Origin of the sequence: Aequorivita marina, assembly GCF_031631895.2 — a bacterium.
Taxonomy (GTDB): domain Bacteria; phylum Bacteroidota; class Bacteroidia; order Flavobacteriales; family Flavobacteriaceae; genus Aequorivita; species Aequorivita marina.
On record NZ_JAVMBW020000001.1, the window covers coordinates 287,846 to 403,188 of the forward strand.

General features: G+C 36.8%; 108 protein-coding genes, 2 tRNA genes and 1 pseudogene (2 of these 111 running past the window's edge). 71 read left to right on the forward strand and 40 right to left on the reverse strand.

The features are described 5' to 3' along the window. The 31 genes from QPK98_RS01300 to QPK98_RS01450 all read left to right on the forward strand — a co-directional run. On the forward strand, window positions 1-523 hold the 3' portion of the coding sequence (locus QPK98_RS01300; protein ID WP_310991213.1) for a helix-turn-helix domain-containing protein. The gene continues 59 nt to the left of window position 1, outside the view; only the last 523 of its 582 coding nucleotides appear in the window; its start codon lies beyond the left edge, outside the window; its stop codon occupies window positions 521-523. 110 nt (window positions 524-633) lie between these two features. Then, on the forward strand, window positions 634-837 hold the full coding sequence (locus QPK98_RS01305; protein ID WP_310991214.1) for a membrane or secreted protein: 204 nt from the start codon (window positions 634-636) through the stop codon (window positions 835-837). A 198-nt stretch (window positions 838-1,035) separates the two neighbouring features. Then, window positions 1,036-1,305 (forward strand): hypothetical protein, encoded by a 270-nt coding sequence (locus QPK98_RS01310; protein WP_310991215.1) that lies wholly within the window; start codon window positions 1,036-1,038, stop codon window positions 1,303-1,305. Window positions 1,306-1,316: 11 nt separating this feature from the next. After that, the gene (locus QPK98_RS01315; protein ID WP_310991216.1) at window positions 1,317-1,541 is read left to right on the forward strand and encodes a heavy-metal-associated domain-containing protein; all 225 of its coding nucleotides are present in this window, start codon (window positions 1,317-1,319) and stop codon (window positions 1,539-1,541) included. Window positions 1,542-1,545: 4 nt separating this feature from the next. Further along, complete coding sequence (locus QPK98_RS01320; RefSeq protein WP_310991217.1) at window positions 1,546-1,764, forward strand: SHOCT domain-containing protein; 219 nt, start codon at window positions 1,546-1,548, stop codon at window positions 1,762-1,764. Window positions 1,765-1,781: 17 nt separating this feature from the next. Next, window positions 1,782-2,057 carry a DUF5676 family membrane protein gene (locus QPK98_RS01325; protein WP_310991218.1) on the forward strand — a complete coding sequence of 92 codons (276 nt, stop codon included), beginning with the start codon at window positions 1,782-1,784 and terminating at the stop codon, window positions 2,055-2,057. A 111-nt stretch (window positions 2,058-2,168) separates the two neighbouring features. Then, window positions 2,169-2,969: an AlbA family DNA-binding domain-containing protein gene (locus QPK98_RS01330; RefSeq protein ID WP_310991219.1), complete on the forward strand. Its 801-nt coding sequence runs from the start codon at window positions 2,169-2,171 to the stop codon at window positions 2,967-2,969. Between the two features lie 4 nt (window positions 2,970-2,973). Further along, complete coding sequence (locus tag QPK98_RS01335; protein ID WP_310991220.1) at window positions 2,974-3,681, forward strand: lycopene cyclase domain-containing protein; 708 nt, start codon at window positions 2,974-2,976, stop codon at window positions 3,679-3,681. 16 nt (window positions 3,682-3,697) lie between these two features. Beyond that, window positions 3,698-4,213: a hypothetical protein gene (locus QPK98_RS01340; protein WP_310991221.1), complete on the forward strand. Its 516-nt coding sequence runs from the start codon at window positions 3,698-3,700 to the stop codon at window positions 4,211-4,213. Window positions 4,214-4,242: 29 nt separating this feature from the next. Beyond that, window positions 4,243-4,704, forward strand: coding sequence for a universal stress protein (locus QPK98_RS01345; RefSeq protein WP_310991222.1), 462 nt, complete (start codon window positions 4,243-4,245; stop codon window positions 4,702-4,704). Next, window positions 4,701-6,044 carry an NAD(P)/FAD-dependent oxidoreductase gene (locus QPK98_RS01350; protein ID WP_129759415.1) on the forward strand — a complete coding sequence of 448 codons (1,344 nt, stop codon included), beginning with the start codon at window positions 4,701-4,703 and terminating at the stop codon, window positions 6,042-6,044. The genes QPK98_RS01345 and QPK98_RS01350 overlap by 4 nt, the downstream gene beginning before the upstream one ends. Window positions 6,045-6,087: 43 nt before the next feature. After that, window positions 6,088-7,413: a Na+/H+ antiporter NhaA gene (gene nhaA, locus QPK98_RS01355; RefSeq protein WP_310991223.1), complete on the forward strand. Its 1,326-nt coding sequence runs from the start codon at window positions 6,088-6,090 to the stop codon at window positions 7,411-7,413. Window positions 7,414-7,424: 11 nt separating this feature from the next. Further along, a complete protein-coding gene (locus QPK98_RS01360) occupies window positions 7,425-8,771 on the forward strand; it encodes an APC family permease (protein WP_310991224.1) in 1,347 nt (448 codons plus the stop codon). Between the two features lie 19 nt (window positions 8,772-8,790). Then, window positions 8,791-9,804, forward strand: coding sequence for a type II glyceraldehyde-3-phosphate dehydrogenase (locus QPK98_RS01365; protein ID WP_310991225.1), 1,014 nt, complete (start codon window positions 8,791-8,793; stop codon window positions 9,802-9,804). 11 nt (window positions 9,805-9,815) lie between these two features. After that, window positions 9,816-10,877 carry a class I fructose-bisphosphate aldolase gene (locus QPK98_RS01370; RefSeq protein ID WP_310991226.1) on the forward strand — a complete coding sequence of 354 codons (1,062 nt, stop codon included), beginning with the start codon at window positions 9,816-9,818 and terminating at the stop codon, window positions 10,875-10,877. Window positions 10,878-10,908: 31 nt separating this feature from the next. Continuing rightward, window positions 10,909-11,739 carry a universal stress protein gene (locus QPK98_RS01375; protein WP_310991227.1) on the forward strand — a complete coding sequence of 277 codons (831 nt, stop codon included), beginning with the start codon at window positions 10,909-10,911 and terminating at the stop codon, window positions 11,737-11,739. Window positions 11,740-11,741: 2 nt separating this feature from the next. After that, a complete protein-coding gene (locus QPK98_RS01380; RefSeq protein WP_008616403.1) occupies window positions 11,742-12,584 on the forward strand; it encodes a restriction endonuclease in 843 nt (280 codons plus the stop codon). Between the two features lie 36 nt (window positions 12,585-12,620). Then, window positions 12,621-12,875, forward strand: coding sequence for a hypothetical protein (locus QPK98_RS01385; protein WP_008616402.1), 255 nt, complete (start codon window positions 12,621-12,623; stop codon window positions 12,873-12,875). Between the two features lie 15 nt (window positions 12,876-12,890). Beyond that, window positions 12,891-14,267 (forward strand): MBL fold metallo-hydrolase RNA specificity domain-containing protein, encoded by a 1,377-nt coding sequence (locus tag QPK98_RS01390; protein ID WP_310991228.1) that lies wholly within the window; start codon window positions 12,891-12,893, stop codon window positions 14,265-14,267. 28 nt (window positions 14,268-14,295) lie between these two features. Next, on the forward strand, window positions 14,296-15,798 hold the full coding sequence (locus QPK98_RS01395) for a thymidine phosphorylase family protein (protein WP_008616398.1): 1,503 nt from the start codon (window positions 14,296-14,298) through the stop codon (window positions 15,796-15,798). Between the two features lie 10 nt (window positions 15,799-15,808). Then, a complete protein-coding gene (locus tag QPK98_RS01400) occupies window positions 15,809-16,702 on the forward strand; it encodes a ribose-phosphate pyrophosphokinase (protein WP_008616396.1) in 894 nt (297 codons plus the stop codon). Next, entirely contained in the window at window positions 16,699-17,343 is a 645-nt protein-coding gene (locus QPK98_RS01405; RefSeq protein WP_008616394.1) for a hypothetical protein, read from the forward strand. Before QPK98_RS01400 ends, QPK98_RS01405 begins: the two co-directional genes overlap by 4 nt. Before the next feature lie 6 nt (window positions 17,344-17,349). Then, on the forward strand, window positions 17,350-17,643 hold the full coding sequence (locus QPK98_RS01410) for a hypothetical protein (protein WP_008616393.1): 294 nt from the start codon (window positions 17,350-17,352) through the stop codon (window positions 17,641-17,643). Window positions 17,644-17,661: 18 nt separating this feature from the next. Next, the gene (locus QPK98_RS01415) at window positions 17,662-19,764 is read left to right on the forward strand and encodes a copper-translocating P-type ATPase (RefSeq protein ID WP_008991330.1); all 2,103 of its coding nucleotides are present in this window, start codon (window positions 17,662-17,664) and stop codon (window positions 19,762-19,764) included. Beyond that, window positions 19,765-20,979 (forward strand): MFS transporter, encoded by a 1,215-nt coding sequence (locus QPK98_RS01420; protein WP_008991329.1) that lies wholly within the window; start codon window positions 19,765-19,767, stop codon window positions 20,977-20,979. A gap of 60 nt (window positions 20,980-21,039) precedes the next feature. Further along, on the forward strand, window positions 21,040-21,891 hold the full coding sequence (locus QPK98_RS01425) for an RteC domain-containing protein (RefSeq protein ID WP_310991229.1): 852 nt from the start codon (window positions 21,040-21,042) through the stop codon (window positions 21,889-21,891). A 348-nt stretch (window positions 21,892-22,239) separates the two neighbouring features. Continuing rightward, window positions 22,240-22,524, forward strand: a complete 285-nt coding sequence (locus QPK98_RS01430; protein ID WP_121666321.1) for a helix-turn-helix domain-containing protein — start codon at window positions 22,240-22,242, stop codon at window positions 22,522-22,524. Window positions 22,525-22,527: 3 nt separating this feature from the next. Beyond that, window positions 22,528-23,295, forward strand: a complete 768-nt coding sequence (locus tag QPK98_RS01435; RefSeq protein ID WP_310991728.1) for a hypothetical protein — start codon at window positions 22,528-22,530, stop codon at window positions 23,293-23,295. Beyond that, on the forward strand, window positions 23,279-23,941 hold the full coding sequence (locus tag QPK98_RS01440; RefSeq protein ID WP_310991230.1) for a P-loop NTPase family protein: 663 nt from the start codon (window positions 23,279-23,281) through the stop codon (window positions 23,939-23,941). The genes QPK98_RS01435 and QPK98_RS01440 overlap by 17 nt, the downstream gene beginning before the upstream one ends. A 39-nt stretch (window positions 23,942-23,980) precedes the next feature. After that, window positions 23,981-24,739, forward strand: a complete 759-nt coding sequence (locus QPK98_RS01445; RefSeq protein ID WP_255505956.1) for a DUF6577 family protein — start codon at window positions 23,981-23,983, stop codon at window positions 24,737-24,739. 24 nt (window positions 24,740-24,763) lie between these two features. Next, on the forward strand, window positions 24,764-25,813 hold the full coding sequence (locus QPK98_RS01450; RefSeq protein WP_310991231.1) for a nucleotidyl transferase AbiEii/AbiGii toxin family protein: 1,050 nt from the start codon (window positions 24,764-24,766) through the stop codon (window positions 25,811-25,813). Window positions 25,814-25,856: 43 nt separating this feature from the next. On the opposite strand, the gene QPK98_RS01455 is transcribed toward QPK98_RS01450, so the two are convergent. From QPK98_RS01455 to QPK98_RS01465, 3 genes are read right to left on the reverse strand one after another with little or no spacing between them, the layout of a single operon-like run. After that, entirely contained in the window at window positions 25,857-26,645 is a 789-nt protein-coding gene (locus tag QPK98_RS01455; protein WP_310991232.1) for an ImmA/IrrE family metallo-endopeptidase, read from the reverse strand. Beyond that, on the reverse strand, window positions 26,632-26,976 hold the full coding sequence (locus QPK98_RS01460; protein WP_147865220.1) for a hypothetical protein: 345 nt from the start codon (window positions 26,974-26,976) through the stop codon (window positions 26,632-26,634). The genes QPK98_RS01455 and QPK98_RS01460 overlap by 14 nt, the downstream gene beginning before the upstream one ends. Beyond that, entirely contained in the window at window positions 26,963-27,652 is a 690-nt protein-coding gene (locus tag QPK98_RS01465) for an RNA polymerase sigma factor (protein WP_147865221.1), read from the reverse strand. The genes QPK98_RS01460 and QPK98_RS01465 overlap by 14 nt, the downstream gene beginning before the upstream one ends. Before the next feature lie 146 nt (window positions 27,653-27,798). Here QPK98_RS01465 and QPK98_RS01470 point away from each other — a divergent pair, with 146 nt between their 5' ends. The 4 genes from QPK98_RS01470 to QPK98_RS01485 all read left to right on the forward strand — a co-directional run bounded on the left by QPK98_RS01470 (window position 27,799) and on the right by QPK98_RS01485 (window position 32,270). After that, a complete protein-coding gene (locus QPK98_RS01470) occupies window positions 27,799-27,924 on the forward strand; it encodes a hypothetical protein (protein ID WP_255505958.1) in 126 nt (41 codons plus the stop codon). Between the two features lie 343 nt (window positions 27,925-28,267). Continuing rightward, complete coding sequence (mblB, locus tag QPK98_RS01475) at window positions 28,268-29,401, forward strand: anti-phage 6A-MBL system MBL-fold protein (RefSeq protein ID WP_310991233.1); 1,134 nt, start codon at window positions 28,268-28,270, stop codon at window positions 29,399-29,401. A gap of 2 nt (window positions 29,402-29,403) precedes the next feature. Further along, window positions 29,404-31,581 (forward strand): anti-phage 6A-MBL system cap2_3 protein, encoded by a 2,178-nt coding sequence (gene cap2-3 / locus QPK98_RS01480; RefSeq protein WP_310991234.1) that lies wholly within the window; start codon window positions 29,404-29,406, stop codon window positions 31,579-31,581. Beyond that, entirely contained in the window at window positions 31,578-32,270 is a 693-nt protein-coding gene (locus QPK98_RS01485; RefSeq protein WP_310991235.1) for a hypothetical protein, read from the forward strand. The genes cap2-3 and QPK98_RS01485 overlap by 4 nt, the downstream gene beginning before the upstream one ends. Window positions 32,271-32,394: 124 nt before the next feature. Here the strand turns inward: QPK98_RS01485 and QPK98_RS01490 are convergent, their stop codons facing one another. After that, on the reverse strand, window positions 32,395-33,027 hold the full coding sequence (locus QPK98_RS01490; protein WP_310991236.1) for an N-acetylmuramoyl-L-alanine amidase family protein: 633 nt from the start codon (window positions 33,025-33,027) through the stop codon (window positions 32,395-32,397). A gap of 189 nt (window positions 33,028-33,216) precedes the next feature. Between QPK98_RS01490 and QPK98_RS01495 the strand changes: the two genes are divergently transcribed. The 17 genes from QPK98_RS01495 (at window position 33,217) to QPK98_RS01575 (ending at window position 53,948) form a co-directional block, all read left to right on the forward strand. Next, window positions 33,217-33,504: a hypothetical protein gene (locus tag QPK98_RS01495; protein WP_310991237.1), complete on the forward strand. Its 288-nt coding sequence runs from the start codon at window positions 33,217-33,219 to the stop codon at window positions 33,502-33,504. A gap of 31 nt (window positions 33,505-33,535) precedes the next feature. Next, a complete protein-coding gene (locus QPK98_RS01500; protein ID WP_310991238.1) occupies window positions 33,536-33,820 on the forward strand; it encodes a hypothetical protein in 285 nt (94 codons plus the stop codon). Beyond that, window positions 33,807-36,209, forward strand: a complete 2,403-nt coding sequence (locus QPK98_RS01505; protein WP_310991239.1) for a TraG family conjugative transposon ATPase — start codon at window positions 33,807-33,809, stop codon at window positions 36,207-36,209. The genes QPK98_RS01500 and QPK98_RS01505 overlap by 14 nt, the downstream gene beginning before the upstream one ends. A 4-nt stretch (window positions 36,210-36,213) precedes the next feature. Then, window positions 36,214-36,783, forward strand: coding sequence for a conjugal transfer protein (locus tag QPK98_RS01510; RefSeq protein ID WP_310991240.1), 570 nt, complete (start codon window positions 36,214-36,216; stop codon window positions 36,781-36,783). 6 nt (window positions 36,784-36,789) lie between these two features. Then, window positions 36,790-37,614, forward strand: a complete 825-nt coding sequence (locus tag QPK98_RS01515) for a hypothetical protein (protein ID WP_310991241.1) — start codon at window positions 36,790-36,792, stop codon at window positions 37,612-37,614. A gap of 11 nt (window positions 37,615-37,625) precedes the next feature. Further along, window positions 37,626-38,249, forward strand: a complete 624-nt coding sequence (locus QPK98_RS01520; RefSeq protein WP_310991242.1) for a conjugal transfer protein TraK — start codon at window positions 37,626-37,628, stop codon at window positions 38,247-38,249. After that, a complete protein-coding gene (gene traM, locus QPK98_RS01525) occupies window positions 38,230-39,159 on the forward strand; it encodes a conjugative transposon protein TraM (protein ID WP_310991243.1) in 930 nt (309 codons plus the stop codon). The genes QPK98_RS01520 and traM overlap by 20 nt, the downstream gene beginning before the upstream one ends. Next, on the forward strand, window positions 39,156-40,010 hold the full coding sequence (locus tag QPK98_RS01530) for a DUF4138 domain-containing protein (protein ID WP_310991244.1): 855 nt from the start codon (window positions 39,156-39,158) through the stop codon (window positions 40,008-40,010). Before traM ends, QPK98_RS01530 begins: the two co-directional genes overlap by 4 nt. A gap of 606 nt (window positions 40,011-40,616) precedes the next feature. Further along, on the forward strand, window positions 40,617-41,618 hold the full coding sequence (locus QPK98_RS01535; RefSeq protein WP_310991245.1) for a type IV toxin-antitoxin system AbiEi family antitoxin: 1,002 nt from the start codon (window positions 40,617-40,619) through the stop codon (window positions 41,616-41,618). Then, entirely contained in the window at window positions 41,599-42,450 is an 852-nt protein-coding gene (locus QPK98_RS01540; protein WP_310991246.1) for a nucleotidyl transferase AbiEii/AbiGii toxin family protein, read from the forward strand. The genes QPK98_RS01535 and QPK98_RS01540 overlap by 20 nt, the downstream gene beginning before the upstream one ends. After that, complete coding sequence (locus QPK98_RS01545) at window positions 42,451-44,805, forward strand: type I restriction-modification system subunit M (protein ID WP_310991247.1); 2,355 nt, start codon at window positions 42,451-42,453, stop codon at window positions 44,803-44,805. After that, window positions 44,802-46,052, forward strand: a complete 1,251-nt coding sequence (locus QPK98_RS01550; protein ID WP_310991248.1) for a restriction endonuclease subunit S — start codon at window positions 44,802-44,804, stop codon at window positions 46,050-46,052. Before QPK98_RS01545 ends, QPK98_RS01550 begins: the two co-directional genes overlap by 4 nt. A 3-nt stretch (window positions 46,053-46,055) precedes the next feature. Then, the gene (locus QPK98_RS01555; RefSeq protein ID WP_310991249.1) at window positions 46,056-47,357 is read left to right on the forward strand and encodes an ABC-three component system protein; all 1,302 of its coding nucleotides are present in this window, start codon (window positions 46,056-46,058) and stop codon (window positions 47,355-47,357) included. Continuing rightward, window positions 47,354-48,034 carry an ABC-three component system middle component 1 gene (locus tag QPK98_RS01560; protein WP_310991250.1) on the forward strand — a complete coding sequence of 227 codons (681 nt, stop codon included), beginning with the start codon at window positions 47,354-47,356 and terminating at the stop codon, window positions 48,032-48,034. Before QPK98_RS01555 ends, QPK98_RS01560 begins: the two co-directional genes overlap by 4 nt. Then, entirely contained in the window at window positions 48,031-50,355 is a 2,325-nt protein-coding gene (locus tag QPK98_RS01565; RefSeq protein ID WP_310991251.1) for an AAA family ATPase, read from the forward strand. Before QPK98_RS01560 ends, QPK98_RS01565 begins: the two co-directional genes overlap by 4 nt. 9 nt (window positions 50,356-50,364) lie before the next feature. Further along, window positions 50,365-53,460, forward strand: coding sequence for a type I restriction endonuclease subunit R (locus QPK98_RS01570; RefSeq protein ID WP_310991252.1), 3,096 nt, complete (start codon window positions 50,365-50,367; stop codon window positions 53,458-53,460). Next, on the forward strand, window positions 53,457-53,948 hold the full coding sequence (locus QPK98_RS01575; RefSeq protein WP_310991253.1) for a PP2C family protein-serine/threonine phosphatase: 492 nt from the start codon (window positions 53,457-53,459) through the stop codon (window positions 53,946-53,948). The genes QPK98_RS01570 and QPK98_RS01575 overlap by 4 nt, the downstream gene beginning before the upstream one ends. A 335-nt stretch (window positions 53,949-54,283) precedes the next feature. Here the strand turns inward: QPK98_RS01575 and QPK98_RS01580 are convergent, their stop codons facing one another. From QPK98_RS01580 to QPK98_RS01640, 13 genes are all read right to left on the reverse strand, one after another. Then, window positions 54,284-55,864 (reverse strand): type IV secretory system conjugative DNA transfer family protein, encoded by a 1,581-nt coding sequence (locus tag QPK98_RS01580; RefSeq protein WP_310991254.1) that lies wholly within the window; start codon window positions 55,862-55,864, stop codon window positions 54,284-54,286. A gap of 5 nt (window positions 55,865-55,869) precedes the next feature. Next, the gene (mobB, locus tag QPK98_RS01585) at window positions 55,870-56,901 is read right to left on the reverse strand and encodes a MobB family relaxase (protein ID WP_310991255.1); all 1,032 of its coding nucleotides are present in this window, start codon (window positions 56,899-56,901) and stop codon (window positions 55,870-55,872) included. 11 nt (window positions 56,902-56,912) lie between these two features. Next, the gene (locus QPK98_RS01590; protein ID WP_092205823.1) at window positions 56,913-57,293 is read right to left on the reverse strand and encodes a BfmA/BtgA family mobilization protein; all 381 of its coding nucleotides are present in this window, start codon (window positions 57,291-57,293) and stop codon (window positions 56,913-56,915) included. A 432-nt stretch (window positions 57,294-57,725) separates the two neighbouring features. Then, window positions 57,726-57,923, reverse strand: a complete 198-nt coding sequence (locus QPK98_RS01595; protein WP_129759453.1) for a hypothetical protein — start codon at window positions 57,921-57,923, stop codon at window positions 57,726-57,728. A 12-nt stretch (window positions 57,924-57,935) separates the two neighbouring features. Next, window positions 57,936-58,316, reverse strand: coding sequence for a DUF6876 family protein (locus QPK98_RS01600; protein WP_310991256.1), 381 nt, complete (start codon window positions 58,314-58,316; stop codon window positions 57,936-57,938). A 78-nt stretch (window positions 58,317-58,394) separates the two neighbouring features. Further along, complete coding sequence (locus tag QPK98_RS01605) at window positions 58,395-58,739, reverse strand: single-stranded DNA-binding protein (protein ID WP_310991257.1); 345 nt, start codon at window positions 58,737-58,739, stop codon at window positions 58,395-58,397. 691 nt (window positions 58,740-59,430) lie between these two features. Beyond that, window positions 59,431-60,189: a hypothetical protein gene (locus tag QPK98_RS01610; RefSeq protein WP_310991258.1), complete on the reverse strand. Its 759-nt coding sequence runs from the start codon at window positions 60,187-60,189 to the stop codon at window positions 59,431-59,433. A gap of 2 nt (window positions 60,190-60,191) precedes the next feature. Next, on the reverse strand, window positions 60,192-60,605 hold the full coding sequence (locus QPK98_RS01615) for a hypothetical protein (RefSeq protein ID WP_310991259.1): 414 nt from the start codon (window positions 60,603-60,605) through the stop codon (window positions 60,192-60,194). Between the two features lie 319 nt (window positions 60,606-60,924). Then, entirely contained in the window at window positions 60,925-61,476 is a 552-nt protein-coding gene (locus tag QPK98_RS01620) for a hypothetical protein (protein WP_310991260.1), read from the reverse strand. 11 nt (window positions 61,477-61,487) lie between these two features. Beyond that, window positions 61,488-61,655, reverse strand: coding sequence for a hypothetical protein (locus QPK98_RS01625; RefSeq protein WP_310991261.1), 168 nt, complete (start codon window positions 61,653-61,655; stop codon window positions 61,488-61,490). Window positions 61,656-62,099: 444 nt separating this feature from the next. After that, window positions 62,100-62,936 (reverse strand): DUF932 domain-containing protein, encoded by an 837-nt coding sequence (locus tag QPK98_RS01630; RefSeq protein ID WP_310991262.1) that lies wholly within the window; start codon window positions 62,934-62,936, stop codon window positions 62,100-62,102. A gap of 265 nt (window positions 62,937-63,201) precedes the next feature. Beyond that, the gene (locus QPK98_RS01635; protein WP_310991263.1) at window positions 63,202-64,989 is read right to left on the reverse strand and encodes a ParB/RepB/Spo0J family partition protein; all 1,788 of its coding nucleotides are present in this window, start codon (window positions 64,987-64,989) and stop codon (window positions 63,202-63,204) included. A 501-nt stretch (window positions 64,990-65,490) separates the two neighbouring features. Beyond that, a tRNA-Leu gene (locus QPK98_RS01640) sits at window positions 65,491-65,572 on the reverse strand. A 465-nt stretch (window positions 65,573-66,037) separates the two neighbouring features. Here QPK98_RS01640 and QPK98_RS01645 point away from each other — a divergent pair. The 3 genes and pseudogenes from QPK98_RS01645 to QPK98_RS01655 form a co-directional block, all read left to right on the forward strand. Then, window positions 66,038-67,426, forward strand: a complete 1,389-nt coding sequence (locus QPK98_RS01645; RefSeq protein WP_310991264.1) for a dipeptidase — start codon at window positions 66,038-66,040, stop codon at window positions 67,424-67,426. A gap of 559 nt (window positions 67,427-67,985) precedes the next feature. Continuing rightward, entirely contained in the window at window positions 67,986-68,177 is a 192-nt protein-coding gene (locus QPK98_RS01650; protein ID WP_310991265.1) for a RelB antitoxin-like protein, read from the forward strand. Window positions 68,178-68,305: 128 nt separating this feature from the next. Next, window positions 68,306-68,440: pseudogene (locus QPK98_RS01655) on the forward strand (type II toxin-antitoxin system RelE family toxin); the annotation flags it as partial. A gap of 1 nt (window position 68,441) precedes the next feature. Here QPK98_RS01655 and QPK98_RS01660 read toward each other — a convergent pair. Then, window positions 68,442-69,023 (reverse strand): PhnA domain-containing protein, encoded by a 582-nt coding sequence (locus QPK98_RS01660; protein WP_310991266.1) that lies wholly within the window; start codon window positions 69,021-69,023, stop codon window positions 68,442-68,444. 373 nt (window positions 69,024-69,396) lie between these two features. Between QPK98_RS01660 and QPK98_RS01665 the strand changes: the two genes are divergently transcribed. From QPK98_RS01665 to QPK98_RS01675, 3 genes are all read left to right on the forward strand, one after another. Next, window positions 69,397-71,838: a hypothetical protein gene (locus tag QPK98_RS01665; protein ID WP_310991267.1), complete on the forward strand. Its 2,442-nt coding sequence runs from the start codon at window positions 69,397-69,399 to the stop codon at window positions 71,836-71,838. Window positions 71,839-72,328: 490 nt separating this feature from the next. Further along, complete coding sequence (locus tag QPK98_RS01670) at window positions 72,329-72,694, forward strand: BlaI/MecI/CopY family transcriptional regulator (RefSeq protein WP_310991268.1); 366 nt, start codon at window positions 72,329-72,331, stop codon at window positions 72,692-72,694. A 2-nt stretch (window positions 72,695-72,696) separates the two neighbouring features. Further along, window positions 72,697-74,757 carry a M56 family metallopeptidase gene (locus tag QPK98_RS01675; RefSeq protein WP_310991269.1) on the forward strand — a complete coding sequence of 687 codons (2,061 nt, stop codon included), beginning with the start codon at window positions 72,697-72,699 and terminating at the stop codon, window positions 74,755-74,757. A gap of 72 nt (window positions 74,758-74,829) precedes the next feature. Here QPK98_RS01675 and QPK98_RS01680 read toward each other — a convergent pair whose 3' ends face one another. From QPK98_RS01680 to QPK98_RS01750, 15 genes are all read right to left on the reverse strand, one after another. Further along, the gene (locus QPK98_RS01680; RefSeq protein WP_310991270.1) at window positions 74,830-77,529 is read right to left on the reverse strand and encodes a carboxypeptidase-like regulatory domain-containing protein; all 2,700 of its coding nucleotides are present in this window, start codon (window positions 77,527-77,529) and stop codon (window positions 74,830-74,832) included. A 70-nt stretch (window positions 77,530-77,599) separates the two neighbouring features. Next, window positions 77,600-78,346, reverse strand: a complete 747-nt coding sequence (locus tag QPK98_RS01685; RefSeq protein WP_310991271.1) for a GLPGLI family protein — start codon at window positions 78,344-78,346, stop codon at window positions 77,600-77,602. 118 nt (window positions 78,347-78,464) lie between these two features. Then, on the reverse strand, window positions 78,465-78,671 hold the full coding sequence (locus tag QPK98_RS01690; RefSeq protein ID WP_310991272.1) for a hypothetical protein: 207 nt from the start codon (window positions 78,669-78,671) through the stop codon (window positions 78,465-78,467). A 285-nt stretch (window positions 78,672-78,956) separates the two neighbouring features. Further along, the gene (locus QPK98_RS01695) at window positions 78,957-80,891 is read right to left on the reverse strand and encodes a M1 family metallopeptidase (protein WP_310991273.1); all 1,935 of its coding nucleotides are present in this window, start codon (window positions 80,889-80,891) and stop codon (window positions 78,957-78,959) included. 369 nt (window positions 80,892-81,260) lie between these two features. Continuing rightward, the gene (locus QPK98_RS01700) at window positions 81,261-82,127 is read right to left on the reverse strand and encodes a formate/nitrite transporter family protein (RefSeq protein ID WP_310991274.1); all 867 of its coding nucleotides are present in this window, start codon (window positions 82,125-82,127) and stop codon (window positions 81,261-81,263) included. A 56-nt stretch (window positions 82,128-82,183) separates the two neighbouring features. Then, entirely contained in the window at window positions 82,184-83,509 is a 1,326-nt protein-coding gene (gene nhaA, locus QPK98_RS01705; RefSeq protein ID WP_310991275.1) for a Na+/H+ antiporter NhaA, read from the reverse strand. A gap of 309 nt (window positions 83,510-83,818) precedes the next feature. Then, the gene (locus tag QPK98_RS01710; protein ID WP_310991276.1) at window positions 83,819-84,835 is read right to left on the reverse strand and encodes a DUF481 domain-containing protein; all 1,017 of its coding nucleotides are present in this window, start codon (window positions 84,833-84,835) and stop codon (window positions 83,819-83,821) included. Window positions 84,836-85,072: 237 nt separating this feature from the next. Then, a tRNA-Val gene (locus QPK98_RS01715) sits at window positions 85,073-85,147 on the reverse strand. 68 nt (window positions 85,148-85,215) lie between these two features. Continuing rightward, window positions 85,216-86,433 carry a bifunctional folylpolyglutamate synthase/dihydrofolate synthase gene (locus QPK98_RS01720; protein ID WP_310991730.1) on the reverse strand — a complete coding sequence of 406 codons (1,218 nt, stop codon included), beginning with the start codon at window positions 86,431-86,433 and terminating at the stop codon, window positions 85,216-85,218. Between the two features lie 576 nt (window positions 86,434-87,009). Then, window positions 87,010-87,831: an energy transducer TonB gene (locus QPK98_RS01725; protein WP_310991277.1), complete on the reverse strand. Its 822-nt coding sequence runs from the start codon at window positions 87,829-87,831 to the stop codon at window positions 87,010-87,012. Between the two features lie 58 nt (window positions 87,832-87,889). Then, window positions 87,890-88,282 carry an ExbD/TolR family protein gene (locus QPK98_RS01730; protein ID WP_310991278.1) on the reverse strand — a complete coding sequence of 131 codons (393 nt, stop codon included), beginning with the start codon at window positions 88,280-88,282 and terminating at the stop codon, window positions 87,890-87,892. Between the two features lie 23 nt (window positions 88,283-88,305). Further along, window positions 88,306-89,004 carry a MotA/TolQ/ExbB proton channel family protein gene (locus tag QPK98_RS01735; RefSeq protein ID WP_310991279.1) on the reverse strand — a complete coding sequence of 233 codons (699 nt, stop codon included), beginning with the start codon at window positions 89,002-89,004 and terminating at the stop codon, window positions 88,306-88,308. Between the two features lie 247 nt (window positions 89,005-89,251). Beyond that, a complete protein-coding gene (locus QPK98_RS01740) occupies window positions 89,252-90,478 on the reverse strand; it encodes a Glu/Leu/Phe/Val dehydrogenase dimerization domain-containing protein (RefSeq protein WP_310991280.1) in 1,227 nt (408 codons plus the stop codon). Window positions 90,479-90,654: 176 nt separating this feature from the next. Then, a complete protein-coding gene (locus tag QPK98_RS01745) occupies window positions 90,655-91,698 on the reverse strand; it encodes a redoxin domain-containing protein (RefSeq protein WP_310991281.1) in 1,044 nt (347 codons plus the stop codon). Window positions 91,699-91,709: 11 nt separating this feature from the next. Beyond that, entirely contained in the window at window positions 91,710-92,819 is a 1,110-nt protein-coding gene (locus tag QPK98_RS01750; protein ID WP_310991282.1) for an anhydro-N-acetylmuramic acid kinase, read from the reverse strand. 221 nt (window positions 92,820-93,040) lie between these two features. Here QPK98_RS01750 and QPK98_RS01755 point away from each other — a divergent pair, with 221 nt between their 5' ends. Next, window positions 93,041-94,183: an acyl-CoA dehydrogenase gene (locus QPK98_RS01755; RefSeq protein WP_310991283.1), complete on the forward strand. Its 1,143-nt coding sequence runs from the start codon at window positions 93,041-93,043 to the stop codon at window positions 94,181-94,183. A 211-nt stretch (window positions 94,184-94,394) separates the two neighbouring features. Here QPK98_RS01755 and QPK98_RS01760 read toward each other — a convergent pair whose 3' ends face one another. Further along, window positions 94,395-96,299, reverse strand: coding sequence for a putative porin (locus QPK98_RS01760; protein WP_310991284.1), 1,905 nt, complete (start codon window positions 96,297-96,299; stop codon window positions 94,395-94,397). Window positions 96,300-96,479: 180 nt separating this feature from the next. Here QPK98_RS01760 and QPK98_RS01765 point away from each other — a divergent pair, with 180 nt between their 5' ends. The 6 genes from QPK98_RS01765 (at window position 96,480) to hemL (ending at window position 103,162) form a co-directional block, all read left to right on the forward strand. Beyond that, the gene (locus QPK98_RS01765; RefSeq protein ID WP_310991285.1) at window positions 96,480-96,740 is read left to right on the forward strand and encodes a heavy-metal-associated domain-containing protein; all 261 of its coding nucleotides are present in this window, start codon (window positions 96,480-96,482) and stop codon (window positions 96,738-96,740) included. 105 nt (window positions 96,741-96,845) lie between these two features. Then, on the forward strand, window positions 96,846-97,445 hold the full coding sequence (gene rnhB, locus QPK98_RS01770; RefSeq protein WP_310991286.1) for a ribonuclease HII: 600 nt from the start codon (window positions 96,846-96,848) through the stop codon (window positions 97,443-97,445). A 165-nt stretch (window positions 97,446-97,610) separates the two neighbouring features. Continuing rightward, entirely contained in the window at window positions 97,611-100,031 is a 2,421-nt protein-coding gene (locus tag QPK98_RS01775) for a hypothetical protein (RefSeq protein WP_310991287.1), read from the forward strand. 16 nt (window positions 100,032-100,047) lie between these two features. Next, on the forward strand, window positions 100,048-100,968 hold the full coding sequence (locus tag QPK98_RS01780; protein ID WP_310991288.1) for a 1-aminocyclopropane-1-carboxylate deaminase/D-cysteine desulfhydrase: 921 nt from the start codon (window positions 100,048-100,050) through the stop codon (window positions 100,966-100,968). Between the two features lies 1 nt (window position 100,969). Next, entirely contained in the window at window positions 100,970-101,806 is an 837-nt protein-coding gene (locus tag QPK98_RS01785) for a glucosaminidase domain-containing protein (RefSeq protein WP_310991289.1), read from the forward strand. Between the two features lie 66 nt (window positions 101,807-101,872). Further along, window positions 101,873-103,162 (forward strand): glutamate-1-semialdehyde 2,1-aminomutase, encoded by a 1,290-nt coding sequence (gene hemL / locus QPK98_RS01790; RefSeq protein ID WP_310991290.1) that lies wholly within the window; start codon window positions 101,873-101,875, stop codon window positions 103,160-103,162. Window positions 103,163-103,377: 215 nt separating this feature from the next. On the opposite strand, the gene QPK98_RS01795 is transcribed toward hemL, so the two are convergent. Continuing rightward, window positions 103,378-103,722: a hypothetical protein gene (locus QPK98_RS01795; protein ID WP_310991291.1), complete on the reverse strand. Its 345-nt coding sequence runs from the start codon at window positions 103,720-103,722 to the stop codon at window positions 103,378-103,380. A 94-nt stretch (window positions 103,723-103,816) separates the two neighbouring features. Further along, the gene (locus QPK98_RS01800; RefSeq protein WP_310991292.1) at window positions 103,817-104,266 is read right to left on the reverse strand and encodes a hypothetical protein; all 450 of its coding nucleotides are present in this window, start codon (window positions 104,264-104,266) and stop codon (window positions 103,817-103,819) included. Between the two features lie 13 nt (window positions 104,267-104,279). Between QPK98_RS01800 and QPK98_RS01805 the strand changes: the two genes are divergently transcribed. The 3 genes from QPK98_RS01805 (at window position 104,280) to QPK98_RS01815 (ending at window position 106,044) form a co-directional block, all read left to right on the forward strand. Then, the gene (locus QPK98_RS01805) at window positions 104,280-104,420 is read left to right on the forward strand and encodes a hypothetical protein (RefSeq protein ID WP_310991293.1); all 141 of its coding nucleotides are present in this window, start codon (window positions 104,280-104,282) and stop codon (window positions 104,418-104,420) included. Between the two features lie 291 nt (window positions 104,421-104,711). Then, window positions 104,712-105,305 (forward strand): Riean_0653 family protein, encoded by a 594-nt coding sequence (locus QPK98_RS01810; RefSeq protein ID WP_494337528.1) that lies wholly within the window; start codon window positions 104,712-104,714, stop codon window positions 105,303-105,305. Window positions 105,306-105,387: 82 nt separating this feature from the next. Continuing rightward, window positions 105,388-106,044: a hypothetical protein gene (locus QPK98_RS01815; RefSeq protein WP_310991295.1), complete on the forward strand. Its 657-nt coding sequence runs from the start codon at window positions 105,388-105,390 to the stop codon at window positions 106,042-106,044. A gap of 43 nt (window positions 106,045-106,087) precedes the next feature. Here the strand turns inward: QPK98_RS01815 and QPK98_RS01820 are convergent, their stop codons facing one another. Continuing rightward, complete coding sequence (locus QPK98_RS01820) at window positions 106,088-106,633, reverse strand: Riean_0653 family protein (RefSeq protein ID WP_310991296.1); 546 nt, start codon at window positions 106,631-106,633, stop codon at window positions 106,088-106,090. A gap of 418 nt (window positions 106,634-107,051) precedes the next feature. Then, complete coding sequence (gene lysS / locus QPK98_RS01825; RefSeq protein WP_310991297.1) at window positions 107,052-108,743, reverse strand: lysine--tRNA ligase; 1,692 nt, start codon at window positions 108,741-108,743, stop codon at window positions 107,052-107,054. A gap of 786 nt (window positions 108,744-109,529) precedes the next feature. On the opposite strand from lysS, the gene QPK98_RS01830 reads away from it, so the two are divergent. From QPK98_RS01830 to QPK98_RS01840, 3 genes are all read left to right on the forward strand, one after another. Further along, window positions 109,530-109,691 carry a YqaE/Pmp3 family membrane protein gene (locus QPK98_RS01830; RefSeq protein WP_310991298.1) on the forward strand — a complete coding sequence of 54 codons (162 nt, stop codon included), beginning with the start codon at window positions 109,530-109,532 and terminating at the stop codon, window positions 109,689-109,691. 1 nt (window position 109,692) lies between these two features. After that, a complete protein-coding gene (locus QPK98_RS01835; protein ID WP_310991299.1) occupies window positions 109,693-110,433 on the forward strand; it encodes a hypothetical protein in 741 nt (246 codons plus the stop codon). A gap of 108 nt (window positions 110,434-110,541) precedes the next feature. Next, entirely contained in the window at window positions 110,542-111,075 is a 534-nt protein-coding gene (locus QPK98_RS01840) for a hypothetical protein (RefSeq protein WP_310991300.1), read from the forward strand. 733 nt (window positions 111,076-111,808) lie between these two features. Here QPK98_RS01840 and QPK98_RS01845 read toward each other — a convergent pair. Both QPK98_RS01845 and QPK98_RS01850 read right to left on the reverse strand, forming a co-directional pair. Continuing rightward, entirely contained in the window at window positions 111,809-114,055 is a 2,247-nt protein-coding gene (locus QPK98_RS01845; protein WP_310991301.1) for a zinc-dependent metalloprotease, read from the reverse strand. Between the two features lie 435 nt (window positions 114,056-114,490). After that, a protein-coding gene (locus tag QPK98_RS01850) for a DUF5686 and carboxypeptidase-like regulatory domain-containing protein (protein ID WP_310991302.1) crosses the window boundary here: on the reverse strand, window positions 114,491-115,343 show its 3' end. Its footprint extends 1,640 nt past the window's final position; 853 of the gene's 2,493 nt are visible here — the last part of the coding sequence; its start codon lies beyond the right edge, outside the window — the gene reads right to left on this strand; its stop codon occupies window positions 114,491-114,493.

A 115,343-nucleotide genomic window follows, 5' to 3' on the forward strand; every position in this document is an offset into this window, starting at 1 on the left:
AATTAAGCAAGAATTACAAGAACTTGAAGTGACAGTACTTTCCCTAGAATTGGGAAGGTTGCTGGTAGAAGCACCAAAAAAAGCGAACAATGAAATTATCGATGCCGTTACAAATGTACTTCACGCCAATGATTTTGAAATTGTTCAGAATGAAGAAGAAATGCTCACGGAAAGAATCAAGATTATTCTAATTGAACAATTGCAAGAACTACCGTTACACATTAAGGTAAAAACATCTGAACTATTGGCTTCAAGACTTCATAAAGATTACAAGACATTGAGCAGATTATTTTCAGCCAATCAACAGACAACCATTGAAAAGTACTTTATTAAATTGAAAATAGAGAAAGTCAAAGAGCTCATTCAGCTTAAACAACATTCCTTTTCAGATATAGGGTATTTATTGGACTACAGTAGTGTAAACCACCTATCTAGACAGTTTAAGGACGTGGTTGGTATGAGTATGACCGATTATAAAAATACTGAAAACTGGAAACGAAGTTTTTATGATGAAATTATATAGATAACAACGAAAGTTGTGCAGATAAATGCTTGTGCCAGTTGTTAATTTTACCGTATTCAATAAATAAGAAATTAAAATAAATGTTTAATTCAAATAAATAAACTTAAAAAATGAAACTCATAGTAATCACTCTTATCCTTGTGGGATTGGCATTTGCAGGAATAGCGATAAAACTTTGGGCAAAAAAAGACGGCAAGTTTGCCGGAACTTGCGCAAGCCAAAACCCTATGCTTAATAAAAATGGAGAGCAATGTGGATTTTGTGGCAAAACTCCTGAACAATTTAAAGACTGCGACGAACCTACACATTCTTAACAGACAATTTACGGGCATAAAAATGGCCGGTTTAGAATAGAAAAATACTTGGTCAAATTGTATAGAGGATGACCATATTTATAAATATGATAGACGAAAAAGAAATAAACACACACCAGTGAATGATTAAGGTTTAGGCTACGTGTTTACTTCTAAAGACAACTATTAATATATTAATAACTAAAAAAAACTAAAACAATGAAAAACAATCACTGGATATGGATGCTCATAGGCTGTGCGTTGCCATTATTGCTCATTTTTTTGGCACCTTCATTTGGTATAGGAGGTGGTTCATCACTTTTTATTTTCATCATTTTTATGTTTGCCTGTCATTTATTTATGCCCCACGGCTCACATAGGCACGGTGGGCATAACCATTCACAGCATAAACAAAATGATAAATCCAAAAATGGTAAAAACGCACCATCTGAAAAAGCTGAAGAGCAGCACAAAGGACACAAACATTAACAACAAAAGCAATGAAACAAAAATTTCAAATAAACGGAATCAGTTGCGGAGGCTGTGTAGCCAGGGTAATAGACACCCTTGAAGCACACCCCAACATAGAAAAAGCAGAGATTTTCCTAGCACCAAAAGGTGCAACGGTAATCACTATGGACAAAACCCTTACGGTAGCCGAATTGCAGAAACAACTCGATAAACTAAAAGGATATACAATAAATCAACAATCATCAAAAATTTAAAAATATGCACTACTACGATGGACATTTTGGAGGAATGCACCTTATATGGTGGATTATTTGGGTCATCTTAATTGCTTGGATATTCTTTATCCCAGCAGATATACCCTATCAAAAAACAAAAAAGGAGAGCCCACTGGATATTCTCAAAAAGCGTTACGCAAAAGGGGAAATAACCAAAGAAGAATTTGAAGAATCAAAAAAGATTATAAACTCGGACAACTAACTCAAAAACATAAAATTATGTATCGATTAAACGTAAAAAAACTCGGTTTTGCCTTCGGTCTTACAGGAACCATAATTTATTTGGGTTGTATGATAGTAATGGCCACAGCAGGACGTGAAGGTACAATCGTCTTTTTCAATAGCTTATTGCACGGTTTAGACACTTCCAATATCATCAGAATGGATATTCCGCTTTTAGAAGTGTTAATGGGAATAGTACAAACTTTTATTCTTTGGTGGCTAATAGGTGCCTGTATTGGAGGTTTTTATAATGCCCAAATTAAAAAGAGATGATTTGTCATTCCTGAATTAAGAATTTTATTCATTCTGGTTTAGTGTATGCTTCTATCAAGAATGTTTAAAAAGTATGTAGCAACAAACCGCTTGAATTAAGAAAATAACTATATGAAAAGTAGTAGCAGTTATAGAAATATTAAGACCATTTTGACTCATCTGTTAATTGGGGCAGGCATTTTTTATTTCCTGGTACACCCTTTTACAATGGTACTTTATTGGTTTGAATACAGTGATACAACCTTTTCATTCCCTTTGTTCCAAGAAATCTTAATTGAACGTTTTTTGGAATCTTTCACTTTCGATATGCAGGGAATGGGCGGCCTCTTAACTTTATTGGGAGGATTCTTGGGGATAGTTTCAGGTTTATTTTGGATAAACCTGAAAAAGAAAAATGAACTTATAGGCGTACAACAGCGATTACTTGTTCGTGATATTGAAGAATTAATCGAGTCTGGCGAAAATGAACGAGTAGAATTTAAGTCTTCCATACGTTATGACTATTACCGTAAATCTACCAATCGCGACCTAGAAGTTATCATAGCCAAAACCATCACAGGGTTTATGAACGCAAAAGGTGGAAAATTAATAATTGGTGTTGATGACGAAGGAAATGTTCTGGGATTGGAAAAAGATTATAAAACCCTAAAGCACAAAAACAGGGATGGGTATGAACGTGCGGTGTTCAGGATTATTTCTACACAATTGGGTCACGAGGCTTGTTTCAGCAACCATATTTCATTCTATGATATTAATGAAAAAGATGTGTGCGTAGTGGATATCGAACCTTCGGAAAAACCCATTTATGTCAACGATACCGAAAACACCACATTTTATGTGCGTACTGGCAATGCAACCTACCCATTGACGGTTAAGGAAGCTGTTAATTATTTAGAAAATAGAAAACAATAGGTCTATGCAATACGTCTGGTTTATATGGTCTCTCATTATCCTTGCACTTTGGGCAGTTATTTTCTTGTCCAAAAAAGGGAATAGAAAAGAAATGCTTAAAATGAGCCTTATTACAATGCCCTTTGGTTTAACAGAGCCATTATTTGTTCCAGAATATTGGATGCCACCTTCACTGTTTGATTTGGCGGAAAAAACAGGTTTTGATATTGAAAGTTTAATCTTCTCTTTCGCTATAGGTGGTATTGGTACGGTACTCTACAATCTTATTTTTAAAAGAGGACTTGCCCAAATACCACATAACGAACGAAGTCATAGCAGGCACCGATTGCATATTTTTTTACTTTTTACGCCAGCATACGTGTTCATCATTCTAGCGCTATTTACGTCGCTCAATCACATTTATTGCGGCATTATAGCTTTATTCATAGGTGGGTTAGCAACCCTTTATTGTCGTCCGGATTTAAAAGGAAAGATATGGGTTGGGGGAATTCTGTTTACGGTATTGTACTTCATTTATTTCGGAAGCATCCTTCCATTTTATCCGCAATATGTGGAGCTGTACTGGAATCTTGACAACCTAACCCATATTCTTGTTCTAGGAATTCCCTTTGAAGAATTATTGTTCGCCTTCACCTTTGGAATGTACTGGTCTGGATTGTACGAACACATCTATTGGCGAAAACTTATTTACTTAAATAAAGCACGTAATTAATTTAAAACTATATAAAATGAAACAGATCACTTTAAATAAAAAAAACAGTAAAGCACAAGTTATAGTCCGTAAAAACCCAGTGGAAAAGATTTATCGATTGTCCATAAGTCTTGTAATGCTTTTATTGCTTTCAATGCTGCTTCTATCTTGTGCCGACAAGAACAAAAAAGTTACTGAAAGTGCACTTCAGTCAAATACCAAAGTCTCTAAAAAGATAACAGAAGACATTTCAGCTGCCCAAAACTACGAAATTGTCCCCAACGAAAAAGTATGTATGGTAAACGACAGGTTTATGGGTGTAACACAAATACCTATTGAAGCCAACGGAACTATTTATTACGGTTGTTGTGAAAATTGTGTTGAAAAATTACAGAAAAACTTGGGTGATGTCCGTTTTGGCACCAACCCTCTTAATGATTCAAAAGTAGATAAAGCTTCGGCAATTATTGTTCAGGATAAAAACAGCGGAAGTGTTTTTTACTTCGCATCGAAAGAAGATGCCCAAACATTTATAAACAAAAATAAGGTATAGGACATCTCAATTAATAACACCTTCAAATTATGAAAATTGTATTGGCCATAGATGGTTCAGATTTTAGTGAAGTAGCCATTAACGAGCTTAAGAAAATGACTTTATCCTCAAATAGTGAAATTCATATTATAAATGTTTATGAACTTCCTAAAACAACCGGTCTGGGATTGCATACTATGGGCGGGAAGATAGGAAATTACATAGAAGAAATTAAAACTAACGCTCAAAAATCGGGAAACAAAATCGTTTCAGAAGCTTCCGATAAAATCAAGGCCGAAAACAAGGCACTTACCATAACCACAAGTGTTGTTAGCGGACTGCCCAAAAGTACTATTAATGAAAAAGCAGAAAATTGGGGTGCAGATTTAATTGTAGTAGGCTCTCAGGGTCACAGTGCTCTTTCTCGCTTAGTATTGGGCTCAGTATCCCAATATTTAACCACAAATGCCAAATGTTCAGTACTGATTGCAAGAGATAGAAATAAAAAATGAAAGAAAAGCAAACACATAGCATTACGTTGGAATCCACCTGTAAGATAACAGATGAGATATGTCTTCCCGATACTAAATTACCTCGTGTGGTTATCGTTGGTGGAGGATTTGCAGGTTTGGCATTGGTTGAGAAACTGAAACACAAAGAAGTTCAAGTGGTTTTACTCGATAAAAATAACTTCCATCAATTTCAACCTTTATTGTATCAAGTGGCAACGAGTGCCCTAGAGCCTGATAGTATTGTATTTCCATTCAGAAAACAAATCAATGGCTATAAAAATGTTTTCTTTCGTTTGGCTGAAGTTGAGGAAATTCAACCCGATTCAAATACTATATTTACCAATAAGGGAAGTGTTTCTTATGACTATTTAGTGTTGGCTACTGGCACGACCACCAATTTCTTTGGGATGGATTCTGTGGCCGAAAATAGTTTGGGGATGAAGGATATTCGCGATTCCCTCAACATCCGTCATATGATGTTGCAAAATTTGGAACAGGCAGCTATTACTTGTGATGATGAAGAACGCGACGCGTTGACAAATTTTGTAATAGTAGGTGGTGGTCCAGCAGGCGTAGAAATGGCAGGGGCTTTGGCAGAGTTTTGCAAATACATCCTTCCCAAAGATTACCCAGAGTACCCTTCTTCCATTATGAATATTTATTTAATAGAGGCCATTGATGAGTTGTTAAGCACGATGTCAGACAAGGCATCATCGAAAACCCTCAAATATTTAGAGGATTTAAATGTAAAGGTATTATTAAATGAAGCTGTAAGCAATTATGATGGAAAGGAAGTCACTACCAAAAGTGGTAAGACCATTTTGGCTAAAAATCTTATCTGGACGGCTGGCGTAAAAGGACAATTCCCAAAAGGTATTGATGAAAAACACGTAGTCAAGGGCAACCGTATAAAAACTGGCTCATTTCTAATGGTTGAAGGATACAAAAATATATTTGCCATTGGCGACATTGCAGCTGTAATTTCAAAAGAAACACCGAAAGGGCATCCACAAGTAGCCCAGACAGCTATTCAGCAAGGTAAATGGTTGGGTAATTCACTATTAAAAATCATTAACAACGAGTCCCCAAAACCTTTCGAATATAAAGACAAGGGTTCTTTGGCAACCGTAGGAAAACGTAAAGCAGTAGCCGACTTGGGAAAAATGAAGTTTGCCGGCTATTTCGCTTGGTTGCTGTGGTCAATTGTACATCTGATGTCCATAAGCGGATTTAGAAATAGATTGATGGTTGGTTTTAATTGGGCGGTAAGTTATTTCACTTATGAAAAGAGCAACCGCCTAATTATTAGAAACTTTAAACCAAAATCCAAAGATTCATAAACAATACTTAAAAAAAAGAAGAAGTAAATAACGTGAATTAATAATGTTAAAGAAGAAAACATATAATGGAATACAAAGTGTATTTAGTGTCACTTCAAAGGGACTAAACAATACTGGTATTTTGCTTCTCATCACTGTTGTCATAGCAATGGTATGGGCCAATTCACCTTGGCAAGAAATATACCGAAGTTTAATGAGAACGGATATTTCCTTTGCCGTGGGAAGCTTTAAAATCGCTGAACCCTTATTACTGTGGATCAATGATGGATTAATGGCTTTGTTCTTTCTACAAGTCGGTTTGGAGTTAAAGCGTGAAATATTGGGTGGGAAACTATCGACTCCTCAAAATGCCATACTTCCTATTGGTGCTGCCATAGGAGGTATGGTCGTTCCCGCCCTTATTTATTTTTTGCTCAATTCAACTGGAGAAGCTTCTCAAGGTTGGGGAGTTCCAATGGCTACGGACATTGCTTTTTCATTGGGTGTATTGGCACTTTTCGGAAAACGTCTGCCCATAGCTTTACGAGTTTTTTTAGTAACTCTTGCGGTTGTAGATGACTTGGGTGCAGTAATGGTAATTGCGCTGTTCTATACCTCTGGCATTTCTACTATGGATCTTTTTCACGGGTTGTTGTTTTTTGGAGTATTAATCATCGGAAATTATATAGGTATTAGAAAGACTTGGTTTTATGCATTAATAGGTATTGGAGGTGTATGGCTGGCTTTTTTCTTTTCGGGTGTCCATCCTACTATAGCAGGTATACTTACCGCTGTAGCAATACCGGGAAGAGTGAAAATTAATGAAGGAACATTTCTAAAACGCTTAAGAAACCTTCAGGCACGTTTTATAAAGATTAAACCCGTACAAGGAAGACTAATCTCTGATGAACAACTCGAAATTTTAGAAGATATAAAAACCACCAGTTCAGAAGCCGAAACCCCACTTCAGAAATTAGAAAAAACACTAAATCCTATTGTAAGCTTTGTGGTGTTACCGCTATTTGCATTGGCGAATGCGGGCATACACTTGCACGGTGAAGTAGGTCAAGTGCTACTTAGCCCAGTTAGTCTAGGGATTGGGGCAGGCTTGGTTTTCGGTAAATTTTTGGGCATTGTTTCCTTTACAAGATTATTCGTTGCATTAAAACTGGCAAAATTACCCGATGCCATTAATTGGAATCAAATTTACGGTGTTGCTTTTCTTGGAGGAATAGGGTTTACAATGTCGTTATTCATTAATGAATTGGCATTTAAAAGCGAAGAATTTATTTATACCGCAAAAGTAAGTATTCTTTTTTCTTCTCTCATAGCAGGAGTTATAGGGTCTATCATCTTAATAAATAATTTGAAAAAACCACAAAAGTTATAAATAGTAAAATAATGAAAAACACCACAGATAAAAATAATAAGCTTTCCTTAATCGGTTCCATATCTCTTGGTACTGGCGTAATGATTGGAGCTGGCATATTTGTCCTTATGGGGCAAATAGCTGAGTTAGTAGGCGATTTATTCCCAATAGCATTCATTGCGGGAGCTATTGTGGTGGGATTCAGTTCATATTCTTATGTCAAGTTTTCAAATGCTTTTCCGTCGTCTGGAGGTGTGGTTAAATTCCTTAACAAATCCTATGGGCCTGGAACAACTACTGGGTTTTATTCTTTGCTGATGTACGTATCAATGGTAGTTTCAGAAAGTTTGGTGGCAGGCACTTTTGGAGCATATACGCTTCGGTTGTTCCCTGAAAGTTTTGCTGGGTACGCATCCGTTCTTGGCATTCTACTTTTGGTAACCGCATATATCGTGAATATATTAGGAAACAGGGTAATTGGTGCAACAGCTACCTTTACAGCAGTCATCAAAGTTTTTGGTATTGCATTGCTCGCCATTGCTGGTTTAATTGCTTCTGGATTTGCAGACATTACAGGAAACTATATTCCTCAAAATACCGAAGCTTTACCGCAGGGCTTTGGCTTTGTGGCTGCATTGGCATTGGCAATCCTTGCCTATAAAGGATTTACAACAATCACGAACCAAGGGGCAGATATTAAAAACCCACATAAAAACCTTGGTAGGTCTATCGTGTTTTCCATACTTATTTGCACACTGATATATGTAGCCTTGGCATTAGCTGTTGCAGGAGGTTTAAGCATTCCTGAAATAATTGAAGCAAAGGATTATGCTTTGGCTGCCGCTGCACGTCCCGTTTTTGGGGAATGGGGTTCTTGGATTACCATTGCAATAGCGATTGTAGCAACCGTTTCAGGTGTTATAGCCAGTGTGTTTTCGGCATCACGTTTATTGGCAATGTTGAGCAATATGAAACAAGTCCCATCTTTAAAAAGAATGGGGAACTTTAAAAATCCTGCACTTATATTCACGGTTGCCCTGGCTATATTACTAACGGTTCTTTTCGATTTGACAAGGATAGCATCCATTGGAGCTATTTTTTATCTGATTATGGATATCGCTATCCATTGGGGACTGTTCCGTCACCTTAAAAACGAAGTGAATTTTCAGCCTATTATCCCATTAATAGCCATCGTATTGGACATTGCGGTATTAGCAGCCTTTCTTTATATAAAATATCTGAACGATCCATTGGTGCTTATCGTAGCAGCGATTGGGATTGTTCTAATACTTGTTGCAGAACGTCTTTTTATGATTTCACACACAGACGATGAAGGTAATATGCCAATGGGAATGGAAACTACAAACAATAAAACATAATTAATAAAAATCAAATTATATGAAAAATATAGCAGTTATAGGATACGGAGTCATTGGAAAAAGGGTGGCAGATGCCATCAACTTACAAAACGATATGAATCTTTCGGGAGTATGCGACATCATTAGCGATTGGCGTATTCAAAATGCGGTAAGAAAAAAATACGATATCTATGCGGCAACTCAAGAAGCCGAATACGAAATGAAATCCGAAAATATTTCGGTAAAAGGCGATATGCAGGAACTTTTAAATAAGTCTGACCTCGTTGTGGATTGTACCCCTAAAAAAATTGCATCAAAAAATGTAGCAGTCTATAAGAAGCAGAACATCAAATTTATTCTACACGGTGGCGAAAAACACGAAACAACAGGCCATTCCTTTAGTGCAGAAAATAATTATGAATCTGCTCTAAACATAAACGCTACAAGAGTTGTTTCCTGCAACACCACCTCTATCTTAAGAACATTGACCGCTTTAAAAAGAGCCGATTTATTGGATTATGCCCGAGGTACACTATTAAGAAGAGCTACAGACCCTTGGGAAAGTCATCTCGGTGGCATTATGAACACAATGGTTCCCGAAAAGGATATTCCGAGCCATCAAGGACCAGACGCCAAAAGTGTCGATCCAGATTTGGATGTTGTCACCGCAGCAGTAAAAGTTCCTCAAACCTTAAGCCATATGCACTACTGGAACGTAAAATTGAAAAAACAAGCTTCAAAAGAAGAAGTGCTAAATGCCTTTAAAACGTCCAGCCGTATTAAATTGATTCAATATGACCAAGGTTTGGTTTCCAACAATACCATAAAGGAAATGTTCTTGGATATGGGAAGACCTTGGGGCGATATGTACGAAGTAGCCCTATGGGAAGATATGCTGAAAGTAGAGGGCGACGAGCTTTTCTATGCTTATGTAGTCGATAATCAAGCTATTGTAATCCCGGAAACAATTGATGCTATTAGGGCATTAACTGGAATTGAAACAGATGGTACAAAATCCATAGCCAAAACAAATGAAAGTCTAAGAATCCATTAAATACTATCAAGATGAAAACAGACAAAAATATAGTAGAACTTTTAGGAGAAAAAGCAGACTTTTATTTAGAACACGTTTGTGAAAAAATAACAAAGGATGAATTGCAAGTGCCAAGCAAAAATAGTTTAGAAAAAGTATTTGGCAGTAGCAACAGAAATCCGCAGGTGCTTCGAAGTCTTTCACAATTGTACAACAACGGAAATCTGGGAGGTACAGGCTATTTAAGTATCCTTCCTGTTGACCAAGGTATTGAGCACAGTGCTGCTTTTTCATTCTATAAAAACCCAGATTATTTTGACCCAGAGAATATTATAAAATTGGCAATAGAAGCAGGATGTAATGGCGTGGCTTCCACCTTTGGGGTTTTAGGATTAAATGCACGAAAATATGCCCATAAAATTCCGTTCATTGTAAAGATTAACCACAATGAACTGCTTACCTATCCCAAGAAATATGACCAGACCTTATTTGGCAAGGTAAAAGATGCTTGGAATATGGGTGCAATTGCCATTGGTGCAACCATCTATTTTGGTTCAGCGGAAAGTAACAGACAACTCAAAGAAATAGCAGAGGCTTTTGAAGAAGCCCACAATCTGGGTATGGCTACCATTTTATGGTGCTATACACGAAATGAAGCTTTTAAAACCGAAAAAGAAGATTACCACGCGGCTGCCGATGTAACAGGACAGGCTAATCATTTGGGCGTAACTATTCAAGCGGATATCATTAAACAAAAATTACCGACAACCAATTTCGGATTTAAGGAAATCGGGTTTGGAAAATATGATGATGAAATGTACCAAACACTAACAACAGACCATCCAATTGACCTATGCAGGTTGCAAGTGGCCAATTGCTATATGGGCAAAATAGGATTGATTAATTCAGGCGGTGGTTCCAAAGGTGAATCAGATCTGACCGAAGCCATTACAACAGCAATAATTAATAAAAGAGCTGGTGGCTCTGGGTTAATAATGGGTCGGAAAGCATTTCAAAAGCCTTTTGGTACGGGCATTGAGTTGCTGCATTCCGTGCAACAGATATATCTGGAAAATAGTATAACGGTGGCTTAATTATATCAAAAACAATTTAAAACAAAAAATTATGAAAAACATACTCGTACCAACAGACTTTTCAAAAAATTGCAATAAAGCAGAAGAACTCGGAATTGAAATGGCAAAGCTTTACAATTCCGAAATCCATTTTTTCCATTTGATGAAAACCCCCGTAGAATGGGTAAAGTTGGATAAACAAAAAGAAAAACAGTACCCAGAAACAGTAAAGCAAATAGGCATCGCAAAAGCCTACCTGAGAGAACTGGAGAAAAAAGCAGAACGGCAAGGTCTTGAATGCAGGACTTTCCTTGAATTTGATGGTGGTCAGGCAAATATCCTTAAACATTCGGGTCATTTTCATCACGATTTTATAGTTACGGGAAGTAGTGGCACCCGAGGCGGTATACGTGAGTTAATGGGAAGCAACGTAGAAAAAATTGTTAGGAAAGCTGATGTACCAGTTGTTGTAGTCAAGGATGAAGAAGTATCCTTTCCTTTTAAGGATATCGTTTTTGTTTCAGATTTTCTTCAAGATGTAAGCGATGCATTTAAGGAGGTTATTTCGATTGCTGAAAAATGCGGCGCACATATCCATTTATTGAGGGTCAATACTCAGACCGATTTTAACAGTATAGAACAAGGGTTGGATCCCATCAAGGAGTTCCTGAAAAAATTCCCCGATTTGGATAACTTCTCAATGAATGTATATAACGAACCAGACGTAGAAACAGGGATAAACAATTTTTTACGATATAAAAATGCCGATTTAATCGCAATGTGTACTCACGGACGTACAGGCTTTTTAAGCTTATTCTCTAAAAGCATCGCAGAGGGTGTAACCAATCACTCCGAATTACCAGTAATGACTATTAAAATGTAACAATGAATAAATCAGTCTTAATAAAAAAATACTCTGGTGAGTACGAAGCCTTTGATGTAAACAAACTCATCAACTCCCTGCGGCGTTCACGGGCAGATGAGGATATTATTCAAGATATAGCCCGGAAAGTACAAGAGCAGATTGAAGAAGGAATGACAACCAAAAAAATCTATCAGTTGGCTTTCAAGATGCTAAAACGAAAATCTAGGGTAAGTGCCTCAAAGTACAAGCTCAAAAAAGCTTTAATGGAACTAGGTCCAACCGGTTTTCCATTTGAAAAATTAGTAGGCAAACTATTGGCACACGAAGGTTTTGATACAGAAGTTGATGTTATTGTCCAAGGTAATTGTGTTCAACACGAAATAGATGTGATAGCGCAAAAAGACAATAATCATTATATGATTGAATGCAAATACCATAGCGATCAAGGCCGAGTTTGCAACGTGAAGATTCCATTATACATCAATTCAAGATTTTTAGATGTAGAAAAAAATTGGGAACGCCAAAAAGGTCACGATACTAAACTTCACAAAGGAGGCGTCTATACAAATACACGATTTACAAGTGATGCGGTACAATATGGTAAATGCGTTGGGCTATTATTGACAAGTTGGGATTACCCAATGGATAACGGGTTAAAAGACAGAATAGATAAGTCGGGGCTACATCCATTAACAGCAATAACAACGCTTACTAAGGCCGAAAAAACGAAATTATTGGATAAAGGTCTTGTGCTCTGCAAAGAGCTTCACGAAAACCCAAAAGTTTTAGAACAAGTAGGAGTGCCAAAGTCAAGGCACAAAAAGATTCTCGAAGATTCAAGAGAACTATGTAGAATTCAATAAAGCACTACATACATTTTTAATTTAAAAATAGAACAAATGAAAACAGATGAACTGAAAGAAAAGGACAGTATAGATTTAGAGCCATTTTACCAAGCATTGGAAGATGACTCTAAACTACTTGAAGAAGCCCTTGAGATATTATTGGAAATGGTTCACTTTGAACCTAAATCAGTAAAGAAATTGGCTCTTTTTATTAAAGAGGATTCTCGTAATCTATATAAAGAAATAGTGGAATTGAGCAAATCAAAACAAGATAAAGGAAATACACCTTCTTGCTGTGGTGGACTCTAAATAAATACTATAAAGATGGATAACAATAAAATAAATATTCACTTTTTAGGTGCAGCAGGTACGGTAACCGGCTCAAAATATTTAGTGGACACAGGAGATAAAAAGATACTCATAGACTGCGGACTTTTTCAAGGGTTAAAAGAATTACGCCTTAAAAACTGGGAGTATCCACCCGTTAATGTTGCTGATATTGACGCTGTTTTGCTTACCCACGGCCATATGGACCATACAGGATATTTGCCGAGATTGGTAAAGCAAGGTTTCAAAGGGCCCATTTACGGCACCAATCCCACCTTGGACATCGCAAAAATCATATTGAATGATAGTGCCAAAATACAAGAACAGGAAGCCGAACGTGCCAATAAAGAGGGCTATTCCAAACACAGTCCCGCGGAACCACTTTACGATTTAAATGATGTAGAAAAAACCATTCCACATTTTAAAGACGTTCCACAAGCACAATGGATTCCGTTATTTGATGGTATCAAGGCACGATTTCAGTATAACGGACATATTCTTGGTGCTACATTCATCGAGCTGGATGTTGAAGGAAAGCGTTTTGTCTTTTCAGGAGATATTGGAAGAACCAGTGATTTATTGCTTTATCCACCCCTGAAACCAAAAAGAGCAGATGTGCTTTTTATAGAATCTACTTATGGAGGAAGGTTTCATCCAGATGAAATGGAAGCACTTCCACTGATTGAAAAATTGGTAAATGACACCATCAATAGAGGTGGCAGCCTGTTTATCCCAAGCTTTTCGGTAGAACGTGCCCAATTGATGATGCTTATTTTTTGGAGGTTACTCAAGGAGAACAAAATCCCCAAAGTACAAATGATTATGGATAGTCCAATGGGTGCCAACGTATTGGAACTGTTTCATAGAACTCGGGATTGGCACAGATTGGAAGACAACGAATGTGACGAAATGTGCTCACACTTTACAGTTGTTAGCAGTTATCGTGAAACAATGGAATTAAGAACAGATTACAAACCAAAAATCGTGATTGCAGGAAGCGGAATGCTCACAGGGGGAAGAATGCTAAACTATCTTGAAACACAGGCACAAAATCCAAATAACACCTTACTTTTTGTAGGATATCAAGCTGAAGGCACTCGTGGCAGAAAATTATTGGAAGGTGAAAAAGAACTAAAAGTATATGGAAAATGGGTGCCGTTTAAAATGCAAGTAGTAGAAATTGAAGGGCTTTCGGCACACGCAGACCACGCAGAACTTATGGACTGGATGGATAAGATAAAAAACAAACCCGAACGTATTTTCATTGTACACGGTGAAAAAGAGAGTGCAGAAGCATTGCAAAAAGGCATCAAGGAAACCTATGGGTGGGATGCAGAAATTCCGCAATTATACACCATCGAAGAAATAGAATAAATCGAAAAATCACAACAACCAATAAAATATGGACACACACTCAAACATATTAAAATATAAACATCTCGGAATCTATACCCAAAACGAAAATGTAGTGTATATGCGCGAAGATTGCCACGTCTGTATTTCAGAAGGGTTTGAGGCACTTACCCGAATAAGAATATCCAATGCAAATACATCAATCGTAGCAAGTCTTAATGTCCTGAATTCTGATATTCTGTTGCCTAATGAAATCGGACTATCAGATGCTGCTGCGAAAAAACTCAATGTTTCCCCAAACGATACATTATATGTTTCCCATTTAGAGCCTATTGAATCCTTAAGCCACGTCAGGGCAAAAATCTATAACAAAAAACTGGATTATAAGGCCTATAACAACATCATAACCGATATCGTGGAAGGCGATTATTCCAACATCCACCTTTCGGCATTTATTACTGCCTGTGCTGGCGACCGAATGGATATTGATGAAATATCCGACCTAACGAAAGCAATGATTGCTTCCGGAAAGCAACTGAACTGGAACAAGGATATCGTGGTCGACAAACATTGTATTGGCGGATTGCCTGGCAATAGGACAACACCATTGGTAGTTGCCATTGTTGCCGCGTATGGGCTTACTATGCCAAAAACATCCTCACGGGCAATCACTTCGCCAGCAGGCACAGCAGATACAATGGAAGTACTGACCAATGTTACGCTCTCTTCCGAGGAAATAAAGACCGTAGTAGAAAAAGAAGGCGGATGTTTTGTTTGGGGCGGTACAGCGCAGTTAAGTCCTGCCGATGATGTGCTCATTAAAATTGAAAAAGCCTTGGATATTGATAGCGAAGGTCAGCTCATCGCTTCAGTACTCTCTAAAAAGGCAGCAGCTGGTTCTACTCACGTGGTCATTGATATTCCCGTGGGAGAAACCGCCAAGGTTCGCAGTACCGAAATGGCAGAAAAACTAAAAAATCATATGGAAACCGTTGGAACTGCTGTTGGGTTGAATGTAAAAGTTGTAGTTACGGATGGCACGCAGCCTGTTGGAAGGGGTATCGGTCCAACTTTAGAAGCCATAGATATATTAAAAGTTTTGAAAAATGAGGAAGATGCACCTAAAGACTTAACAGAAAGAGCATTGCTTTTAGCTACTGAACTATTAGAACTTTCTGGAAAAGTAGAAAAAGGAAAGGGACAGGAAACCGCACATAAAATTCTCAAATCTGGAAAAGCATATGAAAAATTCGTAGCCATTTGTAAGGCGCAAGGTCAATTTTCAAAACCAGTTTTAGCACCTTATAAAATTGAAATTAAAGCTGAAAAGTCAGGCGTTTTGCAACGAATTGATAACCGTAAAATTGCAAAACTGGCCAAGCTTTCTGGAGCACCACAATCTAAATCGGCAGGGATTCTTCTAAATGTGCATTTGGGAGAACAAATCGAAGAGAACCAACTGCTTTATACCATATATGCTGAATCCAAAGGTGAACTTAATTATGCCTTGGAATATGAAAACAACCATAACGACATCATAACTATAAATTAAAGAACATACTATGAAAACAATATTATTCAGTCTTCCCGGAAATGAAGAACTCACAGAACTAATGGCTACAAAAATGGATGCTGAAGTGGGTCAAGCCACATTAAGGAAATTCCCTGACGGGGAATCATACACGCGCATATTGTCTGATGTTAAAGATAAATGTGTGGTACTGGTATGCACCTTGCACGAACCGGACGAAAAACTGTTGTCACTATATTTTTTAAGCCACACAGCCAAATCATTAGGAGCTATGTGTACCTGTTTGGTAGCACCCTATTTGGCGTATATGCGGCAGGACAAAGTATTTAATGAAGGAGAAGGAGTGACTTCCGGTTTCTTCGGAAAATTGATTTCTGGTTTCGCCGATAGCATTACCACAGTTGACCCTCACTTGCACAGAATTAGTTCGTTGGGAGAAGTGTATCAAATTCCAAATAAAGTGATTCACGCTGCCGACGCAATTTCAGAATGGATTAAAGAAAATATCGAAAACCCGGTACTTATCGGACCTGATTCTGAAAGTGAACAATGGGTGTCAGAAGTCGCCAAAAATGCAGGAGCACCATTTACGGTATTACAAAAGGTGCGTCACGGTGACCGTGATGTAGAAGTCTCTGTTCCCGATGTGGATATATATAAAGATGCTACACCCATTTTGGTAGATGATATTATTTCCACAGCCCGAACAATGATTGAAACCGTACAACATCTTAAAAAAGCAGGAATGAAACCACCTATTTGTGTAGGCATTCACGCCGTTTTTTCAGGAAACGCCTATCAAGATTTATTGGATTCCGGAGTAGAAAAAATAGTGACTTGTAATACCATCCCACACTCTTCAAATGGAATAGATTTAAGTGATATTATGGCAAAAGAGGTAAAAAAATTAATGCACCATATATGAGAAAACAAGGCTTTATAGTACTAATCACTTTATTCAGCATCACAATGACTGGACAAACTGAAATGCTCATTGGGCAGATTTCAGGCAGAGTTGTTATTCGGGAAAACTTTGATGAAAATGGTTCTTTTTTAAATAAACAAACTTTCAAAGCCAGTGAAACAATAAAGAAAAATGGATACTATGAAATTGAGGTAGTTACGGAATTGTTTGATAAAGACAAAAAATTGACCGATAAATACACCACAACCTATCGTTGCAAGCCTGATGAAGCAAGTGTAGTGGTAATGGCTTTCCCGTTTTCCAATCCAAAATCAAAGAAAACAGAAATCAACACCACTTCAAAGAAATTTAAAGAACTATACAATTTGGATAATCTGAAAAATATTGAATTGGAAATGAGTTTTGACTCGGGCTTGTTGAATTTTTTCGGTTCAAAAAGCATCATAAAAATTTACGATCGAAAATTAGAAGCTGGCAAAAACACTATTAAATCAAAAATAAATATTAAGGCCTATGCCTGGGGTATTCGCATCAAGCAATTCAATTATACTGTTATTGAAAAATTAAATGAAAAAGGATTATTGACTTTTCAGAAATTTTCAGAAGCAGATAACAGCTATTTTACAATAAACTATAAATAAAGACAGATGAAAAATTACGATACACTTTCTGAAGCCATAAACGATTTACAGGGAAATGGCTATACATATGATTTTAACCTAAAACCAGAATGTTTGGAGTGTGCCTCACTAAAAATTGAAATACACCCAGAAGATTTTAATGTTGACGAGATGCATCGTTTTGAGGGTATGAGCAGTACCGACGATAATAGTGTGCTTTATGCTATTTCATCAAAAAATGGGATTAAAGGACTTTTGGTAGATGCCTATGGCGTCTATGCCGAAAACATTTCGGAAGCTATGAGAAAAAAATTACGATAACACTTAAACAAGACAATAATGGAAAATCACGAACACCACAATCACGATGAAATGGACCATTCTAAAATGGACCATTCGAAGATGAAACACAAAAAAGAAGACCATTCTAAAATGAACCACAAAGGTGGGGACCATTCGGGTCACAATCCGGGTCACGGTCAAATGGGCCACGACCATCATAAAATGATGATTGCCGATTTCAGGAAACGGTTTTGGGTAACCTTAATCTTGACCATTCCCATCCTCATCATCTCCCCGATGATCCAAGGGTTTATTGGGTATGAGTTCCTGCTTCCCGGAAACCAATATATATTATTTGGCCTTTCTTCTGTAGTGTATTTCTATGGCGGCTGGCCATTTATTACCGGATTTTGGTCCGAAGTTAAAAAAGGTGCACCAGGGATGATGACCCTTATTTCTATGGCCATTACCGTGGCTTACGTTTATAGTTCGGCAACCGTGTTCGGCTTAGAAGGAGTTGATTTTTTCTGGGAACTGGCTACCCTTATCGCTATTATGTTGGTAGGACATTGGATAGAGATGAAAAGCGTCTTGGGAGCATCAAAGGCCTTACAGCTTTTGGTAAGTATGATGCCCGCAGAAGCCCATAGGGTAAAGGGTGATACCATAGAAGATATTCCGTTGGAAGATTTGTTAAAAGATGATGTCATATTAGTAAAACCAGGTGAAAAGGTGCCTGCTGATGGTATTATAACAGAAGGCACCAGCTACCTGAATGAATCTATGCTTACTGGGGAGTCCAAACCAGTTAAGAAAGAAATAGATGATAAGGTTATTGGAGGTTCGGTAAACGGTAATGGCAGCATAAAGGTAAAGGTTGAGCATACAGGAAAGGACAGTTATCTCAACAAGGTGATCACAATGGTTGAAGAAGCACAAAAGTCCAAATCAAAAATGCAAAACCTCTCGGATAGAGCTGCAAAATGGCTTACCTATATCGCATTAGGTATTGGATTTGGCACATTGGCGGTTTGGCTAATTTTAGGCTTCCCTTTTGTGTATGCTTTGGAGCGTATGGTAACGGTAATGATTATTGCGTGTCCGCACGCTTTAGGTCTTGCCATTCCATTAGTGGTCGCTATTTCTACTGCGGTTTCTGCACAGAATGGATTATTGATTAGAAATAGAACAGCTTTTGAAGAATCCCGAAAAATAACGGCATTATTATTCGACAAGACTGGAACATTGACCAAAGGTGATTTTGGTGTAACAAGGGTTGAGTCGGTCAATCAGAAATATCCACCTAAAGAAATTTTGAGGCTTTCAAGTGCATTGGAACAGAGTTCTGAACACCCTATTGCGGTTGGAATAATTAAAAAAGTAAAAGAAGATGAAGTTATTATTCCGAACCCTGAAAACTTTAACGCAATTACCGGTAAAGGAGTCGAGGCGAACGTAGAAGGGAAAGAAATAAAAGTTGTAAGTCCCGGATATTTAAGGGATGAAAAAATAACTATTCCAGAGGATGCCTATAGCGATGCCGCAGAAACTGTTGTTTTTGTCTTGATTGATGGAAAACTGGCAGGATACATAGCATTGGCGGACGAAATTAGACCGGAATCTGCCGATGCCATCAAAATTTTCAAAAAGAATAATATAAAAGTTTTAATGGCTACCGGTGATAATGAAAGAACTGCCAAAGCTGTTAGCGATAAACTCGGCTTGGATGGATACTACGCCGAAGTTTTGCCACATCAAAAAGTGGAAATAGTAAAAGAATTGGAAAGTAAGGGAGAGTTTGTGGCAATGACAGGAGACGGAGTGAACGATGCACCGGCTCTGGCTCAAGCCAATGTAGGTATTGCAGTAGGTTCTGGCACAGACGTAGCCGCTGAAACCGCGGATATTATTTTGGTAAACAGCAACCCACAAGATATTGCTAACTTGATTTTGTTCGGTAAGGCTACATACAATAAAATGATCCAGAACCTTGTTTGGGCAACGGGATACAACGTTATAGCCATTCCGTTAGCTGCTGGAGTGCTTTATTCTACCGGTTTTGTTTTGGGCCCAGCCGTTGGAGCTGTACTTATGAGTTTAAGTACGATTATAGTGGCTATCAATGCGCAATTATTAAAGCGAAAAATCGGTAAAAAATAAATGGACAAAAAAGAAAAACTCAACAGGATATTTTTAATCCTGTTGAGTTTATTTGTAGTGATGTTGGGCTATGGTATTTTATTGCCAACCCTTCCCTACTATACCGAAAGATTAGCTTTAGGAGATAACCTAGATACTGATTCGATTAACTTTCATATTGGTTTTTTGACCAGTATTTATCCGCTCTTCCAGCTTCTTTTCGTTGTACTCTGGGGCAGGCTATCCGATAAATACGGCCGTAAACCCATTATCATTGTTGGGCTAATCGGCTTTGTAATTATGCAATTACTTACCGGTCTTGCTACATCATTGACGATGCTATATGTTGCTCGCATCTTTGGTGGTATTTTCACGTCATCAGTTATTCCAGTTAGCAACGCATATTTGAGCGACATTACTTCTGAAAAACGAAGAACAAAAATAATGGGTTGGTCGGGTGTTGCCATTAGCTCTGGTGTTATTTTTGGCCCTGTCATTGGTGGCTTTCTGTCTCAAACTGACCTTCATTTAAAATATACGATAGGTCTGCTGCATTTAGACCGATTTTCAGTACCCTTTTTGTTTGCCGCTCTTCTAGGACTTATAGTCTTATTTGTAGTAGCAAAATGGTTAAAAAACACCACTCGCGTACATACGTTCACAACACAAAAAGCGAGCTTGCGATTCACATTTACCAAATATTTTGTCGTATTACTGGGTCTGTCGTTTGTCATCCAATTTGTAGTAACGCTGTTTGAAACTGTCTTTTCAATATATGGGAAAGATGAATTAGGATTTAACAGTAACCAAATAGGTATTGGTTTTATGCTATGTGGTTCAATAATGGCTGTTTTACAACCTTTGTTCGCTACTTACGGAGAGAAGTTTTTATCCACAAAGAAACAAATTGCATTAGGGTTGTTTATATCTGGATTATCCTTAATTGTCTTTCCCTTTTTTAAGAATGAATACTTGGTATATGTGTTAATCGTTGTTTTCGCTGCTGGAGGTGCTATGGTAACCCCAAATTTACTTTCTGCGGTCTCATTAATATCAAAGCAAAATACTGGCAGGAACATTTCTATTCAGAGCTCTACTAATAGCGTTGGTCAAATTCTAGGGCCTGTTTTAGGGACTTGGTTACTCGCAGGTGGTTTTTACTACCCTTTTATAATTGCTGGCAGCATTGTCTTGGCTGTTATTGGTTTTTTATTCTTTTTCAAAAATCCACCATAAGAAAATAAGCACATAACCATATTTATTGATAATTAACCCAAATCTAAAGCCCCAAATATTTTGCATAAGCTGATTCATAAAATTTTAGATAATTACAAAGAGGAAATAAAAGCAGTTGAGGAATCTAATCTTAACGATTTCAATAATGTTGAACAAGGTATTTCCATTTCAAGACAATACTTACAGCAATTGCGAGTTTGTGTAAGAGAAAATGAATTTCAAGACAAACAAAATGAAATCATATTCTTTAAAAAACATAAGCCTTATGTTTATAGCAGATTGAAATTTTATGCCAAACTCTACAATTTTTTAATAAACAGACCTGCTGGCACCATAAAATCTCAACAGGAATTTATCGATTCAGAAATAAATAAACTACAAGAAAGCAATCGGCGAAATATAGATTTTATAAAATATTACAGGGAAGATTCTGAACTTTTGGATGAATTCTATTTTTTACGAGGAAATGATAAAATCAGTCTGGTGTCAAACACATCTCATTTTTATACCGATGCAGAATTTTCCACAAGCCACGATAATGCAATTGCCAAAATTATGGCCTACGATTTATTAATCAGTCATTACGTAGAAGAGTTAAGTTATTTGAGGGATCTGTCAAACGGTGTACAGAATAAACTGAGTACTTTATCAAATGGCGAGCGACTTGGATGGACAGCCTCAAAAACAGACCTAATTGAATTGATTTATGCCTTACAGGCTTCAGGAGCGATAAAAAGTGGTACGGCTGGGATTAAAGAGATGGCTTCGGCTTGTGAAGACATCTTTGAACTCAAACTCGGAAATGTTTATAGAACTTTTCTCGAAATTAGAGAACGGAAAATTGACCAAACCAAGTTTATCGATAGACTGAAAGCAACACTTTTAAGGAGAATGGAGGAAACGGATGGATAAAATTCATTTCGCTTAAATGTTAAATTTCTTCCCAAGTTGGGTACTACTTGGGAAAAAATAAAATTAATTTTCGTTATTATCATTTGGCATATACTATTTTCAGGACAACCGCTAAACAAAACTAATTTAAACCATTGAAAATGAGTATATAAAAACACCCAACTTGGGTATGACTTGGGGTTAATATCCAATAAATCATCCCAAATTTGTAGAACGAAAGTCAAATCGACAGATTCACGAACACTTTTTTATTAAAATACTAAAGCTCGTGAGTTAAATCAGGTCAGGGGCTATCAAATTAGTTGAAAAGTGATAATGATAGCCCCTTTCTTTTAAAACCGTTCTATTATGCCAGCAAATATTATTACCACAGACGATCTTCGGGAATTTAAAATAGAATTGCTCGATGACATTAAAAACCTTCTTTCCAAACAAGCTACTGGAAAACTCAAAAAATATCTCAAATCTTCAGAAGTTATGGACTTGCTTCAAGTCAGTCCAGGAACATTACAGAATCTTCGAATCAATGGTACGCTACCATACACAAAAGTTGGAGGCATAATCTATTACGATGCCGAAGAAATTCAAGATGTAATGACCTCAAACCGTGTACAACACAAGACAAATTCTTAAATGATGAACTACATAAAGCTACTTAATGCGGCTTTTGAAAAGTTCTTTTTTGATGACCGCCTCAACCCAACACATATAAGTCTCTATATGGCACTGTTCCAAGAATGGAACAGTAGCCGATTTGCAGATGAATTTTATGTGAACCGTCGAGAATTAATGCGTGTAGCCAAGATTGGCTCAAAATCCACTTACCATAGATGTGTGACAAACCTTGATTCTTGGAACTATCTCACCTATTTCCCTTCCAATAACCCCTACAAAGGAAGCAAAATCAAGATGGCCATTATCGGTACAAGTGATGAACCGGATATGGGACGGTACGATCCCATATTAGAACAGCTTGCGGAACAGTACCATCCCATCCGTGAACCTGTTATGGGACAGCACCGTCCCAAAAATGAACAAGTAGTGGACTCAAACCGTCCCGTGAGTGGACAAGCATTGGTATCTACTATAAACAATACCAAACAAGTAAACAATATAAAACAACCAAAGGGCTGGCAGGCGGTTATTGATTTTTTTATTGAAAAAGGTTTTAATGCTGATGAAGGAAAAAAATTCTTCGAGCATTATGAAACTCGGAATTGGAAAACTAGCGATGGAAAAACAATCAGAGATTGGAAGGCTTTAGCTAAAAATTGGATGGATAGAACCGACTTATTTGCCAAAGAAAACAAATTAAACAAAAAACCACCGTCCCATTCCGATAGCTATCGGAACAAGGACAACTTGCGAACCGCTAAAAACAAAGATTATGGACAACCCCTCTAAAATAACAGAAGGCGGCGTCGAATATTCGTTAGGTAAATTTGATGGGAAAAGCGTACTGTACGATTTTCCGAAAATTCTAGTTTATCTGAACGCCAAAGGAAAATTACTCTTCGGGAATAAATTTAGGATTTACGAAGAGGATAAACCGATCATAAGAAAGCTCTGCGCCTATTTTATCAAGGATAAAGGCAATTGTAAAAAACATAAAATCGATATAGAGAAAGGAATTCTACTATCTGGACCCGTAGGTTGTGGTAAGACCAGTTTAATGAAATTACTAAAACACCTTGTTCCTTTGCAACGTCCCTACGAAATGATTCCCTGCCGGAATGTAACTTTTAGTTTTAACCATCTCGGCTTTAAAACCGTAGAAGATTATGGAAACACAAAATTCTACTGCTTTGACGATTTGGGCGTAGAACCTGCCGGCAGGTTCTACGGTAAGGATCTAAACGTGATGGGAGAAGTACTCTTGTCTCGGTATGAATTATATCAGCAAACCAAGAAAAAAATTAAAACACACGCTACTACCAATCTCAATGCCGAGGAACTGGAAGAACGTTATGGGAATCGCGTGCGAAGCCGGATGCGAGAACTTTTTAATTTGATTGCTTTTGATACCAAGGCTAGGGATAAACGGAAGTAATTACTATTTATTATTAAACTTTGGCAAAAAATGTGTATTTTGCCAAAGTTTAATTCAAATATCGTTGTTCTGGAACAAACTATTAAAGATAAAATACCAACATACTTTGTTGACCAGCAAGCTATTTCAAAAACCAGTCTGGTAGAGCTTATTCAGAAAGATTTTCCAAACTTAAAGGAAAGTTCTATCACTGTGTATTTGTCTAAACTTAAAAAAGAAGGTGTGTTAAAAAACCCATCCAGAGGTAAATACACTTTAAGTGGAAAAGATAGATTTATTCCAGTTATTGATACCAAATTAAAACGACTGTACAATAAAATAAAAAAAGATTATCCATTCATTGAATTCTGTGTGTGGAACACTTTATGGTTAAACCAATTTATGCGCCACCAACCCTTTAGATTTTACACCATAATTGAATTGGAAAAAGATGTGGTACAATCCGTTTTTTACAAGTTGAAAGACCAAGGCAAAACCGTTTTTACAGAACCAGATGCTGAAACTTTCGAGCTGTACGTTCATAATAGTGATAATGCAATAATTTTAAAGCAGTTGGTATCCGAAGCACCTTTAGTTCAATCCGAAAATATCATTATTCCATCCCTTGAAAAATTGTTGGTCGATATGCTAATAGACACTAATTTATTTGGTGCACAACAAAGTGAATTGGAATTTATTTACCGATCGGCATTCGAAAAGTTTGAGATAAGCAAAAGTAAAATGAAACGCTATGCCCACAGGCGTAATAGAGAGACGGAAGTTGAACAATTAAGCAATTTAACTTTGGCAAATAATTAATTTTATTGCCAAACATTAATTTTAATGATTAAAGAAACTACATATCAACCAGAGTGGATTTATGAAGTCAAAAAAAGACTAGGTAAAAAGTATGATCCAAAACTTATTGAAAAGGTTATCTATGCCTTACTGTTTTTGGAACAACTTGAAATCAACAAACTCGATTTTATTTTTAAAGGAGGAACTGCATTATTGTTGGCAACAGAAGAGCCTAAAAGGTTTTCAATCGACATCGATATTATTACCGAGCAAAGCCAAAGCGACATAGAAACTGTTCTTGAAGCTATAAGTAAAGAAACTGAAGCGTTTACACATTGGGAAGATGACAATGACAGAAAGCACACGCCTGATGCACCAGTTGGTCATTTCAAGATGTTCTACAAAAGCAATGTAGATAGTCGTGTTGAGCCAATTTTACTGGATATTCTCTACACACCAAACCCTTATCCCGAACTTACAGAAATTCCGATTGCTCACAACTGGCTTCAAACACAAGGGAAAATCACAACAGTAAAAATGCCAACGTTTGATGCCATTTTAGGCGATAAGCTAACTGCGTTTGCACCAAAAACCACAGGGATTTTATACAGCAAAGATAGACCAGTTGAAATTATCAAACAGTTATTCGACGTAGCGTTTTTAATGGATAATATTTCGGACTTAGCAACAGTCCGTAACAGCTTCACAAAAGTAGTTGCAGAGGAAATAGCGTTTAGAAAATTAGACATAACCTCAGAACAGGTTTTGGAAGACACCCAAAAAGCCTGTTTTATACTTTCCGTCCGTGACACAAATTCCGAGGAATTTAAACATCTGCAAACAGGAATAAGCAATTTTACCAATTTTACATTGGTAAGGTTCAATATTGAAGAAGCCATTACAGCTGCTTCAAAAGTTGCATACCTATCTGAACTGATTAAGGCTGGTATTGATAGCGAAATCGAAAGGTTTACAAATCCGCTTGAGGTTAAAGATTGGTTGATTGAGAACCCTCAATTCACTAAGCTAAATAAATTGAAAAAGAGCAATCCGGAAGCGTTTTTCTATTGGTTTAAGGCAATAACTTTAAGTTAAAATTTCACAATTTAATGAGGCTTTACTTGGAAAAAGAAAACTACTATTCTTCCCAAATAATACTAAGAGCTCTACCCTTAAAAGTAATGCAATGCTCAAAAAACTTTCTTTGATTATTGTCTTCCTTAACGTAGTTGAAAATATCAACTGCCCAAATCTCTTCTTTTTTGAACAGGTTATCAGTAATGTTCTTAAAGTATTCGCCCATTACTGTATTTGCCGCCACCTTGTTTTCATATAAAAGATATTTATAGGGAAAATGTTCGCTGCAATATTTCCAACGTATTTTTCCATTCTCGCCATAGACAATCATAATATCGTGATTTCCTATATCTGCAAACCTAAAAGCACAGGCAGTCCTGCTGACTTTATACTCGTCCTTCAAATAATCTACCAATTCAATACTAAAGGTTTTACGATAAAAATCTTTTTTGAATCTTTCCTCTGGCATCAGCAAACAGGATGCAAAAAAATCTGCTTCTCTTTCTATTTGGTTAAACTGCCTCTGATTAGTTCTTGACGGGTGTGGTTCCAACAGTCCTTTTTTCAATCCAATCCTATGGGAATCTATATAGTAGTGTCCCAGCTCGTGTGCCAACGTAAACCTTCCTCTTGCAGAATCTGGCCTATTACCCAAATCGGTATTTATGTGAATATAAAACTTTCCATTATCAAAGAAAGTCATTCCATCAAAGGTGTTCTTGCCGTAGCTGTCATAAAATACCGATAGGCCTTCATCATCTAATATTTTGTCAAGAGGCGTAATCTTTTCTTCATATTCCAATGCAATGCTTTCGGCTAATTCCTTTATGTTTGTTTTATTCCGAATCACTAGAATCTTGGTTATGTTTTTTCCGCATTTTATCTATAATGTGTTGAGGCAATTCTTTCTTTCCTTTTCTAGCGACCATTCTTAGGGTTTCAATTTCTTCAACAACATCTTCTTCAAACATTGTTATGACTTTTGGCTTTCTATAAAACGTATTATTGATTACGGCAATTGGGTTAATAGATTTATCATCCAACTTATAGTCATAATCTTCATATAATTTATTGAACCTATCTAGTTCAAGTTCATTACTAGGGAATAAAAACCCTGTTGAACCTAACCAACTGTCCAATTGAGCTGTTTCAATTAGTTCTATTTTCTTAGGCTTGGCCATTATTCATAATGTCTAAATAGTTAGTAACGTGTCTATCCGCATCGCCGTAATAGGTGTTCACGGATTTTTGGGTTAAAGAGAGTTTATCTCTAAGCAGTTTTGTAATTGTTCTTGGCACTTTTTTACCTTCCTTTCGATAAGCTCTATAAGTAAAATAAATGATTCGATGCTTTTCAGATAATCGGGTAAGAGCTCTTTCAATGGTTTTAAGTTTTGCCACAACCACCCTTTTTGCCTCAGCGTCGTCTGGTACGTCAAACTTTGCCAACAACTCATCTGCATTTGTAACCAGGCTTAAATCTTCTTCTTCAGTAGGCTCTGCACAAGTGTTCTTTTCGCCATATTTAATTATTTGGGTGTATAAAATTCGATACATCCAAATAAGTATGCCCTTATCCAAATCTCTCGCTTTGGACTTGTCTTTGTCAAAAGTTGGGTATTTCCAAACTCTGGCAAAAGTACAATGCGCTATTTCCAAAGCCACCACCTCGTTATATCCATACTTATTGCAGTAAATCTCGGACTTACGTTTCAAATCTTTCTCAAATCGATAACAGAATTGCACAAAAGCGGCTCCTGCCTCTTTTGGAAATTCATCTTTAAAAGAAATATAATCCAGCAGGTCAACGCTAGGTAGTTTTTCAAAATCTATGTCCTGATTAGTACTTGTATTCATCTATATACCAAAACGGATATATCTATAATGGTATATGAGTGGACAGCACCCATAAAACCTTTGGTTAAACAACAAAATGCTATAAGTAAATAATTAATAATGAAAATCAAATATAAAAAAAGTAAGTTCAACTAAAAATTAAAACTATGGCTAAAGATTCATCTGGTAAAAAGTTCAATAGAATTCCTGAACACAAAAGAAAAGTAGGCGGAAAAACTATTATTATCAAGGAACACATTAGAAGTAACCGGAAAGACAGTAAAGGAAAGTAATGAGCGGAAATCCACAGCTCTGAATGGATATTGTTTAACCTAAAAATTCATTTTTATGAATAGTATTAATTTCTCTAAAGGAGAACTGAGTGTATGTCGTAAGGGCAATTGTGTTAATGTGAGTGGAGATATGGCAAAAGCCGTAGTCTTTGGTATTGCAACACTCGTTGTTATAAATGGCATAGCTTCAATATTAGAGCAATCTAATTAGAAGATTGATTGTGGTAGTCTTATTCTAAGAAGACTATCATAATTAAAACCGAAAAACAGCCAATTTGTCATAATTATTTTTTATTGGGGATTGGTTCAAAATTTGTAAATAAATTGTTAAAAATATGAAAACATGAATAAAATAAAATATTATCCTGTCGGTAACGGTGATAGCTCGCTTTTCAAGATCAACAATGCGAATATCATAACGGATTGTAACATACGTGAAGTCAAAGAAGAAATTTATGATGTAAAAAAAGACCTTATAGATGAGCTGGACACGAAAAATGATAAACCCTACACGGATTTATTCATCTTGACCCACCACGACAACGACCATTGCCTAAATTTCAAAAAACATTTTCATACAGGAAAAGTCAGTTCCTATGATACTGATGATGAAAAAATTATAATTGATGAACTATGGGTAAATGAGTATATCCTAGCTGACGACAACATTTCTGATGATTCAGATGCTGGAGTCATAAGAAAAGAAGTTAGACGAAGAAGAAATCTCTACAAAAACGATGACAGCACCAAAGATGAACGAGGGAACAGGTTGGTGCTAATTGGGTATGACGACAATAATAACTTCACTAGTGTACCGCAGCATATCCCTGGTCAGATTGTAAAAGAAATAAATAATACCGCCCTTGATGGATTTGAATTTTTCATTCACGCGCCTTTCAAGGCTGATGTCATTGACTGCAATGCTAATAAAGATAGAAATATGTCCAGCATAGTTTATCAGGCAAGGTTCTTAAAAACTAATGACTCTGATTTTGCTTGTAGAGTTTTGCACGGTGGAGATGCGGACCACTATCGATGGGCCACGATTAAAGAAAAATCAGAGAAAAATGATAATAAAGATGCTCTGGAATGGGATATTTTCCAAACACCGCACCATTGCTCTTGGACGTTTTTCAACGATACACCTTATAAGGATAGCGATAGGGATATTGATAATACTGAGCCAAAACAAACATCAATTGATATTTTAAACTACAGTCTTACAGGAGCTAAAATTGTGGCCACTTCAAAGAAAATTGTAGATAATAAAGATAATCCGCCACATTATCCTGCGAGAACAGAATACGTGGATGCTGTCGGGAGTAACAATTTTAAGAACACTCAAAAGTTTTATGATGATTTTAAAAAGCCCATCGTTTTCGAAATTGATAATTATGGCGCAACATTAAAAAAGTCAGTAGCGGCGGCAATAAGTTCTGGTTTAAACCAACCATCAAGGGCGGGAAGAGCAGGATAAGTATGAAGCTAGATTACACAACCCCAAAATCCGAAAAAGTAAAGATTGAAGAGCTAAAAAATGAGAAATCAAAACAGATAGTATCTTCAATTGATGCTTTTGGCGGAACAATAAATCTTACAGAGATAAAAAAAGCTGACGATAAAGATGAGTTCCTGTTTCTGAATTTTCTGCCAGATATTCCAAATAACCCAATAAACGATATTAGACAGGAAGAAGCAATTGTCATAATCACTACTGGTAATAATCAGGAATTACCTAAAGTTTTTGCTTTAAGGGATGATTTTCCTGTTGGGCTTTCCCATACCAATATAACTAAAGACCAAAGACCGGTAAGCCTTTGCATACACGAGGAAAGTTTTAAAGAGCTTAGGCACAAATGGTCTGGCTCTTACTTTTTGCATTCCATTAAAAATTGGCTAGAGCTTACTGCTAAAGACAAGCTACATCTGGAAGACCAGCCTTTGGAACCTTTTGTTATTGGAAGTAATGGTATTATTATTGACCCGAATAAAAATTATATTAAAGAATTGCCTAATGGGTTTTACACAACAATAGGAAGCTCTCTAGGGATACCAATACATAGACTTTATATAACTACTAAGCCTATAAATAATGGCGTTGTGCATCAAAGAATTGGTAACCTATATGTCTTAAATGAACTATTCAAATCCAAACAAATTGACTTGCTTGGACTTTTAAAACCAAGAATCATTAAACTAGTCAATGATGGATTGACCAATAATATTAATGGGGATTACTGGAATGGGATAGTATTTTTAATTGTAGAAATTCCTATTCTAAGGAATTCCAAAAATTCAGAACCGACTTTGGCCGGGTTCAAAATCAATGCAACTTTAGGACAATTGTCAAGTATTTTCGGCCGCTCATTAGTAAACCTAAATACTGTATTTAATGTAGATCAAAATTTGAGCGAAAGCAGACTTTCATCAATAAACGTTGAAATCTTAAGCCCACACTTGGCTCTAAACAAAGCATTGGCCAAAAATTACAGCGGTACCGATAAAAAGTGGTCAGAGTCTAAATTTTCATTGATTGGGCTTGGTGCACTAGGCTCACAATTTTTTATGAATCTTACTAGAAGTGGCTTTGGTAAATGGAATCTAATAGACAAAGATATTTTGCTTCCGCACAATTTTATAAGGCACGCTTCAATAGATATTGAAAATCATATTGTCGCAAATAAAGCGAAAGCTATCTCGAAACAAGCTAATGAGCTTTTAAATGACCATACTTTTTCAAAACCTATCGAAAAAGATATTTGCAACGTTGAAAAGTCATTATTACTTAGTTCAGATGTTATTCTAGATATGTCAACCTCAATAGGCGTAGAAAGGTATTTGGCAAATGAATTTCAAGCGGTAAGGAAGTTTTCTTTATTCCTAAACCCAATAGGAAATGATTTAGTGATGCTTTCGGAAGATTGTGAAAACTACTATCCATTGGATATGTTAGAAATTCAGTACTACAAACAGCTATTGGAAGACTCAGATCTATCTGAGCACTTAACCTTTAACCAAGAAGGAAAAATTAGATATGCTCGCGGCTGTAGGGATATCACTTCAAAAATACCTCAAGAAAATCTCGCTGTTTTTTCAGGTATCGCATCTAAGGCATTCAAGAAAAAACTAAATGACAATGGCGCATCCATTGATTTGTGGAAAATAAAAGTATCCGGTGCTGTTGAACACTATGGTTTTTTAGCAGATGATTGGCTTGAAGAAAAAATCAATGACTGGACTATTTTTATGAACGAAAACATTCTGAAAAAAATATTTAAGTTCAGAATTGAAAAGTTGCCCAACGAAACTGGTGGCATTTTGATAGGGGCAATTGACAATTTCTACAAGAAGGTTTATGTGACCAGCACTATATTATCACCAGAAGATAGTATTGAAAAGCCAACCTTGTTCATTAGAGGCATTAAAGGAGTTAAAGAAAAATTAGAGCATATAAGTAAAACTACTAATAACAATCTTAAATACTTAGGCGAATGGCACAGTCATCCCAAAAACTGTGGATTGGGTATGAGTGGCGATGATAAAGTACAGTTTGCCGAACTTTTGAATGAAGCAAAGTTAAATGGTCATCCAGCATTAATGTCTATTTTCGGCGATAGTGAAAAATATAAAACATACTTTGATAATCATAAAATATGAAAGCAACTGAGTATTATATTAAAGCAAGATTATTCCCAACAATAATTTGCGCCGTACCCCTTCTAACGCTTTACTATTTTGGCTTCAGCGAAAAGATTATAAACTTTATAGAATTCCTAAAAGGATATAAGTGGGTTAGTGATATAACAATATCTGTAGCCATAATTTATTTTATGACACAAATCAATAGGTTCGTTGCAAAAGAAATTTTTCAGAAACTATTTTTTAAAGACGAAATAAAAATGCCAACAACTAATTTTTTACTGCAGTCAAATACATTTTTTGTAGATGGCACAAAAAAACGTATTAGAAAAAAAATCAAAGCAAACTTTAGGATTGAACTTCTCAGTTTAAGTCAAGAAAATGAAAATGAATTAGAAGCCAGAAAAACCATAGTGGATGCAGTAGCTCAGATTAAAAATGTTACCAGAGACAACACTCTTTTATTTCAGCACAATATAGAATATGGTTTTACCAGAAACCTAATAGGTGGTTGTGCCATTGCCATTTTGGTAATTTTGTTTAACCTTTACTTTTTCAAAACTATAATTCCAAATGAATTGGTATTCAATATCAGTATAGGGTTTGGGGTTCTTTACTTGCTACCAATAGTACTTAGTAGTTTCTTAGTAAATCGTTATGGAAAATATTATGCAAAAGTTTTATTTGAGCAATTCTTGAAGGCATAAGTTATAGAAAAATAAAATCTAATTGCTAATTATCCATCTCATAAAATCTCTAATTTCATTAAATAATGATAAGGAAAGTTGTTTTAAAATCTTGACAATCTCTATCCCTAACTCTTTCATAGCTTTAAATTTTAATTAAATTTCCTAATATCGCCAGAGCCAAAACCAGACAGGATTCTGTCTCTAAATGGTATTGACTCTCATCCCAATTGCTCAAAAACCCCAATTCCAAAAGCACCGAAAGACAGTAATCAACGGTTTCCCTCAAAACTTGAAAATCGCCAAACTTCACACCTCTACTCTCAAAACCAAGTTTCGTATTGAGCGCAACTTGCATTCGAAAAGCAAGCCAGACGGAATTATCTTGATATATAGATTGCTTATTGCTCACATATACTTCAACACCTCTCGCATTAGGGTTATCCGAATGATTACAATGCAAGGACACAAATAAATCAGCTTTTAGAGATTTCGCCAGCTTCGTTCTATCCGATAAAGAAATAAGCGTGTCGCTATATCTGGTCAAATAAATATCCAAAGGTTTATCTAAGTCATTATTTAGTTTCAAAATAGCATTTGCAATATCCAAAACAACATCCTTTTCTTGGATGCCATTTATACCGATGGCACCAGAATCTTTTCCACCGTGTCCAACATCAATTACAATTCGTTTTTCAGCACCTATTTCTTGTCCAAAAATGAAACACATCTTTAGGAGCAAAAAGACAAAACTGACGTTTTTGAGCACTTTTTTCATTTTTAATTTTCGGGTTATCAACAACTTGTCTTGTAAAATCCATAAAATTTGATGCTAAATAATAGCAACAGAATTCAAACAATATCAAATAAAATTTTATTTATAAATTATTGATTTTCAGTTATTTATAAACAAATATATGTAAATTTCCAATAACGAAAACAACGCTAATTTTTAAACTGTTACGTTATGAAAAAATCAATCTATTTGACAACTTTTTTATCGCTGTTCTCTACCTCGCTTTTTGCTCAAATTGGTGGTATTGAAAATTCTGTTGACGATGTTGCCAACACCATCAGAACAATATTTCCTATTCTCTTGGGAGTAATTTTTCTTGTTGGATTCCTGTTCAATGCTGGACATTTTTTCGGCGAAAACGCAGACCTTAAAAAAGGCATAACCCGAGTATTGGTCTTCGTACTCATTGCTGGTGCTGTGGTTGGAATCTTCACCTATCTAATCGGAATCGTAGTCTAAGTCTCTAAGGAGTATTTAAACATTAAGCTGTATGAAAAAATTCGAGGTCTATAGGAACATTAGGAAACGGGCGGTCATTTTCGGTTTGCCCATTTCCCTCTTTGCCTTAATGATGGTCGTAGTACTAGTTTCTCTATTGGTAATCATATTCTCTTTCAGCTTCGGGATTATCATTGGGCTCATCCTTATCAATGCTACACTTTACATTGTTTTGACGCGCATCGCAAACAATCCGCAACTGTTTCAACTTACCAATGCATTCCCAAAAATTATTAGTAACAAAAAAAAATCAAGCCTCGATTATGAACAAGATTAACCTTTCGGCATATCGACCCATCGCAGATATTCAGGACAATATCATTTTTGCAAATAATGGTAATGTGATCTTGTGTTATGAAGGTAATCTACCGGAAATTTATGCTTTATCCGAAAAGGATTTTGAAGATATGCACGGTGCTTGGTTTCAGGCCATAAAATCACTTCCGGTAGGAACCGTAGTGCATAAACAGGATGTCTATCTCAAAAAATCTTATTCTGCGGAAGAGCTTCCGAATACAAGCTTTTTGGAAAAAGCAACGCACGAGCACTTCAAAGGTCGTGGATATATCGAACATAAATGTTATCTGTTCTTTATTCTGACTAAAAACAAGGCGCTCAACAATTCCAAATACGTTAACCCTTTCCGAAAAGTTTCAAAGGGAATCGTGCAGGAACAGAACGACAATATAAAGAGTTTTGCCAACTCGGTAAGCGATTCCGTTTCTTTTATCAATAATAGCCGAAAAATGGAATTTTTACCACTCAATGCCAAGGAAATTCAGAAACTAACCAACGGTTATTTCAATGGTTTTAATGAGGGATTTGATACAGATATCATCTTAGATAGAAAAAGCGTCAATATTGGCGAAAACCATTTTGATGCCCTGGCCATCAACAGCGAACTGTGCTTTGGCGAAAGTGTACAGAGTAGCAAGACCAATGAGAAATTCACTTCAGACGATTTCGTGTTTCATCAAGGGTTTATTGATGGCTTAGGGCTTACACTCAACGAAAATCATATCGTCAATCAAATCATCTATCTGGATGATAAACAAAGATGGCGCAAGTTGCTCGATAAAAAAGTTGAAGAATTGAATAAAAGTTCCAACTTCGGTTCGCAGAACAAAGTGGTTCTGGGCAAAATCCAGCACATCCTTGACCAAATCAATGCCGATGATAATGCACGCATTATTCGTGGTCATCTCAATATTGTCTATTGGGCGAAAGAAGCCAAAGAACTCGATAAAATCACTTCCAAAATAAAGACCGAGTTTAAGGAACTGGACATTATCCCATACTATCCGCGAGGCGAAGAGCGTAAAAACTATATCCTTAATAGCTACTGCTGTTTTTCATCCAACTTTTCAAACAATGATTTATATGTGACAGATTTAAAACATGCTCTGTGTCTGTTCATCAACAATACCAATTACAAGTCAGACAATACTGGAATTATTTTCAATGACCGTGAGCATAACATTCCTGTTCTTAAAGATGTCTGGGATGAAAAGAAGAAACGTATCAAGGCACGAAACTTTGCCATATTTGCACCTACTGGCGAAGGCAAGTCTTTTTTGGCTAACAACATACTACGCCAGTATTTTGAAAGTGGTGTTCGTCTGGTCATCATAGATTTGGGTGGCTCGTACACCAAATTCGCCAAGCTCTATCCTGAAAAATATACCGTACTCAGATATGAAAGCGGAAAGAATTTGGGTATCAATCCGTTTTATATCAATGATGTAAAAGATTTGACCCCAGAACGCTTAGAAGATTTATCGGTTTTCCTTTTTGAGCTCTTTGCTTCAGATTTAAAAGTTACTAAAGCACAATCGGTTTCCGTAAAGAAAATATTGCGCCATTATTATAATAACAATTCAGAAAATCACTCCTTAGATGGTTTTTACAGCTTTATAGAAAGTAATCAAGAAACCATTCTTGACACTCTTAAAATCCATCCCGATTATTTCAACATTACAAGTTTTTTGCACGTAATGTCAGAATATATCGGCGATGGTCTATATAGTTTTCTGTTTGAAGTAAGCGAAGACCAGACCTATAAAATAGAGGATAAGCGACTCATCGTTTTTGAACTGGATGAAGTCAAGGACAATAAGGAAATACTATCTGTAATGTTGAAGCTGATAAAGTCAGCTATTCAAAGAACCATTTGGAAAAACCGTGCTGAAAAAGGTATTATCCTATTCGATGAGTTTGCAAAGCAACTAAAGTTTGATAACGTACTTGAAAGTGTGGAATTCTATTACCAAGCCATCCGTAAACAGAATGGTGCTATTGGAATTATCCTGCAATCCATCAATCAACTTCCGAATAATTCCACGTCTGCGAGTATTTTAGAGAACACACAGGTCATTTACAGCTTGAACAACGAAAAAGGCTATGACGAGCTGGTCAAACGGCTCAACTTATCCAGTCACGATCTTAATCAGTTAAAATCCATCAAAAACAATCTTTCTGGGCTACGTAAGTACACTGAAATGTTTATCAAAATTGGTAGGGAAAGCAACATTTTCCGGTTGGAAGTTCCGAAGGAAGTTTATGCAGCTTACTTAACTGATGGTAATGAAAACGAGGCCATAATGGCCATTTATAAAAAGACCAATAATATGGAATTGGCAATCAAAGAATTCACCTCTAAAAAATAATATTATGAAGAAAACAATTCTAATCCTCGGAATGGCACTCCTTTTTAGCTTTAATATGAAAGCCCAAGGAATGCCTGTGTATGACAATACAAACTTTGTGAGTTTGGTAAAACAATTGGTAGAATCTGGTAAACAGACCGCGCAAATGATTAAGTCGGTAAAATTCTTAAAAGATGCAAAAGAAGCCATCGAGAAAGTATCGAGTGTAGTACAACAGCTCAATGCTGTTCAAGAAATTGCAAACAACAACCAGCGACTCATGACTGTAATGCAAACTGATTTGCAGGACATTTTGAATTCGCCTTACATCAAACCCGATGAAGTCAATCGGGTTGTAGAATCGTTTGATGCTATCGTTCAAAACTCTCTGGAAACGGTAGATTTTATTGACGAAGTTCTGTCCAGTGACTATCTGAAAATGAGCGATGCGGAACGTGCTGAAGTTCTCAAGGAAAAAGAGAAAGAATCAAAGGAAATGCTATCCAACATTACTACTAAAACCAAACGCTATCGTGATATTATTTCTTTCCGAAAAATGCAGGATAAAGTCAATAACCGTGAAACTGAATATTAAACAATAATGTCAATCGGACTAGAATATATCGATACCGTTTTTCAAACGATACAGAACAGCAGCTTCTCACAATATACCATTGCTGGAATGAAAACCCTTGCGATTTTGTTTTTCCTAATCAATATCCTTAAAAAATATAATGAAGGGATTGCAAATAAAGATGGTTATACCTGGGGACTAAGTCCTGGGGAATTAGCAAAGAATTTTGCCATAGTCCTTTTGGTCATTTTCTCGACACAAGTGTTAGGCTTTTTCGATAGCATCTTGGTTTCAATAGAGGCACAATATCGTGGAACCGCACCTGCCTTACTTCCCTTACAGATGCAGGATATTCCAATAGAAGAGGATGTAAACCTTATAGATGCCGCAAAAAATGCGATGACTTTGCTTTATGAAGCCTTGGTAACACCTCTCTATGGTTTTAAGATTCTCGCCTTTATTATAGGGGTAATCTTATGGATATTAGATTTGTTCATCTATCCGCTGTTTTTGGCGGAACGTTTCTTTCTTCTTGGCATTATGCAGGCCTTTTTTCCATTGGTCATAAGTCTTGCCGTATTTGAAAAATTCCGTTCACTGGCCTATACTTTCTTTAAACTTTATGCCGCGGTATATATGCTCGTGCCAGCTTTTTTCCTCGTCAATGTTTTTGTGAATGCAATTTACACCGAACTCAATACAAATTTCTGGACAAATCTATTCGGTACTGATGTCGGCGAAGGCTTCTTTGCACCAGTGGTTCAGTTGGGCTCGGTTGGCTTTATCGTCTTTTTAAAATTTAAACTTTACAAGCGTGCCACTTCTTTTACACTTCGATTGTTTACCAACTAATTCCGAACACTATGAATACACCTTACACGAACATATACAAAATATTAAAACTGAATCGTTTTATCGTCTTAGCGGTTATTGTCTTCGCATTTCTCTCCAGTAGCTTTTCTATCTGGATAGCATTTACTACAAATCAAAAAGCGCTCAATAGCGCCTTTGCAATCAATACCGATGGCAGTATCATTCCGCTGAAGCTCGTGACTCAAAAAGAGAATTTTAGGGTCGAAGCTCTGGCACATTTGGAATTGTTCCACAGATATTTTTATAACATTGATGCGAGCAACTATGAGAACAATTTGGAAAAAGCGCTTTGGTTAGGCAATAGTTCTGTGGACAATCTTTATCGTCAGAAAAAAGCAGATGGCGTTTATAACCGATTACTGCAATATTCTTTGGTTCAAAAGGTGTTGAGCATTGATTCCAAAATCAACGAAAGTGATGGAAATTACAGCTTTTCCACGACTAGTATTTTTGAAATAAACCGTGGTTCAATCACTGACACCTATGAATTGGTTTCTTCGGGAAAATTAATTCACGTAGATAGAAACTTTCCCAATAATCCGCACGGATTATTGATAACCGAATATTTTGAGAACACCCTTAAAAAACTAAACGATGAAAATAGAAAAAAATAAAATCGTGTTTGCGGCCGTGCTGGTCGTAATATTCATATTCCTGATTTCCTATTCCTTGATGGTGATGGGCGATGATGAAAGTGAAAATAAAAACCTTAAACAGACCGTCGTTCCTAAATTGGAGCAAGATCAAAAAGAATACGATTCCAAACTGGACGCCATCAATGATTTAAAAGAAGTACGTGAAACCAACGCGCCCAGTATTTATGATGAAAAATTGTTGGACTCCACAGGGTTGTACAATCCGGATTTACCGGAATTAGAAAAAGAACGTATTGTGGATAGCATTTACGACGCAAACAAGATTCAATATTCCAATAAAGGTTATAGTAATTTTGAAAGCAAAAGAGTATCTCTAACGAAAACTTCAACAATTGATTCCGCTGAAATAAAAAGAGAACAGCAAATTCAGGTCAAGGAACTAGGTTTGGAACATCAACTTTTTTTCGCAGCTGCACCAAAAGTCAATGAATCGGCTATACTGGGAAATACAGACAAAGCTATCTATGCGAAAGTTGATGGCGACCAAGTGGTCAAAGCAAATTCACGGTTGCGGATGCGGCTTACCAAAACTGCCATTATAAACGGTAAAACAATGCTAAAAAACAGTTTGATATTTGGCTTTATCAGCTTTCAGCCTAATCGGGCGCTGATCGAGATTGAGAACATTCAACATCATCCCACTAATCTAAAAGCTTTTGATTTGCAAGACGGCAGCGAAGGTATTTATGTAGAAAATAACTTCCGGGCGGAAGCCACCAGTGAGGTTCTGGACGATATCATTGGTGATATTAACATTCCCACTGTCCCGCAGGTCGGCGGTATAACAAAAATTCTTCGGCGCAACAACCGTAACGTTAAGGTTACGGTTCTCAACAATTATAAACTCATTTTAAAACCAAAACTATGAAAAATATACTTTTAATATTAGCCTTTGTGATTAGCACTTTTACACCAAAACAAACTCTGGGACAAGTTAATGAGCTTCCACAAAAATCACTGGATACAATTTATGCGAACGATACCAAGAATGTGGCTTTGTTCTTTCCCGAGCCCATACGCCAAGGCATAACCGGAGCCGATAATTTCGTCTTTACTTTTAATCGCGAAAAAGAACAACACTTAGGTTTACTACAGGCAAAACCGGGAAGAGAAAGTAATCTTTTGATTATCAACAACGACGGTTCAATATTTTCGTATATTGTAAGATATAAGAAGCATCTTGATCAGCTGAATTATTTCATTCCTATTACCAGCAGTATCGGGAATGAAACGCCAATTGTAAAAGATTTCGTTTCGGCCAAAGCTGCTGAGAAAAGTGTTGATAACAACACCTATTATTATCAAAAATTCTGTTCTTATCTTCTTGACAGAAAGCAGCGTATAGGTCGGATTAAAAAGCGAAACGAAGGTATCGTTTTGAGTGTCGAGAATATTGTTTTTGATAAAGATGAACTCTATTTCGTTATCCAAATAGAAAATAAATCTACCTTGGATTACGATTTGAATTTCTTGAAACTTTCCATTGAAACACGGAAGAAAGGCAAAAAGAAATCTTTACAACGCTTATACCAAGAACCGATTTACAAACATAATTTACCGGATAAGCTTGTAGAATACGGAACGGTGAACTTGGTTTATGTAATGCCCAAATTCTCTTTGTCCAATGATCGGCGGGCAATTTTAGAGTTGAATGAAAAAAATGGCGAACGCAATATTGAATTGAGAATATCCCATCGATATATTAATAATCCAAATTAATAGTGTTATGAAAAGAATAGCCATTTTTTCGTTAGTAGTATTATTCCTATCCTGTGCAAGAAATCAGGATTTATCGCCCTCAGAGACTGTAAATTTTGTAGTCGAAAGCTTTTACCACGGGGAACAAAGCAACCTTAAAGGAATATACAACAGCTTCAGGATATGCTAATTTTTCGAGCATACAAGAAATATTTGCAGAGGATGAACACTCTAAACCTAATTTTAAGGTGGTGGAGGAAGCGGTGGAAGGTGAAGTGGTGGAAGGCGAAGTGGTTTGGATAAAATATTCCACCGCTTACGACTTTTTAAATTGGTCAAGAAGGATGGAAAATGGAAGGTTACACATAATGAGCTAAAAGATAAGGAACTTTTTAGATAAAAAAGTTCAATCTAATTGTCGTGATGGTGAAACGACAATTAGAAAATGAAGGTTTATTTCAATACATTACAAATTTCTATTTTATTTATTTTTCGGCAGTTAATTAAATTGTTTTTTACATTCCACTCATCGAATTTTTTAGATAGTCGCTTGTTTGTTTGCTTTTGTTCATTATATTTGAAGGTTCATTGTCACTGAACAATGTAAAGCAATGAACAGAAAAGATTATGTATCGCAACAATGACTTGATTTACGAAGCAACTTCTAAGCTGGAAGAACTTATCAATGTACCTATTCAGGTAGATAGCAATAGGGCTGACTATGATGCGCTATTGACTGTATACAACACACAGTTTGTTGTAGAGAGCAGATCTGCTGTTAGAACCTCTAACCAAGGCCTCATTTTATCTCAACTGGAGGAACTAAAAAATAACAATAGCAGACCTATTATTTTAATAGCCGAATACATTTCTAAAAAAGCAACTCAAGAATTAAAGGAACGTGGTATTAATTACATCGATGTTGCGGGCAATGCTTATATAAAACATCAAGATTTAGCGATTTTTATAGAAGGTCAAAAAAGCACCAAAAAGGACAAAACAAATCAATCCCGTGCTTTTCAAGAAACAGGTTTGAAAATTATTTTTCATTTATTAAATAAACCAGAAAACCTTCAAGATTCTTACAGAAGAATAGCGGAACAAGCCGATGTTTCCGTAGGCTCAGTGAGTAACGTAATGGCCGAACTTGAAGCTCTAAATTATTTGCTGAAAACTAACGATAAACGAGTTCTTAAAAATAAGACAGAACTAGTTGAACGTTGGGTGGTCGATTATAATGCGACTCTTAGACCTCGAATTCTAAGAAAGCGAATGCGGTTTATAGATCAGGAGCATTTAAGAAACTGGCAAAATATAGATTTACATACTGCAACTGGTTCCATTCTTTGGGGCGGAGAGCCCGGGGGCGCAATTCTAACAGAAAGCCTAAGACCTGAAAAATTTACCATTTTCACAGATTTAGACCTTTCTTATGTAGCCAATAAACTGCGCTTGGTTCCAAGTGAAGAAGGCGCTGTTGAAGTTCTGCAAAAATTTTGGAAAAATAACGAAACCAACAACCAAGTGGCACCCCCACTTTTAGTATATGCCGATTTAATGAATAGCGGGTATGGAAGAAATATCGAGACCGCAAAAAAAATACTAGAGAATGAGCTACAACATATCTAGCGAAAAATTTACACATCCACTGTTGAAGCCAATTCTGTTGGAACTTACCAGCTACTTCAAAGAAGCCGGTATTTCCTTTTTTGTAATCGGCGCCACCGCACGGGATATCATTATGGAATTACACGATGCGCAATCCGGTCGTTTAACCTACGATCTCGATATTGCGATTACCGTAAATGATTGGGAACAATGGCTTAAAGTGGAACAGGACCTTGTAAAGCTTGAAAATTTCACCAAAGACAAGGATCAAAAGCAACGGTTCATTTATAAAGACAAGTTTCAACTGGATATTGTGCCTTTTGGAGAAATAATGAAAAAGGATCACAAGATATTTTGGCCTCCCAATGAAGAAATGGCGATGTCGGTTTTGGGTTTTACAGCTGCTGATGAGTCTGTATTGCCCGTTCGTATAGACGATGAAACCGAAATCAAAATTGCGACACTCAGCGCTATTTTTATACTGAAAGTAATTGCCTGGAAAGATCGCCACCAGCGTAACAATAAAGATGCAGATGATATAGGTTTTATTTTAGAAAACTACTTATCCATTCACGAAGAAAGAGCGGCTACCCACTATTATGATGTTATATATGGGCAAGAGCCATTCAGAAACACTACTGGAGGAGCGGTGCTTTTAGGAAAGGATAGCAAAGAATTATTAGAAAAACACACAGAAACAGTTGACTCTATTCTTAAAATCTTAAACGAAGAAATCGATAAAAAGGAAGAAAGTAAATTGATTAATCAAATAATAGAAACCCATAAATCCTTAAACTATGACGAAGTGCTACAATGCATTCAAAATATAGTTAATGGATTAAACGAAAAATAAATGACTCAAAATTCGCATTCTAAACTTATAGCTTTTATCTGGTCTATTGCAGACGATTGCTTGCGCGATGTATATGTACGCGGAAAATACCGCGACGTCATCTTACCAATGGTCGTTTTGCGCCGATTGGATGCCTTACTCGAACCGTCTAAACAGGAGGTTATGGACGAAGTTCAGTTCCAAACCGTAGAAGCCGGTTTTACCGAGTTGGAATCTGAAGGTTTAAAAACGGCTTCCGGCTATGAGTTTTACAACACCAGTAAATGGACGCTGCAATTGCTGAAAGATACTGCTTCCAACAACCAGAGCATTCTCTTGGCCAATTTTGAAGATTACATCCTCGGGTTTAGCGATAACGTCAAGGAAATCATTTCAAAATTCAACTTGGGACGCCAGGTTAAACATATGGCTTCTAAAGATGTATTACTCGATGTACTGGAGAAATTCACGTCACCTCACATCAACTTGACACCTTTTGAAAAAAAAGATCCAGATGGTTATAAATTACCGGCACTATCCAACTTGGGAATGGGCTATGTGTTTGAGGAACTCATCCGGAAATTCAACGAAGAAAACAACGAAGAAGCCGGGGAGCACTTTACACCGCGTGAAGTAATTGAACTAATGACACATTTGGTTTTTAAACCCGTCAAGGATCAACTGCCACCGGTAATGACCATTTACGATCCGGCTTGTGGTAGCGGTGGAATGCTCACGGAAAGCCAGAATTTTATTAAAGATGAAAACGGCGCCATTCAAGCTAAAGGCGATGTCTATTTATTCGGAAAGGAAATCAATGACGAGACCTATGCCATTTGTAAAAGTGATATGATGATCAAAGGCAACGACCCGCAAAATATACGACTGGGGTCCACGCTTTCTACCGATGAATTTTCCGGAAATAACTTCGACTTTATGCTGTCAAATCCGCCTTATGGAAAAAGCTGGGCTAGTGAGCAGAAATATATCAAAGACGGAAAGGATATTATCGACCCACGTTTCACTATTCAACTTTCCAATTACTGGCAAGAAACCGACACCGAAAAAGCCATCCCCAGAAGCAGCGATGGACAATTATTGTTTTTGATGGAAATGGTGTCTAAAATGAAAAGTTTAAAGCAAAGTCCACTCGGAAGTCGTATTGCTAGCGTTCATAATGGCAGTAGCCTTTTTACTGGTGATGCAGGCAGTGGGGAAAGCAACATTAGGCGTTATTTAATTGAAAACGATTTGCTTGAAGCCATTGTGCAACTGCCCAATAACCTATTTTACAATACCGGCATTACCACTTATATTTGGTTGCTTAGCAATAATAAAACCAAAGAACGACAAGGCAAAGTACAACTCATCGATGCGCAACCGCTTTATCAAAAATTACGAAAAAACCTCGGACAGAAAAATTGTGAATTTTCGGCGGCACATATTGCAGAAATCACGCAGACTTTTCTCAATTCGGAATCCAAAGAACGCCTAGAAGACGATCAATTGGCCAGCAAAATTTTTGACAATAAAGATTTTGGGTATTATAAAGTCACCATCGAACGCCCCAAACGCCTGCGGTCCCAATTTACCACAGAAGCCATTGAAGGTTTGCGCTACCACAATCAGTTGCAGGAGCCTATGGAATACGCGTACCAAACCTACGGGGACAAAGTTTATACGGAATTGCCCAGTCTTAAAAAAGAACTGTTGAACTGGTGCGAGGCCAATGAGATTAGTTTAAGTTCCAAGAAGAAGACCCAACTGACGTCAAAGAAAACCTGGGAAGATGCTAAATTCTTGATAGATACCGCAACCAAATTATATGAAGTTATGGGAGACGCGGTGTCTATGGACTTTAACCATTTTTCAAAACAGGTAAATAAAGCACTTAAAAAATTGGAAATCAAACTAAGTAATTCTCAGAAAAAAGCCATTCTGGATGCGGTGAGTGTTTACGATCCTGAAGCTGAAAAAGTAATCAAAGCCACCAAAACCGTAAAAGGTGAAAAACTAGAAAAACTTTGCGCCCATTTAGATTGCACGCCCACAAAACTACACCATTTCGGCTATTTCCCGAGTGGAAACAAAGACACCTACACGATTTATGAGAGTGAAAGTGATTTACGGGATTATGAAAATGTTCCCTTAAACGAAACCATTTATGATTATTTTTTAAGGGAAGTTTTACCCCACGTGGAAGAGTCTTGGATAGATTTGGATAAAACCAAAATTGGGTATGAAATTAGTTTCAACAAATATTTCTACCAGCACAAAGCCTTACGCCCGCTAGATGAAATTGATAAAGACATACGTGAACTGGAAACCAAGAGTGAAGGTTTGATTATGGATATTTTAAACAGCGTAAACCTATGAAAACCTATCCTGCATATAAAGACAGTGGCGTAGATTGGTTGGGTAAAATTCCTGAGCATTGGGAAGCAAAAACCAACAAATATATATTTGAGATAAAAAAAAATCAAGTTGGGAAGAAATCTAGAGATTATGACTTATTGTCATTAACCTTAAACGGAGTAATACTTCGTGATATGGAAAATCCTGAAGGGAAATTCCCTGCGGAATTTAATACCTATCAAGAAGTGAAAAAGGATGATTTTATCTTTTGCCTTTTTGATGTAGAAGAAACACCAAGAACAGTTGGGTTATCAAAGTTTGAAGGAATGATAACTGGAGCATATACTGTAATGTCTGTTGCCGAAAAAAACGATAGTTTATTTTTGTATTACTATTATTTAAATCTTGATAGCAGAAAAGGATTAAAGTTTTTGTATCGTGGGCTAAGGAATACAATACCAAAGGATTGGTTTTTTAGTTTAAAAACGCCCCTTCCCCCAAAACCCGAACAACAAGCTATCGCGAATTATTTAGACGAAACCTGCGGAAAATTGGACACCGTCGTAGCGCAAAAGGAAAAAATGATTGCCTTACTTAAAGAGCGTAAGCAAGCTTTAATACAAAATGCAGTAACTCGGAGTTTAAATGAAAACGTGCCGATGAAAGATTCAGGAGTAAATTGGATTGGGGAGATTCCTGAAAATTGGGAAGTGAAGCGGTTGAAGTTTGTTTCAGAAATTAGAAATAATAAACTGTATGCTAAGGAAAGTGAACTTCCTTACTTGGGTATGGAGAACGTGGAGTCTTGGTCTGGTAAATTAAAAGAAACAGAAAGTGAATCCGAAGGTTTAGCTAATGTTTACAAGTCTGGAGATGTATTGTTTGGCAAGTTAAGACCTTATTTAGCAAAGGTATATTTAGCGGATCACGATGGTCTTTGTAGTTCAGAATTTCTACCATTTATTTCTTCAGATAATCTAACAAACAAATTTTTAAAAAATATAATATTAAGCTTCAGGTTTATCAATCAAATAGATTCATCAACTTATGGTTCTAAAATGCCACGAGCAAATCCTGATTATATTAAAAACACTCTTATACCAATCCCCCATAAAGAAGAGCAAGAGAAAATTGTCAATTACATTGATGCGCAATCCCAAAAAATAGATCAAGCCGTTAAGCAACAAGAACAGGCTATTATAAAATTAAAAGAATATAAGGCAAGCTTGATAGATAGTTGTGTATTGGGAAAAATTAAAGTGAGTTAAGTTATGGCAGTAAATCAATTAATAGATCCAAATGATATCCATACAGCCGCAGCTACTTGGAGTGGGTTTATATATCAAGGAAAGGTTGCACTTTATCACGTTTTAAAGTTATTAAATGCTGATTCAGATAATGTAAAATATAGTCTGCAATTGGATTCGTTGGAAGATTTTGCTATAGTTGAAAAAATTGATGATGAGATAAATCCTATCACTCTTCATCAAGTAAAAGCAATGAAAAGCGCACATTACTCATCGTATAAAGTAGCTTTTGAGAAATTGGAAAAAAGAATTGATGAATACCCTTGTGAAGGTGCATATTTCCATATGACCACCGAAACCGAAAAAGGTGTAAATGAAATAAAGGAGAAACACCCTAAAATGGATATTTATGATCAGTATGATGACAACTGCTTCTGTCCTTTAGAAGAAATTGATGAACAATGTGGAAATCTGATAAGTAAATATTTAAGGCAACATAATTTAGAGCAATTTGACAATTCAGATACTCGGGAAATATTCAGAAACAAATTAGAGACAATAATTTGTGGACAAATTATAAAAATTCACAGTAAGAACCATAAAAATGATGTAAAAATTCGAGAAGGTGCCTACCACTCAATAATACCACTCACTGATTTTGAAGTAATTCTAAAAACTGATCCTCAGGAATCCCTTGACAACGAGGATTATTATTTGTTTTTAACTAAGGAGCTTTTAAACCAATACCACTGTGAGTTTTGTCTTGAAATCACTGAAGAATTAGATGATAAAGGCGAAACATTGACCGAAGATGAAAAAGAAAAATTGAGCGATTATTTGCAACAGATAAATGAACTTGATAAAAATTCCTTATTAAAATTCATTCAATCTTTATTGCCAAACAGGAAGGTCAAACTTGATACAATAAAAGAACTCAAGGATTTTAATGTCCAACAGGACGAATTTAAAGATGCATTTCTCCAAATTTTATTTGAATTGGTTAAGCCATCTGGCAAAATAGGACAAAACTTATCTTGGGAAGGCACTGATAATTTGAGGTACACAGCGACAGCAATTAATACAGGTCAAGCAACTAAACATAAACTCTGTAAGCGTATATATGAAAATATTAAAAGCACAGACATTGACGTGCCCTATGAGTCCAATAAGCTCATAACCACAAGTATTGATATTATAAGTATAAAAGACGAACTCAACCTTCAAAATGAAATATCACAAGGGCAAAATGATAAAAAAAATCATATTGTTAAGTGGTATGACATTGGGCTGATATCGCTAAATAATGCAAAGAAAATAATAGAATGAAATCATTAATACACGATATATTCATAAAGGAAGATTTTGAGGTTACAGAAATTTCAAACTTAACTTTCTTTAAAAAGAAGTCAGAGGCAGATATAATTTACTACTGGTTAATAGTCGAGGTGGATACACTTCAGAATGTTATAGAATTACAGGATGAGTGGTTTGAAAGTTGTAAAAAGAAAATGGAGTTAGCTGATTTTGACAAAAACACTTCGCTTTTAATTTTAACTGAAAGAGAAGACAGTAAAGAATGGAGAAAAGAAGTTTTAACTATAGAAGAAGATCCTTTTCAATTTAAAAAATACGTTCTTGGATATGACCAAAACAGTTTAAGGGTGCTGAAAGAAAAATCTCAAAATGGTGATTCTGAAAGTATTATAAAACTAATGACAGATGAACTGGTCTTCAATGATTATAAAGAAAACTACTCAGAGTTCACTTGGCATAAATTACTTTATACCATTTCACAAAAAATACCATTTATTACATTAAATGTCGAAACGGAGAAAGGTTTGGATAATCTATTCGCTGAATCTGATGAAAGTCTTAAACAAGTGGATCTTTATAAGTCTTTCAAAAGAATCGATGAAAAATTTGATGAGGAAAAGATAAGTCAATTAGGAGACATTGAGTTCGACGAACTATATTCAAGTATCACAAAAGAAAAAGAAGAATGATGGGCATAAAAATCAAAAAACTTTACATCAAAAATTTTAAAGTTTATAGTGAAAGAGAATTTGATTTTCAAGACAGTTCACTAATAGTTTTCGACGGTCCGAATGGCTTTGGGAAAACCACTTTTTTTGATGCCACTGAATTGATTTTTACTGGAAAAATAAGAAGGTATGATGATTTTAAAGATAAATTAATAGATAATCGGGAAACAAGACTTGAAAATCCATTATATAATATTGAAGGAGACGGTTCACCGATTACTTTGAAAGTACAATTTGAATTTGAGGGCACAGATTATTTTCTGATGAGACAAACCCAACCCCATGCAGATATTGGTAATAATTTAGACTTTAGTGATTTTAAATTATTTGCTCTTGAAGATTTTGAGGATGACCCAAAAGAAGATAATGAAAAAAGGGATGATTATATAACTGAATTTTTAGGCCTCAATTATAAAGATGATTTTGAATTTCTTAATTATATAGAACAGGAAGACAGCTTATATCTGTTGAAGAAAAACGAAAAAGACAAGCAGGATAGTATTAGCTACTTGTTTAATACAAAAGAATTTGAAATTAAAATTACCAAATTCTCAACCATTAAAGAGCGTTTAAGAAAGTTCAATGAAATCTTTAAAGATGAAGAAGATCAATTACAAGAGGCAATAGATTCAATAAAAGAAGACATCTTCAAAGAAGAAGAAACGGAATTCATTAAGTTATTTAAAGGCAAAGATTACAGTTGGGACTCAGAAGAAATCGATTTCAAAAAAACATCCTATGAATCAATCCTTGATAAGGAAATAGGAATACTTCCACAGATTAAAAATTTAGTTCAAAATAAAGACGCGTTTTTTAAAAGTATTTTCAATACAAAACTCGACAGAATTCTTAATAATGATGAAGCAATATCAAGACTCTATTATTATGATCATTTCAGAGAAGATGAGGAAAAAATATCCTTGGAAAAAGAATTATCACTTTTAATTGAGAGTCTAACTGAAGATTTATATGATTTTTCTTTTGAAAAATTAGCGGATGATAAATATGCTATTGATGAACAAATTAAAGATCGAATTGAATCTCAAGACGCAATTTCTAACTATGAACATAAATTAGAAGAATTAAAAAAAGTTTATGATAGTTCAAGTAAAGCTTCAAAGATTTATTCTCGCATCCTATCTTCTCATAACAGTCTTAGAAAACATTTGACGGAATTTCACATTGACATTGAGGAAAACGGTGTCTGCCCGTTATGTGGATACGATTGGGAATCCAAAGAAGTATTGCTAAAAGAAATAGAGCAGCAGAAAATAGAATTAGAAGATTTGAACAAAGACCTAAATTCAGAACTGACTGAACTTAAGGAATCCTTTTTGTCAAATGAAGTGGAAGAATTAATTGAAATTTTAAGTGACTTTCAAGACAGCTTTCTTTATCGAGAAGAGTATTTTGAAGAGGATTTCTTTGATAAAGACTTAATAAGATTGGATAGGGAAATAAAGGAGACTTTAAAATCTTTAAAAATTGATTATTCAGAATCTATTTCTACAAATATTGAAATAGATGAAACAACGGAGAAATTAGATAAATTAATCGAGTTTCTTCGATTGCAGAAAAAGACTTACAGTGAAGATAAGCTAGAGTCTTATTTTCAAGAAATTTACAATTCATATTTTGATCAGAATCCTGACTCTCTAAAAGAAATTAAATTAATAGATATTGATAAAAAGAAATTTTATTTGAGGTATTGTTATTCTTTATATCTCAGTTCATCATTAAAAGAGAAAACCCAGAAAATTAAAAATGTTCAAGAAAAAAAGTCTAAATGTCAAAATTCATTAACAACAATAAGTAAAATAGTAAAATCACTTCAAGAATCATTAAAATCTTACAATGACCAATTAATTAAAGATATAGAACTTCTTTTTCATATTTATTCAGGAAGAATAGTCCAAGATTTTTACGGTGGTTTAGGACTTTTTATAATAAATAAGAATAACAAAATTAAATTCGTAACAACACCAGATAAAACTTATGATGCCATATTTTCTATGAGTAACGGCCAATTGTCAGCATTAGTTATATCATTTACAATGGCACTAAATAAAAAGTACTCATCCAGCAAGCTGCTTCTAATTGATGATCCCGTACAGACAATGGATGATATGAATACAGCAGGTTTCGTTGAAGTATTGCGAAATGATTTTAAGGACACCCAAATTTTTCTTTCAACACACGAACAAAATATGTCGACTTATGTAAGGTATAAATTTAAAAAATTTAACCTTAAAACGTTGAGATGTAGAGTAAGTGATAATTAATACGAGTCTATGCAAACCAACACCAACGAACAAGCTTTAGAAGCCGCCATTCAAAAATCTTTAACAGGAGTTTCCTTAGAAACACTCAAAGAAGAAAGCACTTCTGTTGCAGAAGCTAATGCAGTATATAGAACAAGAAACGGGTATTATAATGGCGATCGTATCCATTTTGATGCGAAATATGCGCTTGATACCGAGCGGTTTTGGGATTTTCTGGAAAGAACACAGAAAGAAGAACTCAATAAACTCAAACGCAGTAACAATTGGAAACTTAAAATCTTGCAACGTTTGGATCGCATTATCAAAAAACAAGGAGTGCTTCACGTACTCAAAAAAGGTTTGGGAGTTGATGATGCACACTTCACGTTGTTGTTTCCTTTACCCTTGGGAAGTAGCAGTGCAAGAGTTGCTAAAGATTTTGACAGTAACCAATTTAGCGTAACCCGCCAATTGCCATATTCAGAAAGTAATCCGCGGGAAGAAATTGATATGGTAATTTTCGTCAATGGTTTACCGCTAATTACCCTTGAACTCAAAAATCAATGGACAGGTCAAAATGCACGCTTACACGGTCAAAACCAATACCGCAAACAGCGTGATCCCAAAGAACCTTTACTCAATTTTGGGCGATGTCTTGTACATATGACTGCCGATACCGATGAAGTCTTTATGACGACCAAGCTCAACGGCACAGATACATTTTTCTTACCTTTTAATCAAGGTTATGAAAATGGTAAAGGCAATCTGCCCAATCCATTTGGTCATAAAACAGCCTATCTATGGGAAGAGGTATTTAAGCCAAAAAGCATAGCCAATATTATTCAGCACTTTGTGCGCTTAGACGGAAAGTCTAAAGACCCGATAAATAAACGCACTTTATTTTTTCCTAGATACCATCAAATGCGTGTAGTACGGAAAATTATGGCACACGTGAGCGATAATGGAACCGGCTTCCGTTACCTTATCCAGCATTCTGCCGGTTCGGGAAAATCAAATTCTATTACCTGGGCAGCTTACCAGTTGATAGAAGCCTATCCAAAAAATGAACAAGCAGCTGGTAAAAAAGCAATAGACAAACCTATTTTCGATTCTGTTATTGTCGTAACCGATCGGCGTTTATTGGATCGACAGATTCGTGAAAACATTCGCAGTTTTTCGGAAGTCAAAAATATTGTAGCCCCTGCTTATTCCAGTCGGGGTTTAAAAGAAAGCTTGGAGCAAGGTAAAAAGATCATTATTACTACGATTCAAAAATTCCCTTTTATCGTGGAAGGCATTTCTGATTTAAGCGATAAGCGCTTTGCCGTGATTATTGATGAAGCACACAGTTCGCAATCGGGCACCACGGCAGACAACCTAAACCGGGCTATTGGACAAGAATCAACTGAAGTAGAAGCCGAAGATGTTCAAGATAAAATAGCGCAAGTGATGCAATCCCGAAAGATGCAAACCAATGCTTCTTATTTAGCCTTTACAGCAACACCCAAAAACAGTACGTTAGAAAAGTTTGGAATGCCACAAGAAGATGGCAGTTTTGAGCCTTTCGATTTGTATGCGATGAAACAAGCCATAGAAGAAGGTTTTATTTTAGATGTGTTGAACAATTATACCACATTTAAAAGCTATTACCGTTTGGCCAAGTCAGCTGAAGGAAACCCAATCTTCGACACCAAAAAAGCGCAAAAGAAATTAAAAGCCTTTGTCGAAAAAGACCAGCAAACCATAGATACCAAAGCTGAAGTGATGCTGGATCACTTTATGAAGCATTCCGTTCAAAAGAAAAAAATGAAAGGAAAAGCAAAAGCGATGATCGTGACCCAAAGTATTGAGTCGGCTGTTCGGTATTTCAAAGCTATTCAACGCTTGTTGGTAGAGCGTGGAAACCCATTTGGAGCCATCTGCGCTTTTTCAGGTGAAAAAGAAGTAGACGGCATTTCCTTAACCGAAGAATCTGTCAACAATCTACCTGCGCATTTAGATACCGCCAAGTCATCTGATCCCGATTATATTCAGGACAAAATTGCGCGTTATTTTGATATGGACGATTACCGTATTTTGGTAGTCGCCAATAAATATCTCACAGGATTTGACCAGCCGAAACTATGCGCAATGTATGTCGATAAAAAATTGCAAGGCGTGATGGCGGTTCAAGCCCTATCACGATTAAATCGTTCTGCGCCAAAACTGGGCAAGAAGACCGAAGATATCTTTGTGTTGGATTTTTTCAATGACAAAGAGGATATTAAAAAAGCTTTTGATCCGTATTACACGGTAACCACTTTAAGCAGCGCAACCGATGTAAATGTGCTGCACGATGCTAAAATGATGTTGGATGAAGAAGGTGTTTATGAATGGTCTGAAGTGGAACTGTTCAACGACTTGTTCTTTTCCAATGTCGATACGGAAACCTTGGGAGCCGCTTTGAGCAAAGCCCAAGCTCGGTTTGATGTGGAGTTGCAGTGGGAGCAAAAACAAAAGGCTGATTATAAAATCAAGGCGCGGCAATTTGTCAAAATATACGGCCAAGTCGCTGCGCTCTTAGACTTCAATAAACCGGAATGGGAAATGCTCTATTGGTTTTTAAAGTTCCTTATTCCAAAGATGGTCATCAAAGATCCCGATGGGGATGATTTAGACAAATTATTGGATGCCGTTGATTTAGCGACTTATGGATTGGAACAACGCGACAAGATAGGGGTGAAAATAGGGTTGGATGAAAGTGAATCCGAGCTCGACCCGCAAAATCCAGGTATTCGTGGGGCTCACGGCGAGAACGAAGAAGATGAACTGGAAGCCATTATCAAAACCTTTAACGAGCGTTATTTTCACGGTTGGGATGCCACTCCGGAAGAACAACGCGTAAAAATGCTCAGTTTGCAAAAATTTGTCGAGGCACATCCCGATTTTGAAGAAAAGGTAAAACAAAATCCAGACGAGCAGAATAGCGATATCGCTTTACGCCGCATTATTCAGGAAGTTTTGTCCCGACAACGGAAAAATGAACTGGAATTGTACAAGTTGCACACCCAGGATAGCGCCTTTCAACAAGCTTTTTTTGATACGTTGAAACGGATGGTTCAATTGGATGTTCGACAAAATAAATGAAATCTAAAGTAATATCACATATAGGTAAGCGAAAAACCAATCAGGATCTAACATTGGTTAAGAAAATAAATATGGACTCCTATCTCTATCTAATCGCAGATGGAATGGGAGGCTATGACAATGGTGATATCGCAGCAGCAATGGTTATCGAGAGTCTGACTACTTTTCTATCCAATAGTACTCAATTCAACGAAAATGTCATCCACAAAGCAATAAACAACGTAAACTTAGCTTTGCGCCAATATCAAGAACAACATCAATCAAAACTTGGATCTACCCTAGGCGGAGTAATAGTTTCAGGGAAAACGGCGAAGACGTTTTGGGTGGGAGATGTAAAAATTCTGCATTATTCAAAAGGAAAGCTAGGTTTTGAGAGCAAAGCACATAATTTGAGTAGTGAGCTTTCTGAAACTGAAAATTCAAATGACAGCGTAAATTTTTCTAAATATAACCACATTGTCACCCGTTCTATTCAAGGGGGATGTTAAGCAATCTGTGCCTTCCTACCACGAACTGATCTTGAATAAAGGAGACAAATTGTTTATTTGTTCTGATGGTGTCCACAACATCATTGATCCCCAAACCTTGCAATTCTTTCTCAATAAAGAGGATTCCACCCATTCTCTGATAGCGACTATTGACCAAAGAATTCAAAAAGAGGCAAGTGATAACGCTAGTTTGATTTTGGTAGAAGGTTTTGATGATTTATAAACCAAATAATTATTAATGATTTATTGCCTCCATATTGTTTTGTCAAAATTATTTTCTGAGTATAGTTTCAATTCGGGACGCAGTGTGTCCCGAATTGGTTAAGCTTTGTTTTTTAATTGAATATCGACTTCGCCTCATCATAAACCCGCTCAAAATTAGCCGCTAAATCAGCCTGAGAAAATTGTTTTGATTCCTGCGGAAGCTCTCGCTGAATTTTAGATAGTTTGAACTGCACTTTTTTATCCTTCCCATCTGCATAGGTAATAAACTCTCCCTGTTTCAAGCGAAAGAATACGTCTGCTCTTATCTTAGGAATTTCCTTTTCGCCTGTTGTGATTCGGGTGTCAAAATCGAGATTATGACCACGACTAATGCTTTTCGTAGGGTCTTTAATAATTTCAAAAAAACGTTCGTAATACTTTGCGGTGTCTGGGTCGTTGACCTTCCCGAAAAACTGATAAGATAGATTACTCAATATCGCTTTGCTTGCCTTATCGCCATACATCATATCGTTCTGTATTTTGTCCTGCATTACATAAATAGTCGCAATATCATAGCTTCTTAAAGTAGCAGGAATGCGATGCATATTTAGAAGCCGAATAGTCGGTGCTTCTTCCATCAGCAAAAATGAAGGCTTTGAGTTTCGAACGCTCATTTGTTTGGTTATTGTGTGGATAATGGTAGCAATAACGGGCGAATAAGAAGTTTCAAATTTTGGATTGTTCACGATTGAAATTACCGCAGGATTTTCTGAATTATTAATATTCAGAGGAACTTCATCTGCCGATAAAGTCATAAAAATCCGTTGGGTACTTATTCGCTTTAGCGCATTGGCCAAGGTGCTTTTTACACCAGCGGTTTGCCTATCGGAATCTTTGCCACTAATAAAAGCATCTGCCATGGCCCTGGAGGTGGTATTGGTTTCTAAAAATTGCACCAAGCTATCGGTATCTAAATATTGGTAGATAGCAATCAAATGGGGGAGGGTACAAAACTCAGGGTAGGAGGTTTTAAGCTTCCAGATGAGTCCACCAATTAATCCTTCCGCAGCATCATTAAAAAATTTGGTCGTTCCCGAGGTACCGGACTCTCGTTGCTCCAACAAGTTCTCAATCAATACCCTTGACACCTCATTTACGCTTTCCTCGTTCTCTAAATAGCGTGGCGCTATAGGATTTACCCTATTAATGATTTTATCAAAGGAAATGACCTTAAATGGGACATCGCTATCCTTAAAAAGTGGATATGCCATTTCTGTCAACTCAAAATCTTTGTAGTCGTGGATAATTCCGCAGAAGTGCTCTTTCCGGAAATGCTTCAAAAATCCATAAATCACACTTTTAGTCTTACCACTTCCCGCAGAACCGATGACGGATGCACCACGTTTTATATTATCCAATTTGAAATTTCCTTTTTTCGTAGAAAAACTGACTCTATATTTGGTATCGCCATTTTGAGGCTTTACGGTTTTGTGCAGAAAAACATACAACGCTATATTAATTAGCATAAGCGGGCAAACCAAATAAAGCATTAGCGATACTAATTTAATTGTATCTGACATATAGAATATCAAAGTTGAAAGTAGCAGGATATTTAAAAGAAACGCATACCTGCTTAGCCGAAATAGCGCATAGAAAACGGTACTGGCCAAACCAATAATTGAAAGTATCGTTATTAGATTATCTATCTGCATAGTCATTAGATTCCGATGGAACTCGATTTTATGGCCACTTCTGCACCACGTCTTAACCGTTTAAAAATCCGAAGTGCAATTTGAGCTTGACTAACTGGAATGGTCGGCACAATGGGCAATCCAGATTTTGTAATCATTTTAAAAGCCAAGGCTTTTTCGTTTGCTGGTAATTTCATCAATGTCGAAAAATATAAGTTCGGGTTTTTTACAAAGGTTTTTCGAGCCTTATAGGTTTCAGTGTAATTGCGTTTATAGCCAAATGTGTTGTCAAAAGTTTTTTCCGCTTTCGCGAAAAAAGTATCTCTATCAAAACCACGCTTTACTTTTTTTCCGTGCATTTCAACTTCCGAAGCTTTGTGTTTACTTCCTGGGGAAAGACTAAATGTATTGGAAGCGTCTTTTCTGCTCACAATGATATGGATATGGCTTTGGTTTCCGTCTTTTACCATTCCCTGGACTATCCGTTTTCCGTTTTGTTGATGTGGTGCTTGACGTTCCAATTTGGCAATTTCTTTTCTCATTTTTTTGATATTCCCTTCAGCTCGTCCTTCCTGAATATTTCTGATTTCGGTTTTAAGCTGCAATATTTTTGTGGCAAAAGGTTGGTTTTCTTTTATCTGAAAATCTGTTCCCTTAAAGGTGCGTTGATGCTCAATTTTAGCGTAATATTTTATATCATCAATTGTTATGGGGCGTCCGTTTATTTCACGATTGAAGGATGTAACATAATCCTTCATTATCTCTCTGGTGTAAGTTTTTAAATCCTCTCGACTGTTCTGTAATTTGCTCAATTCGTATTTGGACGGACTGACTGTAATCGAGTAAAATTTAGGTTCTTTCTTTTTTAATTTTGCGGTGTTGCCATCAATCCCTTTTACGACTTCTTCAGCAGAAATCTCATCGCCATATTGGTTAAAAAAATGTTCCATTTCAGTTTCTTTTAAACCCTCATTTTCTTTTTCTAAATAACCTACAAAGTCGGCTGAACTTTGACTGTAATTTCCATCTAATTTTTGCGGTGTGATTGTAATGTACATAACTCAAAAATTTATAGTTCGTTCTTCAAATTTCGCTTCTCTTGGAAACGAACTTTTTTCTTTTCCTCAGTCACTTTTTTCTCTAAAATAAGTGGTTTTTTTTCTGGTTCTTCTGCTTCAAATAAGGATTGAATCATTGCCACCGTAGGTTTCGTTTGCGTCTTTTCCACATCTCGCATTATGGCAATGACCGCATTTATTCTCTTGAGCAGTTTCGCTTCAATGGTACGTCCAGTTGGTCCTAATTTTTCTTTTGGCGAAATTTCGTTATAGAAGAAAAAATCCAGCATTGCTGCCATAGCTTCTGTGTGCGATTTGAAGTAAGTGCGTGAGAAAGTCTGGAAACGCTTTGCAGTTTCCTTTTTAAATCTAATTCCGATAAATGAGTCCATATTTCGCCTATTTGTCGCAAAATCTTCCCTAAAAATAGGCGTTCTCAGCCCGTTTGTCGCAAATCGTAGATTGTCAAGATTTTAAAATATATTCAAATCGTTGGTAATCAGCTATTTGAAAACGAAAAGGAATCCGAAACATCGCGTAGCGTGTTACCCTCTTGCTATTCCTTTTCGTCACGCGCAAGCGTGACAAAAATCCATACAATCCGGTTGAAAAAACCGATTGCCATTTTAGGAAAATAAATTTCCGATATGTTATTTTTAGATGTGTACGGTTATCGGCGAAAGTCGAAAAATGGATAACCTATACTTAAAATTGAATGCTGAATTTCAGCGAGATAAAGATACGCTTTTTTTTGATATGATATTAATTACATACAAAAAACACCTCTAAAATTTAGAGGTGTCTTTTCATTTTGGTTCTGAAATTTATATGTTAAACACATAGGTATAAGAATATAAATTCCGCAACGCTTCTTCGTCGAGCATCTTGTCCAAATTAGTGTTATGCTTTGTTGCATAATCCATTATAGCCTTGCCATATTTTTCCTTTACATCTTCCTTGGAATTGGCAATTAATCGCTCTTGTGTTTCCTCGTTCAAATCGGTAAAATTTAGATAAATCATAGTTTCTAAATTTTAGTATTCGCTTGGTAACATCAGCGTATCATTTACAAAAAACAACCGCAGTTCATCGAGTGGAAAATCCGTAACTCGGTAGCCGTGTTTTTCCAAAATATTGTCATTGCCATCGCTGTAAATTATCTCGGCTTCATAACCCGAATAATCTTGTTTTTCATCGGATAATTTTTTGAAGTCTATCGTAATAAATCGGCTTCGGTTCATCAGGCTTTTTGCAATTACCGAAGTATCGGTAATAAGCCAAAAACATTCTGCAACCTCTGACAGATATTTCAGTCCATCGGTAAATCTTGTTTTCAAAAGTGGTAGCGAATAGAACATTTCTGTTCCCGTAAAATATTGCAACCGTTCTTTAATTTCGTTAACTTGTGCTTTCATTGTGATTTCTATTTATAGGATTAATAATGAAAAAGAGGGCGCAACTTTCGAGAGGAACGCCCTCTTTAATTTTAAAGATTACTTGTCGCTTTTGCTTCCAAGCAATAAGATTTCATCGGCTACCACTTCGGTAACATAGCGTTGTTCATTTGCTTCGGTGGTGTAGCTTCGGGTTTTCAGTTTTCCCGATATGCCAACTTCTTTGCCTTTTTCGACATACTTTTCTACAATTTCAGCAGTCTTGCCCCAAGCCACTACGGTATGCCAGTTGGTGTCCGTTTGCTTTTCGCCTTTCTTGTCCTTGTAATACTCGTTTGTTGCGAGTGAAAAACGGGCTACTTTCTTTCCGCTTTCAAGGGTCGTAATTGTTGGTTCTTGTCCAACGTTTCCAATTAACTGTACGTGATTTTTAATAGTACTCATAATAAAAAGATTTGTGTCTGCTTAGTTACAGACTGATTTATAATTCCCCTATTGATTTAAAACAGATTAAATTTTAAGGGGTGTTTGTTCTTTTCTTTCGTGCACCGCACAATGGATAGAGTGGGTTTTGTCAAGACTTTTCGGGATAAAATCAGGTGTGTTTGCGACGTAGTAATCCCGTCATTTTACGGGATTCAAGGAAGTAGAAACCTTATTTTTCACTAAAACTTGTATAGTCTTGACAAGTTCCATAAGGGCATTAGCAATTCTTTTAAAGCCAGTTGCGATTTGAGCGTACCGACAGTTAAGCGAAATGAGTGGCTGGGTTTAATTTAGAATTGGTTATGTACTGCCTGTTTTTCGACGACCCGAAAAACAATAAAGGCTTTATCCATTATAAACCCCTTAAAATGTGCAAGGCAACGGTTCGGTTTTTAGGCATTTTCGAGTAAGGGCTCAAGAAGACCGCACCGAAAATTCCGTTAAGAAAATCGAGGCGATGCCTTTCCGATGAAAAAGCGGACTTGATTCACGGTTTTAGCTCTGGAATGTAGTGTTCCTTCCCAGCGCAGCGGGAAGGGTTAACGGAATGGAAAGCTGAAATTGGGGATTGTGTCCAAGACTTGTGTAGTGAAGCTCTTTTTCCGAAATGCAGCTTTTTGCGGAATGTAGGGAAATGTGCTAAACGGATTCAGAATTGCCTATTATTAAAGAATTTCAGAAACCTTAATGATATATCCTTTATTTCATTAATTGAAGTTTCATCTTTTGCAGTTTCAATAAGCGCCCAATATTTGGGCTCGTTCCAAACAAACTCTCTTGATAGTCCTGAACCACGTTGATTTATAAAGCCCCAAAACCAAAGGTCATCCCAAACTTCCATTTCTTCAGAAGAATAATTATTTTGTAGAAGTCTATTTATTTTATGGAAATTCCATTTTATGGATGGGTCAATACGATAGAAAATTGCCTCAATGACCGCATCGACAGGCAAGAAAATTTTTTCTTTTGGGTCTATATCTTTCGGCGCATCTTCCCATATTGGATTTTTAAAACCATACTTACCGTTATGCAAGTGATAAATAGTTTTGGCAAATAATGCAGAAGTTTTATTTCCCCAACCGGTCTGTCTCAACATACCGTAATAAAGAGATTCGTAATTAATAACACAACTGTCTTTGTCAAATAAAAAATTGATAAATGTCTTAAAACTGTGTAACTGCGATTTATTTGAATATACGTTCTGAAAAAAAGATGACAGAATATCAATTTTAGGTTGGCTCTGGGTATTGGCTACGTGATGAAGAACTGAGTACAATTTATCTTCAGGCGAATCAAAGGGTGCCAAAAATAAATTATAAGAATTTGATTGAACCTTTTTATTATAACCTCTGTTCTCATTTAAGAATTGGAATAATGGATGTAGTTTAGAATTTATTGATGTATTCAAAATTAATTAGTTTCAAGAATTACTGTTCCATTGGCATTTACCCAATAGTGCCTTATACCAATCTTATTCAGCTCTGGAATAATGCTTGCTATGGCTTTTCGTATTTGTTTATCATCAGGATGTGCAATGGCAATTTTTGCATTTGGAAACGAAACTTTGGTTTCTAAGCATTTTACTATTGCTTTACCCAAATGAGTTTTAATTTGTCCAGAGTTAAAATAATCTCGTCGCTTTGTAGGCGAATCTTTATGAGCTTTAGCACCTTTAACCTCAATGAGTAGCTTTTCACTTTCTTTGTTTGCAACAATATCATATCCTCTTGTTTGACCCAAGCAAAAACTCTCTATTTGATACCCTTGTTTAACCAAATAAAGCATTAGCAATTCTATAGTTCTATTTTCCGTTATTTTTTCCATTTGTGCCTAAAATTTGGTACAATATAATTAGATTAAAAACAATTACCGATTTTGAAAAATGTAGATGAACTTAAAGCGGACTTAATTCACAATTTTAGCTAGGAATGTAGCGTTCCTTGGCAGCGTAGCGAAAAGGTTTAGCGGAATGGAAAGCAAAATTGGGGATTGTGTCCAAGATTTGTGCAATGAAGCTCTTTTCCCGGAATGTAGTGTTTTCTGCTTTTTCAGCAGGAAGCGTGGAATGTAGGGGAATGTGCTGAGTGGGTTATGAAAGCTGTATTCAATAAAAATCTAAAAAATACTTTTGTGAGTTATTGACTCACTCTTCAAAAAGTCCTTTCTGATTTTCAGATAATATCTTCATCTCTGATTTTTCTGCATTTTTCAACCTGTCTTTTAAAGCCTTTCTTCTTTTATCATAAATCCATCTTCTTAAATTATTCAAAAGTCCCATTTCATATTCTGAAAGTTTGCTTGGTGCGATTTCAGTCATTTCGTTCAGTTGGTCATTATTCTTGAACTGAATGGCATATTGAAGACCTAACCAAGTGTAAATATTTACCCATTCGGTAGGCATTGGTGCTTCATAAGTTCTGGGCATTATATATACCAAAGCCTCGGTAAGCGATGCCATTTCTTCTTGTTGCACAGCACATAACAGTCGTGACGGTTTTATGTTTTTAAGTATATCTTCTGGAATTATATCTTGCCAAGCAGACTTAAAAACAATAATGGGACTCGTAAGAGAATCCATAAAGTTGAAAACGAAATCGTTCGTTTGCTTTGTATTTGACTTTGATGTTTTCTTCTGTACTCGTAAAGGTTCGCAGTCGAACTCAAAATCAAGTTGTACCAAATTGAAATTTTCCATAATGTGAGATTTTATTTTGAATAATGATTTAAAAGTGTTCGGTAGTATAGCGGATGCTTATCTCGGTAGTAAGCCAAGTGACTTTCTGCACCTTTAGTAGTGTAGTTTTCACTACTTAATCGATAATGTTCTTCTGCTTCTTGAAGAGCAATGGTGGGATTTTCAGATATTTGTTTCATAATTCTAAAATTTTAGTTAAACAATATTTGAGCAGAACCCAAACGGAAGCTAAAATCTCAGCTCAAAAGGAAACGGAATAAATAAGCGTTGGATAATGCAATGGCTTTATGCCGTAGTCTTTTGATGGGTGTATTTTACGAGTTTACCTTTGCACTGATATTGATTGATTATTCTTATAATTTTAGCGGACATAATTCACGATTTTAACTTGGGAATGAAATGTACCGTTCCAGCCCAGCGAATCAGGTTAACGAAATGAAAAACGAAACTGGGGCTTGTGTCCAAGACTTCTTGAAGGAAGCTCTTTTTCGGGAATGTGGCTTTTTCTGCGGAACGCAGGGAAATGGGCTGAATGGGATTGCAAAACCAACTTTTCAAATCAAAACCTTTGCTAAAAACAGAAAAAAATCCAGTTTAAGGTACTGGATAAACCTTTAATCGCATCAAGCCATTTCATAGACAGCATCAAACAGTTTTTTGTCCAATCGTTCCTGTTGGGAAAAGCTTTTCTTCAAAGTATTATGAAGCATTTGATTGAAAGCATTGTAACCTATCCATAAATTGGGGGCTTCATCGAGCAACACAGCTTCATTATCAAGAATTTCAAGAACTTCACGAGACTTTTTCGAAGGGTCGCTATTTTTATCGCTGCATTCGTATCTGAACAGTTTAGTTTTATCCAGAATAGCTTTTACGAATTCTTGTGTATCGATGATTTTAAATTCCTTCATCCTATCGAATTTCTTGGTAATGGTGTAGAACTCATTGTCCAGAAATTTATCAAAAAGGTTGTTCAATCGTGGCATAATAAGATGTGTGTTGTTCTTACTGTGCTTTATGGAAAACTCTATTTCCGCTTGTGAAACGTGCAATCCATTAGAACATATTTCTCTGTAAAAGCCAAAGTGGCCAGAGGTCTTTTCACTACCGTCATACGAGTTCTTGAACCGAAGCATCGGCAGTATCAAGTCTTTCTGATTTTTTACGGTAAACTGGCTTTTATCATCGATGATAAAGTCGGTAATAAACGACCTATCATTTTTGTTGATGGTGCGTTTGTGGAAATTCAGTTGTGCATCGGTCAGCATTTCTTCGGCTTTCTTGAAGAACAATTGATTCGGAATGTGACCATAACTGTTCGATACTACATTGACAATTTTTCCATTGGAAATTATGACGTTTTCAAGTCCACGTCGTGATTCCATCTGTGTCAAGGTTTTTAAGGATTTCATTTCTGATGGAACGAAGATTTCATCCTGCTGTAAATTTTGTAAATACATAGCTTTTGAATTTAGATTAAACAATATTTGAGCAGAACCCAAACGGAAGCTAAAATCTCAGCTCAAAAGGAAACGGAATAAATAAGCGTTGGATGATGCAATGGCTTTATGCCGTAGTCTTTTGATGGGTGTATTTTACGAGTTTACCTTTGCGCTGATATTGATTGATAACTCTCTATTTTTAACCCTCATCACCAATGCGGTATTAGAATAAAAAAGAAGAAGAGCCAGCACGAATGCCGACCCTTCTTCCGAACAACAAAAGCTACTCGTTGAGTTCCTGAATTTTCTTTTCAAGAACTGCTATTCGCTCTTTCAAACGTTCTTCACGCTTGCTTCTTTTTTCAGCGTATTCCTTTTCAATACCGACAATCTTGGATTTGTAAAATCCTTGCATCGCATTGTAGAATGAAATGTTCGTCAGATTATTAACGTGATTGCTTTCGCCAAAATGCACTTGCTTGGTGAGCATATACCGTATCAATTTATGAAAGATTTCCTTTTTGAACTTCTTCTTGAAATTCTCAACGATTTCAACTTTGGTCATCTTTGAAGTATCACCCAACAATCCTGAAAAGTATTTTTGTTGGCTCATATAATCCACATTATTTTCAAAAAGTGATATTGAAAAAGCGACCATTTCATCTACCGATAGTGTTTTCTTGGTATTGATATATTTGGTCTCTCTAATCATTTGAACAACTTCTTCAAACTGCTTGTTGTTGTCAATTTGCTTTTTACGAATTTCCCTTTTGTTGATTTTAACGATTTGTTCTTCAGGGGTACAATCCGCCATTTTCCTGTCAGTCAATGGTGCCGAATAATCATTTGATTCATTTTTAGGTTTCTCTATGACCTTTACATACACTTCTTTATTTTGGTATGTTTCAGGATGGAATACGATACCGTTTACAAATCCATTTTCTTGAGCTGAAAAGTATATTTCTAATTCTTCTTCATAATCCTGTACTGCTTCCCGTAATTTTCTTTTTAATTCATCATCGGAAAGTTTGTAATGTTGATATTCTGTTTTGATGTCATCAATTGTTGGCTCAATCGGATTTTCTATGATTTCAACATCATCCAGCAAATAAACCTTCAAACCATTCTTTTCCAGTTGAGAAATAATGAGCTGGTTTCTCTCATCGTCTGCCCAATACTGTCGTATTTCAGGAATTAACAAGATGTTTTCTTTCTTCGATTTCTCAATCAGGTTCAAGAAAGACTTCGTTTTCTTGGTCTCAAAACAAGCTGACTTGGTACAGACCATTTTATCTTCACCAAACAGATTTCCTTGATTTGCTGCATTGAACGGACATTCTACACACGACCCAGCTTTTGGCACTAACTCTTTATCTTTGACATCGAAGGATGCTTTTTCCAAATCATAGGTCTGGTCTTTAATCATTCTATTTATCTGGTGTGCATTAAAGTCTTCGCCCATCGTTTCCAACATCATTTGTTGTTCTTCGGGTTCAAAAAGTGCGACACCAACACCCAATGAAATGGTCATTTCGCCATTTCGGACAAAGTGCTTAAAGCCCTCTATCAATCCTGCCAATTTTAGGCGTTGTCTTATAAAGTTGTCTGTTCTTCCCAATCGCTTTGCAATTTCAGCAGGTGCATACTTTTCACTCAGAAAGGCAATTGCTTCGGCCTCTTCGGTAGGTTCAACATCCTGTCTTTGTAGATTTTCGATGATTTGAATTTCCAGAACATCATCGTCCTTATACGTTCTTACAATACAGGGTATCGTTTTCTTGCCAGCTAACTTACTGGCACGATACCTACGCTCGCCCATTACGATGATATAATCTTTTTTGGATTTCCTTACCGTAATAGGTTGTAGTACGCCGTGCTTCTCAATACTTTCTGAAAGCTGTTCTAGCAACTTTTCATCAAACGTTTTTCTGGGTTGCATCGGGTCGGGATTGACCTTTGCAATAGGCAGATTCTCAATTTTAAATGCCTTAACATTTTTTCCGTTCACTTCTTTTTTTGCAGCTACTTTTGTTCGACTGCGCTTTTTTGTGGTACTCGCTTTTGTTGTCATAATACTCAAATTTTTGATTAAACAATATTTGAGCAGAAACCAAACGGAAGATAAAATCTTGGCTCAAAAGGAAACGGAATAAATGAGTAGTGGAAGAAGCGGTGGCTTTATGCCGTAGTCTTTTGATGGAAGTATTTTACGAGTTTAACTTGCGGTAATATTGTATGATAATAAACTTCACCCTAAAGTATACTCAATTTTAACTTTTATTCGTTGAAGAATGTAGATGTTTAAATACAAGAATTTGTCCCATATTTATGTTTTTTTTGGGACAAAAGTAAAGTAACTGAAAGAGAATGTTTTTTGAATAGAATGATAAAAAAACGCTAGACTTTATTGAAATAAAGAGTTTTTCATAGCACTTAATGTCAAAAAATTAAAAAGCATATCATTTTATATTAGCACCAAAAAAAAGCAAAATGTTGTACCTATGTTGTACCTGTCCTATTTTTAGCCACTATTTTCAAATGAAAAAAGCCGAAGATTTCTCTTCGGCTTTTGTGCGGGCGGGGAGACTCGAACTCCCACACCTCGCGGCATCAGATCCTAAGTCTGACGTGTCTACCAATTCCACCACGCCCGCATTTTAATATTTTAACACTTTTTATTTGGTTTAATCCTAAGTCTAGCGTGTCTACCAATTCCACCACGCCCGCATTTTAATATTTATATCCTACTCTAAACAAAAATAACGTTTAAAGTCTAGCGTGTCTACCATCCCGATAACTATCGGGACCACCACGCCCGCATTAAAAATCTTTTACAAAATACTTAGGACTCTCTGTAAAAGGAGTGCAAATATAAACAAGATTTTGGTTTTAAAAATATTTTTTTTAAAAATTTTAAAATCTCCTAAATCTAAGTTAAACCCAAACAGCAATTCCTTTAGAAATCACAATGTTTGGTAGAGGTTTTGTACTTTAGCAATTCTTCAAAAACAATCCATATGAAATGCCTCATATTTAATTATAAAAAAACCGAAGATGTCCCGATAGCTATCCCTGTCTGGTAGGCAGACATCTTCCAATTTCTCAAATATATTATATAGATGAAAAGTGCAAAACCTTATATTGAAAAAAACAAAGATCGATTCTTGGATGAGTTGGTTGAACTTTTAAAAATCCCATCAATTAGTGCCGACCCGGCCTATAAAAAAGATGTTCTAACAACAGCGGATGCCGTAAAGGTACAGTTGGAAAAAGCGGGTTGCGACTCAGTAGAAATCTGCGAAACTCCCGGATATCCAATTGTCTATGGCGAAAAAATTATTGATAAAAACCTACCTACCGTTTTAGTGTATGGGCATTATGATGTGCAACCGCCAGACCCAATGGATTTATGGGATAGCCCACCTTTTGAGCCGGTAATTAAAAACACCGAGCTACACCCTGAAGGCGCAATCTTTGCTCGTGGTAGTTGTGACGATAAGGGCCAAATGTATATGCACGTAAAGGCTTTGGAATATATGACCGAAACAGACCAACTGCCCTGCAATGTGAAATTTATGATTGAGGGCGAAGAGGAAGTTGGAAGCGTTAGCCTAGGATGGTTTTTGGAAAGAAACAGGGAAAAACTAAAAAATGACGTTATTTTAATTAGCGATACGGGAATGATTGCCCCAGATACGCCTTCAATAACAACTGGCCTTCGTGGATTAAGTTATGTGGAAGTAGAAATTACGGGACCAAATCGCGATCTTCACAGTGGGCTCTACGGCGGTGCCGTTGCCAACCCGATAAACGTACTGACCAAAATGATTGCTTCGCTTCACGATGAAAACAATCATATTACCATTCCTGGTTTTTATGACGATGTTGAAGTTCTTTCAAAAGAAGAACGCGAAAAAATGGCCGAAGCACCGTTCAGCCTTGACAATTATAAAAAAGCACTTGACATAGATGCTGTTTATGGCGAAAAAGGATATTCTACCAACGAACGCAATTCCATTCGTCCTACATTAGACGTCAATGGCATCTGGGGCGGATACACTGGCGAAGGAGCTAAAACAGTAATTGCGAGCCAGGCGTTTGCAAAAATAAGCATGCGCTTAGTGCCAGACCAATCCTGGGAAAAAATAACCGAATTGTTTAAAAAACACTTTGAAAGTATTGCTCCCGAAGGAGTTCGTGTAAAAGTAAACCCGCATCACGGCGGACAAGCTTATGTAACCCCAATTGACAGTTTGGGCTATAAAGCTGCTGAAAAAGCTTATGAAGAAACCTTTGGTAAAACACCAATTCCACAGCGCAGTGGCGGAAGTATTCCAATTGTAGCCCTGTTTGAGGAAGAGTTGAAGAGCAAGACTATTTTAATGGGCTTTGGTTTAGACAGCGATGCCATCCACTCGCCTAACGAGCATTTTGGAATTTGGAATTACTTAAAGGGAATAGAGACCATTCCTCAATTTTATCATTTCTTTACTGAAATGGCTAAATAAATAAGGATGTTGCTCGGCAAAATCAGAGCAACTTATTTCTTTTTGAAAATGAAAGTAAAAGTATCAGACCTGACAGGTTTTTAAAACCTGTCAGGTATTTTATTTATACCTACAAGGAGGCCTAACGGCAAAATACTTCAACAAAAGTACAGCACATCACCTTGCAGGAGATTAACTAAAACCTACTAGACCTTCTTATTCTTCGCATAAAGTATGGGCATCCGCTAAAGCTCCGGTGACACGCGGGCGAATGACGAGGGAAAACCTGTGAGGACTTTTGATTAAATTTAAATCAATATCTTTATTCATTAGTGTCCGATTAAAAGAGTGAGAAAATTTGTTGAGTCACAGATAATAGGCAATTAGAATATTTTTTATTTAATGACAGCATGCTATCAAACTTAGCATCAAAATTTATCAATTAAAATGTATGTTTAATCAATTTTATCTAGTTTTCAATCTATTAAAAAGCAAGTCTTACGTCTTTCAGCGCAGCGGTCTTATATCTTAGTCGGACACGACTAATCTTTATTAAAGATTTTTATCAAATTTTAATATTATGGAAACCCAATATATCACAGATAAAAAAGGAAAGAAAATTGCGGTGATACTTTCAATGGCGGATTATAAAAAAATGCTCGATCAACTTGAAGATCTTCAAGATGTAAAGCTTTATGATAATGCAAAAAAGAATTTAGAAGAATCAATGGTTGCCGAAGATGCTTTTAAATTTATAGAAAGTGAGCGTTAAAAGGCAGGTAAATGGATTATAGGGTTAAGATAAAAAAAAGTGCTATTAAAGCTTTAAAAAAAATCAATGATCCTTATTATTCTTCAATAAAATCTGCAATTCTTTAATTAGGAAAAAACCCACGACCATATGGATACGGAAAGTTAAAAGGTAGAGAAGCCTACCGTATTCGCGTTTCAGATTATAGAATAATTTATGAGATATTCGACAATGAATTATTAGTAGATGTTATTTCTTTAGGGCATAGAAAAGACATCTATTAAATTACAACTTCTTTACAAAATCAGTAATAATCACAATTTGCTGTCCGTCAACTTTTCCTTCAATATATTTTTCGTTGTCACGGTCTAGGGAAATTCGGCGCACTGCCGTTCCTTGTTTGGCAACCATGCTGCTGCCTTTCACTTTTAAATCTTTTATTAGCACTACCGAATCACCGGCTTCCAGCACTACGCCATTGCTATCTCTATGCACTATGGCTTCCTCCTTTTCTTCTTCTGCAGCTACATCGGCTTTGGCCCATGCTTTAGTGTCTTCTTCCAAATACATCATATCGAGCAGGTCTTGAGGCCAACCTTCGGCTTTTAACCTGTTCAACATGCGCCAAGCCATAACTTGAACCGCCGGAACTGTGCTCCACATACTATCATTTAAGCACCGCCAATGATTTGGTTCTACTTTTTCAGAATCTTCAATTTGTTCTTTACAAGTGTTGCAGATTAAAATGGAGCCTGCCACTCCTTCCACTGGCGAATTAGGCACTTCAAACACACCGAGGTTTTCTTCGTTTCCGCAAAGTTCACATTTGTTATCACTTCGCTGTTGTAATTCTTTTTCTAGACTCATTGTGTAAATTTTTATGCCGCCGCAATGGCTTTGGAAATTAATAGTACAAAGATAGCCCAATGGATTGAAAAAACCTTCTGAAAAGCTAATAGTAAGAACACGTAGTAATAAAAAAACCGACAAAGACGTACGACCGCTACGCTGTATAACTTACGACGTACGACCAGAATTGCAATGACCTGATAATCGGGTTAACTTCATTTAAAAGGCACTTAAGCACAACTACATATCTATCACATCAATAACAATCAAGTACTAAGCCTTACACCTAAAAACGAAATAACGGTTACTGAGATTGCTGAAGCTTCTTAAGTCTTAGTCAGACACAAATGATTATCTTTATTAACCTGAAGCCATAAAAACATCGAAACTCATGAAGCCCAAATATACCCCACCCGCGTTATTTAAACTAAGCTTATTTTTAATTCTGATTTTCACGTTTTCAGGTTTTGCCCAAAATAAAAAACAACCTGATTTGGTTACTTCTTATAAAGAATATACCGAATTACCTCGTGAAATAAGTTATGCCCACCTCAACAAAACCACGTATCTAAAAGGAGAAATACTGGGTTACACTACTTATGTTTTCGACAAACTAAGCAAAAAACCTTCACCAAGAACTACCAATGTTTATTGCACAATTTCCGATGAAAATGATAGAATTGTAAAAAGTGAAATGATTTTGGCAGCCAACGGAATTGCCAATGGCTCTTTTCAAATTGATAGTCTTTTTACTTCGGGAACATATACTTTTAAGGCATATACCAATTGGATGCGAAATTTTGACGAGCATAACTATTACACACAGACAATAAAAATTCTGAATTCCGAAGCGGAAGATACTGTGAAAAACAAAACCACAACCTTAAAACTGGATGCTCAATTTCTTCCGGAAGGCGGTCATTTTGTTGCAGATGTAAAAAACTCTGTCGGTGTTATTGTAAAAGACAGCCTTGGTTTTGGAGTTCCAAATGTTACAGGAAAAGTTATAGATTCAGAAAGTAATACTGTTATCGATTTTAAAACGAACAGTCTAGGTATCGGAAAATTTACTTTTCTACCTAATGAGAATGAACTGTATAGTGCCATAATAAATTTTAATGGTTCCGAACAAAAATTCACAATACAGAAGACGGAAAACCAAGGGATAGCTCTAACCCTAAACGATTTGGGAACTCGGGTGGCACTTTCCTTCCGAACCAATAAAAATACATTCGAGCAAATAAAAAATAACGATTACACCTTGGCCATCCATAATGGAAATGTTCTAAGAACCATCGATATTAATTTTGGAGAATCGCTGGAAGTTATAAAAATGATCAATTCTAAAGACTTGAATACAGGCATCAACATTTTTACACTTTTTGATGAAAATAGTCAGCCTATCATGGAACGACTTTTCTTTAAATATGATGGAATCAAGCTTCTGACAGCACAAAAACCACAAATTACAAATGTAGCAGATTCCCTGACGGTTAAAATTCCTATAAATAACATCAACACTGCTTTGGTTAATAACTTCAGCGTATCCGTGCTTCCTGTAGAAACAAAATCTTACAACCCCAACAACAATATAATTTCCGAAACTTATTTACAGCCTTATATTAAAAGTTATATTGAAAATGCCGCCTACTATTTTACGGATATAACCCGAAAAAAGAAGTTTGAACTGGACAATGTGCTTTTAACCCAAGGATGGAGCAGTTATGATTGGAACAGCATTTTTAACCAACCTCCTAAAGAACTTTACGAATTTGAAAACGGCATCAGTTTTAGAGCAAATATCAACAACAAACCTGCTCCAGAATATATGATGTATGCCAGTATGAATAATGAAATGGAAGTTTTTGATTTTGATGAAGGAGATAAAGACTTTGGAGCGGTAGGGCTTTACCCAATGGAAACTGAAAAAATAAAATTTAGTGCAATTAAGAAAAATAAAGATATAGCAAAGCCAAGCTTATATTTTCAATTTTCACCGTCGGCAATTCCAAGTTTAAACAAAACTGGATTCCATGTTCCATTAAATAACAAAACTATAAGTGATACTTATTCAGGCCAAAAAATATCAAATACAAGCTGGGGAAAAGCTGAGCAGCTTAAAGAAGTGGTAATCCATGCAAATAAAACAATATCTCGAGAAGACAAATTAACAAGAAACGCCTTTGGAAAAGTTAAAGTGATAAACGATCAAATTCGAAAATCGACAGTTTTATTGAGTGATTATATTAGAACGCAAGGGTTTAAAGTATATGAAATGATGGGGCAACTGATTATAACAAACCCAAGACCTACTTCATTTGGTCAAGGAGAGACAATTACCACGAAAGGCACACTATCCGGCAGCACCAATACCGTTGTCAAAACCAAGCCAGTTCTTGTTTATTTTAACGACATTAAACTTGGGAATACCGACATGCTCTATAAATACACCATGGACGACGTAGATTATATTCTTTTCGATAAATCAGGTGCAAGTGAAGGCGGAGTTGGTGCTCCAGGGGTTATTAAAATATATACCGACCCTAGTCTTTCCCAAAGCAATATGAAGCGGAATATATCGCAAGAAGTTTCCGTTCCGTTGGCATTTAGCAGTCCAAAAAAGTTTTATACTCCGGAATACACCTCTTATCAAGGCCAATTTTATGAGGATTACGGAGTTATTGGTTGGTTCCCGAGGCTGACAATCCAAGATGACGGAAACATACACTTTAAAGTTCAACGACAACTAATAGATAGTCTATCCGTTTTTATTGAAGGGACTGCTAATGATGGTAGTTTTATTTCGGAGAGAAAGACAGTAACAATTCCTTAGAACTTCCGCTAACCAAAATCTTTTGATGTTTGCTTTTGGCTCTATATTGTTTCAAGGAGGTAATTTTTTTCAAAGATCAAAATTTTATAAGTGCTGTTTTGGCCTAGTAAAAGTTTACGTAAAAAATAATGTGAGTGAAGGGCTAAGCAAACTAGCGCCAGCCGATTGAATTATTTTAAGTTAAGCTGTCTTGAATAATTCAAAATCTTGAACTAACGGATGCGAGCCTTTAGTTTGCGCCGCAACGAGGGAAGTTTTTAGTAAAGTTTTGCTCAGCCTAGCCTTTTTTTGGTTCGTTTTTTTTGGCAATGAAAAAAAATGAACAATTATATTTAAATGATTCAATTTAAACAGTTAGATATATTTTTATTATTACAAAAATTAATCTACCCACTATATTCAACATAGCACCTTACTTTTTTATTACTCTACACTTGTAGAATTAAAATAATTACTCTACGTTTGTAGAATCAATTTTAATTGAAGTTAGATGACACTCTCAAAAGCCGAAGAACAATTAATGCAATTTCTCTGGAAACAGGAACGTGCTGTTATGAAAGATTTGGTTGATGCATATCCCAACCCAAAACCTGCAACCACCACCGTCGCAACACTTTTAAAACGAATGCAGGATAAAAAGTTTATAGGTTATAAACAGCTTGGACGGTCGCGTGAATATTTTCCGTTGGTAAAAAAGAAAGATTATTTTTCAAAACAAGTCAATGTCCTTATCAAAAACTTCTTTAACAACAGCCCTTCACAATTTGCCTCTTTTTTTACTGAAGAAACCAATCTCTCTAAAAAAGAGTTGGAAGAGTTGAAAGCTCTAATCGATTCTGAAATTAAAAAGAAGTGATTATGGAAGTATATCTTTTAAAATCCACAATCTGCCTGACGCTATTATTCGTTTTTTATAAAATAGTTTTAGAAAACAGCTCCATGCATCATTTTAAGCGGTTTTACCTATTGGGAAGTCTAGCTGCGGCATTTCTAATTCCGCTGATTACATTTACAACCTATGTGGAAGCCTCGCCATTAGTTCCTATTTATGCTTCGGCAACTGAGCGAATAATCTTGACTGAAACTGTGCAACCCCTTACGTATTGGCCAACTGTTCTCTGGATAATTTACGCTATTGGCGTAGTATTTTTTAGTGTGAAGTTTTTCAGAAATATTCAGCTTATTGTTCAAAAAATTCATCGGAACCCAAAATGTCAGAAAAGTGGCATTACGCATGTTCTTTTAAATGAAACTATAATTCCACATACGTTTTTCAACTATATTTTCCTGAATAAAAGTGAATTCGAAAAAAACGAAATTCCTTTGGAAGTCATGCTTCACGAAGAAGCCCACGCACATCAAAAACATAGTTTTGACATTGTTTTAATCGAAATTTTAAAAATACTGTTTTGGTTTAATCCGCTGTTATTTTTTTTTAAAAGAAGCATCAAACTCAACCATGAGTTTCTGGCAGATGAAGCTGTTTTAAGTCACGGTTTTGAAATGGCAGGGTATCAAAAACTCTTATTGACGTTTTCAACAAAACCTGGAACGCCAATACTGGCACATTCAATTAATTACGCATCCATAAAAAAACGATTTTCAATTATGAAGACCAATACCTCCCGTCGCGCTATTCTGTTTAGAAGCATTTTGATACTACCCTTGTTAGCTTTTTTAATTTACGGGTTTAGTACGACCGAAACTGTTGAAAAATACAATGGCTCCAGTTTTGTTTCAGTAAATGACACTATTGAAGACATTCAAATAAAAATTGATGAGAACTCTAAAATCTTCTTGAACGGAAAAACCGTTTCCCTTTCCAACCTTAAAGACGAATTAAACAAGTTGAACACAAGTTTATCGGTAGAGCAAAAGCGAAAATATTTATCTGCGAGCATTGACGTGGAAAATGAAAGCCATAGCGATTTGGCAGAAGAGGTTGGCAATATCCTTTACAGCTCCAATATTAGAAGTTGGAGCATCACAAGCCTTAAAGGCGAAAGAGACGCTGGGCTAAAACATATTCCACAAACAAACCCAATGGCTGGTAAAACGGTAGCGGAAGCTGAGGTTATGCACCAAGCATATTTAAAAGAAGTCGAAAAGTTTGAAAAAGCTACTCCTCATGCAACGAATGATAAAAACAACCCATGGTCAGTTCAAGTTGGAACATCTGTGGAAATAGATGAAACTACTGGAGAAATAATTCAGCAGAAAGCCACTAAAGCAGAAATAAAAAAATATAATAAGCTGGCAAAAAAATACAATGCCATTGCTATTGAGAAGCGCAACATAACCAAAAAGGATCTCGAACTTCTAAAGCGCATTTATAGTAAAATGACCGATGAGCAGAAAGCAAAGGCTGAGCCTTTTCCAAAGTTCGATTCAAGTTCTGCTTCCAATAAAACAGGTTTTAATTTTAACCAAGACATAAATACAAATATCCCTACCCCTGAAACTCCTTCTTTTTATACTGATAACAAAGAGGTGAAGGCTAATGCATCTACAGTATTTATGTATGAGGATATGGTAATTCCCGCCAAAAAAGCTATTGAATTACTTTACCATAGTGAAAATAAAATCTACACCTCTGCCAGTAAAGAAAATGGGCAAGATGTGGTGCGGATTTCAGCAAGTGCTATGAAAAACGGAAAAAAATTCGCTTTATTTAATCCGTCACCATCTATTATAACGATGTCCGATAAAAGTTTAGACCCCAATACAGGCATAACGGACGCCACTTATTATTACCAAAACATGGTAATTACTCCAGAAAAAGCAAATGAATTACTTAAAAATAATAGTAAGCTACGAGTCTTTATAAACAAAACAGAGGATGGAAAAGGAACTATAACTTTATCTGAAAAGGTGATTTCGAATATTAAAATTGACCAGGATAAAGACAATGGTTATTAAATGGTCTATCTAATAAAGCGCTTACCGCTAAATAAAAGATATTTTTAATTTAGAGTTTGTTTTTCTCGAGGACTACAACTTATACTGTATCTTAAATAGAATAGTTCTTGGGAAAGTAAACTTTCTGGTATCTGTAATTACAAATTCCGAAAAAAAATTATTTTGTTTAAACTTTGTATTCAATAGATTACTCGCATTCAATTCAAAGCCCCAAGGGCTATCTTCTTTTTGATAAAAAACAGAAGCATTTAATTGATCGAAAACACTACTAGCTCCACTACTTTTATTTTTATTTTTTGATAAGGTGTAATCTGCATTAACTATAAAATCTTTTAGCAAAACTGCATCTACAGTACTGAATATTTGGTCATTTTGGAAATTGGTAATTCCATCCGCAGACTTATAATTGTCAAAATCTTTGGTGTAACCTATTTCCAAAGTTGGGAAGGAATCAAAAAGAGTTTTAAAACCAATCGTCCCACCGATTCTCCTCGATATATTTAAGCTTTCCTCTTCATTTAGTAACTGAAAAAAATCTGAATAATTAAGATTGCTCTTTACGAAATATTTCATTTTTCCAATATCTTTATAAACACTCCCATTGAAGCTAAAGTTTTGTTCCGGATTATCTAATAGCACCACATCGTTATATTGCTCAATTCCATTGAGAATTGTTGTGTTTTTAACGTGTTTTTCCTTTCTCTCATAATTCGCGAATAAAGCAAGTTGCAATTTGCTGCTAAGTGAAAATTTATTGTAACCTAACGTAATATTATGGAAGATTTCATTTTCCAAAGCATCATTTCCTTTATAAACACTATTAAAATCAGACAATATATATCCATTTGCAAGTTGAGAAGTTTGAGGAACTCTATTCTCTAAGCTATAATTAAAAGTTAGCTTTTCCACAAAACTAAACGGAATATCAATATCTAATTTTGGGAGAAGTAAATCTTGTGATTGGTTTTTCTTAACATCCTTTTGGTTCGTTGTCCAATTAAAGAAGTGAAGGTATAAAGCAGGTTTAAAAGTAACTTTTCCAGTTTGGAATTTGTATTCCAATCCTAAAAACGTATTGACAATATTGTATTGAAGCTTATTATCAAATCCGTTATCCGAAAAACTGTTAGAATTGCCGTCAGAAAGAAGTTGACTATCCTCACTTAGATAACTAGAAAATGATGCATTTACACCAAAGCTGGGGTATAAGTGATGAAACTTACCTACTACCCAATAATCCTTTATTAAACCATTAAAGGTATGTGAGGCGATCCTTTTGTTTTGAAGTAAATAATAATCATTATCGTCCACCAGGGGAAGTAAGCCCTGTAAAATAGGCGCATCGGTTCTCCAACCATTATTTGGTTTATTTTCATTGAAATTATATATTCCTTCTATTGTTGCAGTATGTCTTGATGACAATTTTAAACTATAGTTTAGCTGTTGCGTTAATTGAATGGAATGAAGTTTTGAATTTGTTTGTATAAGATTATCTTTAAATGGATTTTCGGTAATTATTGAACCATCAGAATTATTAGTGCTTCCTTTAAAATAACTGGAATAGGAAAAATCTTCTTCAAAACTAGGCTTATACTCCAAGTTCGCTTTTCCTATAATAAAGAAGTTATTATTGCTGTTGTCCGTTAATCTCTGTTCATCGAATGGGTCTTCTGAATTTGAGTAACGATTTAGTGTACGAGAGGAGGTAGTGGTTTTACTTTTTGACGCAATTACGTAGCCGTTTAAATTTGTACTTCGAGAAAGAAATTGCTGTAAATTCAATGCGCCAAATTGCGAAACATTTTCGGTATAATCCCGATTTGAAATATATTGTGAAATGTCGCTATTATAGAGCGTTGAAAACGAATTTTCTCCACTAAAGAGTTTGCTAGTTCCTCCTTCAAAATTGATATAATCGTTTAGAGTAAAGGCCTTTTCTGATATATTGTTTACATCACCAATGAAACCCACACTTGTATTCGGACTGTAATAAAAAAGCTTTGGATTTACTACATATCTGTTTTTTAATCCGCCACCCGCTTCAATATCTCCGAAAGTAAATTTCTTCTTGTCTTCTTTTAGTTTTATGTTAAGAGCAATTGCATCACTGTCCAGTAAACCCTTAAGCATAGCTATCTCCGTATAGTTATCCAGGACTTCCACTTGACTAACTGCATCTGCAGGAATATTATTGACAGCGAGTTTGCTATCTCCAGTAAAAAAAGTTTGGTTTTCAACCAATACCTTGGTTATTTTTCTGCCCTGTACTTTTACGTTGCCTTCCCTATCCACTTCAACACCTGGAAGATTTTTTAGCAATTCGTTTAATTTTCGTTCTGTTCCAGTGGCAAAAGCATCTACATTATAGATAAGTGTATCTTTTTTTACAACAAGAGGGATTTTACTTTTTAGAAAAACCTCTTCCAGCTGGCCAATGTTTTCTTTTAGAATGAAATTTTCAATACTATTTTCATCAATATCAATAGTTTTGATTTGTTTCTGAAAGCCTAAATAGCTAACACTAACTTGATAACTCTCTTTGCTTTCTATTTTTAAGGAATAGAGACCGTTTGCATCTGTTATGGCAAATGCCATTGATGCATCCTGGCTATTTGGCACTGCAAGAATATTGGCATTCGTCAAAGGATTGGCTAAGCTATCGCTAACTTTTCCCTTTAAAATAACCGTTTGTCCATGGCCAGAAAAGGTTCCAAAAAAAAGATAAGCGAGAGGTATTATAAAATATTTTTGAAATATAATTATATTTGGCACATCTTATTTCTTAAAATATATAAAACTAGAAGATGGTTTAAATATTATTTTTTTGGCTTATTGGATTACTTCAATTAAATTTAAATTGAGTGTTTTCATTTTTCTTTGAATATTTCTCGCGAGTTATAGTTTCCCCCTTTGGCCATTTTATTTTAACCTTTTTAGTTTCTATTTTAGTAGCAACAAAACAACTTCCACTCTGGCACTTCTTTAAAATCAATCCAGGTAGGCCTCCATATCCTTGTGGCCCAAAATTAAAAGGAAGTTCCGGAGCATACCAGACTATAATCTCCCTACGCAAATCATTACCTCCAGCTGGATGCGGTTCAGTATATTTTGCTATGGCTTTGTAACAAGTGTAACCTAAAATAGTTTCAGTTTCTTTGATTAATTCCCAATCAAAAAAGTCGAAACCGTAATTTATAAATAACTTACTTCCAGATCTCTTTTCCAATACCTGCTTAGTGGTAGCATCTTGATAAAAATCTCCTCTATCCGCATTCATTCTTGCAAGTTCGTTTACAGAGCTTCCGTTTGCATCACTTAACATAAGTTCATCTAAGTAAAAAAATGATTTGTCCTTATCGATTTCTAAACTGTAAGTACTTTTTTCCGCTTCTAATGTAGCTTTTAACGACAAATTAGCCAATCTTTTAAAATTTTCGCTTTCACCTGGATTTTGCATTTCTTGTTTAAATGCTGAAATCTGCTTTTTGCTGTCCATTCCATATGTAATCACCATATTTTGCGCAGTAATTGGCATTATAAGATTAAGCGACATTATAAATAAAACTAATACTACTATCTTTTTGTTCATTGATCTTAATTTAGGGAATTTTAAAAAAACAACTCATTTTCTAGAAATATAAAATAAATATTCAATTTTGGAAAAACTTATTTTATAAAGAAAATGAGTTGTCTAAAATATTCTTTTATTAATTCGGAGCTATTGCACATTGGCTCTTGTAGTAATTTACTCTTCCAAAATATTGATCTGGCGTTATAGTTCCATTTGCCAAATCAATATCCGCACGTCTCATAGCTTCACTCATGCAGTCTACGGCTACATCACTTTTGAATGTTGGAGTTGTAGCATACGACGTTAAAGAAGTTGCAAAAACAACAACACAAATTAGAATCATTTTTTTTATGTTTTAGGTTTTTATGGTTAATAATTCCCCAAAACTCAAAAAAAAAAAAAAACTGAAATACAAAGTTTATTGATACTTCTTTTTCTACAATTTTATATTTGGCTCGAATTTAGCCATATATTAAAACATTATTTATTATTAAAACTATTATAAGATTCATTCGGTAGTCCAAAGCGTATTCAAAAGACTACTAGCTTCTTTTAAATTTTCTTTGTAAATCCGTCATAAAAATTACTCGTTATGTTGCGCATCAAATTTTACCGCAAAAAAATCTTACTATTGCTTATTCCAAGTGTCATTTAAAACATTGACATCTGGCAGCATTTTATCGGGATCCAATACCACGCGTTGTACCAGTTTTGACGTTTTTAATAAATGGCTCCACACATTGCCACGTTGCCAAATTTCTACTGGAAGCAACACCGTTTCCGTAGTATTATCGGTATAAGTGACCAAGAGTTTGACCGGCATGGGAATTTCGCCGTTATTTTCTACAGTAATCAAATAATTTCCCTGATACGGTTCTACCGAGGTAATGCCCATGTCTATGTTTCCGTTTCCGTAAAACCATCCTTTCCAGAAATAAGACAAGTCTTCTCCCGCAACATTTTCAATATGGTTAAAAAAGTCGTTTGGCTGTGGATGTTTGTACGCCCAATGACGAATGTAACTATTGAAAGCATTGTCAAAACGTTCATGACCAAGTATGTATTCACGAAGTAAATACAAGCCTGCAAAAGGTTTGTAATAGGCGGTATATGCCAAGTTTCGTGGGTTAGCCACTTCAGGTGATGTTTCTATGCCTTCTCTGGTTTCAGAAGTTAGATAGCTCAACAGACTGCGTGGGCCTTCCATTCTTGTACCATATTCGCCGTTATTAAAAGCTTCGGTGCTATAATGGTTAATAAATGTATTTAAGCCTTCGTCCATCCATGGGTAACGACGTTCATTGCTACCCACGATCATCGGGAACCAGTTGTGGCCAAATTCATGATCGGTAACGCCCCAAAGGCTGGAGCCAGTACTTTTATACGAGCAGAAACTAACGCCTGGGTATTCCATTCCGCCAACATTTGCCGCAACATTAATTGCGTTATGGTACGGATAAGGGTAATAGGTTTTTGAGTAATATTCTACTGATGCTTTTGTGTATTCGGTAGAACGGGTCCATGCATGGCTTCCGTCGCTTTCTTTTGGATATACAGATTGCGCCACGCCAGTTTGTCCATTGCCCAAATCCATACGGGCAGCATCCCAAATAAATGCTTTTGAAGCAGCCCAAGCCACATCGCGTGTGTTCTCCATTTTAAAATGCCACGTAAGTGTACCGTTATTTTTAACGTTCGCAATTGGCTTTCCAACCTCATCGGGCTTGATTATATATACCGTCTTATCACTTTTTTCAGCTTGTGAAAATCGTTTTTGTTGCGTATTTGTAAGTACGTCTTTTGGGTTTTGCAAGACGCCAGAGCAAACTACAGTTTGAGCTGCAGGAGCAGTGATTTTTACATCAAAATCTCCATATTCACAATAAAACTCGCCTGCGCCCAAGTACGGCTCAGTATTCCAACCCACCACATCGTCAAACACGGCTACCCGCGGATACCACTGCGCAAGGGCATAAACCGTTCCTTCTTTGGTGTCCAGTCTTCCCATTCGGTCCATACCTTCAACGGGAACCTTAAAGTTAAAGTTCATTTTAATAGTGACCTCCCCGCCATTGGCAGCTAGTGGCTTATCCAGAAAAAGCTGCATACGGGTATCGGAAACCATATATTTTGAAGAAGTTCCGGTTTTGGTCTTTGCCTGAACATTAGTCAGTTTATAACCGCCTTCAACATCGCCGCTATATCGACTTCCCTGAACGGGCGTAGTAAGCGTGCCGCGGGAGGTTTCGGTAAAACGATTCTGTTCTAAATACAACCAAATAAAGTCTAAGGTTTCAGGACTGTTATTGGTATAATGAATCGTGACATTGCCAGAAACGGTATGCTTTTTATCGTCTAATTCTACTTCTAAATTATAATCAGCAGAATTTTGCCAATATTCGGGGCCGGGCTTTCCCGAAGCGGTTCGGTATGCATTTCCCTGCCGGTAGCTAAAATCGTCAAAAAAATGTTGGTTGTTCTGGGTTACTTCCTGCGCATTCAGTGCAACGGAAAAAGTGGAAAGAAGCAGCATTATCCACAAACTGCTGTTAAAATACTTCATTATATATAAATTTTTTGCAAATAGCGAAGGTAGCAAATGAGATGTGAAAAAATTGTTAAAACGACGTATTCAAATGACCCTTTCCCAGTGGCCTTGAGGCAATGTTTCACTTTAAAGTTTTCGTACAAGTTGGCTCTAGTTTAGAATAGCTATGACACATTAGACCTTTGGACTCCCATTAAAAATACTTCGCCAAGGAAATAGGTTGATTTGAAAATAAATTGTAGTCTGTTTTTATATTAAAACAGACAATTTGAAATTCAGAACAAGAAAAAATCAACCTAAAAGCAAACTGGTCTAAAATTTTAAAGTACTGTCTAAAATTGAGGTCCGCGGGATTACTGAGAGGTTAATTAATTGCAATCTCTTCTATTGATACGATTTCTGCTTTTCTTCAGAATAATGCGATTCAAAAATCCGGTATTTGAATAATCCTACCACCACTGCTCCTCCAATTCCATTTCCGGATAAAGTTAAGAGAAGAAACCAAAGATAGTCTGTAACTGAAATAGCATCTGTATTCAGAAAGGCGCCAAACACTTCAATATTCCCAACAATGCTATGATGGAACCCGCCAAAACCAATAACCCCCGTAATCATAAAAATAAGCAAGACTCGGGTAAGGGAATTCCTGGTACTGTTTAACAGCCATGCCAATAGGCCCATAAGCCACCCAGCAGTTATGGCGCTCAAAAGCAGTACCCACCATGGATAGTTTAAAACATGGGTTCCTACTTTTACCATGGTATCATTTGTAAAAAGATGCATTTTTGGGGCAAGGCTTCCTATAAAATAAACAAAAAACATACCGCCTATCAGGTTGCCTACAATCACAATTCCCCAAATGCGCATCAACTCCCAAATACTCCGCTGCCCGTTTAAAACCGGAAGGGCCAAGACAGAAGTTTGTTCGGTATAGAGGGCAGATTTACCTAAAATTACCAATATAAATCCAATGGGGTACACGATACTAAAAAGCTTAAAGACAAGCTGCTCGTCCATACTACCACTAAAAAGGTAATAGACCGAGCAAACCAGTAGATAACTAAACCCAATCTCCAGACCGGCGATTGTGGCGCTTAAAAACATGGCTTTGCTCTTGGTTTTAAAAAGCTCTTCCCCTTCATGGATCACCCTACTCAAAATATCTCTATACTTTTGGGCGCCCTTTACCTCATTAGACTTTTTCTCCAAGTCCTTTTGATAGTCTTCTTGGTCTTTTTCTTCTTCTTTCATCAACTAATTTAGCGGGTGATTTTTAGCTCCTAGCTATGGAATTGATTACAATAAGCCTATTCAATCTTTATTTTATCGGCGGTAATTGCATCTGGTTTACGGGTAGCATGGCGTAGTACAAGATAGCCACACACACCACTAAGTAGCGATGCTACCAATATCCCGATTTTTGCTTCTTCGCGTATCAATTCGTCGGCAAACGAGAGATTTACTATAAAAAGTGACATAGTAAACCCGATACCACACAGCAGCGATATTCCGAAAAGCAGTTTCCAGATTTCTCTGTTTTGCGGCATATTTTTGTAGAAAAATTTAAGCAGAATCCAAGCCGCCAACATAATTCCTATGGGTTTTCCTATAAACAGCCCTACAATGGTACCCCAAGTTATGGGTATGTGAAAAGCTTCGCCTAAAATTTCTGAATCAAAGACAATTCCGGCATTTACAAAAGCGAAAAGTGGCATTATAAAGAAGTAAACCAAACCGTGTAATTTTCGTTCCAATCGTTTGAGTGGTGACTCCATAACACGTTGCGTTTTTTCAAGATAATAGTACGCTTGAGAAGTTGTCATTGGGAAGGTTTCATCCTGTGCTTGTTTAAACAAACTTAAACCACGCCTTGCAAAAGCCTTTACCCGGTTAAGTGACCATTCGCGATGTAACGGTATGGTTAACGCCAGAATTACCCCCGCTATGGTTGCGTGAATTCCAGAAGCCAAAACGGCCCACCATAAAACAAACCCAACGGCCATATAGGGCGTCAATCGGTTCACTTTTCTAAGATTGAAAAAGATCAGGATTAAGGTACATATTGCTGCAATTCCCAAAGCGCCCCATCGTATCTCGTCAGTATAGAAAAATGCGATTACCAGTACGGCTATAAGGTCATCAACCACAGCAATGGTAGTTACAAAAACTTTTGCCCAAGAAGGTATTCTAGAGCCCAACATCGCGATGATACCAATTACAAAAGCAATGTCAGTAGCCATAGGGATTGCCCATCCATTTACATAATCGGTACCTTGATTAAAGACAAAATATATAAGTGCCGGAAAAATGGCACCACTTATAGCTGCAACCACAGGAAAAACAGCAGATTTAAGCGATCTGAGTCTTCCGAATTTCAACTCACTTTTTATCTCAAGACCAACCAATAAAAAGAATATTGCCATTAAGCCATCATTTACCCAATGATGAATTTCTTTTGAAAGATTCATCCCCTCAAAGCCCAGGGTAAATTTAAGGTGCATTACCTCTTGATAAAAAGTTTTTAAGGGCGTGTTAGCAACAATAAGCGCGGCTAAGGTTGCCAAAATAAGCAGAACCCCGGTAGCGGATCCTTTACTGAAAAACATACTTAACTTATTGAGAAGTCTATTCATTGTTCGGTACAAGTTTTAATTTCTTAAGATACAATTTCGCATTAATATTTTAAATAGATCAATAAAAAATGATTTTTAGCAAAAAAAATTAAGAAGCAAATAAGTAAAAGTACGAACTAACAACACCTATTTAGCACGCAATAGACTAACAAACAGATAGTTAATTTCACAAACAAGCTGCGAGTATGTAAACGCTACCTGAAAGCAGGTTTATGGTATTGCAAAAACTTTCCAGTTACTTGCATGTTTTTTTTGACCTATTTTATAAAGATAAAAATATTTTTTAGAGGGAACCAAAAAGAATCATTGTTAAAGCTCCCAACCTAAGGTTGTGCGGATTATATAGTCATCGTAAGCTGTTCCTTCAGCCGGTTTGCTGTCATAATTGTAGTTAAAGCCTAATTTTAAAAATAAATCTAATGGTAAGTCATATTTAAGATCCAGATTAAAATCTGCCCGCAACCTTTCTTTTTCGGTTAAACTTGGATAAGCAGTTACTTCAGAAACCAAACTAAATGAGTTAAAGTCGAAAAAATTTACACCTAAAGCCACAAAAGCTTCCCCACTATTTCTGTTTTTATCAACGGAATCATCATAGGCTTCGTTATTCCAGGCAAGACCAATATTTCCACCAAAAAACATACTGTTATTTCGAATAAAATACTTCCCCAGACCCAATTTATTCGTCATCCGTAATTTTAGGTTTTGTTCACTGTTAGACAAATATTCAGATTGAAGCATAAGAAAGTAATCGCGTTTCAAAAAGTAATTAAAGGAAAACTGCCCAGCGGTTCGTTGTATTTCCTCAACCTCATCTTGATTGGTTCGCGTAGCATTAAACTTTGTTCGTATACTATAGAAATCTGAAGTGTAGCCTAAACTTGCAGCTGCAGTCAATTGACTAAGTTTACTGGATTTAGCAAAGTTAAATCCAAAGGACAAGGAAGCATTTAAGCGGGAAACAAAACTATCTTTTTTTAGGCGGTTGATAAAAACAACATCATTGGTATTAAAAATACCTGCACCATCCCTTAAAATTAAGGAGTCATTGGTAACACTAGCGTGTAAACCCGTAATTTTATAACGCGTACCACCGGCACCTGTAACTAAGAACCCTTGTTTACTTGACACGGACTGCACCTTTTTCCATTTCACCTTTAAGTCGCCACTACTATATGACGTACTGAAGTTTAAGACCCCGCGGTCTAACTTTTCAATATCACCAATGAGTTTATCACCATTACGCAATACAAGTGTATCTTTTTGGGCGTAGGTAACTAGGGAAAGTAATAATCCAAGACAGGATAAAATATGCTTTAAGTTCATTTGCGCAAAACTATATCTTTACAACTGTATAAAAAAGCTCGATAGACGTTTATGCAATTTTAAGAGGTGTTAGAAATATAGAATTTTTCCTTTTTAGACTCTCAAATATTTTTGCATAATCTTAAAATCCCACAACTTTTGGACTTGATCCTTGATCCCTTGATCCCTTGATCCTATGTAAGTAAAATAACCCATAACAAAAAGACCGAAGCTTTCACTTCGGTCTTTTAAAATCTGTGGGCGATGAGGGGTTCGAACCCCCGACCCCCTCGGTGTAAACGAGGTGCTCTGAACCAGCTGAGCTAATCGCCCTCATTGCTTATTGAGGATGCAAATATAAGTTAGTTTTTAATACCCACAAACATTTCTGAGAAAAAAAATCATAAAACTTCAGCTACCACAAAAGTGCTTCCGCCAATAAAAACTAAGTCGTCTTTAGAAGCCGCCTTAACAGCCATATTATAAGCACTTTGAACCGAGATATACTCTTCTCCTACCAATCCGAATCCTCTTGCTTGCGAAAATAAAAGTGATACATCTAAGCCGCGTGGAACATTGGGTTTACAGAAATAATAGGTGGCAGCTGTAGGGAACAAGGTCAAAACAGACGCCAAATCTTTGTCGTTTACTACACCCAAAACAATATGCAATTTACCATACTGCTCCTTTTTCAACTGTTCCAGCACTAATTTCAATCCTTCTTTGTTATGGCCGGTATCACAAATCACTTTCGGATTCGTACTTAAAACTTGCCAACGCCCCATTAACCCCGTATTCTTTACGCAATGCAATAAACCGGTTTTAATATTTTCTTCGGAAATAGTCCAGTCTTTATTCTGCAAGATTTGCAAGGAGGCCAAAACAGTTCTTAAATTTTTAAGCTGATATTCTCCTTTTAAATCTGAAGTGTAATCTTTCGTGTTAATGTCTTCAGCAAAATAAACAGGAGCAGCTTTTTCTGAAGCAATGCGCTCAAAAACAGGTTTGGTTTCTGGTGTAGCTTCGCCAATAACCACAGGTACTGACGCCTTAATGATACCAGCCTTTTCCACAGCAACTTGTTCTAGCGTGTTTCCTAAAAACTGCGTGTGGTCTAAACCGATATTTGTGATGATAGAAATTTCAGAAGTGATAATATTGGTGCTATCCAGCCTTCCTCCCATTCCTACTTCAACAATAGCGATATCTACTTCTTGATTTCTGAAATAATCAAATGCCATTCCTACCGTCATTTCAAAAAAAGACAACTGATTACTTTCAAAAAACGACTTATGCTCCTTAACGAATTCCGAAACATAAATTTTAGGAATCATTTCGCCATTAATCTTTATCCGTTCCCGGAAATCCTTTAAATGAGGTGAAGTGTAAAGTCCTGTTTTATACCCAGCCTCTTGAAAAACCGAAGCCAATAAATGGCTAACACTCCCCTTGCCATTGGTGCCGGCAACATGGATACTTTTAAAAGTGTTTTCAGGGTTCTTGAGATAATCGGCAAGGTTTACTGTAGCTGCCAAATCTGCCTTATACGCAGACTGCCCTACCCTTTGGTACATGGGTAATTGCGAAAAAAGCCACGTAATTGTTTCTGAATAATTAATAGCTAAAGGATTTTAATTAGACCCAAGATAAAGGTTATAATGTAATGTTGAATTTAAACTGGTTCGTTTTCCGTAGAAAGCTCTAAAATACTAAATCTCCTTAGGAAATGTCTCTTTATCGATGCCTAAAACACAGTTAAAAAAATTTGGTACTATGTTGAATATGGTGGGTGATTAATTTTCATTAATAAAAATAGGTCTAACTGTTTAAATTGAATCACGTAAATATATTTATTCATTTTTTTTCATTGCCAATTCCGATAGCTATCGGAACGAACCAAAAAAAGGCTAGGCTGAGCAAAACTTTACTAAAAATTTCCCTCGTTGCGGCGCAAACTAAAAGCTCACATTTGTTCGTTTAAAATAGTTAATGTTATAATAATATCGCTAAGATTAAAATTAGCTGAGCGGCTGGCGCTAGTTTGCTTAACCCTCCACTCTCCCGATAACTATCGCGGATCATTTTTTACGTAAACTTTTACTAGGCCAAAACAGCACTTATAAAATTTTGATCTTTGAAAAAAATCATCCATTTGAAACAACATAGATCTAAGAATTTACTTGCCAAAATAAACACTACTCAGAAAGACTAAACTTATAGATAATCTTACCAATCTGCTTAGCGGGTGCATTTTCATCTGCATTAAATTTGGTAGCTAAAGCGGCGCGTTTTGCAGGATCGGTTAGACATTTAGCATTATTGGTTGTTCCTCGTACTCCTGGCATTGCTTTTATTACTTTTCCATTTCTATCAACCTCAATGCTAACTACAACAATACCGGCTTCGTTACAGTCCTGGACAAACTTTTCCTTATTAAGCGCCTTTCGCCCTCCAAGCAGATAGTTTCCATCGCCATCCAAGCCTTTTCCAGTACCGTAATAAGCACTTGCCTTTGGGTCTCCATCTGGATTTCCTTTATCTCCTGCTGTGCGATCATTTCCTTCGCCTCCTTTTGCTTTGCCATCACTTTTTGGGCCATTTAAAATACTAGAAAGCGCATCGGTTGTTGCTTTATCTGGCTTCGGATCGGGTTTTTTCGTTGTTTTTTTTGGTTCTGCCTTAACCGGTTCCTTTTTTGGCTTCTCCTTTTTAATTACAGGAGCTTCTTCAGTATCTTGGGTTACGACCTCATCTTTTTCTACATGGGTATCGGGTTCAGCTTTTGGCTGTGCCTCTGGAGTTGACGTAGTTTTTTGAGGTGCAGTCTCAATTTTTTCCGTAGGCTGAATATTTCCACTACCGGTTTCGGTAGTTCCAAAATTAATCGCTATTCCTTGTTCTATAGGCGGATCCAGGTATCGCATTCCCACATAAAACAATAGCACAAGTATGATTACATGCACGATAACCGTGATAATCATACTCTTTCGCTCATGTTTTGTCTCTAAAAACTTCAAGGGTTTGTGGTTTAAAAATTTAAAATAAATTACTGACTACCACTAGGTGCGGTTATCATTAATTGGGTCTAACGGCTAGCACCACTTTAAATTTATTCCTGTTTGCAATATCCATTACAAAAACAGCTTCTTCAATAGGCACACCTTCCTCGGCCCGTAGTATTATGGTTGGCTCCTCTTGTCCTGCAAGTACTTTTTTAAGCTCCTTTTCAATGCTGTACTCACTTACGCGCTCCTTATCTACGTAATAGGCGCCATCTTTTGTAATACTAACAGAAGCCTTTTGTACATTAGAAGTTTTCCCTTTTGCCTTCGGAAGTATTAAATCTAACGCATCGGGCGTTATTGCCGGCGAAGTAAGCAAGAAAAACACCAACAGCAAAAACACGATATCCGTCATGGAACTCATGCTAAACTGGGCGCTAACTTTATTTCTTCCTCTTAAATTCATAGTAACAATTGAGTTTTGAAAACCTAGGCAGGTTCGTTCAACATATCTAAGAAATCTACCGCTGTTGCTTCCATTTGGTGCACTACCTTATCAGTACGAACCACTAAGTGATTGTAGCCCATGTAAGCAATAATACCAACGATAAGCCCGGCAACTGTAGTTGTCATTGCCGTATAAATACCTTCGGCAAGGGTTCCCATCTCGGCTTGTCCGCTACTAGTAGCCAATTGGTGAAAAGCTAAAACCATACCAATAACCGTCCCTAAGAAACCAATCATTGGTGCCGCACCAGCAATAGTTGCCAAAACGCTTACATTTTTTTCAAGCTTATAAACCTCCAAACGACCTGCATTTTCAATGGCGGTATTAATGTCTTCCAGCGGACTTCCAATTCTAGAAATTCCTTTTTCCGTTAAGTGAGAAACCGGCGTATTGCTTTGGGCACACAACACCTTTGCAGCTTGAATATTCCCAGAAGCCACATTGTCCTTAATTTGGTTCATAAAATTACTGTCCATCGTAGAGGCAGCTTTTATTGCGAAAAGTCGTTCAAAATAAATATAGACTGCAACAAATAAGAGAATAAAAAGAACGCCAATTATTATTTGACCTGCCACGCCTCCATTCAATAGAAGATCCATGATGGAAAGCGTTTTTTCTTCGGAAATAGGTTCAACATCCTGTGCTACTTCAGCACCCTCTTGAATTAAGAAGTTTAACATAGAAATTGTTTTGTTTTAGTGAATAACGAGATTAGGTTTCAGAAATTGTTGTTTTTGGTGAAATATTCCATTTTCTAGCAATAGATTGCGTTTGGCTTCGGTTTTAAAAGCAAGGTACAGCCATATTTAAATAGCTGTACCTAGTTAATAATAATTTGCAAAGATGGATTATATAAATGCAGCCAACCAAGTGAATACAACATATATAAACACAAAAATTAGCCTGAAAAGCCGTTGTTTAGGTAAATTATAGCAATTCCTTTAAAGCTATTTCAAACGCAGTTTTACTGATGTTTATTTTGGTACTATTATTATCGAAAGTATTTTGGATTGCATTTTTTATGGTAATGGAAACATCGTTAAAAATTGCCTCATCGGTCATTTGCACTTCGCGCTCCATAAAATAGGCAAAAACACGGGCCATGCCACAGTTGCTAATAAAATCTGGAATTAAACTAACGCGGGCATCTGTATATTCCATAATGGGGCCGAAGAAAATTTCTTTATCGGCAAAAGGTACGTTTGCACCACAACTTATTACTTCAAGACCACTTTCAATCATTTCCGAAATCTGATCTTTTGTTACCAATCTCGATGCTGCACAGGGCGCAAAAATCTCTGCATCCAGCTTCCATACTTCGCTATTGATTTCATCAAAAGGAATCATGTTTTTTGCAACTAAGGTATTTCCATCTTTATTAAGAAACAGCTCTTTAACTTCTTCAAAAGAAAAACCATCTTGGTTGATTACACCACCGTCGCGATCAATAATACCAACAATTTTAGCTCCCATCTGGGCAAGATAATAGGCTGCGGCCGAGCCAACGTTCCCGAAACCTTGCACTACAGCACGCTTCCCTTTTACGCTACCGCCATAAATATCATAAAAATGTTTTACTGCTTCTGCCACGCCATAACCGGTAGCCATATCGGCAACTTTATAGTTTCTGGTTATATCTGGGCAATATTGCGGGTTTTCCAAAGCTTTGATTACCCCGTGGCGCAGCTGCCCAATTCGGTTAATTTTATCGGCTTCCGTAGGTATAAAATGCCCATTAAAAACTCCTTCCTGCGGATGCCAAATACCAGCTTGCTCGGTAAACGGAATTACCTCGTGTATCTCGTCCACATTCATATCACCTCCTGTTCCATAATATCCTTTCAGCAATGGGGAAACAGCTTTAAACCAACGTTCCAAAACTCCTTTTTTACGAGGATCGGCCGGATCAAAGTTTATCCCAGACTTGGCGCCACCAATAGGAGGGCCTGCAACGGAAAACTTCACTTCCATTGTTTTTGCCAGGGAAACCACCTCATTCATATCAAGGCCTTTTCGCATTCTTGTTCCGCCACCCGCAGCACCGCCGCGCAACGAGTTGATTACGGTCCAACCTTCGGCATCTGTTTCGGGGTCTTTCCAATGGAAAACTATTTCGGGATCTCTTTCTTCGTACTTTTTAAGAAGCTCTTTCATTATTTAAAGGATGTTTTATATTTATTTCTGGCTTTGAACGTACCATATTTTACATAGCAATAACTACCCTGAAAACAAACTCTGGATAGCACCTGCCTTTCTTCCAAGCCAAAGCTCAAAAGGGCAAAGCAAATATAGAAAACTTGTTTAGGGTTTAGATTTATTTTGAATAAAAATTATGGCCGGAAAATTTCACGAAGTTTTGTCTCTAATAATTCCAGGGAAATATTCTTTTCTACTATTTTACCTTCGGGATTAATCAGTAAATTACTAGGAATCGAAAATATTCCATATTCAACCTCTACTTTATCATTTAACGAATCTCCATCAATTACGTTTACCCACTTTAAACTATCGGTCTTAATAGCGGTTTTCCATTTTTCTATATTATCATCTATAGAAACGCCCAAAACCCTAAAACCCTGTTCTTCATATTTATTCGAAATCAGGTTTAACTCTGGAAATTGTTTTCGGCAAGGTAAGCACCAAGATGCCCAAAAATCAATAAGCAGAAACGTCCCTCTAAAATCTTGTGTATTCACCATAAAATCAAACTGATTTGGCAATTCAAAATCAGTAATATTATCACCCACGCCTATGAATCTTTCAGGAAAAATGATACGTTCAAGTCTTCCATTGTCGAGAGAGTCAATGGTTTTAATTTCTAACTTATTATACAAGTTCTTTAATTCTTGTGGTTTTAAAACCGAATCAAAAGTGACCTCCTGCAATAAACTTCTTGGGTAATCATTATTAGGATGTTCTGTGAAAATTTCTGATAGTTTTGAGTAGTACAATTGATTCCAATTTGACTTCATGAAATTCTTCTCCTTAAATCTCTCAAAATCATAAAAAAGCTCAGAAGTCCTTGTGCCTATTACGGTGTCAATAATGACCCAATTTAATTCATACTCTTCGTACTTTCTTTTTTCTAAAGATATATTAACAACCATATCTGTATTTTCAACATAAAAATTCCTATCGTTCGTAGCATAACCTGTTGTCATCAGAAATGCCGATGTTGGCCAATCAACTTTCCCTTGAAAATGGAATTTCTTATCGTTAATGAGACAACTATCCTTGAATTCGCCATATTCCAAATACAAATACCCAGAATAATTGCCTTCAATTTTACCATTTAATTTAAAGCCGTTGTGTTTCTCTTCACAACCCAACAACGAAGTCAATGCGATTAAACTTAAAAACAATAGGTTTTTCATGTATTGAAAATTTAAGGTAAAAATATCCTTCCTGACGTATGATCTCGCTTCGCACCGGTTACACTCGCCAAGCAATTTACCTCATCGCGGAGTTTCAATACGCCCAAAAGTCCGAAAATCAGAGCTTCCTTGTATTCCACAAGTTCTGGGGAAGGAATAATAACCTCAACCGAAGCAAGGTCGTTCAGTCTTTCAATCAAAAAGGAATTATACGCGCCACCGCCAGTTACCAAAACCTTAGAATTTGGAGTAAACTGATTGGCAAGCTGTATGGCAATATGCTCGCTAAAGGTCCGTAACATATCTTTAGGTGAAATTTCTGTTTCGTCCAAAAGCGGAAAAACATGTGTGTTAACCCATTCCAAACCCAAAGATTTCGGAGGTTTTTCAGAATAAAACTCAAGTGAATTCAATTTTTGAAGCAAGCCAGTATCAATTTTTCCCGAAGCCGCTAATTTCCCGCCGTCATCATATTCTTTCCCTAGTTTTTCGGCATATTTGTTTAAAACAATGTTTGCGGGGCAGATATCAAAAGCAATTCGCTCTCCGTTTTTTTCAAAGGAACAATTCGCAAAACCGCCCAAGTTTAAACAATAGTCATATTCAGGGAAAAGCAGGGCATCGCCAATAGGCACCAAAGGAGCGCCTTGCCCGCCGAGCGCTACATCCTGCGTTCGGAAGTCGCAAACAACGCTTCGGCCAAGGAGTTTAGCTATTCGCGGCAGGTTCCCTATTTGATAGGTAAACCCGTTTTCCGGCTGGTGTAAAATGGTGTGGCCATGACTGCAAATGGCATCAATTTCCCGGATGTTATGCTTTCTAATGAATTTTAAAATTTCTTCGGAAAGCATTTCTGTATATTTAAAATCCAATCGTTCCAGTTTCATTTTGGAATACCCCAAAGCCTTCCGCAACTCATCTTTCCAATAGGAAGAATACGGAATGGTTCCCGAAGCAAGAATCTGAAAGGTTCCGGTTAACGGCCGTATCGCCTTATCCTCCTGATAGGCAGCGGAAATACCGTTTTCAGCCTTAGTTTCAAAAATAAGCTCCACCAAATCAATCCCGTCTAGTGAGGTACCGCTCATTACACCTATTATATGATAATTGCGCTTTTCCAAAATTTAGATAGTCTTTAAAGCTTAAAGGTAACTAATGCGAAGTGAAAAATTCCAGATTATAAACTTCAAATTTCAAACAAAGCTTAAAAAGGAAATTACAAACAGTTCAAACTGCTTTGAAATTAGTTTTTTAGTATTTGAATTTCACCTAATTGGGATTTGCTTTATTTTTAAAGTACCTTTGCAAAACTTTAAAACAAACTTTTTTTAAAATATAGCTTATGGATTTCAGTCTATCCGAAGAACATTTAATGATTCGCGACGCCGCTCGCGATTTCGCCCGCACCGAATTACTTCCAGGTGTAGTAGAGCGCGACAACCTTCAAAAATTTCCGACCGAACAAGTCAAAAAAATGGGCGAACTCGGTTTCCTGGGTATGATGGTTGACCCAAAATACGGCGGTGGCGGTATGGATACTGTTTCATACGTTTTAGTAATGGAAGAGTTGAGTAAGATAGATGCTTCCTGCTCGGTTATTGTTTCGGTAAACAACTCATTGGTTTGCTACGGACTTGAAAGCTACGGCTCTGAAGACCAAAAACAAAAGTACTTGACCAAACTTGCTACAGGTGAGAAATTGGGCGCATTTTGTTTAAGTGAACCAGAAGCTGGTAGTGATGCAACTTCGCAACGTACTACCGCTATTGATAAGGGCGATCACTACGTGCTTAACGGTACCAAAAACTGGATTACCAATGGAGGAACAGCAGATTACTACTTGGTAATTGCTCAAACCGACAAAGAGAAAAAACACAAGGGCATCAATGCTTTTATCGTTGAAAAAGGATGGGAAGGTTTTGAAATTGGTCCAAAAGAAGACAAACTCGGAATCCGCGGTAGCGATACACACTCCCTAATCTTCAATGACGTCAAAGTTCCAAAAGAAAACCGAATTGGAGCGGATGGATTTGGCTTTAAATTCGCCATGAAAACATTGTCTGGTGGGCGTATTGGGATTGCAGCTCAAGCCTTGGGAATTGCTTCCGGTGCTTATGATTTAGCCCGTGAATATTCCAAAGTGCGCAAAGCTTTTGGCACCGAAATTTGCAACCACCAAGCTATTGCATTTAAACTTGCCGATATGCATACAAACATTGAGGCGGCTCGCCATTTGGTAATGAAAGCTGCCTGGGATAAAGACCAAGGCAACAACTATGACATGAGCGGCGCCATGGCAAAACTATACGCCAGTAAAGTAGCGATGGATGTTTCGGTTGAAGCGGTTCAGGTTCACGGCGGTAACGGTTACGTAAAGGAATATCACGTAGAACGCCTGATGCGCGACGCAAAAATTACACAGATTTACGAAGGAACTTCAGAAATCCAGAAGATTGTGATTTCAAGAGGACTTTTAAAAGACTAGTCTCGGGTCTCGGTACAGTCCCAATGACAAATCGGGATCACTCGACCACCTTTGACTGGCCTTTTTAATAAATTTTTTATATAAACTAAACCCTTGAACTTTCAAGGGTTTTTTTATGTCTATGTTTTAATCAAATTAAAAGTTGAGGGCAGCTGAATCATTTTTTATTTTTTTACAAAATGAATGTAAAAAACAAAAAAATGTACCGAAGCTACAAGAAGAAATTCCAAACCAATCCAAATCGCAATACAGCATCCCGATACGGCTGACCAGGAGCGGCAAAATGCTCATTCTTTCCACCAAAAAGCGTAGTTAGGTTTTCATAAACAAAGAAAATACGCGTTTGCCTGATCTTGGCATTAAAGAAAACATCTACCAACGGAAAGCCTCCTAACTTTTGATCGTTTTGAACATAAAATTCTGCTAAAACGGGATCGTAAGCGTTCATATTATATTCGGTAAAATATTTAAACGTTACTCCAGTTTGCAAAAATAACGCGCGCTTAAATAAATGTTCTTGAAAATAAAGCGAGTTGCGGGTAATTAATTGTGGCACGTTTAAAACTGACTCGCCTCCTAACACCTGTTGGTACATTAACGTATTATCCAAGGCGAAAGAGCCAAAAGTAAACTCCTTTCCAGCTTTTACCTTTAAATAATTAACGCGTTCTGAAGCTTGCATAGGCGATGGTGTACTGTCATTGGCTTTTATCCCAAAGTAGGTATAATCATCAATTCCGGTATAACTTACAGAAGCATTCCCAAATTTTTTGGTGTTGATCTCAAATTTGAGTTCTTGGGTTTTTACATTGGTAAGCTCCGTTTTCCAATTATAGTTTTGATAATCGCTTTGATACAATAGAAAATTAAAGTTTGGCGCCACCGAATGAATTGTTAATGAAGCCTTTGCACTGTAATCATCATTCAAATTATAAGAAGCTGCTCCTTGTAGATAATTGCCATCAAAATCTCCGGCAACATTTATAGCTCCTTTTCCAAAGAGTTTAAACCCGCGGTATTCCTTTTCATAAGCTGCTCCCGCTTCAATGATGTTTCCTTTTATTCTATTTGGAATTCTTCCGCCATCCAATTCCAGAACCGAATTATACCCATAATTAAAATCGGTATAACCCGCCCAGGCCGTGATTTTTCCGATCAGGGAATTATTAAAATCGGCGTAAGCTTTCACATTAAAATCTTCCAGTTTTGTCTTTGTGGCAAGATTACTAGATTCATAAGAAGGGCCATAAGGTTCAAACGGACTACTTTGATTGTACCTAAAAAACTTGTCTTCGTAGCTTAAAACATTCCCAAGGGTCAAAACCGAATATCCAGTACTGTCGCGGGTGCTGAGTAGCTCATAATAATGATCTCCATAAAAACGAAGGCCTTCCAGTTTGTTTTCGGCATCTTCAAAATTCACGTCAAGCCTACCGCGGTCACTAAATTCAGGATCGTCATTTATAAAAAGTTCTAATGAGTTTTCAGACAAGCCACCGTTTTCCTCATTAAGAATATCTTGAGCAGCTACGTGGGCTCGCACTACATAGCGACGATCTTTTGTATGGTAATTGGTGGTGAAAAGAAAGTTTCCCGTACTGGTTAAAATATGCTGATATTTCCCCAAAGAGCGCACGCCTTTATACCCCACGGAAAAATTAAATTGAGGCGATGTATTTACGGTAAAAAAAGCATCCAACTGCTGTCCTTGGCTGTAAGCGGTTTTAAAATAGAGTTCAGTAAGCGGTGTTGGCACATTAAAATAATTAACGTCTTCAATTTCCTTATAATTAAAATGATGCGATTGCGCCGCAAATAGTGGTTTTAGGTTTAACCTATTAAAAGAATGTGCCAGCGAGTTATAAGTTTGCCCAACGTTAGAGAATTGAAGCAGTTCAAAGTTATCCCTTCGCAAATAATTAAACTTATACTTTTTCTGAATGGATAGCGTAGTATCCACAAAAGTAGTGTCACGTGCAGCCGAAATAATTTTATAGAGGGCAATAGGTGGTTTTTCTTCAGTTCCTTTGGTTCCCGTAGTTGTTGTGGAAGGAGTTTGTGAAAACACAGTTGCCGAGGCACAAATAAAAAGAAATAGCAAAAGTGTATTTTTCATTCTTCGGAAAACTTTGCAGCAAAGGTATATTTTTTTTAGATTAAATTCTTAATGCTGAAATGTGATCTGTAATTAATAAAACGTTAAATGGACAATCAGGTTTTAAGACAATGAAAATTATTTAGTACCTTCATATCTCATAACGAACCAAAAAACAAACAATAACCAAAAACTACCATTTTGAATATAATTTCTGAAAATGTTATTCCGGGCGATCATGGAAAAGTCTTCGAGACAAATGCCGAAAACCAACGCGAACTTGAAACCTTAAAAAAAGCAATACTAAAAATAGAGGGCGTTAAGGATGTATTATTGAATAACGACACCTACCCAAGAGAAATCACTGTGCTTACTAAAGATTTTGTAAACGTATCTGAAGTAGAGCAAGCTGCAAGCAGTGTTGATCTTCATGTGTTGCCACGGGCTCTTTTTCATTTATAAATAGTCAAAATCTATTTCAGAAAAAACAAACACCAAGACACTAGCTATTGAAGGTGGTTAAACCCCTTAATGCTACCTTTGCTGCTCACAATTTCTACGCAAACAATGCTCAAGTTAAAAATTAACCCCCATCTCTTAGAATGTGGTACTGACGAAGCTGGCCGTGGTTGCTTGGCCGGTCCCGTTACCGCCGCAGCTGTAATCTTACCCGATGATTTTCAACATCCATTTTTAACGGATAGTAAGCAACTTTCAGAAAAAAAGCGTCTGGAGTTAAAAGCGGTTATCGAGCAAGAAGCAATCTGTTTTAAGGTTGTGCACGTTATGATGGACGAAATTGATAAAATAAACATCTTAAACGCCTCAATTTTGGCAATGCACCGGTCAATTAAGGGGTTAACCAGCCCACCAGAATTTATAGCCGTGGACGGAAACCGGTTTAAACCTTTTAAAAACACAGCTTTTGAATGTGTAGTAAAAGGCGATGGCAAATACTTACATATTGCAGCTGCATCAATTTTAGCAAAAACCTATCGCGATGAATATATGACGGCACTTCACGAAAAATTTCCACACTACAACTGGAAGCGCAACAAAGGCTATCCCACCAAGGAACACCGAGAAGCCATACAAACTTACGGAAGCACAAGCTACCATAGAAAGAGTTTTAAACTTCTGCCAGACCCACCGCAATTGGAATTATAAACAACACTACCTTTTTTTAGAGGAAGCACTAGTGTAAAATTTACTTTAGGAAGCCGAAGCCAAAAAAAACCTGGAAAAATTCTGTTGAAAACAAGTCAATAAACTATTCACAATTACTGTTTAAGCCTCACTAATCCTTGCTATTTTTGCAATATGAAAAAAAATATGGAAAAATATTCCACGCTGTTACTTTTGGTTTCGATGTTTTTTGGAATTTTTATAAGTTGCGACAGTACACCTCCAAAAACGGGAACCTTGATGGACTATATTCCACAAGATCCTGAAGTGGTTTTTAAGATTTCAAATCTGGGAAGCGTACAAGCAGATATTGCCAATAATGCACTTTTATCAAAATTTGAAAATACCAGTCCGCACTCTTTTTTTTCTGAGAAAGCCAGCTTGCAGAAAAATCTACATCCCGAATCAGAAAGCCTTTTATGCCTTAATAAACTCAATGATTCAGTTTCTGGATATACCTTTATTTCAAAAAACACGAAAAATCTTTTTCAGGCAGATTCCATTACAGAGAAAACTGTAGAAACCTTAACCTTAGATCAACACCAGCTTCAGCGTATTACTATTGCCGATAACGTAGCCTATATGGCTGTTAAAGACAGCGTTTTTATTGCCTCTTCCTCACAACAGCTCCTCTTAGATGTTTTAAAAGGAAAAACGGAACGAAGCGCCACCTTTTCCAAGGTTTACAATTTGCCCACCACCAGCGTGCTTACGGGTTTAATTCACGGCAAAAAAGCAGGTCTGAATGATTCTACTGCCATCAACTTTACGTCGTGGAGTGCACTAGACCTGGCCATTGCTCCCGAATCTCTTACTGCCACTGGCATTAGCTTGGCTACCGATACCATTCCACAATTATTAAATGTTTTTGATGGACAAACACCACAAGAAAACAACATTGCCAATTTGGTGCCAATGGATGCTTTAGGCGCTGTGAGTTTCACTTTTAACGATGCCGAGAAATTTCAAAAAAAATTAAGTGAATTCAGGGGTGAAACAGTGAATACAGAAATTGCCGGAGTTTTTGGATCTATCAGTGAAGCTGGGGCTATTCAGCTTAAAAAAGATACCGCTGTTTTTCTTAAAAGTATAGATCCGTTAATGACGGGAGATGCCTTGGCGCGCTACCTTTCGGTAACTGATACGTTTCGTGAAATTAAAATTAGCAGTTTTAGTGAACCGGAATTATTTCAAAAATCATTTTCGCCTTTTATCAGCTTCAAAAAGGCAAACTTTATGATTCAACTTGAAGATTTTTTCGTTTTTACTGAAAATGAAATCACCGCAAAGCAAATAATCAGTGACTTTCAGAATAACAAAACCTTAAAAAACACTTCCTATTATAAAAATACAGCTAATGATTTAAGCACTTCTTCCTCTTTGTTGATTTATAAAATGCAAGGCGAATTCACTGAAACCCTTTTAAAATTTCTGCCATTTAAAAGTAAAGAAGAACTTAACAATATCGCTTTAGATGCGTATCCATTAGCGGTTCTACAGTTTAGTTACGACCGTAATTTTGCTCATGTAATTTTAAGTATCAAGAAAGCTGGCGCCAGTGCACAAAATGATTTGGGTGAAGTTTCAGAAAAATTCAACTTAAAATTAGACAATACAATCTTGGGCAATCCACAGCTTGTTGCAAGCAGTAATATTGTAGTTCAGGACATAGGGAATAAGTTGTATTTTATTTCGCAAGGCGGAAAAATTCTTTGGACTAAAAACCTGGGCGCGCCAATTATGGGGAACATAAAAGAAGTTAATATTTCTGGCAAGGCGCATATTGCATTTACAACCAAAGATGCCGTTTATATTTTAGACCGAAATGGTAAGCCCGCACGCTCCTTTCCCATAAAATTCAAGGACGAGGTAACGCAGCCTCTTTCGGTCTTTGACTACGACGGCAACCAAAACTATCGCTTTGTGGTGGTTCAAGGCCAAGACGTATTAATGTATGACAAACGCGCAAAAATTGTAAAAGGTTTTGGTTTTACAAAAGCTAAGAGTTCAATTGTACAGCCTCCGGTACATATTAGGATGGGGAACAAGGATTATATTGTGATTGCAGAAAAAAGTGGAAAGCTCAATATTTTGAGCCGCGTTGGAAAAACAAGAGTTCCCGTTTCAAATAACTTCAATTTTTCAGACATTCCCATTACGCATGAGGACAATAACTTTGTGGTAATCACCAAAGAAAACACTAAGGAACAGATATCGCAAAGCGGACAAGTATCTTCAATAAAACTGAATGTTGGTAGCAATTACTGGTTTGCCATGGAAGGAAAAACAAAGGCGACCTTAGATGATAATTTATTGCGAATTGACGGCAAATTGGCGGAACTCCCCTTGGGACTATACACAAACCCAAAAATGTTTACCATAAACCGCAAGGTGTACGTGACCATCACGGAAACACAGGAGAAAAAGGTTTATGTTTTTGATAAAAACAGCACGCTTCTAAATGGATATCCTGTTTATGGTACTTCGGAAGCATCTTTGGATGGAGGAAGAACAAAGCATTTGGTTGTAAAAGGTGAAAGTGACAGTGTTTTAATGTATTCGTTTTAATAGGAAAAATGAAAATATGAGTCGTGCCATTGACAGTTCTAAAGTACTTTCAGAAGAAATAGATCTCTCCAAATTTGGCATTACTGGTCATTCCTTGGTACTACAGCGCGAAGACTTGATTCACCCTTTTGTTTCGGGTAATAAGTTTAGAAAGCTCAAATACAACCTTCTTGCTGCAAGCGCAGAAAACCACGACACCCTACTCACTTTTGGAGGTGCTTTTTCCAACCATATTGCAGCAGTTGCAGCGGCGGGAAAGGAAATGGACTTTAAAACCATCGGGATTATCCGCGGGGAAGAGCTCGCTTCAAAATCTACTAAAAACCCAACACTAGGTTTTGCCGAAGATTGTGGGATGCAATTGGATTATATTTCACGAGAAGCATACAAAATGAAGGAAGCTCCTGACTTTCTAAATCACTTAAAGGAAAAGTTTGGTAATTATTATCTTCTACCCGAAGGCGGAACAAACGCTCTTGCCGTAAAAGGATGCGAAGAGATACTGCCTAAAGACAATACCTTTGACTATATCTGTGTTCCCGTTGGCACTGGCGGTACAATAGCTGGATTAGTAAAAGCTTCCCAAAACCATCAGGAGGTTTTGGGTTTTTCGGCTTTAAAAGGTACTTTCCAAGCTGCAGAAATTCAAAAATACACCTCAAAAACTAACTTTGAAATTACCAATTCGTATTGTTTTGGGGGCTATGGTAAAATAGATTTAGATTTGGTTCGTTTTATTAATGAATTTAGGGAAAAGACCAAAATTCCATTAGATCCAATCTATACCGGAAAGATGTTATACGGCATCATGGATCTTCTAAAAAAGGGGCATTTCAAAGAAAATAGCCGTATTTTTGCCGTCCATACCGGAGGCTTGCAAGGCATTGAAGGAATGAACCAGAAATTGAAAAAGAAAAACCTACCTATAATTGAATAAAATGATTGGCAGAATACTTACTCTTCTTCTTATATGCACAATTTGTTTCAGTAGTTGTAAATCAAAGAAAACGGCATCTAAACACCGAAAAAACCATAAAACCGAACGCGTTGTTCGCAAAAATCAATCTCCGAACAAAAAAAACACCAAGGACAAAGCGCCTACGGTTGTTAAGGCTCCAAAAAACACTTCGTACAGCCAACGTGTAACAAACTACATCAATGAATTTGCTGAAATCTCTAAGGAAGAAATGCTACAATACGGTATTCCCGCCAGTATAACTCTTGCCCAAGGAATATTGGAAAGCGGTGCTGGGGCTGGAGAACTTACGCGAAAGGCCAATAATCATTTCGGTATAAAATGCCATAGAGGCTGGGAAGGCGATCGAGCCTATCACGATGACGATGCCAAAGGCGAGTGTTTTAGAAAATATAAGGACCCAAAGTATTCCTACCGAGACCATAGCTTGTTTTTAACACAAAGAAGCCGCTATGCAGCTCTTTTTAAGCTTCGGAAAGACGATTACAAAGGCTGGGCTAGAGGGCTACGGAAAGCTGGATATGCCACCGACCCCAGATACCCACAAAAACTTATAAGCATTATAGAACGCTACAATTTACAAGAGTATGACCATGAGGTTTTGGGTTCAAAAGTGAGCGTTTTGGCACCAGATGAAACCAAGATAGGAACCTATTCGGTACAAGCCGGAGATACACTTTATAGTATCTCGCGCAAGTTTAACCTCACTGTGGAAACGCTTAAAAAATACAACGGACTACGAAGTAATGATATCGCAATAGGTCAGGTGCTGTACCTACACCCCGTAAAAAACCGATAACCTGTACAAGTTCAGAAATAGCATTCCATACTTCAATATTATAAACAACAAAATTTACCGATTACCATGAATTACCAAAGAAGCAGCGCCCTATTTACAGAAGCCCAAAAAGTTATTCCGGGAGGTGTAAACTCCCCTGTTCGTGCTTTTACAGCAGTTGGCGGCACTCCCGTTTTTGTTGAAAAAGCAAAGGGAGCTTATTTATATGACGTAGATGGCAATAAATATATAGATTATATAAATTCCTGGGGGCCAATGATCTTAGGCCACGCCCACCAACCCGTGGTAGATGCGGTTGTGGAAAAAACACAAAAAGGAACTTCTTTTGGGACGCCAACTGAAATTGAGACCGAAATAGCGTCTTTAGCGGTTTCCATGGTTCCAAATATTGATAAAATCCGTTTTGTAAATAGCGGTACTGAAGCCTGTATGAGCGCCGTACGGCTGGCACGTGGTTTTACCGGAAAGGATAAAATTATAAAGTTTGCCGGTTGTTATCACGGGCATAGCGACTCTTTTCTTATTCAGGCAGGCAGTGGCGCGGTAACCTTTGGTACGCCAAACAGTCCCGGCGTTACAGAGGGAACGGCAAAAGACACCCTCCTGGCCAATTACAATGATCTGGAAGATGTAGATAAGGTAATTGCCGCAAATAAAGGCGAAATAGCCTGTATTATTTTAGAGCCGGTAGCTGGAAACATGGGGTGTATTCCGCCCACAACAGGTTTCTTGGAAGGACTTCGCGAGCGTTGTGACGCAAATGGCATTCTTCTTATTTTTGATGAAGTAATGACGGGGTTTAGACTGGCACCCGGGGGAGCCCAAGAACTTTTGGGAGTGAACGCAGATATCGTAACCTTTGGAAAGGTAATTGGCGGTGGATTACCAGTTGGAGCTTTTGCAGCTAGAACGGAAATCATGGATTACTTAGCGCCTATTGGCCCTGTTTATCAAGCCGGAACCCTTAGCGGAAACCCGTTGGCAATGGCGGCAGGCTTGACTATGCTGAAAGAATTAAACGAAAACAAGGATATTTTTGACGCCATAAATAAAAAGACAGCCTATTTACATAAAGGAATCGATGAGGCGTTGACTTCGGAAAAAGTCACTTTTACAATTAACAGAATTGGTTCCATGATTTCGGTACATTTTTCTGAAACCCCGGTTACCGATTTTAGTTCTGCGGCAGAAGCCAACAATGATAATTTTAAAAAATTCTTCCATGGCTTGCTTAATGAGGGCGTCTATATTGCGCCAAGTGCCTTTGAAACTTGGTTTATCTGCAATGCACTTAGTTATGACGATTTAGACGCTACCATTGCAGCTTGTAGAAAAGTTGCAAAGGTCTTAGGATAAACTGAGGAAACACGGAGTTATAAGGGAAACAGGAGTCAAGAAGTGGGAAGCTGGAGACAGGGCTTTTTGAGACGGGACGGGACAAAAAATAAAAATTCTTAGTTAAAATATACTTGCAACGCTTGCCCAGTATGACTGGAAATCCTGAATCATGAACATAAAAAACCCTTTCCAAAACGTTGGAAAGGGTTTTTTATGTTCTAAGTAATTGTTATTTATTGATTCTTAACCCATTTGCTATATTGATCGGCGTTTAGGGTTTTTTTCATTGCAGCATCTAAATTGGCGTCCAATTGTTTCTTTTCAGAAGAAACGGCAGCACTTTTTAGGTCTTTGCCCTTTATGCTTTTTTGATAACCAACTTCTTTTGCCACAAGAGCCCTAAAAATGGTACGGCTTTGATCGCCAGTTAAATCAAGGGTTTTTGTAAGCTCAGCGGTTTTTGTTTTGGCAATTACCTCTGGTCTGCTATTATCTTGCGCCAATTGCTGGGCAGAGCTTGTCTGTACCCCAAGAATCATTGTTATCGCGAAGACAAAAACTGTTACTATTTTTTTCATTGTTTTAGATTTTGGTTTTAAAGTTACTAATGTAACTATTTCTATTATAAATTAAACAATAACTACGCCAAAAACTTTAAACTTTAAGCTTTTTTTAGTCGTTAAGCCTATTTCTGTGCCTTTTTCTACCTTTTTTACGAACTTGTTGGTTTGCTTTAACATCCACGCGTTCACTTCGCATTCCCTCCCATTTTCGCAGTTGATTTTCTGTAAGAATATCTTTCATCTGCTTTTTAAAGGCTATTCTTTGGTCTAAGCGTGCATTTTTGGCCTCATATCGTTGCGCTTTGGTTTTTCGTTTGTTGTTATTGCGTATTTCAAGTTTATTCCTGCCCATTTTTAGATAGACCTGTTGTACTTGTTTCTGCTGTTCGGCTGTAAGATCTAAGGCCAAGGTCATTTTTTTTGCCCTTAACTCGGCCCGTTGTTCCAGCGTCATCTGGGTTTTGGCATTTTTATGATGGCTTTTTAAATCTTTCGCTTTCTCCTGTGCGTCCATCGTAAAAGTTGCCAGTGCTATAAAAATTATTATCAGTTTTTTCATAATATGTTTTTTTATGGTTCAACATACCTATGACTATCAAAAACCCATTAGGTTTAATATTGTAAAATCTGGATTTTCCTTGAAAAATAGGGTGCGCGGTCATGCCACCCTTATAATAAACAAAACCAACATTGCTATTGCTTCACTATATTAATATCTTAAATTATGAAAAACAACTACTTTTCTACTCGTTATTCTATTTATATCTTCCGTGGGTTTTTCCCAAGAAAGAACCGAAATAAACGTTGACAGCATGCTCGTCAATATAGACAAAACCACATTTACTTCGGTGGATTTTGAATGCAATCCGATCCAGCATTATTATGATTTAAATCATAAAATAAAACATATTTTTAACCTAATTTTAGCATTCATAAAGATTCATGCTAAAAAACACGAAAACAATTGAACAATATCTAAATTTTAAGGAACTATTAAAACAACAATTTTAATTTTAGCCCTTATTTTGATAGCCCCGATAAGCTGCTCAAAAAAGGATAATGACGGGTTTACGCCCACCCTCCCACCAATAACCCAAACTGGGGAAAATAGCTTTGGGTGTTATGTTAATGGGAAATTATTGGTCCCAAGGGACGGTACTGGATCTTTTAATACTCATGATTATGGGATGAATTTAATTGCGGGTCCTGGACCAACAGAATTTACATATCATGAAATTAAGGTACATGATTATGCCAGTGAAAAGACTGGAAGAATAACTTTACACCTTATTCAACTAGATTCAATAGGCACAGGGGTTTATACTATAAATGAAAGTAATTGTATGGGAAATATTGACAGCCCAATTACAAATAATATTTTCTGTAGGGTTTTTGATTATGAAAATGGAATTTACAAAGAATATTGTTCTTTTGAGAATTCTGGTACAATTAATATTACCCGTTATGATAATGGGATAATCTCGGGAACTTTTAGTTGTCGCGTTCGTAACAAGGATAATCCCAACGAAATTGTTGAAATCACGGAAGGAAGATTCGATATAGATGGATATACGCTACCCTATACAAACTTCCCTTAAAAAACAGGGTGCCACTGCAATGGCACCCTTTTAATAAATAAAACCAACATTGCTATTGCTTCACTTATTAATATCTCAAATCATGAAAACAACTACTTTTCTACTCGTTATTCTATTTATATCTTCCGTGGGTGTTTCCCAAGAAAGAACCGAAATAAACGTTGACAGCATGCTCGTCAATATAGACAAAACCACATTTACATCCGGCATTTTATATGACAGGGTATCTGGTCTGGCACAATTGAAAACTTTCAATGATACGGTTCGCCCCGCACACCATACGTATTTTAAACAAGCCCTGCTGGAGCTTTACCGAGCCTCTAACAAGAATGAATTTTTGCCCGTTAAGGAACTGGAACGGCTTTATACGGCAGACAGCTTACAAAACCAAGTGGACATTGGGATCATCAATGCTACCTACCATACCGTAAATTACGACCCCGATAATATTGAAAACGGAGCCTTGGATATCCGCGATGGGCTATTTGTGCAAATTAACAACAATCCGCCGTTTTTACCAAATCATGTTTTTATTGCGGCTCCGTTAAAACTACACTTGGCCGGGGAAAACGTGGTTTTCAATTTTAACCGCAATCTTTTATTACAACGTACGGAAGGTAAGAACATCAAGACATTGGTTGCCGATTTTGGGATCCAAAGACCCGTTACGGTAATTGAAAATGGAGAAATGGTACAAGAGAAGATTGAAATTCCATATTCCGAAATCTCCCTTATATAATTAAGACAAAATAATTTCCGAAATCACAGGGTGAAAATCTGAATTAATTATAATTCAAATCAAATCTACCGTCATTTACTTTCACAATTTCTCCAAATTCATTTTCAGCATTAAACCAAAACTCTCCTGTAATTATCCTTTCGTCCTTATCCAAAAATAGAACTTTCACCTCTCCAACTTGCGCAGAGCTTGTTGCATAATCTTCACCGGGCTGTGATCCGGAAGTTGCTTTACCCGAAGTATAAGTAGCATAACTTTCATTATAGCTTTTCGCAACCAAGTTTATAGTTTGACCTTCTAAATTATCAATATCTACATCATACGCAAACAATGTTACAGATGAAAATTTATTATTTCCGCCATCTCTACTAGTAAAACCAACGATAAGAACTTTATGTCCATCATAATAGTCAAATTTGGCTGTTTTATTACCGTACATCCCTCCACCACTTGGTCTTAGGATAGTTCCATTTATCCTGCACGAGATTCCTCCTGTTCCATCATTATTAATTCCGGTAAGTACATAATCGTCCTTATTACACGAAATGAATACTAAAGTTAGAATCAGTAATAAGATTTTCGATTTCATATTTAACTTTCAAATAAGATAGATTGTATGCCCTTATATTTCGATAGTTTCCTATTTCTGCGACCAATGCAGAACTAAAAAAAGGAACCACTCTTTAGCATTTCTTTTTTCAATGTAAACTAAATAGTTTTTGGTACTATGTTGAATATAGTGGGTAAAAGTTTCCTCCCTTTAAAAGAAAGGATTTCCACCTCGTTAAACGGGACGTGGCTATAAATTTTTAGTAAGTCCCAACCCCAACCCTTCCTCGAGGGAAGGGAGCCAATTAGGGAATAAATTGTAATCAGTTTTAACAGCAAAACATACCGCCTCAAATCAATATTTGCAAAAATCAACACAGAATTAAGCTATATCTACTGTTAATCAAAACAATTCTACTTCAATTTACCCATTCAAATCAACATAGAGCCATAATTTTTTATAAAACCGAAACCGTCAACTGCTCATCGGTTTTCTCAACTTTGGCTACTTTGTTCTTGGTAAGCCCTTTTATGGCCTTGTCCCATTTTTTATTGCTCAATCCAGCCTCCGATTTTAATTCCTGCAATTCCACCGGCGACTTGGCCTTTAAAAGGGTATAGACCGTTTTTTCATCCTCGGTCATGGCCACTTTCTTCTTTTCGGGGCGCATCTGCGGAAAGAAAAGCACTTCCTGGATTGAAGGGTTATTGGTTAAATACATAATCAATCTATCCATCCCAATGCCCATGCCGCTGGTTGGGGGCATTCCGTATTCCAGGGCGCGCAAAAAATCGTAATCTATAAAGGCCGTGGCTTCATCATCTCCCCTATCGGCCAGTTTTAATTGATCCTCAAAACGCTCGCGTTGGTCTATGGGGTCGTTCAACTCGCTATAGGCATTTGCTATTTCCTTCCCGCATACCATTAGTTCAAAACGTTCGGTAAGGTCCGGGTTATCGCGGTGTTCCTTGCAAAGCGGACTCATTTCCTTGGGATAGTCCGTAATAAATGTTGGCTGAATGTAATTACCCTCACATTTTTCGCCAAAAATTTCGTCAATCAACTTGCCTTTCCCCATGGTCTCATCTACGGGAATATCCATTTCCTGCGCAGCTTTACGGATTTCTTCTTCGGTTTTACCCGTAATATCAAAACCTGTAAAGTGCTGGATAGATTCAGCCATTGTTACCCTTGGATAAGGTGCTTTAAAGTCAATTTCGTGTTCTCCAAAAGTAGTTTTTGAAGTTCCATTAACCTGAATGGCGCAGAATTCCAGTAATTGCTCACAGAAATCCATCATCCAGTTGTAGTCTTTATAGGAAACGTAAATTTCCATAGCCGTAAACTCCGGATTGTGGGTGCGGTCCATCCCCTCATTCCTGAAGTTTTTCGAAAATTCATACACGCCATCAAATCCACCAACTATTAATCTTTTTAGGTAAAGCTCGTTCGCAATGCGCATGTACAGCGGAATATCCAGCGAATTATGGTGGGTTACAAACGGTCGTGCCGCGGCCCCACCGGGAATTGGCTGTAAAACCGGGGTTTCCACTTCAAAATACCCGCGCTCATTAAAAAAAGTGCGCATGGCATTAAAAAGCTTGGTTCGCTTTATAAATATTTCCTTTACGTGCGGGTTCACCACCAAATCTGCATAGCGTTGGCGGTAGCGTTGCTCGGGATCGGTAAAGGCATCGTGAACTTTTCCTTCGGCATCAACACGTGGTTGGGGCAATGGTTTTAGCGCCTTACTTAAAAGCGTAAAATCCTTTACCATAATGGTCATTTCGCCAACCTTGGTCTTAAACAATTCGCCTTCAATGCCAATAAAATCACCAATGTCTAGTAGTTTTTTATAAACATCGTTGTAATACGATTTGTCTTCACCGGGACAGATTTCATCACGGTTAAAATATACTTGGATGCGGCCTTCTGAATCTTGAAGTTCAGCAAAAGAAGCTGGTCCTTGGATTCGGCGTGACATTAACCTTCCGGCAACTACTACTTTTTTTCCTTCCTCAAAGTTATCCTTTATCTTTTTTGAAGTGATTGTAACAGGGTAAAGATCTGCGGGATACGGGTTGATACCGCGTTCGCGCAGTTGGTTGAGTTTTTCTCTTCGGATGATTTCCAGTTCAGACAGTTGCATAGGTTTTGTATAAAATAAATTTCAGCCTCAAAATGGCAGGTGCAAAGATAAGTAAATGAAGCTCTAAATCATAGCTGATATATTTGAAAGTACCGTGAGGGAAAATTATGATTTCGTCTAAGCAAAAATGATTGATAAAGAGAACCACAATGGACACGAAGAAGGCACCATGAACACAAAGGGGTAATGCATAAGCCGTATTCAGATTCAATATATGGATGCTTGTAAAATCTAGGGATTAACTGCTACACCTTAGTTGCAGAAAAAAATCGACTCGAATATCCGGAATATCATTGTGTACTTTGTGCAAATCTTTGTGCGCTTTGTGGTTAAATATCTTTGCGGTTGAATAAATCTCTAAAAAAGGGCAACCACAACGGACACGAAGAAGGCACCATGAACACAAAGGTATAATACATAAGCCGTATTCAGATTCAATATATGGATGCTTGTAAAATCTAGGGATTAACTGCTACACCTTAGTTGCAGAAAAAAATCGACTCGAATATCCGGAATATCATTGTGTACTTTGCGCAAATCTTTGTGCGCTTTGTGGTTAAATGATCCTTAAGGTTGATTAAAACCACTATAAAAAGACAACCACAACGGACACGAAGAAGACACCATGAACACAAAGGTGTAATGCACAACTTGAAATTTCTTTGCGCGCTTTGCGCAGATCTTGGTGCGCTTTGTGGTTAAAAGTCTTTGCGGTTGAATAAATTTCCAACCAATTGCGAACAACGAAACCTCACATAAAAAATATTAATCGTAAATTTGTTTTATATGAATATATGGAGAGTACTGTTATCAATTCTCTTTCCGCCCTTGGCTGTGATAGACAAAGGCTGTGGATCGGTAGTAATTGTTTTAATCCTTACCGCTTGTGGTTGGATTCCCGGTGTGATAGCCGCACTTATTATTTTAAACAACCCTAAATACCAGTAATATGAAGTTAAAAATACTTTTTTATTTCGCTTTGGCACTTACCGTAATCAGCTGCCAATTTAATGAAACCATGGTCATGAACGCAGACGGAAGCGGTACCATGTCGGTTGAAGTTAATCTCAACGAAATGATGGCGTTTAGTGGCGCAATGATGGATACGGCACAGGTAAAGGTGGACACTACAGTTTATGTAAAAGACTTTTTGGAAGAGAAGAAAGACAGCATTGCCAAACTTTCAAAAACCGAGCAAAAGAAGCTAAAAAAGTTGGAAAACTTCATTATTGGCGTCAAAATGGATTCTGAAGCCGGTGAAATGAATTATAATATCTCTACAAACTTTAAAAAGGTAAGCGAAGCAAACGATATAATGAATGGTTTGGAACAAGCAACCAATATGGCTCCGAACGATGATGCACAAACGGGAAAAGTGAGCACCGACGAAGACACTCCAGAAATTATCGGGGTAGATTACACGTTTAAAGATGGTGTTTTTAAACGCGATGCCTATATTAAGGATAAGGAACTTCACAAAAAACAAGTAGATAGCCTAAAAGAAGCAGCTGCTTTTATGGGGAGTTCCAATTATACGTTACACTATACATTTCCGAAGAAAATAAAGGAAACCTCAAATCCAGAAGCTACTTTTTCAGCAGATAAAAAAACAATGACCGTAAAGAAGCCATTTATTGAGTATTTTAAAAACCCAGATGTGTTGGATTTAGAGGTAGAACTGGAAAACTAGGTTTTGGTATATTCTAAAAACAATCAAGTTTTTTACACTTATTTAGAGTATGGAATGGTAATTGAAAACAATCAGTTACCTTAATCAAGAATCACAAAATTTAAATCTATGAAAGCAATCTATTTTTTACTCCCTTTGTTTATGATTAATGCCTGCAAAACGCAGACAGGTCCAACTACTGCCTCAGAAAACACTAAAATGGAACAAGTTGAAAACAAAAAATCTGGCTGTCCAGACGATGGCACGTGTAGTGTTGAAGTACACCAAAACAAGACACTAATAGTAAAGGATGACGGCACCGGCTCATTTTACCCCGACTTTGAAGAAGGAAACAATACCATAATTGCATACACCTATCACAAACCAGGACCTAAAGGCGTGGCAGACGCAGATTATTCGGAAACTATCCATTTTGAAATACCAGCAGGGGTTGAAAATTTCAAAAAATCAGATGCTTCTTTAAGCGATGTGAATTTACTTTATGGAAGGCATTGTTTCTGTAGAGATGGCGGTTACTTTCCCGTTACCAAAGGCAAGCTTGTGGTTGAAAAGACCGAAAACGGAATTATGTTCGACCTTAAATTTGACACAGGCAAGACCACTCAGGTGATTTCGCATATTAGGGAAACAGCTAAAATGTAAAGTAAAGTTGTTGGACGGAAAGATAAAGAAGAATCAAGAATTAGGAAATACGAGCCAAGACGGCTTACATTTCTACGACAGGAAATAATATATTTAATTGGAATGATCCATAAAGTGGATAGGCAAAAAAAATAGCGGGACAAAATCCCGCTATTTTTTTGTTGAACCTTAGCATTCTACACATTATTTATAGAAGTATTTTAATGGTTCTATGTAGAATATTTGTAGTTAACTTCAAACTAAATTAGTTGCTAAAAGATGTATCCAAGCACGACCCCCAAGGGGTAAAACGTGGATAACCTTGGTTACAATCGGAATGTAATGAAGATTGCAACCAAGGTAAATGGACCCCGACGCCAATTAGAACTCCAGAGGAGTTCAACTATGTTAGCGCACACTTCCGGCAGGGTTGAACCCACTTCGGGGTTCTCGGCGCATAGGTATCTTTTAATAACCCATATTGCACTGCGTTTGTATGTGGTTATCAAAGTAAAACTCCTTCGGAGTTGCTTCACAAAGAAGTCATATTTGGAAATAACAACTTCAATAAGGTACTGAGCAGGCCCGCTTCATATATTTTCAAAAAGCATCCTATGGTTCGTTTCTGGTTTCTGGTTTCTGGTTTCTGGTTTCTGGTTTCTGGTTTCTGGTTTCTGGTTAAAAACAAAAAAAGAGAAAAGACAAGGACTTTCACCTCATCTTTTCTCTTTATTCTTTTTCGCTACTCTTGAAGTTATTTCTTAATAACCTTTTTAGTAGTTACTTTATTTCCGTTTTTCACAACAAGGAAATACATTCCACTTTCCACATATTCGTAATCCAATTGCTTGGTGAATGTGCTTGATGCAGAAACATCGTCAAATGTAGTCTGGCTGATTGCTCTTCCTCTTAAATCGTAAAGCGAAACTTCAATATTGTTGTTTGAAGCTGGCTTAAAGCTAAGGTTGAACGTACCATTTGAAGGGTTTGGATAAACCGCAAAACCATCAAATTCAAATTCATCAACACCTACAGTTCCATCAACGGTGATAACACCATCATTTAGGTCGTAGAAAATGTTGTTTGACGATTTAATCATCATTCTACCTGTAGTGGTGTTTAAGTTTGGCACATCAATCTCGGCACTTCCCGTATTCGGTACGTTTAGTGCGATTGTAACAGGGTAGGTAAGACCGCCATCTTCAGAAAACAAGATATCTACATTAGGGCTATCAACTGGGGCAACATCAGAGCCTGCAACATCCCAAGTAACGGTTTCGGTATTCCCGATAGTCCAAGTAGTAGTACTTGATTGCGATGTAACCATAAAAGGTCCAGCCGTATCATCAGTGGTAAGGAACATATTGTCACGATCAGTAGAACCACCAGTTAAAGCATTGTCGCGCACGGTATATCTAAACCGCATTGTTCTTCCAACTTGTGGAACAACTTCCCAAGTGTTTTTTGTTTGGTTGGCCAAAACTGTTGCCAATTTAGGCATATATCTTTGTGGTTCGTCTTTAGGCTCAAGTGATCTAAACATAGGACCGCCTGTAGCGTTTTCTCTTGGTGGCATTTGGGCAGGCTGACTGTCCATTTGCTCCCAGCTATGCGATAATACATCGCCATCAGGGTCTGTAGCCGTTCCTTCTAGAATAAAAGGAGTTCCTTTTGGAATGGTGTAATCTGGCCCCGCATCTGCTGTTGGTGGCAAATTGTTTGTAGCAGTTTCTGACGGACAAGAAGATGAGTTACCATATTTAATGTTAGTCCAAATTTCCTGAATACTTATGGAGTGGAAATAAGCATCACTATGCGGCTGAACGTTTGGAGGACAAACCCCAGCATAACTCATAATTGTAGAACCACTACCAGTTTCATAAGCAGTAGATCCGTTTCTGTTACCACCGCAGGCATTGTTAAACGTATGGTTTGCACCAAACTGGTGCCCCATTTCGTGGGCCACAAAGTCAATATTAAAGTTATCACCAATTGGCGTAGGTAAACCTGTTACCCCTCTTGCTTTTTGACCATTTACGCAAGGTACGCGCAACCCGGCAATACCACCACCACCAGTACTGAAAACGTGACCTATATCATAATTTGCAGAGCCAATTTCAGAATCTATAGTGCTTTGGTTTTCTGCTAACATTGTAAAACCACTATTGTTTGTATAAGGGTCACTTCCAGCGTTTAAGTAAATAATATCTTCGTTATCTACCATTAACATGGTTAAGGCAACGTCATTTTCATAAATGCCGTTAACACGCGTAACCGTTACAACCATTGCTGCAAGTACAGCGGCTTTCTTTTCAGCATCAGGAGCCGAACTTGAGATACCTGCGCGGTTCCAATGATAGTAGGAATATTCGCCCGTAGAGGCCAACGCCAATCTATAGGTTCTTAAAGTTTCATCATTGACAACCTCTGTATCATCAGGCCTAGTAGCTATTTCTTCACTTTCAAAATGACACACAAAATCATACGGATTTGTATTGATTTGATTTACGTTATATGAAATGTAGTAATCGCTATCCTTGGTGTAAGGGTCTATATAAATAGTTGAAAACTTTGGTGAAGAAATCATCACGTTTACTCCAAAATCGGTAACGCTAAATCGCGCTTTTGCAGAAGGATCATCAATACCTTGTGCAACATACGATCTTAGGTTTGGATGTTTTGCCTGAAATGCAGGTTCCAAAACGGAAGCTTCATATACACGGAATTGTTGTAGCTCACCTCCATTTGTAGGAAGGCTAATAATTGCACTTGACGCTGCCGCAGTTCTTGCAGGAGCATTTGCCAAAATGTTTTTTAAGCCCGAAGTATTAAGCGCAAACAGGTTGTATTCCTGTGGCATTGCATTTCGTTCTGCTAATTGTCTGTCTTGCGTTTGTCTGGCCGAAGCCTCGGTCCACAACGCATTGCTCTGTGCGGTTACCCCAAAGCAAATTAGCGCCATGGAGAAAACCAACATGTGTTTTAAAGTACTTTTTTTCATTGTATTTAGGATTATTATGAATGTTTAGTGCCGTAAAGATAATAGACTTTGGGCGAATTAAGGAATTTTTAAGAGGTTAATACCAATTAAAATCATTAGTGTCCGATTAAAAGAGTGAGAAAATTTGTTGGGTCAAAGATAATAGGCAATTAGAATATTTTTATTTAATGACAGCATGCTATTATACTTAGCATCAAAATTTATCAATTAAAAAGTATGTTTAATCAATTTTATCTAGTTTTCAATCTATTAAAAAGCAAGTCTTACGTCTTATGTCTTTCAGCGCAGCGGTCTTAGGTCTTAGTCGGACACGACTAAATTAAAATATCTAAGCACTAATATTTGTTTCTTTCTCGTCTAGGGTTCAAAAAAAAGAATCTCAAACCAAGGCTATGCACTAATTTTGCCATGACCAATAAAATTAAGAATATGACATTAAAAACTAAACCCGAAAACTCCGGTTATTCCAAATTTACGGGCATCGGGATGGTCTAAATAGTTTCCGCGGAAATTAAAGTCTAACCTGAAAACACGGAAAATATTACCTACCCCAACACTCCATTCCCAATAAATATCTTCTGGAGCTTTATACACAATATTTGAAGCATTTATATCTTTGTTTTCTTGCGAAATTGAGCCATAAACAGCTCTAAAACCAATCACTTCCCGAAGATCTAAATTCCGAAGCAACGGAATTCGAGAGAAGATTCGACCACCAAAATTGTGCTGCAAGTGCAACGAAGCGTAGGAATCACTTACAAACTCATAATAATCTAGCTGGGTAAAGCTATTGTACATACTAAAATACGTTTGGTTACCAGGAATCGGGTTTAACAAACTCAAGGGTACTGCGCCAAAGGTTTTCCCTACTTCTACCGTAGATAACAACCGGCCAATCCCACCTATATTCCATGGTTGGGTATAAAAAGCCTGTAGTTTTTTATATTCAAAATCACCTCCCATTACATCTTTTAGTCCATATGCATAGCCTGCATAAAACAACGGAAACTCCCCCGAATTAATAACGGTACGCTCCACTCCATATCCTGAAGTTTTTTTACCAGGCGTGTAGAAAAAACCAACTTGAATTTCAGGCTGTTTCAATTCGCTTTTTATCTTTCCGGTGAAAACATCATTCTCCATGACTTTGTAATCAATGCTAAAAGTTTCGGTAGCCGATTTCAAAGTACGGTAAGAGCCGGTAATTTTAATGATAAAATTCTTCCAGGGTTCAATATCAAAACCTACGGTACTCAGGTTAATACGCGAAAGTCTGTCGTTAGAACCT

What these genes read in the sequence shown, in the direction of transcription:
- QPK98_RS01305 (WP_310991214.1), top strand. Translation starts at nt 634, where the DNA reads ATGAAACTCATAGTAATCACTCTTATCCTTGTGGGATTGGCATTTGCA.
- QPK98_RS01310 (WP_310991215.1), top strand. Translation starts at nt 1,036, where the DNA reads ATGAAAAACAATCACTGGATATGGATGCTCATAGGCTGTGCGTTGCCA.
- QPK98_RS01315 (WP_310991216.1), top strand. Translation starts at nt 1,317, where the DNA reads ATGAAACAAAAATTTCAAATAAACGGAATCAGTTGCGGAGGCTGTGTA.
- QPK98_RS01320 (WP_310991217.1), top strand. Translation starts at nt 1,546, where the DNA reads ATGCACTACTACGATGGACATTTTGGAGGAATGCACCTTATATGGTGG.
- QPK98_RS01325 (WP_310991218.1), top strand. Translation starts at nt 1,782, where the DNA reads ATGTATCGATTAAACGTAAAAAAACTCGGTTTTGCCTTCGGTCTTACA.
- QPK98_RS01330 (WP_310991219.1), top strand. Translation starts at nt 2,169, where the DNA reads ATGAAAAGTAGTAGCAGTTATAGAAATATTAAGACCATTTTGACTCAT.
- QPK98_RS01335 (WP_310991220.1), top strand. Translation starts at nt 2,974, where the DNA reads ATGCAATACGTCTGGTTTATATGGTCTCTCATTATCCTTGCACTTTGG.
- QPK98_RS01340 (WP_310991221.1), top strand. Translation starts at nt 3,698, where the DNA reads ATGAAACAGATCACTTTAAATAAAAAAAACAGTAAAGCACAAGTTATA.
- QPK98_RS01345 (WP_310991222.1), top strand. Translation starts at nt 4,243, where the DNA reads ATGAAAATTGTATTGGCCATAGATGGTTCAGATTTTAGTGAAGTAGCC.
- QPK98_RS01350 (WP_129759415.1), top strand. Translation starts at nt 4,701, where the DNA reads ATGAAAGAAAAGCAAACACATAGCATTACGTTGGAATCCACCTGTAAG.
- nhaA (WP_310991223.1), top strand. Translation starts at nt 6,088, where the DNA reads ATGTTAAAGAAGAAAACATATAATGGAATACAAAGTGTATTTAGTGTC.
- QPK98_RS01360 (WP_310991224.1), top strand. Translation starts at nt 7,425, where the DNA reads ATGAAAAACACCACAGATAAAAATAATAAGCTTTCCTTAATCGGTTCC.
- QPK98_RS01365 (WP_310991225.1), top strand. Translation starts at nt 8,791, where the DNA reads ATGAAAAATATAGCAGTTATAGGATACGGAGTCATTGGAAAAAGGGTG.
- QPK98_RS01370 (WP_310991226.1), top strand. Translation starts at nt 9,816, where the DNA reads ATGAAAACAGACAAAAATATAGTAGAACTTTTAGGAGAAAAAGCAGAC.
- QPK98_RS01375 (WP_310991227.1), top strand. Translation starts at nt 10,909, where the DNA reads ATGAAAAACATACTCGTACCAACAGACTTTTCAAAAAATTGCAATAAA.
- QPK98_RS01380 (WP_008616403.1), top strand. Translation starts at nt 11,742, where the DNA reads ATGAATAAATCAGTCTTAATAAAAAAATACTCTGGTGAGTACGAAGCC.
- QPK98_RS01385 (WP_008616402.1), top strand. Translation starts at nt 12,621, where the DNA reads ATGAAAACAGATGAACTGAAAGAAAAGGACAGTATAGATTTAGAGCCA.
- QPK98_RS01390 (WP_310991228.1), top strand. Translation starts at nt 12,891, where the DNA reads ATGGATAACAATAAAATAAATATTCACTTTTTAGGTGCAGCAGGTACG.
- QPK98_RS01395 (WP_008616398.1), top strand. Translation starts at nt 14,296, where the DNA reads ATGGACACACACTCAAACATATTAAAATATAAACATCTCGGAATCTAT.
- QPK98_RS01400 (WP_008616396.1), top strand. Translation starts at nt 15,809, where the DNA reads ATGAAAACAATATTATTCAGTCTTCCCGGAAATGAAGAACTCACAGAA.
- QPK98_RS01405 (WP_008616394.1), top strand. Translation starts at nt 16,699, where the DNA reads ATGAGAAAACAAGGCTTTATAGTACTAATCACTTTATTCAGCATCACA.
- QPK98_RS01410 (WP_008616393.1), top strand. Translation starts at nt 17,350, where the DNA reads ATGAAAAATTACGATACACTTTCTGAAGCCATAAACGATTTACAGGGA.
- QPK98_RS01415 (WP_008991330.1), top strand. Translation starts at nt 17,662, where the DNA reads ATGGAAAATCACGAACACCACAATCACGATGAAATGGACCATTCTAAA.
- QPK98_RS01420 (WP_008991329.1), top strand. Translation starts at nt 19,765, where the DNA reads ATGGACAAAAAAGAAAAACTCAACAGGATATTTTTAATCCTGTTGAGT.
- QPK98_RS01430 (WP_121666321.1), top strand. Translation starts at nt 22,240, where the DNA reads ATGCCAGCAAATATTATTACCACAGACGATCTTCGGGAATTTAAAATA.
- QPK98_RS01435 (WP_310991728.1), top strand. Translation starts at nt 22,528, where the DNA reads ATGAACTACATAAAGCTACTTAATGCGGCTTTTGAAAAGTTCTTTTTT.
- QPK98_RS01440 (WP_310991230.1), top strand. Translation starts at nt 23,279, where the DNA reads ATGGACAACCCCTCTAAAATAACAGAAGGCGGCGTCGAATATTCGTTA.
- QPK98_RS01450 (WP_310991231.1), top strand. Translation starts at nt 24,764, where the DNA reads ATGATTAAAGAAACTACATATCAACCAGAGTGGATTTATGAAGTCAAA.
- QPK98_RS01460 (WP_147865220.1), bottom strand. Translation starts at nt 26,976, where the DNA reads ATGGCCAAGCCTAAGAAAATAGAACTAATTGAAACAGCTCAATTGGAC.
- QPK98_RS01465 (WP_147865221.1), bottom strand. Translation starts at nt 27,652, where the DNA reads ATGAATACAAGTACTAATCAGGACATAGATTTTGAAAAACTACCTAGC.
- QPK98_RS01470 (WP_255505958.1), top strand. Translation starts at nt 27,799, where the DNA reads ATGGCTAAAGATTCATCTGGTAAAAAGTTCAATAGAATTCCTGAACAC.
- mblB (WP_310991233.1), top strand. Translation starts at nt 28,268, where the DNA reads ATGAATAAAATAAAATATTATCCTGTCGGTAACGGTGATAGCTCGCTT.
- cap2-3 (WP_310991234.1), top strand. Translation starts at nt 29,404, where the DNA reads ATGAAGCTAGATTACACAACCCCAAAATCCGAAAAAGTAAAGATTGAA.
- QPK98_RS01485 (WP_310991235.1), top strand. Translation starts at nt 31,578, where the DNA reads ATGAAAGCAACTGAGTATTATATTAAAGCAAGATTATTCCCAACAATA.
- QPK98_RS01490 (WP_310991236.1), bottom strand. Translation starts at nt 33,027, where the DNA reads ATGAAAAAAGTGCTCAAAAACGTCAGTTTTGTCTTTTTGCTCCTAAAG.
- QPK98_RS01495 (WP_310991237.1), top strand. Translation starts at nt 33,217, where the DNA reads ATGAAAAAATCAATCTATTTGACAACTTTTTTATCGCTGTTCTCTACC.
- QPK98_RS01500 (WP_310991238.1), top strand. Translation starts at nt 33,536, where the DNA reads ATGAAAAAATTCGAGGTCTATAGGAACATTAGGAAACGGGCGGTCATT.
- QPK98_RS01505 (WP_310991239.1), top strand. Translation starts at nt 33,807, where the DNA reads ATGAACAAGATTAACCTTTCGGCATATCGACCCATCGCAGATATTCAG.
- QPK98_RS01510 (WP_310991240.1), top strand. Translation starts at nt 36,214, where the DNA reads ATGAAGAAAACAATTCTAATCCTCGGAATGGCACTCCTTTTTAGCTTT.
- QPK98_RS01515 (WP_310991241.1), top strand. Translation starts at nt 36,790, where the DNA reads ATGTCAATCGGACTAGAATATATCGATACCGTTTTTCAAACGATACAG.
- QPK98_RS01520 (WP_310991242.1), top strand. Translation starts at nt 37,626, where the DNA reads ATGAATACACCTTACACGAACATATACAAAATATTAAAACTGAATCGT.
- traM (WP_310991243.1), top strand. Translation starts at nt 38,230, where the DNA reads ATGAAAATAGAAAAAAATAAAATCGTGTTTGCGGCCGTGCTGGTCGTA.
- QPK98_RS01530 (WP_310991244.1), top strand. Translation starts at nt 39,156, where the DNA reads ATGAAAAATATACTTTTAATATTAGCCTTTGTGATTAGCACTTTTACA.
- QPK98_RS01535 (WP_310991245.1), top strand. Translation starts at nt 40,617, where the DNA reads ATGTATCGCAACAATGACTTGATTTACGAAGCAACTTCTAAGCTGGAA.
- QPK98_RS01540 (WP_310991246.1), top strand. Translation starts at nt 41,599, where the DNA reads ATGAGCTACAACATATCTAGCGAAAAATTTACACATCCACTGTTGAAG.
- QPK98_RS01545 (WP_310991247.1), top strand. Translation starts at nt 42,451, where the DNA reads ATGACTCAAAATTCGCATTCTAAACTTATAGCTTTTATCTGGTCTATT.
- QPK98_RS01550 (WP_310991248.1), top strand. Translation starts at nt 44,802, where the DNA reads ATGAAAACCTATCCTGCATATAAAGACAGTGGCGTAGATTGGTTGGGT.
- QPK98_RS01555 (WP_310991249.1), top strand. Translation starts at nt 46,056, where the DNA reads ATGGCAGTAAATCAATTAATAGATCCAAATGATATCCATACAGCCGCA.
- QPK98_RS01560 (WP_310991250.1), top strand. Translation starts at nt 47,354, where the DNA reads ATGAAATCATTAATACACGATATATTCATAAAGGAAGATTTTGAGGTT.
- QPK98_RS01565 (WP_310991251.1), top strand. Translation starts at nt 48,031, where the DNA reads ATGATGGGCATAAAAATCAAAAAACTTTACATCAAAAATTTTAAAGTT.
- QPK98_RS01570 (WP_310991252.1), top strand. Translation starts at nt 50,365, where the DNA reads ATGCAAACCAACACCAACGAACAAGCTTTAGAAGCCGCCATTCAAAAA.
- QPK98_RS01575 (WP_310991253.1), top strand. Translation starts at nt 53,457, where the DNA reads ATGAAATCTAAAGTAATATCACATATAGGTAAGCGAAAAACCAATCAG.
- QPK98_RS01580 (WP_310991254.1), bottom strand. Translation starts at nt 55,864, where the DNA reads ATGCAGATAGATAATCTAATAACGATACTTTCAATTATTGGTTTGGCC.
- mobB (WP_310991255.1), bottom strand. Translation starts at nt 56,901, where the DNA reads ATGTACATTACAATCACACCGCAAAAATTAGATGGAAATTACAGTCAA.
- QPK98_RS01590 (WP_092205823.1), bottom strand. Translation starts at nt 57,293, where the DNA reads ATGGACTCATTTATCGGAATTAGATTTAAAAAGGAAACTGCAAAGCGT.
- QPK98_RS01595 (WP_129759453.1), bottom strand. Translation starts at nt 57,923, where the DNA reads ATGATTTATCTAAATTTTACCGATTTGAACGAGGAAACACAAGAGCGA.
- QPK98_RS01600 (WP_310991256.1), bottom strand. Translation starts at nt 58,316, where the DNA reads ATGAAAGCACAAGTTAACGAAATTAAAGAACGGTTGCAATATTTTACG.
- QPK98_RS01605 (WP_310991257.1), bottom strand. Translation starts at nt 58,739, where the DNA reads ATGAGTACTATTAAAAATCACGTACAGTTAATTGGAAACGTTGGACAA.
- QPK98_RS01615 (WP_310991259.1), bottom strand. Translation starts at nt 60,605, where the DNA reads ATGGAAAAAATAACGGAAAATAGAACTATAGAATTGCTAATGCTTTAT.
- QPK98_RS01620 (WP_310991260.1), bottom strand. Translation starts at nt 61,476, where the DNA reads ATGGAAAATTTCAATTTGGTACAACTTGATTTTGAGTTCGACTGCGAA.
- QPK98_RS01625 (WP_310991261.1), bottom strand. Translation starts at nt 61,655, where the DNA reads ATGAAACAAATATCTGAAAATCCCACCATTGCTCTTCAAGAAGCAGAA.
- QPK98_RS01630 (WP_310991262.1), bottom strand. Translation starts at nt 62,936, where the DNA reads ATGTATTTACAAAATTTACAGCAGGATGAAATCTTCGTTCCATCAGAA.
- QPK98_RS01635 (WP_310991263.1), bottom strand. Translation starts at nt 64,989, where the DNA reads ATGACAACAAAAGCGAGTACCACAAAAAAGCGCAGTCGAACAAAAGTA.
- QPK98_RS01645 (WP_310991264.1), top strand. Translation starts at nt 66,038, where the DNA reads ATGAAAAGTGCAAAACCTTATATTGAAAAAAACAAAGATCGATTCTTG.
- QPK98_RS01650 (WP_310991265.1), top strand. Translation starts at nt 67,986, where the DNA reads ATGGAAACCCAATATATCACAGATAAAAAAGGAAAGAAAATTGCGGTG.
- QPK98_RS01660 (WP_310991266.1), bottom strand. Translation starts at nt 69,023, where the DNA reads ATGAGTCTAGAAAAAGAATTACAACAGCGAAGTGATAACAAATGTGAA.
- QPK98_RS01665 (WP_310991267.1), top strand. Translation starts at nt 69,397, where the DNA reads ATGAAGCCCAAATATACCCCACCCGCGTTATTTAAACTAAGCTTATTT.
- QPK98_RS01670 (WP_310991268.1), top strand. Translation starts at nt 72,329, where the DNA reads ATGACACTCTCAAAAGCCGAAGAACAATTAATGCAATTTCTCTGGAAA.
- QPK98_RS01675 (WP_310991269.1), top strand. Translation starts at nt 72,697, where the DNA reads ATGGAAGTATATCTTTTAAAATCCACAATCTGCCTGACGCTATTATTC.
- QPK98_RS01685 (WP_310991271.1), bottom strand. Translation starts at nt 78,346, where the DNA reads ATGAACAAAAAGATAGTAGTATTAGTTTTATTTATAATGTCGCTTAAT.
- QPK98_RS01690 (WP_310991272.1), bottom strand. Translation starts at nt 78,671, where the DNA reads ATGATTCTAATTTGTGTTGTTGTTTTTGCAACTTCTTTAACGTCGTAT.
- QPK98_RS01695 (WP_310991273.1), bottom strand. Translation starts at nt 80,891, where the DNA reads ATGAAGTATTTTAACAGCAGTTTGTGGATAATGCTGCTTCTTTCCACT.
- QPK98_RS01700 (WP_310991274.1), bottom strand. Translation starts at nt 82,127, where the DNA reads ATGAAAGAAGAAGAAAAAGACCAAGAAGACTATCAAAAGGACTTGGAG.
- nhaA (WP_310991275.1), bottom strand. Translation starts at nt 83,509, where the DNA reads ATGAATAGACTTCTCAATAAGTTAAGTATGTTTTTCAGTAAAGGATCC.
- QPK98_RS01710 (WP_310991276.1), bottom strand. Translation starts at nt 84,835, where the DNA reads ATGAACTTAAAGCATATTTTATCCTGTCTTGGATTATTACTTTCCCTA.
- QPK98_RS01730 (WP_310991278.1), bottom strand. Translation starts at nt 88,282, where the DNA reads ATGAATTTAAGAGGAAGAAATAAAGTTAGCGCCCAGTTTAGCATGAGT.
- QPK98_RS01735 (WP_310991279.1), bottom strand. Translation starts at nt 89,004, where the DNA reads ATGTTAAACTTCTTAATTCAAGAGGGTGCTGAAGTAGCACAGGATGTT.
- QPK98_RS01740 (WP_310991280.1), bottom strand. Translation starts at nt 90,478, where the DNA reads ATGAAAGAGCTTCTTAAAAAGTACGAAGAAAGAGATCCCGAAATAGTT.
- QPK98_RS01745 (WP_310991281.1), bottom strand. Translation starts at nt 91,698, where the DNA reads ATGAAAAACCTATTGTTTTTAAGTTTAATCGCATTGACTTCGTTGTTG.
- QPK98_RS01755 (WP_310991283.1), top strand. Translation starts at nt 93,041, where the DNA reads ATGGATTTCAGTCTATCCGAAGAACATTTAATGATTCGCGACGCCGCT.
- QPK98_RS01760 (WP_310991284.1), bottom strand. Translation starts at nt 96,299, where the DNA reads ATGAAAAATACACTTTTGCTATTTCTTTTTATTTGTGCCTCGGCAACT.
- rnhB (WP_310991286.1), top strand. Translation starts at nt 96,846, where the DNA reads ATGCTCAAGTTAAAAATTAACCCCCATCTCTTAGAATGTGGTACTGAC.
- QPK98_RS01775 (WP_310991287.1), top strand. Translation starts at nt 97,611, where the DNA reads ATGGAAAAATATTCCACGCTGTTACTTTTGGTTTCGATGTTTTTTGGA.
- QPK98_RS01780 (WP_310991288.1), top strand. Translation starts at nt 100,048, where the DNA reads ATGAGTCGTGCCATTGACAGTTCTAAAGTACTTTCAGAAGAAATAGAT.
- QPK98_RS01785 (WP_310991289.1), top strand. Translation starts at nt 100,970, where the DNA reads ATGATTGGCAGAATACTTACTCTTCTTCTTATATGCACAATTTGTTTC.
- hemL (WP_310991290.1), top strand. Translation starts at nt 101,873, where the DNA reads ATGAATTACCAAAGAAGCAGCGCCCTATTTACAGAAGCCCAAAAAGTT.
- QPK98_RS01795 (WP_310991291.1), bottom strand. Translation starts at nt 103,722, where the DNA reads ATGAAAAAAATAGTAACAGTTTTTGTCTTCGCGATAACAATGATTCTT.
- QPK98_RS01800 (WP_310991292.1), bottom strand. Translation starts at nt 104,266, where the DNA reads ATGAAAAAACTGATAATAATTTTTATAGCACTGGCAACTTTTACGATG.
- QPK98_RS01805 (WP_310991293.1), top strand. Translation starts at nt 104,280, where the DNA reads ATGGTTCAACATACCTATGACTATCAAAAACCCATTAGGTTTAATATT.
- QPK98_RS01815 (WP_310991295.1), top strand. Translation starts at nt 105,388, where the DNA reads ATGAAAACAACTACTTTTCTACTCGTTATTCTATTTATATCTTCCGTG.
- QPK98_RS01820 (WP_310991296.1), bottom strand. Translation starts at nt 106,633, where the DNA reads ATGAAATCGAAAATCTTATTACTGATTCTAACTTTAGTATTCATTTCG.
- lysS (WP_310991297.1), bottom strand. Translation starts at nt 108,743, where the DNA reads ATGCAACTGTCTGAACTGGAAATCATCCGAAGAGAAAAACTCAACCAA.
- QPK98_RS01830 (WP_310991298.1), top strand. Translation starts at nt 109,530, where the DNA reads ATGAATATATGGAGAGTACTGTTATCAATTCTCTTTCCGCCCTTGGCT.
- QPK98_RS01835 (WP_310991299.1), top strand. Translation starts at nt 109,693, where the DNA reads ATGAAGTTAAAAATACTTTTTTATTTCGCTTTGGCACTTACCGTAATC.
- QPK98_RS01840 (WP_310991300.1), top strand. Translation starts at nt 110,542, where the DNA reads ATGAAAGCAATCTATTTTTTACTCCCTTTGTTTATGATTAATGCCTGC.
- QPK98_RS01845 (WP_310991301.1), bottom strand. Translation starts at nt 114,055, where the DNA reads ATGAAAAAAAGTACTTTAAAACACATGTTGGTTTTCTCCATGGCGCTA.